The organism is Acidovorax sp. GW101-3H11, assembly GCF_001633105.1.
Taxonomy (GTDB): Bacteria; Pseudomonadota; Gammaproteobacteria; order Burkholderiales; family Burkholderiaceae_C; genus Acidovorax.
In genome coordinates, this window is sequence record NZ_LUKZ01000003.1 from 169,424 (window position 1) to 270,337 (window position 100,914).

Below are 100,914 nucleotides of genomic sequence, written 5' to 3' on the forward strand. Positions count from 1 at the left end.
ATCGGGCGCGGGCCTGGTGAAGGTGGTGATGACCTGCAAGCACGACGTCAAGCGCATCACCATCGACCCCAGCCTGCTGGCGGAAGACAAGGACATGCTGGAAGACCTGGTGGCGGCTGCGTTCAATGCGGCGGTGCGCAAGGCCGAGGAGACTTCTTCGGAGAAGATGGGCAAGCTGACGCAAGGCATGCCAGGCCTCCCCGGCGGCATGAAATTCCCTTTCTGAGGGGGTTGGCTACCGAGCGGGCCATCTGCGTCGTTGGGCGGTGCTCGCCATCCTCACGTACTTCAAGTACGTTCCGGTGGCTGTGCTCCGTCCGCCTAGCAGCTGATCCCGCTCGCTACGCCCTTGAGGGCGGGGTGTAGAGGCAGGGGCACTCCGGCGTTCTTCTCCACATCCGTTCGGGCTGAGCTTGTCTAAGCCTGGATCCGCCGCTTCCTGTAACTCACCCGCATCGCCTCCAGCTTTTCCATGTCCACCACCAACTCCCTCGACGTTCTGATCCAGGCGCTGCGCCGGTTGCCGGGGGTGGGGGTGAAGTCTGCGCAGCGCATGGCGTTTCATCTGTTGCAGCATGACCGCGAGGGGGCGCTGGCCCTGTCGCGGGCGCTTTCGGAGGCGGTGGGCACGGTGCACCACTGTGCGCGCTGCCACACGTTCACCGAGGCCGAGGTGTGCAGCACCTGTCTGGACCCGGAGCGCGATGCCACGCGGCTGTGTGTGGTCGAGACCCCGGCGGACCAGTCGGCGATGGAGCGCACCGGGGCCTTCAAGGGGTTGTACTTTGTGCTCATGGGGCGGCTCAGCCCGCTCGATGGCGTGGGGCCCAAGGAAATCGGGCTGCAGAAGCTCATGGAACGAGCCACCACTGGCGAGGTGCAGGAGGTGATCCTCGCCACCAATTTCAACGCCGAGGGCGAGGCCACGGCCCATGTGATCAGCGAGGCCCTCAAGAGCCGGGGCGTGCATGTGACGCGGCTTGCGCGTGGGGTGCCCGTGGGCAGCGAGCTGGAGTACGTGGACCTGGGCACCATCGCACATGCGCTGGTGGACCGCCGGTGACAGTGCCGCGCCTGGGTGCCCACTAGAATACTCACAATTTAATAGCTGCTCGCGCTTATCCAACAGGCGGTGGCGGCCAAAAAGAGTCTCAAAAATGAATACCACCATGCATGTTGCCCGGTTCACCGCTGCCTATTGGTGCGTGCTGATTGCCGCACTGCTGCCCATGGGCTGCGCCTGGCTGGCCAAGAGCGGCAGCCTGGGCAAGTCGCGCAAGGACGGCGGGTTTGACAACCACGACCCGCGCGCCTGGATGGGCCGGCAGACCGACTGGCGCGCGCGGGCCAACGCGGCCCAGGCCAACAGTTTTGAAGCCCTGCCATTTTTTATCGGCGCGGTCATCATTGCCCACCTGCTGGGCGCCGGGCAGACGCTGCTCGACATGCTGGCGCTGCTGTTTGTGTTGCTGCGCATCTTCTACGTGATGATGTATGTGGCAGACATGCCCACGGCCCGCAGTGCCGTGTGGGCGGCGGGGTTTCTGGTCAACGTGGCGATTCTTTTCATCGGTTACCGCTGACCCTGGCGTGGGCCCAGGCGGGCGGATGCCCCAAGGGGTGCATTGCCTGCACGGGCCTTTCCACATCATTGTTTGCTTACGTAGAAACCCGCAGGGAATCTCCCTGATGCGGCCTGCCCCCCTCTGGGGCACGATTGTTGCAATGCAGCATTGTCTTTTTTGCCTGATCTCATGCCCCAGTCTTTGATCACCCGCCGTGCCTTTGGCACCGTGTCCGCCCTGATGGCGGCTGCGGTGTGCGCGCCTGCGCTGGTGCGGGCGCAGACCGATGGGGCCATGCTGGGGCGCGTCACCGTGGCGGTGGGGGGGCAGGGGGTGCTTTACCACCTGCCGCTGGCGCTGGCGGATTCGCTGGGCTACTTCCGGGTAGAAGGCCTGGAGGTGGTTGTGCGCGATTTTGCGGCGGGTGCGCTGGCGCAGCAGGCCGTGCAGGAGGGGGCGGCCGATGTCTGCTCGGGCGCGTTTGAACATGTGCTGCGCGCGCAGGTGCGGGGCCAGGCCTACCGCTCGCTGGTGCTGCAGGGGCGGGCACCCCAGCTGGCCCTGGGGGTGTCTCTGCGCTCGCTGCCCGCCTACAAGGACCTGGGCGATCTGGCGGGGCGGCGCATTGGCGTGTCGTCCGTTGGCTCGTCCACCCACCTGGCGGCCAGCCTCATGCTGGTGCGCGCGGGGGTGTCGCCCCGCGATGTGTCGTTTGTGGGCGTGGGTTCGGGCACCAACGCGATGAATGCGCTGCGCTCGGGCCAGGTGCACGCGCTGTGCCATGCCGACCCGATCATGACGCTGCTGGAGCAGAAGGCCGACACGCGCATCGTGGGCGACCTGCGTTCGCTCAAAGCCGCACAGGAGCTGGTAGGCAGTGGCACCCTGCCTGCTGGCAGCCTGTACGCGCCCCAGGCCTTTTTGCAAAAGCAGCCTGCGCAGGCCCAGGCGCTGGTTAATGGGATCGTGCATGCGCTCAAGTGGCTGCAGACCGCCGCGCCGGCCGACCTCGTCAAGGCGGTGCCCGCCGCATATTTGATGGGCGACCGGGGGCTGTACCTGGCGGCTTTTGGTCGCGTGCGCGAAACCTTTTCGCCCAACGGCCTGATGCCGGAAGACGGCCCGGCCACGGCGCTGCGCGTGCTGGCGCGTGTGCAACCCGAGCTGGCCGAGGCCAAGGTGGAACTGGCGCGCACCTACACCAACGACCTGGTGCGCAAGGCGCGCCAGAAGTACAGCGTTTGACCCCAGAGCCCTGCGCTTCGGACCGCCAAGATGCGGTTTGCGGAATGGGGCTTTTACCGGGAGGGGCCACCCGAAACAGGGGCTGGTTTGGACTACAGTGCGGGGGCGATTGCCGCGAGGTGCAATCACAGGCACAACCCAAGGCAATTGCGGGCAATTGCGGCCAGTTCGCCTGGCCTTTTGGCCCTTCACCCCTTCATTGACTTTTCCAAGGACTGACCCATGTCGCTGAGCCTCAGCATCGGCCCGCTTGTTTCCCTGATTGCAGGCATCCTCATCCTGGTGATGCCGCGCCTGCTCAGCACCATCGTGGCGCTGTACCTCATCATCATGGGCATCCTAGGGCTGCTGGGGATGCACACGCTCCGGTTCTGATCTTCTTCCGCCAGGGGCGGCCCGCGCCGTTCGGGGCCGCCCGGGGCATCAGCGACGCTTGACCTTGGAGGGTGTGCCCCCCTTGCGTGCCGGGGGGGCGGCCGAGCGCTTGTTGTTGCTGCTGCCTGCCCGGGCATTGGCCTGGGCCTGCCGCACCGGCAGGTACACCACCACCTGCTGTCCCACCTTGAAGGCGGCGTTGGCGCGCACATCGTTCCAGTCGGCCACATTGGCGGCGGTGAGCTTGTAGCGCCGCGCAATGCTGGCCACGGTTTCGCCCTTGCCAGCGCGCACCGTGGTGCGGCGGGTGACGATCTCGGGTGTCAGCGCCACCTGCCCGTTGTCGGCCAGGTGGGAAGACACATCCTGCCTTGTGGTGTTGGCGCGCGGCACCATCAGGGCCGAGCCCGCCTTGATCAGCATGCGCGGCGGGATGTTGTTCATGCTGCGCAGGTCGGCCTCGCTCATGCCGGCACGCTGTGCGGCCTCGGCCACGCTCATGGTGGTGGGCACGGACCACACGGTCCAGCTGGCGTATTGGCCCTCGCGGCGGGCTTCTAGGTTGCGCTGGAAGACCTTGGCGTTGTCCCAGGGCAGCAGGATCTGGGGCGTGCCCGCCGCCAGGATCACGGGGCGCTTGTAGGAGGGGTTCAGCGCGCGGAAGTCCTCCTCGCGGATGCCTGCAAGCTGGGCCACCAGGGCCACGTCGATGTCGTGTGTGATGTCCACCGTCTGGAAGTACGGGTGGTTCTCGATGAGCGGCAGCTCGGTGCGGAAGGCATCGGGGTTGGCCACGATGTTCTTTACGGCCTGCAGCTTGGGCACATACATGCGGGTTTCGGTCGGCATGTTGAGGTCGGTGTAGCTGGTGCCCAGGCCCTGCTTCTGGTTGCGGGCGATGGCCCGGCCCACGCTGCCTTCGCCCCAGTTGTAGGCGGCCAGGGCCAGGTGCCAGTCGCCGAACATGCCGTGGAGCTTTTGCAGGTAGTCGAGCGCGGCGCGCGTGGACGCGAGTACATCGCGGCGGTCGTCACGGAAAGCGTTCTGCTTGAGGTCGAAATAGTTGCCCGTGGCGGGCATGAACTGCCACATGCCAGCGGCCTTGGCGCTGGACACGGCCTGGGGGTTGAATGCGCTCTCAATGTAGGGCAGCAGCGCCAGCTCCGTGGGCATGCCGCGCCGCTCCAGCTCTTCAACAATGTGGAACAGGTACTTGCTGGAGCGCTCGGTCATGCGCTGCATGTAGTCGGGGCGGGTGGCATACCACTGCTCGCGGTCCTGCACCAGCTCGTGCTGCAGGTCGGGCATGGCAAAGCCGCGCCGGATGCGGTCCCACAGGTCGGCTGGGGCCGACAGCGAGGCCACTTCGCCGCTGCTGGCCTGGGCGGCCGTGATGGGCTTGAGCGGCCCGTTGGGGATCTGAGGGGTATGTGTGGAAGAGCGTGCAGTGCTGGGGATGGCTTTGGGGTCCGTGCCCGCCTGGTCCGGCGAGGGGGCCCCGGTGGTGGCGCAGCCCGTGAGCCAGAGCAGGCCCGCCAGGCAGGCGATGTGCAGAATTTTCATCGGAATTCGTTCTTCCATTGGCGCAGGGCGGCCAGCACCGCCACGGCGTCGTTTTCAGGCACCTGCGCATCGTGGCCCCGGGCGGCCTGGGCCACCGTGGGTTGCCTGACGCGCAGGAAAGGGTTGATGTCCCGCTCCAGGTCCATGCGGGACGGCAGCGTGGGCTGCTGCTGTGCCCGCAGGGCCTCGCATTGGCTGCTGTAGTGGAGCAGGGCGGCGTTGCCAGGTTCCACGGCCCGCGCAAATTTCAGGTTGGAGAGCGTGTACTCGTGGGTGCAGCACACGCGGGTGTTGCCGGGCAGGGCGGCCAGCTGGTCCAGCGAGTCCAGCATCTGCGCGGGCGTGCCCTCGAACAGGCGGCCACAGCCGCCGGAGAACAGGGTGTCGCCGCAGAATAGCAGGGGCGCGCCGTCCATCGCTTCGCAGTAATAGGCGATGTGGCCCGCCGTGTGGCCGGGCACATCGATCACCGTGAAACGCAGGCCCAGCACATCGGCCCCTTCGACCACATCGCCCTGCGCCAGGCGGACCAGGGGCTCGGGAATGCGCTCGCGCGCCGGGCCGTAGACCCGTGCGCCAGTGGCTTCGCGCAAGGTATCCACGCCGCCGACATGATCGGCATGGTGGTGCGTGACTAGAATGGCCTGCAAGCCCAGGCCCAGTGTGTCCAGGGCCTGCACCACGGGTGCGGCGTCGCCCGGGTCCACAACGATCGCCTGGCGGCCGTCGTGCAGCATCCAGATGTAGTTGTCGGTAAAGGCGGGCAGCGGCAGCAAGTTCATGAGCGATCAAATTATAGGTTTGCACCACTGGTTCGATTCCCCGCCGGGCCGGTACCTGCTGGCGTGGGAGCAGGCGCGCTTTGACGAGGCCGTGGTGGACATTTTTGGCTACCACAGCCTGCAGCTGGGCATGCCCCTGCTGGACGGCCTGCGCGCCAACCGCATGCCCTACCAGTGGCTGGCACTGGGGCAGGAGGGGGTGGGGGTGCCTGAGCCCATTGCTTCTGCGCCAGCGGGTGACGGGGGCGCAGCCCCTGTGCGGCAGCACACCGTGGACCTGCTTACCGAGTCCGTGGCCCTGCCGTTTGCCGATGCGAGCCTGGACCTCATCGTGTTGCCCCACACCCTGGAGCTGAGCATCGACCCCCACGCTACGCTGCGTGAGGTGGAGCGGGTGCTGATGCCCGAGGGGCGCGTGGTCATCAGCGGGCTCAACCCCACCAGCCTGTGGGGCTTGCGCCAGCGGCGTGCGCGGCTGTACCAGCGCATGGGGCGGGGCACTTTGTACCTGCCCGATGTGGGCGAGTTCATTGGCTACCGGCGCCTGCGGGACTGGCTCAGGCTTTTGAGCTTCGAGGTCGAATCGGCCCGTTTTGGCTGTTATCGTCCTGCGGTGCGCAGCGCCCAGTGGCTGGAGCGCTTTGGCTGGATGGACCCCCTGGGAGAGCGCTGGTGGCCCATTCTGGGCGCGGCCTATTTCCTGGTGGCGGTCAAGCGGGTGCATGGCATGCGCCTGCTGGAGCCCGCATGGCGCAACCAGCGCCAGCGGTCTGCCGCCACGGTGCCTGTGGCCAACCGTGCGGGCGGCCGGGTGCCCGCCGCCCATGCGTCCCCGGTCCGGCGCGACCCAACATAGATAGACAATCCCCCACCGGCCGCCACGGGGCCCCTTGGCCGGGCCCTGGTGGCCATGAATGAATCACGAGAGCAGGAACACAGTTTGAACCAGGTAGAGATATACACAGATGGCGCCTGCAAGGGCAACCCGGGCCCCGGCGGATGGGGCGTGTTGTTGCGCGCCGGGCAGGTCGAGAAGGAGCTGTTTGGCGGCGAGCTGGGCACCACCAACAACCGCATGGAGCTGCTGGCCGTGATCGAGGCGCTGTCGGCCCTCAAGCGCCCCTGTGCGGTGACGCTGTTCCTGGACAGCGAATATGTGCGCAAGGGCATCACCGAGTGGATCCATGGCTGGAAGGCCAAGGGCTGGCGCACCGCGTCCAAGCAGCCGGTCAAGAACGTCGAGCTGTGGCAGCGGCTGGATGCCCTGGTCAGCACCGGGGGCCACCGCATCGAGTGGCGCTGGGTCAAGGGGCATTCGGGCGATCCGGGCAACGAGCGCGCCGATGCGCTGGCCAACCGGGGCGTGGACAAGGCCCTGGGGCGCGGATGACCCGCAGATGACCTCGGCGCGGGCGCCGTGCCTCGAAAGAGTGCATCGGCGCAGCCACCAGCCCCTTCGGGGGCTTTTTTGTTTTTGGGCGTGTAAAGCCTGCGTAAAACCGCCGCAATTGACCTTGGGGTCTTGCCAGAGTTTGCTGCAGCACAAGACACGCACTGATACATTGTTTGATTGCATTCCCCACACCACCTGGTTTCACTGACCCATGGCATCCAAGAACAAGTACATCGTTTTCGCTGTCATCGGCATTGCCGCCGCCTCGGGTGCCGCCTGGTGGCTCCAGAAACCCGCGCCGTCCACGCGCACTGATGTGTCAGCGGCCGCAGGCGGTGGAGGTGCGACAGCGGGTGGTGCCGCGCGGGGTGCCAGCGCTGCAGGTGGGGCCGGTGGTGGTGCAGGCCGTCCCGTGGCGGTAGAGGCTGTGGCCGTGCGGCAGATGGCCCTGCGCGACGATGCCGAGGCCGTGGGCAGCCTGCGGTCGCGCCAGAGCGTGATGCTGCGGCCCGAGGTGGGTGGGCGCATCACGCAGCTCAACTTCCGCGACGGCCAGCGCGTGCGGCGCGGGCAGGTGCTGGTGCAGTTTGACGACCAGCTGCCCCGCGCGCAGATCCAGCAAAGCCAGGCCGAGCTGTCCATCGCCCAGGCCAACCACAAGCGCAACCAGGAGCTGGTGGCCCAGGGCTTCATCAGCCAGCGCTCGGTGGATGAAAGCGCCGCCAACCTGGAGGTGGCGCAGGCCAAGCTGGCCCTGGCGCAGGCCACGGCCCAGCGGCTCAAGATCGTGGCGCCCTTCGATGGCATTGCAGGCATCCGGGGCGTGAACGTGGGCGACTACCTCAAGGACGGCGCCGACATCGTCAACATCGAAGACCTGGACGCCGTGTACGTGGACTTCCGCCTGCCCGAGCGCCTGCAAAGCAAGGCACGCACCGGCCAGACCGCCCAGGTGGCGTTTGATGCGCTGCCCGGCGTGCGCTACGCCGCTGTGGTGCAGGCCATCAGCCCGCAGATCGACGCCGACGGCCGGGCCATTGCGGTGCGCGGCTGCATCGACAACCGCCGCCTGCAGCTGCGCCCGGGCATGTTCGCCCGCGTGACGGCTGTGTTTGCAGAGCGCAGCGATGCGCGTGTGGTGCCTGAAGAAGCCATCGTGCCCGACGGCAACAGCCCCTACGTGCTGAAGATTGTGGAGGGCAAGGAGCCCGGCACCCGCGTGACGCGCCGCACACCCGTGCAACTGGGCGCACGCGCGCCGGGTTTGGTGGAGGTGGTCGAGGGGCTGAACGCGGGCGACCTGGTGGTCACGGCCGGTCAGCAGCGCATCCGCAAGGACGGCACCGAGGTGCGGGTGGTGGAACTGGGCAAGCAGGGCGCCGGAGCCGCGCCATCTGCCGCGCGCCCGGCCTCAGGCCCCCGGGGGGGCAATGCGGCGGGCGTGGCCGATGCGCCTGCGGCTGGCGCATCGGGCGCGGCGGCTGCGGTGACGATGGCCACTGCGCCGGTGGCCCCGGCTGCCCCCGCAGCGCCCACGGCAGCCCCCGCCAGCGCGCTTGTGGCCCCGCTGCCAGGTCCCAATCCTTGCCAGGTGGCGGCCAACCCCGGCCAGCCAAACCCTGCCAGCAAGCGATCTCCCGCCTGATGGGCGGGTTTTGCTGCCTGGTCACCGCCCTTTTCTGATGCCCCTGGACTGCCATGCAACTCGCTGAAATCTCCATTCGCCGGCCGGTGTTTGCCACCGTGCTGTCGCTGCTGGTGCTGCTGATTGGTGCGGTGAGCTTCACGCGCCTGTCGGTGCGCGAATACCCCAAGATCGATGAACCCGTGGTCACCGTCAGCGTGCGCTACGCGGGCGCCTCGGCCGAGGTGATCGAATCCCAGGTCACCAAGCCGCTCGAAGACTCGATTGCCGGGATTGACGCGGTGGATGTGATCACCTCCATCAGCCGCGCCGAGCAAAGCCAGATCAGCGTGCGTTTTCGCCTGGAGAAGGACGCCGACAACGCCGCTGCCGAGGTGCGTGACCGCACGGCGCGCGTGCGCAACCGCCTGCCCACGGCTGTGGACGAGCCGGTGATCGCCAAGGTCGAGGCCGACGCCTCGCCCGTGATGTGGCTGGCCTTCAGCAGCGACACGCGCAGCCCGCTGGAGATCAACGACCTCATCAACCGCATCGTCAAGCCCCGCCTGCAGACCGTGACCGGTGTGGCCGACGTGCCCATCTACGGCGAACGCAAATACGCCATGCGCGTGTGGCTGGACCCGGAGCGCATGGCCGGCTACCGCCTGACCACGCAGGACGTGGAAGACGCGATCCGCCGCAACAACCTGGAGCTGCCCGCAGGCCGGATCGAATCCCAGCAGCGCGAGTTCAGCGTCACCTCCCAGACCGACCTGAAAACGCCTGCGCAGTTCTCCAACATCGTGATCCGCACGGTCAACGGATTTCCCGTGCGCATCCAGGACGTGGCACGGGTGGAAGAGGGCGCGGCCAGCGACCGCAGCCGCGTGCGCCTGAACGGCCGAGACGCGATCTCGGTGGGCGTGATCCGCCAGGCCACGGCCAACCCGCTGGAGCTGTCGCAAGGCGTGCGTGCCATGCTGCCGCTGCTCAAGGCCGACCTGCCGCCAGACATCGGCATCGACGTCGCCAACGACAACTCCCTGTTCATCGACCGCTCCATCAAAAGCGTCTACACCACCATTGCCGAGGCCGTGGTGCTGGTGGCCCTGGTGATCTTTGTGTTCCTGCGCACCTTCCGCGCGTCCATCATCCCCATCGTCACCATCCCGGTGAGCCTGGTGGGCAGCTTTGCGCTGATGTCGCTGGCGGGGTTTTCGATCAACACGCTCACGCTGCTGGCGCTCGTGCTGGCCATCGGCCTGGTGGTGGACGATGCCATCGTGATGCTGGAGAACATCTACCGCCACATCGAAGAGGGGCTCGACCCGTTTTCCGCCGCCATCAAGGGCGCGCGCGAGATCGGTTTTGCCATCGTGGCCATGACACTCACGCTGGTGGCGGTGTACGCACCGCTGGCCTTCACGCCGGGCCGCACGGGGCGGCTTTTTGTGGAGTTTGCGCTGGCGCTGGCTGGGGCGGTGGTGGTGTCGGGCTTCGTGGCGCTCACGCTCTCGCCCATGATGTGTTCGCTGCTGCTCAAGCACAACCCCAAACCCAACTGGTTCGACCGCTCGATGGAGCGCTGGCTCACGGCGCTGTCGGACGTCTATGGCCGCCTGCTGCGCTGGATCGTCACGGCGCGCTGGGGCGGCGGCAAGGGCTCTGCGGCGGGTGGTGGCGTGCGGGGGGCCATCTTCCAGGCCCGCTGGATCGTGGTGGGCGTCATGGCCTTGAGCGGGCTGGCGCTGGCGCTGGTGTTCCCCACCATGCGGCAGGAGCTGTCGCCGCTGGAAGACCGGGGCACCATCCTGGCCAGCGTCACCGCGCCCGACGGCGCCACGCTGGACTACACCAACCGCTACGCGCTGGAGCTGGAAAAGATCGGCACCACCTACCCCGAGTTCGACCGCGTGTTTGCCAACATTGGTAACCCCACGGTGGCGCAGGGCAGCGTCATCTACCGCACGGTGGACTGGGAAAGCCGCAACCGCACCACGCTCGACCTGGCCAAGGAACTGCAACCCAAGGTGGCGGGCCTGCCAGGCGTGAACGCCTTCCTGATCACGCCGCCGTCGCTGGGCCAGGGCTTTCGCTCACGCCCGCTCACCTACGTGATCCAGACCTCGGACAGCTACGAGAACCTGAGCAAGGTGGTGGCCGCCTTCATGGCCGAGATTGCGCAGAACCCCGGCATCGTGGGCCCCGACGTGGACCTGCGCCTGAACAAGCCCGAACTGCGCATCGAGGTCAACCGTGAGCGCGCGGCCGACCTGGGCGTGAGCGTGGAAGTGGTGGCCAAGGCCATCGAGACCATGCTGGGCGGCCGCACCGTGACGCGCTACAAGCGCGACGCCGAGCAATACGACGTGATCGTGCAGACCGAGGCGCGGGGCCGCACCACGCCCGAGAACATCGACACCATCTACGTGCGTGGCCGCAACGAAGCCATGATCCCGCTGTCCAGCCTGGTCAACGTGCGCGAGAGCGTGAGCCCGCGCGAGCTGAACCACTTTGGCCAGCGCCGCTCGGCCACCATCACGGCCAATCTGTCGTCCGACTACTCGCTGGGCCAGGCCCTCACCTTCATGAACGAGACGGCCGCCAAGGTGCTCAAGCCCGGCTACACCACCGACCTGAACGACACCTCGCGCGAGTTCAAGAACTCGCAGGGCGCGCTGGGCGTGGTGTTTGTGCTGGCGCTGGTGTTCATCTTCCTGGTGCTGGCCGCGCAGTTCGAGAGCTTCATCGACCCGCTGGTGATCATGGTCTCGGTGCCGCTGTCCATGATCGGCGCGCTGCTGGCGCTCAAGTGGAGCGGCGGCTCGCTCAACGTGTATTCGCAGATCGGGCTGATCACCCTGGTGGGGCTGATCACCAAACACGGCATCCTGATCGTGGAGTTCACCAACCAGCTGCGCGAAGAGGGCATGGAGATGGTGGACGCGCTGGTCAAGGCGTCGGCCCAGCGCCTGCGTCCTATCCTCATGACCACCGGCGCCATGGTGCTGGGCGCCATCCCCCTGGCCCTGGCCAAGGGCGCTGGCGCCGAGACGCGCATGCAGATCGGCTGGGTGATTGTGGGCGGTATGTCGCTGGGCACCTTGCTCACGATTTTTGTGGTGCCCACCATGTACACCCTGTTTGCTCGCAAGGCGGTGCCAGGCGCCAACACGGCGGTGGCAGCCGAGGAGCCGGAGCATCCACTGCACCCGCACGACTATGTGGCCAAGTAGCCCTGTGCACGGCGGGTAAAAAGAAGCCCCATCGGGGCTTCTTATTATTGGTGCTTCAGGGCTGCGCCACAGTGGACTGCACGGCGTCGGAGATGTCCTGCAGCGCCTGCGGCCGTACGAGCCGCGCCACTTCCTTGCCGTCCTTGAGGAACACCAGCGTGGGCCAGAGCTTCACGCCAAACGTGCGCCCCAGGCGCTGGCCCGGGCCGTCTTCCACCTTGATGTGCGCGACCTCTGCGTGGTCTTTCAGTGCCTGCTCGATCAGCGGCTGGGCGCGCTGGCAATGGCCACACCATGGGGTGCCAAATTCGACCATGGTGGCGCCGGTCAGGCGGTCCACGTCGTCGCGGGAAGGGGGTTGTGCAAGGTGCTGAGCGGCGTAGGGCATAAGGTCAAATTGTCAGAGCAGGGAACGGCGCGAAACGCTGCAGGGGGATCAAATCACCCCGTCAAACACCATCACATCCACCATGTCACCCACCGCCACATTGCCCTGACTGTGGTGCAGGACGATGAGGCCATTGGCCTGCACCATGGAGCTGAGCACGCCCGAGCCCTGGTTGCCGGTGGTGCACACCTGGAGCGTGCCATCTGCGGCGGTGGTGACCAGGCCGCGCTGGTACTCCGTGCGCCCGGGTTTCTTGCGCATCGCTTCGGTGCTGACAGCGCGCAGCAGCGGCGGAGTGGTGCGGGTGCTGCCCATCATGCGCAGCAGGGCGGGGCGTACAAAGGCCAGAAAGGTCACCATCACCGCCACCGGGTTGCCGGGCAGGCCAAAAAGCACGGCGCCAGCACTGGAATGTGGATTGCTATTGGTTTTATAGCTATCAGGGCTTGATGGTTGCGCGGTGGAAGCTGTTTTTTCTCCAAATCCAGCGGCGGCGATGCGCCCCACGGCCATGGGACGGCCCGGGCGCATGGCGATGCGCCAGAAGGCCACGTCGCCCAGCTTCTTCATCATGGTGCGGGTGTGGTCGGCCTCGCCCACGCTCACGCCGCCGCTGGTGATGATGGCGTCGGCCTGCTGGGCTGCCTGGCGGAACGCGGCTTCGAGCAGCGCAGGCTCGTCGCGCACCACGCCCAGGTCGATCACCTCCACGCCCAGGCGTGTGAGCAGGCCGAACACGGTGTAGCGGTTGCTGTCGTACACGGCGCCTTCGCGGGGCGCCTCGCCCAGGCTCAGGATCTCGTCGCCGGTCGAAAAATACGCTACGCGCAGGCGGCGCACCACCGTCACGGTGGGCAGGCCCAGGCTGGCCACCAGGCCCAGCGCGGCGGGCGTGAGCAGCTCGCCACGCGCCAGCGCCACGCCGCCTTCCATCAGGTCTTCGCCCTTGAAGCGGCGGTTGTCGCCCAGTTGCAGCACATCGGCGGCGATGGTGATGTGTTCAGCGCCGTCGGTGGTGGTCGAGGTGGTGAACTCCTGCGGCACCACGGTGTCGAGGCCCGCAGGCATGATGGCGCCGGTCATGATCTTCACGCACTCGCCCGCTGCCACGGTGCCTGCCCAGGCCTTGCCCGCGAGCGCCGTGCCCACCACGCGCAGCGTGAGGGGCTGGCCCTTGGCCAGCTGGGCGCCCGCAAAGGCATAGCCGTCCATGGCCGAGTTGTCGTGTGGCGGCACGCTGATGGGCGACACCACATCGCGGGCCAGCACGCGGCCCAGGGCGTTGAAGAGGGGCAGTTCCTCGGTGGCGGTCACGGGCTCGACCAGGCGGTCCAGGAACGCGTTGACGTCGGCGGCTTTCAGGGCCTGGGGGTCGTAGCCTTGCAGCTCGGCGGCGATCTGGGCAATGGTCTTCATGGGGGTCAACAACAACAGTCAGGTGTGCCGCGCAGCGAGTGGCTCGTCAATGGCTCGTCACCGGCTTCTTACTTGGAGCGGCAGGCGGGAAAAGGGTCGGGGGTCAGCACGAGCAGCATGTGCAGCTTGTCATAGGCCACGTTGTCCACCACCACGGCGCGCGGCAGCAGGCCCCAGGCAGTGAAGCCCGCCTGCTCGTACAGCCGCACCACATGGGTGTTGGATGCCGTGACCGTGAGCACCAGCTGCGTGAGGCCCGGTACATTGCGCGCGGCCTGCACGCAGGCGGCCACCAGTTGCTGGCCAATGCCCCGGCGCTGCGCGGTGGGCGCCACCATCATGCCCACCACGGTGGCGCAGTGGCGCTGCTTGGCGCGCTGCTCGCGCTCGCAGCCCAGGCAGCCCAGCAACTGGCCTGCAGCATCGAAGGCGCCCAGAAAGAACACGCCCGACTCCACCGGGCCAAAACGCACCGCATATTCCTTGGCCGGGCGGCCTACCGACGCGGCGTAGTCTGAGGTGAACGCATCCGGCGCGGTGCGCAGTGCCTCGTCGCGCAGGGCCTTGTAGGCCACGGCATCGGCGGTGACCAGGGGCCGGATATGGACGGCGTTGGCGGCGGCCGCAGCGGCAGCAAAGGCGGTGGCGGGCGGCAGGGGCTCGGTCATGGTGGGGTGGTCGTCTCGGGTCAGGGGCGCTCAGGTCGATGATGGGCTGGCGCTTTCCAGCGCATGCAGCTCGGCCAGGGTGTTGGCGTTGAAGAACGCCTGCGGATCATCGCCCGGCTGGTCAAATGCCACGATGGCGCAGCGGTGCCGGGCCGTCCAGGCGTCAATCTTGCGGCCACCGGCCTGGGTGAAGGCGACCAGGCTTTCGAGCAGCTCCACGCGCAGCAGGCAGAACACGGGCTGGGGGCGTACCTGGATGTGGCCCTGGCCATCGTCCTCGGGCGCGGCGGCCATGGCGATCTCGGCGTCTTGTGCATCCGCCGCTGCGGCCAGGCGCTGGGCCAGGTCCAGCGGGAAAAGCGGGGTGTCGCAGGGCACCGTCAGCAGCCACTGCGTTTCGCAGCGCTCCAGCCCGGTCAGAAAACCCGCCAGCGGGCCTGCATAGTCGGCCAGCACATCGGGCCACACAGGTGCGCCAAAGGCTTCGTAGGCCGCCAGGTTGCGGTTGGCATTGACCATCACATTGCCGGTCTGCATCTGCAGCCGCATCAGCGTGTGCAGCGCCAGCGGCAGGCCGCGAAAGTTCTGCAGGCCTTTATCGACCCCGCCCATGCGGGAGCCCCGGCCACCGGCGAGGACCAGGCCGGTGATGTCTTGGGTTTCAATCATTCGTTCAATCGTTATCCACCGATGTAGCTCATTTCCACCCGCCTTGCGCCGTGCCCCGTGTCCGCTGGCAGGCTGCTGCGCAACTCCGAATACCGGTCGGTGCGCTGCTGCCAGATGGGGGCGATGGCCGAGGCAATGGCTTCGTCGCTGGCGCCGCCGCGCAGCAGGGTGCGCAGGTCGTAGCCCTGGGTGGCAAACAGGCACAGGTAGAGCTTGCCTTCGGTGGACAGCCGCGCACGGTTGCAGTCGTGGCAGAACGCCTGGGTCACGCTGCTGATCACGCCGACCTCGCCCAGGCTGGGGTCGTGCTGGCCCGCTGCGTTGGCATAGCCCCAGCGCTCGGCGGTCTCGCCGGGGCTGCTGGGGTCCAGTTGCACCAGGGGCAACTCGGCGCGCAGGCGTTCAATCAGTTCGGCCGAGGGCAGCACTTCGTCCATGCGCCAGCCGTTGGTGGCTCCCACGTCCATGTATTCGATGAAGCGCAGCGTGGTGCCCGTGCCGCGAAAATGCCGCGCCATGGGCAGGATCTCGTGCTCGTTGGTGCCGCGCTTGACCACCATGTTGACCTTGATCTGCGACAGCCCGGCCGCGTGCGCCGCCTCGATGCCCGCCAGCACGTCGGCCACCGGAAAGTCCACATCGTTCATGCGGCGGAAGACCGCGTCGTCCAGGCCGTCCAGGCTCACCGTCACGCGGTTCAGGCCCGCGTCCTTCAGGGCTTGGGCCTTGCGGGCCAGCAACGATCCGTTGGTGGTCAGGGTCAGGTCGGGGGGCAAGCCATCCACCGTGCGCAACTGGGCCAGCTGGGCCACCAGTTCTTCGAGGTTCTTGCGCAGCAGCGGCTCACCGCCCGTGAGGCGGATCTTGCGCACGCCATGGGCCAGAAAGAGCCGTGCCAGCCGTGTGATTTCCTCAAAGCTCAGCAGTGCGCCATGGGGCAGGTAGGGGTAGTCCTTGTCGAACACTTCCTTGGGCATGCAGTAGTTGCAGCGGAAGTTGCACCGGTCCGTGACGCTGATGCGCAGGTCGCGCAGGGGGCGGCCCAGGGTGTCGGTGAGCTGGCCGGTGGGGGCCACAGGGTGCGTGGGCACCCGCGCCGCCAAAGCGGCGATGCGTTGGTCCACCAGAGGAATCACACGTTCGGCCATGGCGTGATTTTGCCGCATGGGCCCCGGCAAAGGGGCCAAGCCCCTCAGCGCGGAGTTGATCGCGGTCAAGTTTTGCCCCGGGCGGTGTTGTGGCGCGCCTTTGACATGGCGCAGGGCGCTCTGAATGCTGCGTTGCAACAATCTGCCCATCCGATTTCAAGGGGACTTCCATGTTGTGGACGCGCGAATGTGTAGCCGATGCCATGCCGTGCCAGCGCCGGGCTGCGGTGCAGTGGGTGGCAGCGGGGGTGCTGTTGCCCACCTGGGCCACGTGGGCGACCGGGGCCCAGGCGCAGATGGGGCTGTCGGGCGCTATCAACTACGCGGGCTGGTTCCGCGCGCTGTCGCAGCGCATGGCCAAGGCCTATTGCCAGCAATACCTGCAGGTGCTGCCCGCTGCAGCGGTGGACGTGCTGGGGCTGGCGCGCAAGATGGTGCAATCGGGCAGCAGCGAGCTGGCCCGGGGCATGCAGACCGGGCGCTGGCCCGCCGACGTGGGGCGCCAGCTCGAAGAGGTGCAAAAGCAGTTTGCGCTGCTGAACCAGCTCACCGCCACGCAGCCCACCCAGACCGCGCTGGTGGTGGCCGCCTCCGACCAGGCCGACCGCACGCTGCTGATTGCCCAGACGGTGACCGAATCCATCGAAAAGCTGGCACAGGCGCCCAGTGCGCGCCTGGTGAACCTGGCGGGCCGCCAGCGCATGCTGTCGCAGCGCCTGGCCAAGAACTACTTCTTGAACGCGGCCAAAGTGGAGTCCAAGGTGGTGCAGGCGCAGCTCGTGTCAGACGCCGCAGACTTCCGCCTGGCGTTGCAGGCGCTCAAGGCCGCGCCCGTGTCCACGCCCGCCATTCGCAACGAGCTGGAGCTGGCCGACTCGCAGTGGCTGTTTTTTGAATCGGCCCTGCGCCGCGCGGCCGACGATGCGGGGCTCCACACGGTGGCCACCACCAGCGAGCGCCTGCTGGGCGTGATGGACAAGCTCACCAACCTGTACGAAGTTACCTTGCGGGAGGTGCTGGGCTGAGGGTCGGAAAAGGGAAGTCGGCTTGCGATCAGCTGCCAGCGGCGGTGTGCTAGGCGAAATCTGCCAAGCGGCAGCCCCGCCCCACCAGCACCAGCCGGGTGTCCAAGGCCGCATAAAAGCCCGGTGGCGGTGGCAGGGGCAGCTGCTCCACGCGTTTGTGTTCCCCAATGCGTACGGCGGCCAGCTCGTAGTCGCGCGCCAGGGCCATCCACAGGCCATGGGCGCCTGCCGATTGCCGTGCACCCGTCATGAGGCTGCGGCCAGAGTCCAGCCACCAGCGGTAGATGGCGGAGGCAATGCCCATGCGGCGGTAGCCGTGCGCCACCTTGGTGTGCGGCGCGCGCAGGTGGCGGTCGGTGCGCCGGTCCACCTCCACCAGCCGGTTGAACACGGTGTGGGCCACGATGCGGTTGCGTTGCGGGTCGATGGCATACACAAACACCTCACCGTCGGCCTCGCGCATGCGAAGCACCAGCCCGTGCAGGTGCAAAGGCAGCGGCTGCATCGCATCGCGCGTGCGGTGGTTGGTGCGGATGCGGTCGTGCAGGGCGTCAAACTCGCGCTGGATGTCGCGGCCCGACAGGTCCACGTCGATGCGCAGTTCGGTCCACAAGCGGCCCCAGGCCCCCAGCCGACCTTGCCAGCCCTGGTCTGCGGGCGCGTGCTGGGCAAAGAGCGGAGGGAAGCACCCAGCGAGCGAAGCGGTGGTCATGGCGCATCCCCTCGGCTGTCGATCCAGCAGCCGCTGAGCAGCCGCGCGGGCCGCTCCATCGCGCACACCCGGGCACTGGTCGGCCAGTCGGGCAGTGGCACCACCAGGCCCGCATACACGCCGTAGGCCTCGCCTGCGGCAATCGTTTCTCCCGCCCACAGGCTTTCGCCCGCACGGATGGCACCACCGGCGTGGATGTGTCCACCCGCCCGCACGCCCCAGCCCACCTGCAGGTGGCCCTTGCAGTCCACACCGCCCATCACCCACACGCCCCGGGCCGCCTGCACGGCGGCGCCAGCGTGCAGGTGGCCGCCCAACTTGATGCCGCCTTCGCAGCCCAGGTCGCCCACCACCCGCAGATCCTGGGCCACCCGGCAGTGACCGCCGATCTGGACGGAGGCCCCGCCCTCCAGCTCGCCACCCACCCGCAGGCTGCCCGTGCATTGCAGCCGTTGCGCCACCGCCAGTGACCAGCCCACGCGTGCATCGCCGTGTATCCGCGCGCTGCCGTTGCAGCGCACGGCGCCCGCCACGCGCAGGTCTTCGCCCACGCGCAGCGCCCCGCCCACCCGCAGGCCACCCTGCACATGCAGGCTGCGGCCGGTGCGCAGCACGCCGTTCACGTCCGCGCTGCCCCGGCAGTGCACGCTGCCCGCAAACACCAGTGCGTCTGCCTCCAGGTGGTCCACTTCCAGCACATCGTTGGTCGGGCCGAACTGGTCCAGCATCCAGCAAGCGTCCTCCAGGCGGCCTTCGCGCACCAGGTCGTCCAGCAGGGCCTGGTAGTTGCTCGCACCTTCCTGGCGGCGCAGGTACCAGCGGTAGCCGTCGGCGCAAGGCCGCTTGGCGCGGATGAAGTGGCGGGTGATGTCGGTGGCGGCAGCCGCGTTGGCCATGGCCTCATCGGCGGTCGGGCAGCGCGTGGGAGCGCATCGGGCGCAGGGGGCGAGCGAAATCTCGCCGGAAGGAAACGGGGGCATGAGCACTCCTGGAGTCCGCGCCCCGGCAGTTACCAAGGCGCAAGCTGGCGCTGGGCAAGGGGCCCGGCGACAGGAGGTGCGCGAAAAAAAGCGGAGGGGGAGGGGGTGTCGCCGGGCTCAGGAATCTGCAGCAAGGGTGCAGAGAGCGCGGTCACCGGCCTGGAGCGTGGCCTGCGAGCGCGCGGCACGGCGCAGCGGCACGGTGGCGCTGGCAGCTGTGGCGGGGGAGGGGCTCGCAAACATCGGCGGCACTATAGGCAGCGGCTTCCAGGGCGTCAAATCAATCCGCACTGCCTTGGTGCGGATTGGGGCGCGCGCCACGGCAAGTGATGGTGGCTTGCGAGCGCGCTTGGACGCTGGGTTACACGCAGCGTCCGCCATCCACCTCGATGCACACGCCGCTGATGAACGACGCCTCTTCGCTGGCCAGGTACAGCGCGGCATTGGCCACGTCCAGCGCGGTGGAGAAGCGGCCCAGCGGGATGGTGGCCAGGAACTTGGCACGGCGCGCATCGTCCACCGGGCCGCCCGCAAACTCGGCGGCCAGGCCCGTGTCGGGGTTGAACACGGGGTTGATGCAGTTCACGCGGATGTTGTCGGGGCCCAACTCGGCGGCCATCGACTTGCTGGTGATGATGACCGCGCCCTTGGAGCCGTTGTACCAGGTGAGGCCCGGGCGCGGGCGCAGACCGGCGGTAGAGGCGATGTTGATGATGCTGCCGCCCCCCGCCTGGCGCAGTGCGGGCACGGCGTGGATGGCGCTCAGGTAAATGCTCTTCATGTTGATGGCATAGACCTTGTCGAACTCTTCCTCGCTCACTTCGAGCATGGGGCGGTTGCGGTGCGTCCAGCCGGCGTTGTTGACCACCACGTCCAGACGGCCGTACAGGCGCACGGCCTCATCGACCATCGCCTTGACCTGGGCGGAGTTCGTCACGTCGGCCTTGAAGAAGGCGGCGGTGCCGCCCGCAGCGGTGATCTCGGCCACCACGCGCTGGCCGCCCGCTTCGTTGATGTCGTTGACGATGACCTTGCCGCCCTCGGCCGCCAGGCGCTTGGCGATGCCTTCGCCAATGCCGTTGCCGGCGCCGGTGACGATGATGGACTTGTTCGAAACGCGCATGGAATGGCTCCTTGAATTATTCAAAATTGATAGCTGCTAGCGCTTGACCATCAAGCGCTAGAGGCTGATTTGGTTGATATTTCTGTGCTGGCGGGCGGTTCCACGGCCTTGGCGGCCTGGGGCGCACGGCCGTAGAACTGGGGGAAAAACTCTTTCACGCCGTTGCCGTTGAAGTCCCAGCCTGTGCACTGGCCCAGGTGGCGCGGCGGTTCATCCGGGTTGGCGGACGAAAAAACGGCGGGCACCGACTGGAAGGCGGCGGTAGCCAGGTTGAACAGCAGTTCGCGCACGTGCGTGCAGCTTTCCACGCCGCCCAGGTGCTTTTGGATGGCCTGGCGCCAGCCGCGCGCCATGCTGCAGCCCACCATGCGCTGCATCGCGGCCTGGGCCTCGGTGCAACCTTTGAGCGGGTGCGAGTCCATGGCCACGTCAATGGCCTGCACCACCAGCTGGCGGTTCACGGTCACGCGCAGCCACATGTGGTGGATGGCTTCACCCGCCATGCGCTGCTTGGTGGGGTCGCGGAACGAGGTGGCGTCATAGGCCTTGCTGTCGTGCAGCTCGCCCTCGATGTCCCACAGGCCATCGTCGCGTTCAAAGCCCTGGTAGTTCACCCGGCGGACATGCTTCAGGGTGCGGGGGGCGGGGGGGCTCAGGGGCATGGCAAAGAAAAGGCGTCGTACGGAAGGGGCAGAGGTTAGCGGGGCTCACCCGCGCCGTCGTGCGCAGGTGCGACACCTTGTTGCGCAATCAACCGTACTTGATGGCCACCGTCTTCAAGGTGGTGAAGCCGTACAGCGCCTCAAAGCCCTTCTCGCGCCCGTAGCCGCTGGACTTGACGCCGCCAAACGGTAGCTCCACGCCACCTGCGGCGCCGTAGTTGTTGATGAACACCTGCCCGCTGTGCACACGCTTGGCCATGCGGAACTGGCGCGCGCCGTCGCGCGTCCAGATGCCCGCGACCAGGCCGAACTGCGTGGCGTTGGCCAGCTCCACGGCATGGTCCTCGTCCTGGAAGGCCATGGCCGACAGCACGGGGCCAAAGACTTCTTCCTGCGCCAGCCGGTGCTGCACGGGCACATCGCGCAGCAGGGTGGGGGCCTGGTAGTAGCCGGTTTCGGGCGCATCGTCCACCACCACGCCCTGCGCCACCATGGGGATGCCAGCCACCTGCGCGTCGGAGAGGAAGTCCCACACGCGCTGCTGCTGCGTCTGGCGGATCAGCGGGCCCACGTCCAGGTCCATGGCGGCGGGGCCCACGCGAAGCTGCTCGAAAGCCTTGCCCAGGCGCTCCAGCAGGGGTTCGTAAATCAGCGAGTCGATGAGCACGCGCGAACCGGCCGAGCAGGTCTGCCCCGCGTTCTGCACGATGGCGTTGATGACCACGGGGATGGCCGCGTCCAGGTCCGCATCGGCAAAGATGATCTGCGGGCTTTTGCCGCCCAGCTCCAGCGTCACGGGGCAGTGGCGCTCGGCCGCCACCTGCTGGATCAGCGTGCCGATCTTGGGGCTGCCGGTGAAGCTGATGTGGTCGATGCCGGGGTGGCGCGCCAGCGCATCGCCCACCTCGTGGCCGTAGCCGGTGACGATGTTCAAGGCGCCGGACGGAAATCCCACCTCGGCTGCCAGCTGCGCCACGCGGATCAGCGAGAGGCAGGCGTCCTCCGCCGGCTTGACCACGCACACATTGCCCGCCGCCAGCGCGCCGCCCACGCTGCGGCCGAAGATCTGCATGGGGTAGTTCCAGGGGATCACATGGCCCGTGACGCCGTGCGGCTCGCGCCAGGTGAGCACGCTGTAGCCGTCGGGGTAGGGGATGGTCTCGCCGTGGAACTTGTCGCAGGCACCGGCGTAGAACTCGAAGTAGCGCGCCAGCGCAATCGCATCGGCCCGCGCCTGCTTGGTGGGCTTGCCGCAGTCGCGCTGCTCCAGCGCTGTCAGCTCGTCCGCATGCTCCAGGATCTTGGCCGAGAGCTTTTGCAGCAGGCGGCCGCGCTCCACCGGGGCGAGCTTTTGCCACACGGCGTTGTAGCACTGGCGGGCTGCATGCACTGCCGCATCGATGTCGTCGGCGTTGCTGCGCTGGATCTCGTCGAAGGGCTGGCCGTCCGACGGGTCGATCACAGGGATCGTGCGGCCCGAAGCGGACGGAACTGAGGCGTTGGCGATGTAGTTCAGTTGCATGGCCGTGATTGTGCCCGGAAATGGAATGTGTGCTTAGTATTTGAATGAAAAGGGCCGCTACCGCGCGACCATCAAGCGAATGCAGCTATTGTTTTAATAGTGATGTCAGTAACATGCCGCGCGCAGGGCCGCCAGGTCCAGGATTTCCACCTCGCCGCGCTGCACCCGCACCAGGTGGCGAGCCTCCAGGTCTTTGAGGATCTGGTTGGTGGTCTGGCGCGAGATGGCCAGCATCAGCGACAGCTGCTCTTGCGAGATGCCGATCACCCGGCGCGACTGGCCCTCGGCGTTCCACTGGCCGTAGCCCTCGGCCATCATCACCAGGCGGCGCGCCAGGCGCTGCGGTGCGGGCAGCAGGGCCAGTTCTTCGATGGCCACAAAGGCCGTGCGCAGCTTGTCGGTGAGCAGCAGCGCCAGCGCGTGCCAGTGCCCGGGGTGGGCCTGCAGCCAGGCCTGCAGCCGCTCGTGCGGCACCTGCACCAGCGTGCTGGCCTCGGCAGCGTGCGCATCGTGCGTGCGGGCCGAGCCGTCAAACACCGAGATCTCGCCAAACCAGTGGGGCGGCTCCAGCCGCGTGAGCAGCGCCGAGCGCGCCTCGTGCGCCCGCCCGCCCGTGCCCGAGATACTGATCGCGCCGCGCACCACCGCATACAGCCCACAGGGCGCGTCGCCGCGCAAAAAAAGCACCTCGCCCGCCTGCAGCTGGCGCACATGCGCCATGGCGATCAGCGGCTGGGCAAAGTCGGGCGGCAGGTGGGCAAACCAGCGGCCGGACTGGAGGACGGGCAGATAAGTGGCGGGGTCGGTCATGCAGTGCAGATTGGGCGCGAGGCAGGGTGGGGCGGTGCCGTGGGAGTGTGCCTTTTTGTCGTCTGCACGACAGACGCTGGCGAGGCCCCGGGGCGAGTATTGATGCTGCTCAAAACAACAGCCGGAGACACCCATGAAAACCCTGATCGACCACCTGGCGCAGTACGCCGACTACCACCGCGACCCGCGCAACATCCACACCCATTTTGTGGGCGTGCCGATGATCATGTTTGCGGTGGTCATCCTGCTGTCGCGCCCGACCTGGATGGCAGGCGCTTTGCCGCTGAGCCCGGCGCTGCTGGCTGCGTTGGCCGCCAGCGTCTTCTACTTCCGGCTGGACACGCGTTTTGGCCTGGCCATGGCGGCCCTGCTGGCGGCCATGCTGGTGGGCGGCCAATGGGTGGCGTTGCAGAGTTTGGCGGTGTGGCTGGCCACGGGCATTGGCCTGTTTGCGGTGGGCTGGGTGATCCAGTTTGTGGGCCACTACTACGAAGGCCGCAAGCCCGCGTTTGTGGACGACCTGGTGGGCCTGATCGTCGGCCCGCTGTTTGTGGTGGCCGAGTGGGCGTTTGCGCTGGGCCTGCGCAAGGAAGTGCAGGCCGCGATTGAAGCGCGCAGCGGCCCGGTGCGCCTGCGCACTGGCCAGGCGGCTGCCTGAGCGCTCAGGGTCTGACACCCTTCTTCCTTCCCTTGCCGCTGGGGCGGCTCTGCGCCGCCTCGTCCCTCGCTGCGCGGCAGCCCTTGGTTCCGCCGTCCTTACCCCTCATTGAATGGAGCGCGGCCGCCGTGGCCGCGTGTGTGTTTCCATGAATTTTGTTTCCATCCTGCCCACGCTGCTGTTCATCGCGCTGGGCCTGGTCATGTTCGGCCTGGGCCTGTCGCTCACGGTGGGCGACTTCATGCGCCTACTGCAGCACCCGCGCGCCGTGGTGCTGGCCCTGGTGCTGCAGGTGCTGGTGCTGCCCGCCGCGTGTTATGCGCTCATCGTGCTGCTGGGCGTGGCACCGATCTATGCCGTGGGGCTGATGCTGCTGGCGGCCTCGCCTGGCGGGGTGTCGGCCAATCTGTTCAGCCATTTGTTTGGCGGCAACGTGGCGATGAACATCTCGCTCACGGCCATCAACACCGTGCTGTCGATCATCAGCCTGCCGCTCATCACCAACTGGGCCATCAACACCTTAGCGCACACCGGCCAGGTGGTGCCGCTGCAGTTTGGCAAGGTGGTGGAGGTGATCGTCATCGTGCTTGTGCCGGTGGTGCTGGGCATGGCGGTACACCGCCGCGTGCCATCGTTCAGCGCACGCATGGAAAAGCCCATGAAGATCTTCAGCGCCGTGGTGCTGGCGGCTTTTGCACTGATCGCGATTGCCAAGGAATGGTCGGCGCTGGTCGAATCTTTCGCGGGCATCGGCCCGGCGGTGCTGCTGTTCAACGCCATCAGCCTGGCATCGGGCTACTACCTTGCGCGCGCGGCGGGGCTGGACAAATCCATGGCTACCGCCATCAGCTTTGAGATCGGCATTCACAACTCCACGCTTGCCATCTTCATCGCGCTGTCGGTGCTGGACAACTTCCAGCTCGCACTGCCCGCAGCCATCTACTCGGTCAGCATGTACCTCATGGCCACGCTGTTTGGCACGCTGGTGCTGCGCCGCAAGGGCGTGGCCGAGGCCCGGGCTGCGTGATGCGGCGCGCCGTGGTGGTGAAGAGGGCCTTGTGGGCGCTGGCGCTGCTGGTGCTTTGTGCGCTGGGCGCGCTGGTCTGGGCCCTGCAGCAGCACCCGTCGTTGCAGCCTTATGCCGATCCGCGGTGGAAGGCCCCCAGCGGCGGTGAGGCGCCACCGGGCCTCAAGGTGACGTTTCTCGGCGTGTCCACCGTGCTGCTGGACGATGGCGAGACAGCGCTGATGACGGACGGATTCTTCTCACGCCCCGGCAAGCTGCAGACCTTTCTGGGCCAGGTGGAGCCGGACATGCAGGCCATCATCCAGGGGCTGCAGCGCGCGGGTTTTCCGGGCGGGGTGGGCAAGCTGGCAGCGGTGATCCCGGTGCATTCGCACTACGACCATGCGATGGACGCCCCCGAGGTCGCCCGCCGCACAGGGGCGCTGCTGCTGGGCTCCGAGTCCACCGCCAACGTAGGGCGCGGCGCAGGCTTGGCCGCGTCGCAGATCCGCGTGGCACGGCTCGGCGAGCCGCAGCAGTTTGGCCGCTTCACGCTCACGCTGTACCCCAGCCGCCATGCGCCCACGGGCTTTACGGGCGGCGAGATCACCGCACCGCTGCGCCCACCCGTGCGCGCCAGCGAGTACAAGGAAGGCCAGAGCTACGCCCTGCACGTGGCGCATGGCGGCCGCACGCTGCTCATCGTGGGCAGCGCAGGCTTCGAGCCCGGCGCCCTGCGCGGCGTGCAGGCCGAGGTGGTGTTGCAGGGCATCGGCGCCCTCGGCCCCCGACCCGAAAGCTACCGCGATGCGCTGTGGACCGAAGTGATCGCCGCCGTGGGCGCCCGGCGTGTCATCCCCATCCACTGGGACGACTTCTGGCAGCTCCCGGGCCAGCCCATGGTGCCCATGCCGCCGCCGCTCGACGACTTCGATGCCTCGATGACCTACCTGCGCAACCGTGGCGCACGCGAAGGTGTGGATGTGCGCCTGCCGCTGGAGTGGCAGGCGATGGATGTGTGGGGCGGGCTGCCTGCGCGCCGGTGATGGGTGCCAGGTGGCACGGGGCGGTCAGGACACCTGGGCCAGAGCGAGGGGACGCGCCTTGTACAACACCGCCGCCGAGCACACAGCCCCCAGAACCACCAGCCCACACAGATAAGGCAGCGCAGCCTGCAGCGGCGCCCCCAGCTGATTGAGCCGCAGCGAGGCCTGCACGCCCGAGGTGCTGGGCAGCAGCCAGCGCAGCCACTGCAGCGGCTCGGGCAGGGCCTCCACAGGCCACGAGAAACCGGCGACGAAGGCGATGGGCAGGGTGGTGAACAGCAGCACCTGCAGCGCGCGTTCGCGGTTGCCGAACCACAGGCCCAGCAGCGAGCCCAGCGCCGCGATAGCGGGCACGTAGCAGGCCAGCAGGGCCAGTGCGCCCAGCGGGTTGCCGCCGCGCGGGTAGTCGTGCAGCACAAAGATCCAGCCGAAGTAGAACAACCCGCTGGCCCAGCCCAGCGTGCTCAGCGCCAGCAGGCGGCCCAGCCAGGTGGTAGCGCTGGCGCGGTGCTGCCCGGCCTCGACCCAGGTGCCCGCCAGCAGCGCTGCGCCCATGAGCAGGGTCTGCTGCAGGATGAGCAGCGCGACGGCGGGCACCACAAAGCTGCCATAGCCTTCGATGGGGTTGAACAGCGCCACCGTTTGCAGCTGCACCGGGGCGCGGCTGGCGCGGGCCTGCAGGGCGCTCTGGCCGCTGGCTTGCAGCTTCCTGATCTCGACCCCGGCGGACACGGTGCCCACGGCCTCGGCAAAACCGAACTGCACCGCCTTGTTGAGCAGCGCATAGGCGCCGTTGGCCTCGATGCTGACCACGGCGTTTTCGCCGCGCACCACGTTGCGTTTGAGGTGGGGCGGGATCACGGCATAGCCTTCGATCTCGCCGCGCCACAGGGCCTGCTGCGCCTCGTGCTCGCTGCCGGTGACCAGACGCACTTCGATGCGCGGGTCGGCGTCGGCAAAGCGCGTGATCTGGCGCGAGAGGCTGGTGCGGTCCATGTCCACCACGGCCACGGGCACGCGGGTGAGCACCTCGTCGGCATAGAACCAGGGGTAGAAAAAGCCGTAGAGCACAGGGGCGCCGATGAGCAGCAACAGCACGCCCTTGTCGCGCACCACGGTTGCCAGCGCGGCAAGCCAGGCGTGCAGCAGGTTGTGCGGCGTGGCGGGTTGTGAAAGCAGTGCTGTCATGTCGGCGTTCCATGGCTGCGCGCCATCCGCAGAGTCAGCGGTGCGCGGGTGTTGCCCCCTCTCTCCTCGCAGGAGAGGGCTGGGGAGAGGGGGCGGTGAGCGATGAGCGCTGCGCTTTTTGCCAGCACCCCCTCTCCCCAACCCCTCCCCCGCGCGGGGGGAGGGGCTTTGTGGGCATGGCGATGGACGTGGTTCATCTCAGCGGCCTCCCCAGGTTGCGGGCTGGTGCACAGCAAGGCGCAGGCCCACGGTGCCGATCAGCCACAGCACCAACGCAGCGATGAGCAGCCCCACCACGGTCGGCACGCTGGTGGCCAGCGGCGCGCCCATCTGCAGCTGCTCGATCTGCAGGCGGATGTAGTGGGTGAAGGGCATGGCCTCGGCCCAGGCGCGGGCGCTGGCGGGCATGCCCGACAGCGGAAACGCCACGCCGCTGAACGCAAACGCCGGGGCCGCAAAAAAGCCCGCGCCCGACAGCGCCGTGCGCAATGAGCGCGTGAGGGCTGCCAGCGCGGCACCGGCCGCCAGCGATACCGCCATCAGCAGCGCCAGCGCGCCCGCCACCCAGGCGAGGTTGCCCGGCGGGTGCCAGCCCCGGCCCCAGGTGATGCCCACCAGCGCCAGCAGGCCCACCAGGGTGAGCGTGGCCCAGGGCAGCGCGAGCTTGCCGGTGAGTGAACCCGCCGTGTGGAGCAGGCCACCCGTGCCTAGCCACTCGCCCAGGCTGCGGTCGCGCAGCTCGCGGCCCACTGTCCAGGCGCCTGCCGTCATGGCCAGGATGTGCAGCAGCGCGGGGATGAGCGCTGCACCCAGAAACTGCTCGTAATTGCTGGACACATTGAACAGCGCCACCATCTGCGTGTGGATGGGCTCCATGCTCACGCGCACGGCCCGCGCCGCCTCGCCGCGCTTGTTGCGTGCGGCCATCTCGATGCCCGCTGACAGCGTGCCCACGGCGGCGCGCACGTCGCGCTGCAGCAGGCCCGAGTGGGTGCCCATCTGCGCGTTGTGCAGCAGGGTGACCTGGGCGGTACGGCCTTCCTTCACGGTGCGCGCAAAGTCGCGCGGGATGGTGACGACGGCATAGACCTCGATGTTGCGCAGCGCGCGTTCGGCCTCGCCCGTGTGGGCAAACTGCTGCGTGATCTGCACGCCCGGGGTGGCGTCGAGCATGCGCACCAGCTGGCGCGACAGGCTGGAGTGGTCTTCATCGACCACGCCCACGGCCAGGTGGCGCGGCAGCCCGGCCGAGAAGATCCACCACAAAAGCGCCACGCCCAGCAGCGGCACCCAGGTGACCATGGCCAGGTCCCACGGGTCGGCCGCCAGGCGGCGGGCTTCGCGGCGGAAGCTGTTTACTATTGAATTCATAGCTACTTGCGCTTGATGGTCGCGCGCAGAGGGCATTTTTTATTCAAAATTTCAACGCACCAGCACGGTCATGCCGGGGCGGGCGCCTTCGATGGGGGCCGTCGGGCGGGCACGCACTTCAAACGTGCGGGCGTCAAAGCCCTGGCCCGCGCGCGTGGCGCGCCAGGTGGCGAAGTCGGGCAGGGCACCGGTGTGGTAGACCTTGAACTTGACGGCCTGGTTGCCCAGCGCTGGCAGGGTGGCTTCGAACTCGCTGCCGATGGCAAAACGCTGCAGGCGGTCTTCGCGCACGTTCAGCACCACCCACTGGTCCTTCAGGTCCACCACCGTGACCACGGCCACGCCCTGGGGCGAGAGTTCGCCGGTGCGTGCCAGCACCTTGGCCACTTCGCCCGCCACGGGGCTCTTGAGTTCGGTTTCGGCCTGCGCAGCCTGCACCTCGGCCACCACACCGGCCACCTGGCGCGCCTGGGCGCTGGCGGCCGATCGGTCTTCGCTGCGGGCACCGGCGCGGGCCAGCTCGTACTGCGCCTTGGCGGCCAGCGCCTGGTCGCGCGAGGCCTTGAAGTTGGCCTCGGCCTCGTCGCGTTTCTGTGCGGCCACCAGGCCCTCGCGCGCCAGGCCGTCCACGCGCTTGAAGGAACTTTCTGCCAGGTCGGCGGCGGCCACGGCGCGCTGCCAGTTCAGGCGGGCCATCTCCACCTCTTGCGGGCGGGCGCCATGCTCGGCCTTGGCGGCCACGGCCTGCGCGGCCTCCTGGGCGGCGGTGGCCTGGGCCAGCTTGGCCTGGACCTCGGGGCTGTCCATGCGGATCAGCGGCGCGCCGACGGCGATCTGGTCGCCTTCCTTCACCAGGATCTGCGCGATGCGCGCCGTGACCTTGGGGGCGATGTCGGCTTCTTGCGCCTCCATCTGGCCCTGGAAGACCTCGGGTGCGGGTTGCGATGCCTTCCACAGGCCAAAGCCCACAAAGCTGGCCACGGCCACAAAGGCTGCTGCGCTGGCAACTGCTGTTTTCTTGCTCATGTTCTTCACTCCACTTTCAGGGCGTCTGCGCGCGCCATGTACTTGCCAAAGTCTTCCGACAGGCCGCAGCTCTCCAGCAGCTCGGCCAGTGCCTTCACGTAGTCGTGTGCCGCCTGGGCGCGCTCGGTCTGTGTCTTGGCCTGGTTCACCTGCGCGTCGATCAGGTCGAGCGTGGTGCTGGTGCCCGCCTTCAGGCCTGCGGTGCGCAGGCGCAGCACCTCATCGGCCAGCTCCAGGCCGGGCTGCAGCGCCAGGTAGGCGCGGCGCGCCTGCTCCAGCGCCAGCCAGCGTTTTTCCACCAGCAGGGCGATGTCGTTCTGCGCCTGGGCGCCAGTGCGCTCGGCCTGCGCGATCTGGCGCTGGGACGACTCGGCGAGGGTGTTGCGGTCGATGGAGTCCCACAGCGTCCAGCGCACGCCCACACCGGCCACCCAGTCGGCCTCCTTGCCGGTCTTGAGCTGGCGCTGGCCGAAGGCGAACACCTGGGGCTTGCGCAGCGCCTCTTGTGCGGCGTGCAGCTGGGTGGCCTGTTCCTTTTTGGCGGCCACCTTGTCCAGCCCGGGGTGGCGGGCCAGCGCGGTGTCAATGAAGTGGGGCAGGGGCTCCACCGGCCCGCTCAGCACAAACAGCGGGCTGGTGGGCGTGACCAGCTCGGTGGCCTTGAGCGTGCGGGTGAGCGCCGTGGTGGCCAGCTCGGCATCGTCACGCGCCTTGCGGGCGTTGCGGCGGGCTTCTTCCAGCGCCGAGCGGGCCTGCAGGCGCTCCACGCGGGCGATCACGCCAGCGTCCAGCATCTTCTGCGCGGCGGTATCGTGCTGCTCAATGGTGGCCAGGGCGGCCTCGCGCAGCACGGCGGCGCGCTGGGCCAGCTGGGCGCCAAAGTAGCGCTGCACCAGCAGGGTGGTAGCTTCGTGGCCGGTCTTGGCGGCGTCGGCCTGGGCCTCTTGGGTCTGTGCGTCCAGCAGGCCCCGCGCGGCGTTGCTGGCGCCGCCCATGTAGATGGGCCAGACGGCCGAGACCGAGGCCGTGGTGTCGCTTTTGCTGCGGTTGAGCGTGTAGCTCGATGGCAGGTGTGGTAACTGCGCAAGGGGCGCTGCCAGCTGCGGCGGCAACTGCGACAGCACGCCGGGCAGGGCGCGGTTCAGCGGGTTCAGGTCCACGTCCAGGTTGGCGTTGTAGGCATAGGCCGCACCGCTCAGGTGGACCACCGGGCCGCCCAGGCGCTGCAGGGCGTCGCGGCGCAGCTGGGCGCTTTCCACCGCGTGGCGCGATGCGGCCAGGTGGTCTGAGCGCTGCAGCAGTTGCTGCTGCGCGGCGTCAAAGGCCAGGGGTTCTGCGTGGGCGGGCAGGGCGATGAAGGCGGTAAGGGCCAGGGGGGCGGATGCGATCAGGCACAGCAAAGCTCCGCCTGCCCGGCCGGTGCGCCGGGGCGTGGGGTTCGTCGTCATGGTTTCAGGTCGTGGTTGTCAGCGGGCGCCCACGGGGGTGTAGGCGTTGCTGTGTTCGGCCAGCCAGCGCTCCGAGAGGTCGCTGCCATGCTGGCCGGGGTGAAAGTCGCGCTTCAGGTACTGCCGCCAGGGCTTCCAGCTTTCGCGCACCAGGCCGCCTTGGCCAAACAGCGTGCGCGCGGCGCTGGCCCAGGTGCTCCACTTCCACAAGGTGCCGCTCTGGCGCAGGTTGCTGAGCGTCTGGCGCAGCACATCGCCCACAAAAACCAGGGTGATGCGGCGGAACCAGGTGATGCGCCATTCGTGGTTGCCGCCCAGCGCCTGGTACAGGTCGAACGCGGTGTTCTTGTGCTCGGCCTCTTCGGCGCAGTGCCACTGCCACATCGTGGCCAGGCGGGGCTCGGCGCCCTGCAGCACCTCGGGGTGGGCCAGCAGCCATTCGGCCAGCAGGGCGGTGAAGTGCTCGTTGGCGGCCGTCACGGCCAGCGGGTGGCGCGGGTCGGCCCCGGCAAACAGCTTCATGCGCTCTGCGGCGCGCGGGGCCCAGTCGTTGACCAGGCCCTGTTTTTCGAGGTGACCGTTGAACAGCGCGTGGATGCGGCGGTGTGTGGCCTCTTGCCCGATGAAGCCGCGCACCTCGTCGGCGAACTGTGCCTGCAGGTCGGGCGGCAGGCGTTTGTGGCCATCGCGCACGGCGTCGATGAAGAACTGCTCGCCCACGGGGAAGCTCATCGACAGCGCGTTGAACAGCGCCGTGCGAAATGCATCGCCGCCGCACCATTGGCGCGCAAACGGCGTTTCCAGGTCAATCAGCAGACGGCGGACAACAAGTTCGGTCATGGGCGATCTCCGTCAGGGGCAGGAGGGGGAAAGGGTTGGTACGTTGCAGTACCGAGTGGTTTGTATGATGCAGGTCAACTGTGGTACTGTCAAGTACCTAGCCCGATTTCGAGGGATTTTTTGCCATGACTGCCGCTGCCGACACCCCCACCCCAGGCAATGAACACCGCGCCCGCCTGCTCGAAGGCATGGCCCGCGCCGTGGCCGCCAAGGGCTATGCCGACACCACGATTGCCGACATCGTGCGCGAGGCCAGTGTCTCGCGCCGCACCTTCTATGAAAACTTTGCCGACAAGGCCGAATGCCTGATTGCGCTGTACGAGGTGGCCAGCGGCAACGCCATTGCCGTGCTGCGCGGCGCGATCGACCCGCACAGCGACTGGCAGGCCCAGGTGGAGCAGGCCATGGCGGCCTACTTTGGCGTGCTGGCGCGCAACCCGGTGCTGCTGCGCACCTTGTTCATCGACATCCTGGGCCTGGGCGCACCGGGCCTGGCGGCGCGGCGCCGCGCCAACCAGCAACTGGCCGACCTGATGCTGGACGTGGTCAACAACCGCCCCGGCGAGCGCCTGCGCAAGACGCCGCTGCAGCCCATGATGGCGATGGCGGTGGTGGGGGGCATCAACGAAATGGTGCTGCAGGCCATTGAGCAGGAGCGCGCGGGCGACCTGCAGGAGCTGGTGGAGCCAGCCGCGATGCTGCTGCGTGCAGCGATCTCCGCCGAGTTCTGAGCGCAACCGCAAATTTGCTCGCGCTTGCTCACAGCGGTGCACGCCACCCACGACGCATGAAACTGGCGCGGCCCGAGCCAGTGCCCCCGCGCAAGGGCCGCCCCGCCGCGCTGGGGGCGTCCCCCTCCCGGCTCGCGCAGCGAGACGAGAGAGGGGGAAGGCGCGAAGCGACTCAGGGGGTGTTTCATATCTCGTTGGCAATCTCGATCAGGTTGTCGTCCGGGTTGTAGATATAGACCGAGCGCAGCCGGTGGCGTGCGCCCGTTGCGCCCACCGGGCCCTGCACGACGGCCACGCCTTCAGCCTGCAGGTGGGCGATGACCTCTTCGAGCGGCGTCCGGGTGAGAAAACACAGGTCGCCCGAACCCGCCTTGGCATGGCGCACGTTGGGGTCCACCACGGTGCCCACCTCGTGCAAGTTGATTTTCTGCGTGCCGAAGTGCAGCGCGTAGCGTTGGGGTTTGAACTCGCGTGCGGCCATGCCCAGCACGCGCTCGTAGAAGGCGATGGTGTTCTTGATGCTGGCGACGGTGAGAACCAGGTGGTCAAGTGAGTCCAGGACGAGGGGCATGGAGGGGAATGTGGGTGTGACGGTGGTGAAAATGGCTTCTGGCGCCTGGTGGTAAATCGCTGATAGCTATCTATTTGATAGCGTAACTCAGTGCCTGCTGTCCACGCTGTTGCGCATGGCCGCTGCGGCCACGGCGTCCAGGGCACCGTCCACCACGGGCTGCTGGGCAATGATGTGCATGGCGCCTTGCTGGATGAGGCGGTCCACCAGGCGCAGCGTCATCGACTGCGTGTGGCCCGATGCGCTGGTGAAGAGGAAGAAGTTGCCGTGCGAGCCGATCCAGGACAGCTGGGTGCGCTCCCACCGGCCGGCCACCAGCAGGTTGACCCAGCTGCCAATGGCCAGCGGTGGCAAGGCTGGTGCGCTGCCGCTGGCGGGTGTGGGCGCAAGCTCGGGGCTCTCGGATTCGGGGGCCTGGGAGGACTCCATGAACCCGGATTCCTTGGCCTCGGAGGGGGCGACCCAGGGGTCGTCGTCGCCCAGCGGCGCGGGTTGGGGCAGGGCGGGGGGCTCGGCGCGCGGCGCGGGGGCGCGGGTGGCTGCGCGTGGGCCGGGTTTGAAGGCCTGCTGGTGCAACTGCATCAGCAACTCGAAGACAGCCTCGGTCCGCTCGGCGGGGTAGTCGATGGAAGCCAGGCCCTCGCGCAGCTTGGCCAGCAGCTTGGGCAGCAGGCGCGCGAGCTGGCCGGTGTTCTTGCGGGTCAGCTCGGGCTGGGTGCTCCAGATCAGGGCCTCCACCAGCTCGTGGTAGCGGCCGGGGTCGGTGCTGTGGGTGGTGTCGGCCAGGCGGGCCTCGGCCATCACCTGGGCCCAGGGGCCCAGCAAAAAGCGCGAGATGGCGTCGGGCACCTTGCCGATGTCGGGCAGCAGCCAGATCTCGCGCGAGATCTGGGCGGCCAGCAGGTGGCGCCGCTCGGCATGTTCCAGCGCCTCGATGGCGCGCAGGCGCTCCTGCTTGCGGGCCTGCTCTTTTTGCGCCCACTTGGCGTGCAGCTGCTGCAGTACCTGCTCGAAGTCCTCCGGCCCCTCGACGGTGGCGGTGGACAGCGGCTCCGCGATGTTCATGAGCGAGCGCATGAAGCTCTGGAAGCCCGGTGCCTCGGTGCTGTCAAACGCCAGGCTGCGGTCGGTAATGTCCTGCAGCAGGCGGCGCGCCGCGTGTTCCTTGTGGCTGAAGAAGCGCGTGTCGGTCAGCGCCAGCTGCATCAGGGCGGGCTCCAGGGCGCGCACGAACTGCTGCACGGGCCACAGCAGTCGGGTGTCGCGTGCGATGTTGTCCACCATCAGTGCCACCACTTCGGTGCTCAGGGCCTGGGCCAGCCCGCCGGTGTGCTGGCGCGGCGGGTTGGCGGGGGCGCTTTCGGGGCTGGTGGCGGCACCGCCTGCAGCCTGTGTGCGCTGGCTGCCCAGGCGCTCCATCATCTGGCCGACCTGGTTCATCTCCTGCAGCGCCTCGAAGGCGGCGGGCACGGTCATGGCGAAGTCGGTGGCGGGCGGGTCGATGTGGGGGAGCGGGGCCGGGTGTTCGAACTCGCGGGAGAAACGTTCGGCAAAGGTCTCGGGGGCCGCCGGGGCCTGCTCGGGGGCTGCGGGCTCGTCCAGCTCGCCCAGCAGCAGGCGGCGCAAGCGGCCCAGCGTGAGCAGCGGGTCGGCGGTGGCGGGCTCGGGGTGGTCTGTGCGGTCGATACGGTCGATGGGGCCCACATCGTGGGCGGGGCCTGCCTCGAAGCCAAAGCCGGGCGATGCGCCGCCCTCGGCGGGAGCCACATACACATACTGGCCGTTGGCCTGGCGCATGGCGTAGCCCACGGGCTGCACGCCGCTTTGCTTGAGCCGCTCGGTCTGCGCGACATACAGCGCGCGCAGCTCCTTGCCCAGCGCCTGCGCCATCTGCCCCATCCAGTCGTGCCGCACCTGCTCGGTGACCTGCATCTGCGACACCACGGTCTGCAGCGCCTGCAAAAAGGCGTCGGGGCGCAGCGGGTTGTGCTCGGGCCGCACCTGCGGCTGCCCCAGGGCCGCGCACACCAGGGCGTCGAGGTCGGCCAGCGGCCCCTCGACGGCCGAGGCCAGCACCTGGCGGGCGCGGGCGCGTTCCACGCTGTCGCTGATCTGGGTTTCGTCCATCAGCTCCAGCTCGTCGAAGTGCACGCTGAACAGCGAGCGCGTGGCCTTTTCTTCCTTGTGCCCGGATTGTTGCTCCAGGGCCTTGCGCAGCGCCTCGGGGTAGCGCTCGCTCATCACCCCGTTCAGCCGCATGAGCTGCTGGCGGGCTTCAAGCATGGCGTGGTGCTCCCCCGGGGTGCGGGCCTGGTCCAGGCGCTGCTGCAGGGACATGCGCGTGGCCTCGGCAATGCGCTCCATCAGCGGGCGGGCCCCGGCGAGCACATCCTCGACGATGCGTTGGTACAGCGGGGCGTGGAGGCCGGAGGGTGCGGAGGCGGCAGACGGTGAGGTGTGATTCAAGGCCATCTTCTCTGGAGAAAAACCGTTGTCCCGGATGGTAAGCCGCAAAAAAGGGGCCGAAGCCCCTTTTTGATGGTGGTCAGAACGTAAACACGTTCCAAGGTCCAAGGGTTTACCCGCCGTGAAATTTGACCACCAGCGGCACGATGAGCAGCGCCACGATGTTGATGATCTTGATCAGCGGGTTGATGGCCGGGCCCGCCGTGTCCTTGTAGGGGTCGCCCACGGTGTCGCCCGTCACGGCGGCCTTGTGTGCGTCGCTGCCCTTGCCGCCGTGGTGGCCGTCCTCGATGTACTTCTTGGCGTTGTCCCACGCGCCGCCGCCGGTGCACATGCTGATGGCCACAAAGAGGCCGGTGACGATGGTGCCCATGAGCAGGCCGCCCAGCGCCTTGGGCCCCAGCAGCAGGCCCACCACCAGCGGTGCAATCACGGGCAGCAGGCTGGGGACCACCATCTCCTTGATGGCTGCGGTGGTGAGCATGTCCACGGCCTTGCCGTACTCTGGCTTACCCGTGCCGTCCATGATGCCCTTGATGGTGCTGAACTGGCGGCGCACCTCCACCACCACGGCCCCGGCAGCGCGGCCCACGGCTTCCATGGCCATGGCGCCAAACAGGTAGGGGATCAGCCCGCCGATGAACAGGCCCACGATGACCAGCGGGTCGGACAGATCAAAGCTGATGGACTTGCCGTAGGTTTCGAGCTTGTGCGTGTAGTCGGCAAACAGCACCAGCGACGCGAGCCCGGCTGAGCCGATGGCGTAGCCCTTGGTCACGGCCTTGGTGGTGTTGCCCACGGCGTCCAGCGGGTCGGTGATGTCGCGCACGCTGCTGGGCAGCTCGGCCATTTCGGCAATGCCGCCCGCGTTGTCGGTGATGGGGCCATAGGCATCCAGCGCCACCACAATGCCCGCCATGCTCAGCATGGCCGTGGCCGCCACCGCAATGCCATACAGCCCTGCCAGTCCATACGCCACGATGATGGCCGTGCACACAAACACCACCGGCCAGGCCGTGGAGCGCATCGACACCCCCAGGCCCGCAATGATGTTGGTGCCGTGGCCCGTGGTGGAGGCCTGTGCGATGTGTTGCACGGGCGCGTACTGCGTGCCGGTATAGAACTCGGTGATCCACACCAGCACGGCCGTCAGAACCAGCCCCGTGGCGCAGGCGCCAAACAGGCGGATCTGCGTACCAGTAGCGGTGATGGCGTTGTCCGGGATGATCCACAGCGTGACAAAGTAGAACGCCACCAGCGACAGCACACCCGCAATCGCCAGGCCCTTGTAGAGCGCGGGCATCACGTTCTTCATGCCGGGCGTTGCCTTCACGAAGAAGCACCCGATGATGGACGCGATGATGGACACGGCCCCCAGCGCCAGCGGGTAGACCACGGCGTTGACCGGCGCGGTGGCCACCAGCAGCGCGCCCAGCACCATGGTGGCGATCAGCGTCACCGCATAGGTTTCGAACAGGTCGGCGGCCATGCCCGCGCAGTCGCCCACGTTGTCGCCCACGTTGTCGGCGATCACGGCGGGGTTGCGTGGGTCGTCCTCAGGGATGCCCGCCTCGACCTTGCCCACCAGGTCGGCGCCCACGTCGGCGCCTTTGGTGAAGATGCCGCCGCCCAGGCGCGCAAAGATGGAGATCAGCGACGAGCCGAACGCAAACCCGATCAGCGGGTTGAGCAGCGTGGCCAGCTTGGCGTTGGGCGTGAGGTTGCCGTTGCCCGCCAGGAACCAGTAGAACGCCGTGACGCCCAGCAGCCCCAGCCCCACCACCAGCATGCCGGTGATGGCCCCGCCGCGAAACGCCACATCCAGCGCCGGGCCGATGCCCTGCGTGGCGGCCTGCGCCGTGCGCACATTGGCCCGCACCGACACGTTCATGCCGATGAAGCCGCAGGCGCCCGAGAGCACCGCGCCCACCACAAAGCCCACCGCCGTGGTGCCGTCGAGAAAAATACCGATGAGGACCGCCAGCACCACGCCCACGAGGGCGATGGTCTTGTATTGGCGGGCGAGGTAGGCAGCGGCACCGGCCTGGATGGCGGCGGCGATTTCCTGCATGCGGGCATTGCCCGGGTCTTTGGCGAGGATCCATCCCCGCGCCCAGATCCCGTAGGCCACCGCAATCAATCCGCAAACCAGAGCCAGTATCAGGGGGGCAGTCAGCGCTGTAGTTCCAGCCATTCGTCACTCCTTTCAATCTTCGCAGTTGCACGGAAGGAAACATCACAACGCAGGTCGGTGGTGCTTCCGCTGCGTTGCTTCCTCGTGCTCCTGCGCCGCTTGAAAAGGGCTGGGAGTCGATTGGCCAACGGACCCAATTTACAGCCAAACCATGGTTTGCAAGCGGGTAGAAAGGGACCTGCGCCTAAAATCAGGGTTAATCCCGACGCTTCATGGCGCTTGTTTGCGTTGCGTCAGCGCTCTGTGCATCGCGGGTTGCCGTTACCCAAACCACTATTCAAAGACATGTCCCTCAACAACGTCACCCCTGGCAAGAACATCCCCGAAGCCTTCAACGTGGTCATCGAAATCCCGATGAACGCGGACCCGATCAAGTACGAAGTGGACAAGGAGTCGGGCGCGATCTTCGTGGACCGTTTCATGACCACGGCCATGCACTACCCCACCAACTACGGCTATGTGCCGCAGACCCTGTCGGGCGACGGCGACCCGGTGGACGTGCTGGTGATCACCCCCTATCCGCTGCACCCCGGCGTGGTGGTGCCCTGCCGCCCCCTGGGCATCCTGATGATGGAAGACGAAGCGGGCGTGGACGGCAAGGTCATCGCCGTGCCCACCTCCAAGATCCTGCCCATGTACGACCACTGGAAGGACATCGACGACGTGAACGCCATGCGCCGCAACGCTATCGCCCATTTCTTCGAGCACTACAAGGACCTGGAAAAGGGCAAGTGGGTCAAGGTGCTGGGCTGGGAAGGCATCGAGTCGGCCAAGAAGGAAGTCGTGGACGGCATCGAGAGCTACAAGAAGTCGCAGGCCTGAGGCACACCTGCCCAGGTGTTTTGCCCGGGTGTGGCGCCCGGGTTGGATGCCAAAAAAGCCTTCTGCGCGCGTCCATCAAGCGCAGATAGCTATCAAAATAGAAGCATGCAAGCCCCGGCGGCCTGCATGCTTTTTTTCTGGCTGAGGCCCTGCAGCGCAGGGTGCACATCCGGGTCCCGCCTAGGGCGCAGAGGCCTGCTGCGCTGCTAGACTGGTGATTCAAATTGTTACAAATCGCCCGGTGCCGGCAGGCCGGTCCGGGCCGTGCGTCAGGGGGCTGCGGCACTGTGGCCCCGGGTTTTTGGAAGGGTGATACATGAAAGTTTCTGATCTGCGCATTGGCGTCAAGCTGGGGGCGGGGTTCTTGGCGGTGGTGCTGCTGACCACGGTGCTGGGCCTGATTGCGCTGGTGCAGATGTCGCGCATCCACGCCAACGCCGAAGAGATCGCCACCAACCTGCTGCCCAGCGTGGCGCAGACCGGGGACCTGCGCGTGCTCTACAACCGCATGCGCCGCTCCGAGGCGGGCATGGTCACGGCGCGCAGCCTGGTGGAGGTGAAGGCGTTTTCCGAGCAGGTGGCCCTGCGGGCCAAGGACATCGAGCGGGTCGAGAAAACCTACGAGCCCCTGATCGACAGCCCCAAAGAGCGCGAGATTTTTGACGCCTACAAAAAACGCAAGGCCGAATACGCCGTGCTGCAGGCCAAGCTGGTCGAGATTGCCAACGGCGTGGACTTCACCACCGCCGAGACGCTGGAGCTGACCAGCGACGCCCTGTCCATGGTCTATGCCGGCGAGTCCGAAGGCGCATTCGTGGCCGTGGCCGAAACGCTGGGCCAGCTGCAAAAGCTCAACGCCGACAACGCCATCCAGGCCAGTGAAGAGGCCCGGCAGGTGTTCAGCGTGGCGCGCATCTCGCTGCTGGTGACGCTGGCCGTGTGTGTGGTGCTGGCCGCGCTGCTGGGTGTGGGCATCACCCGCGCCGTCACCGGCCCGGCGCGCCATGCGGTGCGCGCGGCGAGTGCGATTGCCGAGGGCGACCTCACCACCGAAGTGCCCGCTGGCGGCAAGGACGAAATGGGCCAGCTGCTCACCGCCCTGGCCGACATGCGCGACAACCTGGCCCGCGTGGTCACGGGCGTGCGCAGCAATGCCGAAGGCGTTGCATCGGCCAGCTCGCAGATCGCGTCAGGCAACAACGACCTGAGCGCGCGCACCGAACAGCAGGCCAGCGCGCTGGAAGAAACCGCCGCCTCAATGGAAGAACTGGGCTCCACCGTGCGCCAGAACGCAGACAACGCACGCCAGGCCAACCAACTGGCCGTGAGCGCCAGCACCGTGGCCGTACAAGGCGGCGACGTGGTGGCCGAAGTGGTCGAGACCATGAAAGGCATCAACGCCAGCAGCAACAAGATAGCCGACATCATCAGCGTCATCGACGGCATCGCCTTCCAGACCAACATCCTGGCGCTGAACGCCGCTGTCGAGGCCGCCCGTGCCGGAGAACAAGGCCGGGGCTTTGCCGTGGTGGCCGGAGAAGTGCGCAGCCTGGCAGGGCGCAGCGCAGAAGCCGCCAAGGAAATCAAAAGCCTCATCACCGCCAGCGTGGAACGCGTGGAACAAGGCACCGCCCTGGTCGATAAGGCAGGAGCCACCATGACCGAAGTGGTTGCCTCCATCCGGCGCGTGACCGACATCATGGGAGAGATCAGCGCCGCCAGCAGCGAACAAAGCGCAGGCGTAGGCCAGGTGGGCGAAGCCGTCACACAGATGGACCAGGCCACCCAGCAAAACGCAGCCCTGGTGGAAGAAATGGCAGCGGCGGCCAGCGCGCTGAACGCCCAGGCAGGCGAACTCGTCAACGCCGTGGCCGTGTTCAAGCTGGACGCCAATGTCACCAGCGCCGCCCAACGCAGCAGCAGCTACAGCACAGCGACAACCGCCCGGGCCCCCATCCCGGCGCCCAGCTACAGCGCCGCGCGCAGCACCCCGGGCAAGCCCGCCAGCCTGGGCGCGCGCAAACCTGCAGCCAAGCCCGCAGCCAGCCTGGCAGCGCCCAAGGCGGCAGCCTCCAGCACCGCGCCGCAGCACCCCGGGCAAGCCCGCCAGCCTGGGCGCGCGCAAACCTGCAGCCAAGCCCGCAGCCAGCCTGGCAGCGCCCAAGGCGGCAGCCTCCAGCACCGCGCCAGCAGCCAAGGCCCACAGCCCGGCCCCGGCCCCCGCCAAGAATGCAGGGGGCAGCGACGACGACTGGGAGAGCTTCTGAGCGCAGGGGGCCGTGGAGGAGAGGGGAATCTCAGCCAAAATGGCCGTTACCGCGCGACTGTATTGCCTAAGTAGCTATTAAAAGTAGAGCGTCACACAGTCCGGGCAGGGCCACGCAGCGCGACGCAGCACTGCACAACCAAAAAGCACGCAGAGGGGACATCCCTCTGCGTGCTTTTTTGTTTGTGGGGTACGTCCCCCCGGTATCAGCGGTGCGGATTGGGGTACAGCAGCTGCAGCCCCGGCAGCTGGGGCCGCTGGAAGGGTTGCCACACTACGCCGGGCCCCTGGGGCTGGCCCAGCCGGTCGGCCACGGCCCACCAGGCGCTGGGGTTCAGGCCGATGCCGAAGTGGCTAGCCACCACCTCGATGTTCTCGGTGTGCGGGTTGTGGTCGGCGGGCGCCTGGATGCTGCCGCGCCAGGCCACCACGCCGTCGGTGCGCGAGAAGATGCTAGTGGTGGGCACGGGCGGTGCCTCGGGCAGGTTGTAGCTCTCGGTTTCGCGCTCGATGCTGCGGCCGCTCGCAAACTGGTAGATGCGCCAGGCGTTGGTGGAGCGGTGGTGCCCGGCAAAGGGCGTACCCAGCGTGATCACGCAGCGCACCAGGTCGGGCATCTCCTTGGCCAGCTCGCGGGCGTAGATGCCGCCCAGGCTCCAGCCCACCAGGCTGACTTTGTGGCCGCTGGCATCGGCCGCTTCCTGCAACTGGCGCTTGGCGGTTTCCAGCACGCCATCGCGCGGGCCCAGATTCAGGCCCTGGCCCCAGCCCAGGGTGTCGTAGTTGCGCGATTCGAGATACCGGCGCAGCGGCACGGTGGTGGCATCGCCCGCCGTGAGCCCGGGAAACACGATCACGGTGTGCCCGTCGCCCAGCGGCGCGCGCTGCAGCACGGGCCAGGCGGGCAGCACGGCACCAAACTCCCAGGGGGCGCGCAGCTCCAGCGCCAGCAGGGGCAGGCCGGGGGGCGGCAGGTCGGTGGGGTCGGATTCTTTCTTGTTGAACAGGGCCATCAATTCATCGTTTCAAAGCGGGGCGGCACACCGGGCGTGTGGCTTGCGGCGACGGTAGCATTTTTTCGGCAGACGGCCGGGGGTGGAAATGGAGCTAGCTCTCCAATTCCTGCCCGGGTCAGGGCGGTGAAAACGGGGTGGCAAGGCCCGCAAAGCCCACCTGAAGGCGGGCTGACGATGGGTGCGTTTTGACCGATTTTGTTATTAATTGCAACTGTTCGCTGCTATGCTTTCTTCACGCCTGCGCGGGCAAAGAACAGGTTCTGTGGTTCCGGTAGACCGCGTGCCTTGCCGAACAACCCCCCCATCCAGAAAGACCGCGTCCATGACCGTCGTATCCGCCCCTGCGCCCTCCCATGCATCCGCCCTCCAACGCTCTGCGGCCCTGGTTGCCGCTGCGGCGGTGGGCCGCGAATACCTGACCTTCCGCCTGGGGGCTGAGGAATACGGCATCGACATCCTGCGCGTGCAGGAAATCCGCTCGTACGAGCCGCCCACGCGCCTGGCGCATTCGCCCGATTTCATCCGGGGCGTGATCAACCTGCGCGGCCGCATCGTGCCCATCCTGGACTTGCGCGTGAAGCTGCAATGCCCCGAGGCGAGCTACACCGACTTCACGGTGGTCATCATCCTGGACATCGGCGCCACGGTGATCGGCGCCGTGGTCGATGCCGTGGCCGACGTGGTCACCCTTACCCCCGACGCCATCAAACCCACCCCCCAGTTCGAGCGCCAGGGCCATGTGGACCCGGCCTTTGTCACCGGCATCGCCAGCCTGGGCGAGCGCATGCTGATCGTGATGGACATCGAGGCCCTGCTCAGCAGTGACGAAATAGGTCTGGTGACAAAAGCCACGCCGGAGTAAGGTGTTTGCACAACAAGTCCTCGACACTGGCTTGCGGCCCGGTCGTCGCCCAACGAATTCATCAGCAACCCCGAGGAGAAACACAATGATCCAATGGAAGATTTCCACCCGGCTCACCATCGCGTTTACCGCCATGGTGGTGCTGCTGGTGGTGCTGGGCTCGGTCGCCCTGGTCCGCTCTGCCAGCCAGCGTGCAGCGCTCAATGACATCGTCGAGGCGCGCATCCCCATCACCAAGTCGATGGGCGTGCTGGCCGATGGCGTGAATGTCCAGGCCATCCAGTTCCGCAACCTCGCGATCTTCACCTCAGAAAACATCACCAAGCCGTCGCTGGAGCGTGTGGCTGCGGCGCGCAGCGCCATCGCCGAGCAGATGAAAACGCTCACCACGCTCGTCCAGTCCGAGAAGGGCAAGGAGATCCTGGCGCGTGTGCAGGCCAACCGCGCCGCCTTCCTCAAAGTGGGCGACGAATACCTGGCGCTGATCCAGCAGGGGCAAAGGGACGAGGCCCTGAAGCTGCTCGAAGAAAAGGTGCGCCCCACCCAGCTGGAATACCAGAAGACCATCAAGGAGCAGGTGGACTACCAGGCCCAGGTGACCACCGATGCGGGCCAGCGTGCCGAGGCCGCCGCCAGCGCCCTGCAGCGCGATGTGCTGATTGCGGGCGCCCTGGCGATTGCCGTGGCCATCTTCATGGCGATCAGCATCATCCGCTCCATCACCCGCCCGCTGGCCCAGGCCGTGGAGGCCGCCGACCGCGTGGCCGCTGGCGACCTGAGCGGCCAGATCAGCGTCCAGTCCAAGGATGAAACCGGCCAGCTGCTGGCCGCCCTGCAGCGCATGCAGCAAAGCCTGGTCAACACGGTGGCATCGGTGCGCAGCAACGCCGAAGGCGTTGCATCGGCCAGCTCGCAGATCGCCTCGGGCAACAACGACCTGAGCGCGCGCACCGAACAGCAGGCCAGCGCGCTGGAAGAAACCGCCGCCTCAATGGAAGAACTGGGCTCCACCGTGCGCCAGAACGCAGACAACGCACGCCAGGCCAACCAACTGGCCGTGAGCGCCAGCACCGTGGCCGTACAAGGCGGCGACGTGGTGGCCGAAGTGGTCGAGACCATGAAAGGCATCAACGCCAGCAGCAACAAGATAGCCGACATCATCAGCGTCATCGACGGCATCGCGTTCCAGACCAACATCCTGGCGCTCAATGCAGCCGTGGAAGCCGCCCGGGCCGGAGAACAAGGCCGGGGCTTTGCCGTGGTGGCCGGAGAAGTGCGCAGCCTGGCAGGGCGCAGCGCAGAAGCCGCCAAGGAAATCAAAAGCCTCATCACCGCCAGCGTCGAACGCGTGGAGCAAGGCACCGCCCTGGTGGACAAGGCCGGAGCCACCATGACCGAAGTGGTCGCATCCATCCGGCGCGTGACCGACATCATGGGCGAGATCAGCGCCGCCAGCAGCGAACAAAGCGCAGGCGTAGGCCAGGTGGGCGAAGCCGTCACCCAGATGGACCAGGCCACCCAGCAAAACGCAGCCCTGGTGGAAGAAATGGCAGCGGCGGCCAGCGCGCTGAACGCCCAGGCAGGCGAACTCGTCAACGCCGTAGCCGTGTTCAAGCTGGACGCCAACGCCACCAGCGCCGCCCAGCGCAGCAGCAGCCACAGCACAACGACAACCGCCCGGGCCCCCATCCCGGCGCCCAGCTACAGCGCCGCGCGCAGCACCCCGGGCAAGCCCGCCAGCCTGGGCGCGCGCAAACCTGCAGCCAAGCCCGCAGCCAGCCTGGCAGCGCCCAAGGCGGCAGCCTCCAGCACCGCGNCGCAGCACCCCGGGCAAGCCCGCCAGCCTGGGCGCGCGCAAACCTGCAGCCAAGCCCGCAGCCAGCCTGGCAGCGCCCAAGGCGGCAGCCTCCAGCACCGCGCCAGCAGCCAAGGCCCACAGCCCGGCCCCGGCCCCCGCCAAGAATGCGGGGGGCAGCGACGACGACTGGGAGAGCTTCTGAGCGGCGGGGGTCGTGGAGGAGAGAGAAATCTCAGCCAAAATGGCCGTTACCGCGCGACTGTATTGCCTGAGTAGCTATCAAAAGTAGAGCGACCGCAAGGCCGGGCAGGGCAACGCAGCACAACGTGACGCGGGGCAGCACTGCACAACAAAAAAGCACGCAGTGGGGACATCCCTCTGCGTGCTTTTTTGCGTGGTTTTCGAGCGATGGCCCGCCCTGCTGATTTCCCCGGGGGGTTGTATTCAAACGTAACAGAAAGGGCTATGCTGGGCCCGTTGCCCGGTCGATGGGTTGGCTGGGCGAACGGCATCCCTACCAGGAGAATTGCCATGAGCCAGTTCAAGATCTCCACCCGCCTTGCCGGATTGCTCACCGCCCTGTGCCTGCTGGTGCTGCTGGTGGGAGGGGGCGGGCTGTTTGGCATGGGGCAGTCCAACGCCGGGCTCAAGTCGGTGTATGACGACCGGGTGGTGCCGCTCAAGCAGATCAAGGTCGTGGCCGACATGTACGCCGTCAACGTGGTGGACACGGCCCACAAGGTGCGCGACGGCGCCATGACCCCCGCGCAGGGCGTGCAGTCGGTGGCCGATGCGCGCAAGGCCATCGACACCAACTGGAGCGCCTACCTGGCCACCCGCCTGGCGCCGGAGGAAACCCAGCTCGTCGCCCGCTTCAAGCCCCTGCAGGCCAAGGCAGACGCAGCCACCGACACCCTGCTCGGGCTCTTCAAGTCAGGTGATATGGCTGCGCTGACCACCTATGCGGCCAAGGAGATGTACCCCGCCATCGACCCGCTGCAGGAGGTGCTGGGCCAGCTCATGCAGGTGCAGCTGGACTACGCCAAGGCCGAATACGACAGTGCCGCCGCGAGTTTTCAGACCATCCGGGCGCTCGCGCTCACGGCCGTGGTGCTGGGCGTTTTGCTGGCCGTGCTGATGGGCGGGGCGATGATCCGGCAGATATCGCGCTCGCTGGACAACGCCGTGCAGATCACCGACTCGGTCGCGCAGGGCGACCTCACGGTGCCCATCCACGCGCGGGGCAAGGACGAGATCGCCCAGCTGCTGGGCGGCCTGACCACCATGCGCGACAACCTGGCGCATGTGGTGTCGGGCGTGCGCGGCAATGCGCAGGGCGTGGCCTCGGCCAGTGCCGAGATCGCCTCGGGCAACAACGACCTGTCGATCCGCACCGAACAGCAGGCCAGCGCACTGCAGGAGACGGCCGCGTCGATGGAAGAGCTGAGCTCCACCGTCAAGCAGAACGCCGACAACGCCCGCCAGGCCAACCAGCTGGCGATGAGTGCGTCCACCGTGGCAGGGCAGGGCGGCGACGTGGTGGCCGAGGTGGTGACCACGATGAAAGGCATCAACGACAGCAGCAAGAAGATCGCCGACATCATCAGCGTGATCGACGGCATTGCCTTCCAGACCAACATCCTCGCGCTGAATGCCGCCGTGGAGGCGGCCCGCGCGGGCGAACAAGGGCGTGGCTTTGCCGTGGTGGCGGGCGAGGTGCGCAACCTGGCCCAGCGCAGCGCCGAGGCCGCCAAGGAAATCAAGTCGCTCATCACCGCCAGCGTGGAGCGCGTGGAGCAGGGCACCCTGCTGGTGGACAAGGCGGGTACCACCATGACCGAAGTGGTGGGCGCCATCCGCCGCGTGACCGACATCATGGGCGAGATCAGCGCCGCCAGCAGCGAGCAGAGCACGGGCGTGTCGCAGGTGGGCGAGGCCGTGACGCAGATGGACCAGGTCACGCAGCAGAACGCGGCTTTGGTGGAAGAAATGGCGGCTGCCGCCAGCAGCCTGAGTCATCAGGCCCAGGCCCTGGTGGGGGCCGTGGCGGTGTTCAAGCTCTCGACGGACCAGGCGCGGGCCTCGCAGGGCAGCGCCCCGGCAGCACATCCAGCGCCCGTAGCCGCGCCCGCCAGTGCGTCCCGTGGTGGTGGTGCGGGTGGCATGGCTCCAAAGAAAACACTGGCATTGCGGGCCGCGCCCACCAGCCCTGCCCACAAGGCACCCACAGCCCCGGCCCCTGCTGCACCTGCGTCCCAGGCCCGCAAGCCGGTGGCGGCAGGGGCGGAAGACGACTGGGAGAGTTTTTAGGTGTTGTCGCGGCTCTTCGTGGGCTGCTCCCCCTGTGCCCGCCTCCCCTCGGGCGGTTTTGGGGCTTGGCCTCTGGCCGTCCGATTCTTGAAGCCCGTCTTCTTGCAAAGGGGAAGAGGGCGGCTTGATCTACGGCAATTTGCAGATGCCGTGTGTAAGCCAGACGCCCCCTTTTCGCGCCTAGACTCTCTGCGAACCTGCTGACGCCCGACCGTGCGTCCAGGGGCGCAATCCGCAAACCGCAGCCCACCCGGGCAAGCACCGCGACACCAGCAAGAACACGTGGAGTGAACCACGTGTTTTTTTGTGCTCCCCTCAACCGCTCGGACGGGTGCTCTTCCGCAGGTTCATACCTATAAAGAACCCCACAAAAGAACCATGAACAACCTCAAAATCGGAGCCCGCCTGAGTCTGGCTTTTGGCCTGGTCCTGCTGATCACGGCCGCCATTGCTGCCACGGGCGTGTGGCGGTTGGCCGCGCTCAAGGATGCGAGCATGCGCATCGCCAATGTCGAGATGCAGCGCAACGCGCTGGCGCAAGAGTGGAAGGCCGCCATCGACCTCAATTGGGTGCGTGCGTCGGCGTCGCTCAAGGCCACGGATGCGGGCTACATTGAATCGCTTTCGGCCGATATGGCCGCCACATCCCAGCGCGCGAGCGAGGCCCAGAAAAAGCTGGAGGCGCTGGTGGACGATGCCACCGACAAGGTGCTGATGGAGCGCGTGGCCACGGCGCGTGCGGCCTATGTGGGAGCGCGTGCCAAATTGCTGGAGCGCAAGAAGGCGGGCGAAGACGTGTTTGCGCTGGTGGATAGCGAACTCAAGCCGCTGGCGGGGGCCTATCTTCAGTCGCTGGCCGATGTGGCCAGCAACACGCACAAGCAGCTCGACGAATTTGAGCGCAGCATCATCCAGGCGGCGGGCGCCAGCCAATGGGCGCTGGCGCTGGGTGCGGTGGTGTCGGTGGTGCTGGGCGCGTTGTTTGCGCTGTGGACGACACGCTCCATCGTGGGGCCCGTGCACCGCGCGGTGCAGGCGGCCGATGAGATCAGCCATGGAAACCTGGCGGTGCCCATCCATGAAGACGGCAAGGACGAGATGGCCCACCTGCTGCGTTCGCTGGGCGAGATGCAGCAGAACCTGGCGCGCATCGTGGGGCATGTGCGCTCGGGTTCCGAGAACGTGGCCACGGCGTCGTCGGAGATCTCGCAGGGCAACAACGACCTGAGCGCGCGCACCGAGCAGCAGGCCAGCGCGCTTCAGCAGACGGCGGCGTCGATGGAGCAGCTCAACTCCACGGTGCGTCAGAACGCCGACAACGCCCGCCAGGCCAACCAGTTGGCCCAGAGCGCATCCACCGTGGCGGTGCAGGGCGGGCAGGTGGTGGGCCAGGTGGTGGACACCATGAAGGGCATCCACGACAGCAGTAGCAAGATCGCTGACATCATCGGCGTGATTGACGGCATTGCGTTCCAGACCAACATCCTGGCGCTCAATGCCGCCGTCGAGGCCGCCCGTGCCGGGGAGCAGGGCCGGGGGTTTGCGGTGGTGGCCTCGGAGGTGCGCAGCCTGGCAGGCCGTTCGGCCGAGGCCGCCAAGCAGATCAAGGCGCTCATCCAGGACAGCGTGGAGCGTGTGGGCTTGGGCTCGGCGCTGGTCGATCAGGCCGGTGCGACCATGACGGAAGTGGTGGGTGCGATCCGGCGCGTGACGGACCTGATGGGCGAGATCAGCGCTGCCAGTTCCGAGCAGAGCCAGGGCGTGGCCCAGGTGGGCGAGGCCGTGACGCAGATGGACCAGGTCACGCAGCAAAACGCTGCACTGGTCGAGGAGATGGCCGCTGCTGCGAGCAGCCTTAACCACCAAGCGCAGGACCTGGTGAGCACGGTGGCGTTTTTCAAATTGTCGGCAGGCCAGGCCATGGCGGCGGCCACTGCCACCGCTGCCGCCCCCCTGAGGGTGGCCGCGTCTGGTGCTGGCCGGGTGCCTGCTGCGCCCACGGGCACTGCCCGCTTGGCACCGCAGGCCAAGCCGCGTACAGATTCCCCCAAAGCGCTGGGCAGCAAACCCCTGAGGTCGCCCGCAAGGGGCAGCGCACCCCGCGCGGCCGAAGGCAATGAGACGGACTGGGAGAGTTTCTGAGGCGCTACAACTGGCGGGCCGTTGTGCTGGTGGCCCGCCTTGGGCGGCGGTCACGGCTGCTGTCACGCTTTCTCATGCCACCGTCTTGAACGGGCTGCGCGCCTGCAGCTCCTGCAGATAGCCTTCAACGCCTGCACCTTCGCGCTCCAGGAAACGCTCCACCGCATCGGCAAAAGCCGGGTGGGCCAGCCAGTGGGCGCTGGTGGCCTGCACGGGCAGCAGGGCGCGGGCCATCTTGTGTTCGCCCTGGGCACCGCCTTCAAACCGCTGCACGCCGTGGTCTATGCACCATTGCAGCGGCTGGTAGTAGCAGGCCTCGAAATGCAGGCAATCCACCCGCTCCAGCGCGCCCCAGTAGCGGCCATAGGCCACCAGGTTTTGGTCTTTTAGGCCATTACCGCCTGATGGGCTTGCCCCGATAGCTATCAAACTGGTAGCAATTGGGCGCCCATCACGCTCGGCCACAAACAGCAGCCAGGCCTCGGGCAGGTGCGCCGCCATGCGGGCAAAGAAGTCGCGCGTGAGGTAGGGCGGGTTGCCGTGTTCGAGGTAGGTGCGCTCGTAGCAGCGGTAGAAAAAATCCCAGTCGGCCGCGCTGATGTCGGCACCCCGCGACCAGCGGAAGCGGACCCCGGCCTCCGCCACGCGGCGGCGCTCCTGGCGGATCTTCTTGCGCTTGTCCTGAGAGAGGCTGGCGAGGAAGTGGTCGAAGTCGGTGAAGTGGTTCGAGCCGCCGCCGGGCCGCCCCAAGGCGGCGAGCGCCCCACGACCCGGCGAAGCCGGGGGCCCTTCCCCAGCCTGGGGCAGCGAGAACACGCCAGTGCCGAGCGTGGGGGCTGCGTTTTTCCAGTGGAATTGCACGGTGTGCCGCAGCATCCAGTCCTGCTCGGCGCCGGACTGCACATCGTCGCCACTCGCAAACAGCATGTGCACCGACGACACGCCTTCCTGCTCGCACCACTGGCGCACCGCCTGCAGCAGCAGCGCCCGTGTGCCCCCATCGCGCGCCAGCAGCCGTGCGCCGGGTACGGGCGTGAAGGGCACGGCGACCACGGCCTTGGGGTAGTAGGGCACGCCGTGCTGCTCGTAGGCGCTGGCCCAGGCCCAGTCGAAGACGTATTCGCCGTACGAATGGTTCTTGAGGTACAGCGGGCAGGCGGCCACCAGGGTGTTGCCCTCCCACAGGGTCATGAAGCGGGGCGTCCAGCCCGTGCGGGGCGTGGCGCTGCCGCTCTCGTGCAGGGCGGCCAGGTATTCGTGTCGCAGGAAGGGCGTGGGGTGGCTTTGTTGCGCCAGCAGGGCGTTCCAGGCCGCTGCGTCTACATCCAGCGGGGACGCGAGCACGCGGGCGATAATGGCAGCTTCCTCAGCCATGCGCTCTCCCGTGTTGCCCACCGCAGCCCGGGGCTGCATGGGCGGTATCCAACCCGGCCAAAAGTGCCGACTCCAGTTCCATGACGCTCTCCATTTGCACTGCGCAGCTCAACTTTGTCGTGGGCGACATGCCCGGGAATGCGCAGAAGATCATTGCCGCCGCGCGCGAGGCCTATGCCCAGGGCGCGCGGCTGTTGCTGACGCCCGAGCTGGCCATTTGCGGCTATGCGGCCGAAGACCTGTTTCTGCGGCCCGCTTTCATCGCGGCCTGTGATGATGCCGTGAAAACCGTCGCCCGCGAGACTGCGGGGTTGAAGGGTCTGGCCATCGTGCTGGGCCACCCGCAGGCCCTGGCGCCCGATGCGCCAGCCTTCAGCGCCTGCCACAACGCGGCCAGCGTGCTGCGCGACGGCCGCATCGAACAGACCTACGCCAAGCGAGAGCTGCCCAATTACCAGGTCTTTGACGAACGCCGCTATTTCGTGGCGGGCACCGCGCCTTGCGTGTTTGAGGTGGAGGGCGTGCGCGTGGGCCTGCTCGTCTGCGAGGACGCCTGGTTTGCCGAGCCCGCGCGCAGCACAGCGGCCGCAGGCGCACAGCTGCTGGCGGTCATCAACGCATCGCCCTTCCATCTGGGCAAAAGCGCCGAGCGCGAGGCCACCATGCGCGAACGCGTGGCCGAGACGGGCCTGCCGCTGGTCTACGCCCACCTGGTGGGCGGGCAGGACGAGGTGGTGTTCGAGGGCCGCTCGTTTGCGCTGAACGCCGACGGCTCGGTGGCCGGGCGGGCGCCAGGCTTTGAAGAAAAACTGGTGTTTGCGCGCGTCCATCATGCGCAAGCAGCTATCAAAATTGAAGCAGACATTGCGCCCGAGAAAAGCCTGGAGGCCGACCTGTGGGATGCACTGGTGCTGGGTGTGCGCGACTACGTGGGCAAAAACGGCTTCCCCGGCGCGCTGCTGGGCCTGTCCGGAGGCATCGACTCGGCCTTGGTGCTGGCGGTTGCTGTAGATGCGCTGGGCGCCGACAAGGTGCGCACGGTGATGATGCCGTCGCCCTACACGGCCGACATCAGCTGGATCGACGCGCGCGACATGGCCGAGCGCTTGGGCGTGCGTTATGACGAGATCTCCATCAAGCCCCAGTTCGAGGCCTTCAAGGCCGCGCTGGCCAGCGACTTTGCGGGGCTGGCCGAGGACACGACCGAGGAGAACCTGCAGGCGCGCATCCGGGGCACGCTGCTGATGGCGCTGTCCAACAAGTTCGGTGCCATCGTGCTGACCACGGGCAACAAGAGCGAGATGTCCACCGGCTACTGCACGCTGTATGGCGACATGGCGGGTGGCTTTGCGGTGATCAAGGATGTGGCCAAGACGCGGGTGTTTGACCTGGCGCGCTGGCGCAATGCCAACGACCCGTATGGCACGGGCGCCAACCCGATCCCTGAGCGCATCATCACCCGCCCGCCCAGTGCCGAGCTGCGGCCCGACCAGAAGGACCAGGACAGCCTGCCGCCTTACGAGGTGCTGGACGCCATCGTGGCGCGCTACATGGAGAACGATGAGCCCATAGAGTCCATCATTGCCAGCGGTTATGCGCGGGCCGATGTGGAGCGGGTCACGCGGCTCATCAAGCTCAACGAATACAAGCGCCGCCAGGCGCCCGTAGGGATTAGAGTGACACGCCGCAGCTTCGGCAAAGACTGGCGTTACCCTATCACCAATAAATTCCGCGCCTGACGGCGGGTTTCTGACCGTTCCACCGTCGCGCCAGCAGTTTTCCCCTATCTTTCACATCCTTCAGGAGACCCGCCATGAAAATGATCACCGCCGTCATCAAGCCCTTCAAGCTCGAAGAAGTCCGCGAAGCCCTGGCCGAATGTGGCGTGACCGGCCTCACCGTGACCGAAGTGAAGGGTTTTGGCCGCCAGAAGGGCCACACCGAGCTGTACCGCGGTGCCGAGTACGTGGTGGACTTCCTGCCAAAGGTGAAGGTCGAGGTGGTGGTGAAGTCCGAGGACGTGGACCGCTGCGTGGACGCCATCGTGAACGTGGCGCGCACCGGCAAGATCGGCGACGGCAAGATTTTTGTGACGACCGTGGAGCGCGTGGTGCGCATCCGCACCGGGGACCTGGACGACGCAGCGGTCTGAGGCTGAGCGGTTCTGGCTTGGGCCTGACAAGGCCATGGCCCTGGGCCCATTGAGAAAACAAAAAAGGCGGATTCCTCATCCGCCCTTTTTCATGGGTGACCGCCTTGCCGGGGTCAGATCACATCGCGCAGCGGCACGGGGGCATGGTCGGGCCCGGCCGACTGCACCAGGGTGCGCAGCAGCGCCTCGGCATCGGCAGATGCGTGCAGCAGGCCCATCTGCCATTCGCCCATGAAGCCACTGGCCACGCTGTGGTTCAGAAAGCCCGTGAGCCCGTCGTAGTAGCCCGCCACATTGAGCAGGCCCAGAGGCTTGTCGTGGTAGCCCAGCTGGCGCCAGGTCCACACTTCAAACAGTTCTTCAAAGGTGCCGATACCGCCGGGCAGGGCGATGAAAGCGTCGCTGCGTTCGGCCATCATGGCCTTGCGCTCGTGCATGGTCTGCACAATGTGCAGTTCGTCGCATGCCCGGTTGGCGAGTTCTTTGTCCACCAGCGCCTGGGGGATCACGCCCACCACGCGGCCACCGGCCTGGCGCGTGGCCTCGGCCACGGTGCCCATGAGCCCGCTGCGGCCTCCGCCATAGACCAGTTGGCCGCCATGGCGGCCAATCCAGGTGCCGACGGCTGTGGCAGCCTCGGCAAAGGCGGGGTTCTCGCCGGGGCGCGAGCCGCAGTACACACAGACGGAAAAAGCCGGTTCAGCCATGGAAAAACCTCTGGAAAAGAGCCGCAGCCCAGATGCCCATGCACAGCAGCAGCGCCAGCAGCACGGCCGCGCTGCCCATGTCCTTTGCGCGCTTCGAGAGGTCGTGCCATTCGGGGCCGATGCGGTCGATGGCGGTCTCGATGCCGGTGTTGAGCAGCTCCACGATCATCACGATCACGACCGAACCGGCGAGCAAGGCCACCTCGACCCAGCTGCGCCCCAGCCACAGGGAGAGTGGCAGCAACACCATGGCGGCGATGGCTTCCTGGCGGAAGGCCTTTTCGTTCCAGCCGGCGCGCAGGCCTTCGATGGAATAACCCGCAGCGTGCCAGATGCGGTTCAGGCCGGTGCGGGCCTTCTGCGGGTTGGCAGGGGCTGCCGAGGGGGAGGGGGATGCAGGCATGGGCTTATTTTTTGGGGAGTTCATAGTGCACCAGCCGGGTGCCTGCCAGTGCATCGTGCCAGAACTGCCGGGTGGGGTGAAAGCGGCTCAGGATGGCCCAAATGGCAACCCAGCCACCCAGCAGCACCAGCACTTCCAGTGCAGGCACGCCAAACATGTAGGCGGCAAGGGGGGGCAGGAACCACAGCCAGCTCAGCACGTAGCGCAGCAGTGCACGCGCCTGGGTGATGGGTTGCCCGTCCTGGCCCACCACGCGGATATGCCAGGTCTTCTGGGCCAGGGTCTGGCCCTTGGCCCAGAACCAGGTGAAGTAGATGCCGAACACCACAAACAGGAATGCCTGCAGCGCATGGCGGTTGTCCATGGCGTTGCGGGTCTGGCTGAGCGTGCCAAACAGGTAGCCTGCAATGAACACCACGCCGAACATCAGCATGCCCTCATAGAGCCAGCAGGCCATGCGCCGCCACAGGTTGGGCGCTGTGGCTTCGGCCAAGGGGGCGGGGGTGGTGCGGGCGTCAGCCTGCGGGGAGTGGGGGGAGGGCGATGCGGGCATTCCAGATGTCAGGCCCGTCGGGCCGGGCAGGTTGCAAACCTACTGAGGATACAGGCCAGAGGTGTCGGGCGTGACGGGTTGCGACGCCGTGGTGGCGGGGGGATCGACCGGGCCCGTGCCCAGGGGGGGCAGCGCGGCTGGCACGGCCACCGGCACTGCCACGGGCGCGGTTTCCACCCCAGTGGAGGTGGATGCCGCGCTGGTGGGCGATGGTGAAGGGGCTGCTGCCGGGGAGGGCACGGGTGTCACGGGGGCCGCCACCCGGGGGCCGTGTTCGGTCACGGGCGGAATCTTGGGTGCGTTCGGGCGGCTGGGGTTGGCCTCGGTGGCGGCAGGCACCTGGGCCAGCTTCTTGGGCGAGACGGGGCGCAGGGCCGTGGCTGCGCCTGCGGGCTTGGGCACGGCCCTGGCGGCCAGAGCGCTGCGTTCTTCTTCGGACAGGGCCTGGTAGGCCTCCCACTGCGCGCGCTTGTCATCCCGTGCCAGCCGGTTGGTGACGGCGTAATTGAGCCGGGCCTGGTTGCGCTGCTGGGCGCTCAGGTTGGCCCAGTCGGTGATGCGGTCATGAAACTTCTTTCGCTCGTCTTCCGACAGGCTGGAGTAGTTGGATGCCAGGGTCAGCCAGCGGCGCTTTTGTGCCTCGCTGATGAGGGCCCAGCGTTCGGCCAGCGGATACAAGGCCAGCTTCTGCGGCGTGTTCAGGGTCTCCCAGCCCGGGCCGGATTCGGTCTGGGGTTGCAGGGCCATGCCCGAAGTGACCGGCGTGCGCGCGTTGTTGGGGCTGGCGACAGCTGCTTCTGCGCCGGCAGGCAGCAGCGTGCCGGGGGCCATGCGCATCTGCACCCACACCTGGCCACCGATGGCAACGAACGCGCCCAGAAGCGCCAAAGCCAGCACAAAGGCTGGCAAAGGGGTGGGAGCGTCTGGGGGGCGTGGGGGCATGCAGTCCTGGTTCAGGCAGTTCAGTTGGGCTGCGCAGAGGTTTTGAGGAATTGTACGAAGCCTGGATCGGCGTATGCCGCTGGTGGCAGGTCGTCGGTCAGCAGGGCTGCATCCACTTCGGCCACATCGTTGGCGCTGCGTTCGTCCTGGGCGGCATTGATGACCACCAAGCCCACCACCAGGGCCAGCAGCGGAACAGCCGACACCAGGGCATTCCACCAGCTGCCGCCCTCACTGCCACGGCCCAGGGTGGCCACAGGGCCAGCACCCACCACCACGGTGGCTGGTGCCGTGCGCCGCACGGGGGCGGTCACCTTGCGCTTGGCCAGCGCTTGCATGCGCGAGGCGCGCAGGCGTTCGGAGATGTCGTAGGGCAGTTCAGCCGTGCCGCTGGAGAGGCGGGCCGTCACGCGCAGCGCAAAACGCTCTGCTGCTGCTTCGGCGGAGGTCGTTAGGGGCGGTGCGGTGTTCTTCATGGCTCGATTCCTTTGGCCTTCAGTGCCTTGCTGAGGGTTTGTATGGCGCGAAAGCAGTGTGTTTTGACGCTGCCTTCCGAGCAGCCCATGGCGGCTGCCGTCTCTGCTACATCCATTTCTTCCCAGTAACGCATGAGGAAGGCTTCCCGTTGACGTGGTGGCAGTTCGGCGATTTCGGCTTCGATGCCGCGAAAGATCTGGGCCCTGCGGGTGAGGTCTTCCGCACTTTCGGCCTTGTCGCCGTCGTCCGGGCCGGAGTAGGCTTCCAGCAGATCAAAATCCATGCCATCTTCGCCCGGGCCTTCGAAGTCGCTCATGCTCGAAAACAGTGCATTGCGTGTCTTCTGGCGCCGGAACCAGTCCAGCGTGCAGTTGGACAGGATGCGCTGGTACAGCATGGGCAGTTCTGCCGCAGGTTTGTCCCCGTAGTGTTCGGCCAGCTTGAGCATGCTGTCCTGCACGATGTCCAGCGCCGCTTCCTCATTGCGAACATGGTAGAGCGAGCGCTTGAAGGCGCGCTTTTCTACACTTTTGAGGAAGTCGGAGAGTTCTTGTTCGGTGGCCAAGACGGGGTGGTCCGGGGTGGGCGGTGCACAAAACGCTGTGAATTGTGGCTGTCTGGCACCGTAAAGCCTGTGATTATCGCATCCGCAGGGGTTTTTTTCGGCCAGGGTGGGTTTTGAGTGTGTTGCAGTGCGATAATTGATGTTGCAATTCAAAAGGCAAACGGGTCACGGTCCGGCGGGCAATCATCCCGCTCATGTCCTTGGCCTCAAGTTCCAAGCTGGCTTCACAAGAGCGCGTGCGAGGAGCACCCAAGGTTTTTCGTCAGAGAAATTCACAAAGGTTGATCGATCATGGAAATCTCCAAGGCTGAAATCTCTTCAGCGGCCGCTGCTTCGCAGGGCAACACCTCCCCCGCTTCCGGCTCGCAGGACCTCATGGGTTCTGAGATCCTCATCAAGTCCCTCCAGGCCGAGAACGTTCAGTACATCTGGGGCTACCCCGGTGGTGCGGTCCTCTATATCTACGACGCGCTGTACAAGCAAGACACCATCCAGCACGTGCTGGTGCGCCACGAGCAGGCGGCCGTGCATGCCGCCGATGGCTATGCCCGCGCCACGGGCGAAGTGGGTGTGGCGCTGGTCACGTCCGGCCCAGGCCTCACCAACGCGGTGACCGGTATCGCCACGGCGTACATGGACAGCATTCCGATGGTGATCATCTCCGGCCAGGTGCCTACGCCCGCCATCGGGCTGGATGCCTTCCAGGAATGCGACACGGTCGGCATCACCCGCCCCATCGTCAAGCACAACTTCCTTGTCAAGGATCCGCGCGATCTGGCCGCGACGATGAAGAAGGCCTTCCACATTGCCCGCACCGGCCGCCCCGGCCCTGTGGTGGTGGATGTGCCCAAGGATGTGTCCTTCAAGAAGGTCCCCTATACCGGCTACCCCCAGAGCGTGGAAATGCGCTCGTACAACCCCGTGCGCAAGGGCCACGGCGGCCAGATTCGTAAGGCGCTGCAGCTGCTGCTGGCCGCCAAGCGCCCCTACATCTACACCGGCGGCGGTGTGCTGCTGGGCAACGCCACCAACGAGCTGCGCACCCTGGTGGACATGCTGGGTTACCCGGTCACCAACACGCTGATGGGCCTGGGTGCCTACCCTGCGTCGGACCGCAAGTTCCTGGGCATGCTGGGCATGCACGGCACCATCGAAGCCAACAATGCCATGCAGAACTGCGATGTGCTGCTGGCCGTGGGCGCGCGCTTTGATGACCGCGTGATCGGCAATCCCAAGCACTTTGCACAGAACGACCGCAAGATCATCCACGTGGACATCGACCCCTCGAGCATCTCCAAGCGCGTGAAGGTCGATATCCCGATCGTCGGCGACGTGAAGGACGTGCTCACCGAGCTGATCTCCATGATCCGCGAGAGCAGCACCCGCCCCGATGCGGGCGCCCTGGCCGCGTGGTGGGACACCATCGAAGGCTGGCGCAAGCGCGACTGCCTCAAGTACGACATGGGTGGCCCCGACGTAATCAAGCCCCAGTACGTGGTCGAGACGCTGTGGAACATGACCAAGGATGCCGATACCTACATCACGTCCGACGTGGGCCAGCACCAGATGTGGGCGGCGCAGTACTACCGCTTCGACGAGCCGCGCCGCTGGATCAATTCTGGTGGCCTGGGCACCATGGGTGTGGGCATCCCCTACGCCATGGGCATCAAGCTGGCCAAGCCGCAATCCGAAGTGTTCTGTATCACCGGCGAAGGCTCGGTGCAGATGAACATCCAGGAGTTGTCCACCTGCCTGCAGTACAACACGCCGATCAAGATCTGCTCGTTGAACAACCGCTACCTGGGCATGGTGCGCCAGTGGCAGGAGATTGAATACTCCGGACGCTACAGCCACAGCTACATGGATGCGCTGCCCAACTTCGTGAAGCTGGCCGAGGCCTATGGCCACGTGGGCCTGCTGATCGAGCACCCCAAGGATGTCGAGCCCGCACTGCGCGAAGCCCGCAAGCTCAAGGACCGCACCGTGTTCCTGGACTTCCGGACCGACCCCACCGAGAACGTGTTCCCGATGGTGCAGGCCGGCAAGGGCATTACCGAGATGCTGCTGGGGTCGGAAGACCTTTAAGAAGCACAACCGGCCTTCTGCGCCTGTCTATCAAGCGCTGGTAGCTATTAATTTGATAGCTATTGCTTTTTGACGAATCTATTGCCTGCCAAGCCTGCGCATTACCGTGCGCGGGGGAGGGTAGCGAAAAGAGGAATCTCATCTTATGAAACACATCATTGCTGTCCTGCTGGAAAACGAGCCAGGTGCTCTTTCCCGCGTCGTGGGCCTGTTCTCGGCCCGTGGTTACAACATCGAATCGCTCACCGTGGCGCCCACCGAGGATGCATCGCTCTCGCGCATGACCATCCAGACCACGGGCTCCGACGACGTGATCGAGCAGATCACCAAGCACCTGAACCGCCTCATTGAAGTCGTGAAGGTGGTGGACCTCACGGAAGGCGCCTACACCGAGCGCGAGCTCATGATGGTGAAGGTGCGCGCCGTGGGCAAGGAGCGCGAGGAGATGAAGCGCATGGCCGACATCTTCCGTGGCCGCATCATCGACGTGACCGAGAAGAGCTACACCATCGAACTGACCGGCGACCAGTCCAAGAACGACGCGTTCCTGCAAGCCATCGACCGCACGGCCATCCTGGAAACCGTGCGCACGGGCGCCAGCGGCATTGGCCGGGGCGAGCGCATTTTGCGTGTGTAAGACAATTCACCCCGTTTTTCCCATTTCAACCCCCAACAACGCATTTCAACCGGAGCGACCCATGAAAGTTTTCTACGACAAAGACACCGACCTGAGCCTGATCAAGGGCAAGACCGTGGCCATCATTGGCTACGGCTCGCAGGGCCATGCCCACGCACAAAACCTGAATGACAGCGGCGTGAAGGTGGTGGTCGGCCTGCGCAAGGGCGGTGCCTCGTGGGACAAGGTCGGCAAGGCTGGCCTGAACGTGCTGGAAGTCAACGACGCCGTGAAGGCTGCTGACGTGGTCATGATCCTGCTGCCCGACGAAGACATCGCAGCCGTGTACAAGAACAACGTTGAGCCCAACATCAAGCAAGGCGCATCGCTGGCCTTTGCCCACGGTTTCAACGTGCACTACAACCAGGTCGTGCCCCGCGCTGACCTGGACGTGTGGATGGTGGCCCCCAAGGCCCCCGGCCACACCGTGCGCAACACCTACACCCAGGGCGGCGGCGTGCCCCACCTGGTGGCCGTGCACCAAGACAAGTCCGGCAAGGCCCGTGACCTGGCCCTGAGCTACGCAGCTGCCAACGGCGGCGGCAAGGCCGGCATCATCGAGACCAACTTCAAGGAAGAAACCGAGACCGACCTGTTCGGCGAACAAGCCGTGCTGTGCGGTGGTGCCGTCGAGCTGATCAAGATGGGTTACGAAACCCTGGTCGAAGCCGGCTATGCGCCTGAAATGGCTTACTTCGAGTGCCTGCACGAGCTCAAGCTCATCGTGGACCTGATCTACGAAGGCGGCATTGCCAACATGAACTACTCGATCTCGAACAACGCCGAGTACGGCGAGTACGTGACCGGCCCCGAAGTGATCAACGAGCAGTCGCGCGCCGCCATGCGCAACGCCCTGAAGCGCATCCAGAACGGCGACTACGCCAAGATGTTCATCCAGGAAGGCCGTCTGAACTACCCATCGATGACGGCCCGCCGTCGCAACACGGCCGATCACAGCATCGAGAAGGTGGGAAGCCAGCTGCGCGCCATGATGCCTTGGATCGCCAAGAACAAGCTGGTCGATCAGACCCGCAACTGATTCTCCATCGCTGGAGCATCACAAGGCCACTTCGGTGGCCTTTTTCGTTGGCGGTCGGTCCTGTGGGCAGGCGCTACACTGCGGCCTTCGCTTTTTTGAGTGTGTAGTGGCCTTCGGGCGCTGCGGGCCCGTGCGAAAAACTATAAATTAAATAGCTGCTTGCGCTTGATGGGCGGGCGCTGGAGGTCTTTTTGATGCATGACGGCAATGAATCCACCGACAACCCTGGTGTGATGGTGCGTAAACGGCGCAAGGGCATTTACATCCTGCCCAACCTGTTCACGCTGGCCGCCTTGTTCGGGGGGTTCTATTCCATCGTCATGGCCATGAATGGCCGCTTCGACATGGCCGCCGTGGGGGTGTTCTGCGCCATGGTGCTCGACAGCCTGGACGGGCGTGTGGCCCGCATGACCAATACGCAAAGCGCGTTCGGCGAGCAGATGGATTCGCTTTCCGACATGGTGTCCTTTGGCGCGGCGCCCGCGCTGATTGCCTACGAATGGTCGCTGCAAGGCCTGGGGCGCTGGGGCTGGATTGCGGCCTTTGTGTACTGCGCCTGTGCGGCCCTGCGGCTGGCGCGCTTCAATGTGAATACGGGGGTGGTGGACAAGCGCTACTTTCAAGGGCTGCCTTCGCCGGCTGCTGCCGCCTTGGTGGCTGGCTTTATCTGGCTCATGACCGAGTTGGGCGTGCATCCAGGCGAGGATTCCTGGCTCACCTGGTCGCAGATCACCTGGTTGATGTTTGCCTTCACGCTGTACTCGGGGCTCACCATGGTGACCAACGTGCCGTTCTACAGCTTCAAGGACATCCAAATGAAAAAGAGCGTGCCTTTCGCCGCCATCGTGCTGATTGCGCTGGTCATCGCCATCATCAACATCCACCCGCCCATCGTGCTGTTCGGTGTGTTCGTTTTTTATGGCCTTTCTGGCTACGCCGTGTATGCCTGGCGCAAGGCCAAGGGGCAGCACAGCAGCGTGATCAGCACCTCGACAGACGAACCGGACGAACGCGGGTTGCACAAGTGACGACCGCTACGGCAGCGCAGTTGTGCTACATTGCGCTTTATGAACATGTTTGCTCTGGCTCTACTGCTACCTCCCCACGGGCGGAGACAGTAGGCGCACGCGCACACTTTTTCCACAAAGGCCCGTATGCACCCGCAACGGGCCTTTTGTTTTGGGCGCCAGAATTTTGACGTTGCGGGTCCCCACCCACCGATACCAGGAGAACAACATGGCTGACAAACTGATCATTTTCGACACCACCTTGCGCGATGGCGAGCAGTCGCCCGGCGCTTCGATGACCAAGGACGAAAAGCTGCGCATCGCGCGCCAGCTGGAACGCCTGAAGGTGGATGTGATCGAGGCCGGTTTTGCCGCCAGCTCCAACGGTGATTTCGAGGCGGTGCAGGCCATTGCCAACGCGATCAAGGACTCGACCATCTGCTCGCTCTCGCGTGCCAACGACCGCGATATTTCGCGGGCGGCTGAAGCCCTCCGGGGTGCCAACAGTGCGCGCATCCACACGTTCATCGCCACCAGCGCGCTGCACATGGAAAAGAAGCTGCGCATGACTCCCGAGCAGGTGCTGGAGCAGGCCAAGCAATCCGTGCGTTTTGCGCGCAACCTTGTGGCTGACATCGAGTTCAGCCCTGAAGACGGCTACCGCAGCGACCCGGATTTCCTCTGCCGCGTGCTCGAAGCCGTGATCACCGAAGGCGCCACCACCATCAATGTGCCCGACACCGTGGGCTATGCCGTGCCAGAGTTGTATGGCAACTTCATCAAGACCCTGCGCGAGCGCATCCCCAACAGCGACAAGGCCATCTGGTCCGTGCATTGCCATAACGACTTGGGTATGGCTGTGGCGAACTCGCTGGCCGGTGTGAAGATCGGTGGCGCGCGCCAGGTGGAGTGCACGATCAACGGCCTGGGCGAGCGTGCGGGCAACTGCTCGCTTGAAGAGATCGTCATGGCTGTGAAGACCCGCAAGGACTACTTTGGGCTGGATCTGGCCATCGACACTCAGCACATCGTGGCGGCCAGCCGCATGGTGAGCCAGACCACCGGTTTTGTGGTGCAGCCCAACAAGGCCGTGGTGGGCGCGAACGCTTTTGCCCACGCGAGTGGCATCCACCAGGACGGCGTGCTCAAGGCCCGCGACACCTACGAGATCATGCGCGCCGAAGACGTGGGCTGGTCGGCCAACAAGATCGTGCTGGGCAAGCTCAGCGGTCGCAACGCCTTCAAGCAGCGCCTGCAGGAGCTGGGCGTGCAGCTCGACAGCGAAACCGAGATCAATGTGGCCTTTGCCAAGTTCAAGGAGCTGGCAGACCGCAAGAGCGAGATATTTGACGAGGACATCCTGGCCTTGGTCAGCGACGAGAGCGTGACGGCCGAAAAGGAGCAGTACGGTTTTGTCTCGTTGTTCCAGCAAAGCGAAACCGGCGAGCAGCCCCGTGCGCGCATTGTGTTCACTGTCGATGGGCAGGAGGTGCGTGGCGAGTCTGATGGCAACGGTCCGGTGGATGCTTCGCTCAAGGCCATCGAGTCACATGTCAAAAGCGGCGCCGAGATGGTGCTCTACTCGGTCAATGCGATCAGCGGTTCGACCGAGAGCCAGGGGGAGGTCACCGTGCGCCTGCAGAACAGCGGCCGGGTGGTGAATGGTGTGGGGGCAGACCCTGATATCGTGGTTGCGTCCGCCAAGGCTTATCTGAGCGCTTTGAACAAGTTACAAAGTAAAGCCGATCGGGTGGCTGCGCAGGGTTGAGTGGCCGACTTATAATTTCACTCACTTTCTGGGAAAGTCGCGCAAGATATTGATCTTGCGCGACTTTTTTTGATTCTGTACACTGCTCAACACTTCTTACCGTTTGGAGCACTTTGATGCACCATCGCCACCGCTCTGCAGTGACTCGTTTTCTCCAGGTTCTGGGCTTTGCCGTTGTGAGTGCGGCCCTTGTCAGCCCCCTCGTGCATGCGGGCGAACAAAAAAAAGCCGTTTCCAAAAAGCAGCAGGTAAGCTCGGCAAATGCCAAGCGCGCCGTGGCACCGCGCAAGGCGGCAGCCAACACCAATGCCAAGGCCGTGCGGGTGACTGCCAAGACGGCGAAGGCGCCTACCCGGGTGGCTTTTGTACCGGCCAAGCAGTCGTTTGGTCAGATTGCGGGCCTGCATGAAGTCAACGATCCTTTGGATCTCAAGTCCAGCGTAGCGCTGGTGATGGACCAGGATACGCACGAGGTCCTGCTCAGCAAGAACGACCATGCGGTGCTGCCGATTGCGTCCCTGACCAAGCTCATGACGGGCATGCTGATCTCCCAGGCCAAATTGCCCATGGATGAGCCCCTGACGATCACCCAGGACGATGTGGATACCGAAAAAGGCAGCCGCTCGCGCCTGACGGTCGGGACCACGCTGACGCGGGGCGAAATGTTGCATCTGGCGCTCATGTCCAGCGAGAACCGGGCTGCCCATGCATTGGGCCGCACCTACCCGGGCGGGCTGGAAGTTTTTGTTGCCCAGATGAATGCCAAAGCCCGCTTGCTGGGTATGACCGATACGCGGTATGTGGAGCCCACCGGGCTGTCCAGCCGCAACCAGTCCAGTGCCCGCGATCTGGCCACCCTGGTGAATGTGGCGCATGGCGACCCGTTGTTGCGCGAACTTTCCACGTCACCGGGCTATGAGGTGGCTGTGGGGCGCAAAACCCTGCAATACAACAATACCAATGGGCTTGTGAAGAACCCGACCTGGGATATTGGTCTGCAGAAGACCGGCTACATCTCGGAAGCTGGGCGTTGTCTGGTCATGCAGGCCCAGGTGGCCGGGCGCAAACTGATCATGGTGTTCCTGGACTCGGCGGGCAAGTTCAGCCGCCTGGGCGATGCCGAGCGGGTGCGCCAGTGGGTGGAATCCACGCCGACGCTGGCTGCGCCTTTGCACACTGCCCGAGGTAGCAACGGCTGACAGGCTTCATCGCTCTAGAGCTAAAAAACACCCGACTGGCAAATCGCCGTCGGGTGTTTTGCTTTGAGGGTGTGATCGCCCGCACGCAGCACTGCCGCTTGGTGGTGTTTTGTGCTTTGGGTGTTTGTTGATTTCTGCGATAGAGATCAGCGAAAGGCGCAGAAGTTAGCGAAAGTCGCCATGGCTGCTTGCCGGTATGTCGTGGTTGGGGTCGGTGGTGGACACGTGGCCCAGGGCCAGGGATATTTCGTTGGCGGTGGCTTGCAGCTTGGGCATCCAGCCCTCGTCCAGTCGATCGGCAGGGGCTGAAATAGACAGGCCAGCCACGAGCTTCCCTTGGTCGTCATAGACCCCCGCAGCCATGCAGCGCACGCCCAGTTCCAGCTCTTCGTTGTCGCGCGCAATGCCATATTGGCGGGCCTTGGCCAGCTCACGTTCCAGCACCGGCAATTGGGTAATGCTGTTGCGTGTGTGGCCTGCCAAGCCCGTGCGCGTGGCGTAGGCGCGCACGCGCTGGGGGTCGTCCAGTGCCAGGAACAGTTTGCCGGTGGATGTGAGGTGCAGGGGCGCCCGGCCCCCGATGGCGCGCACCACCTGCATGCCAGAACGTTCGCTGTAAGCGCGCTCCACGTACACGATCTCGTCTCCTTGCCGCATGCTCAGGTTGACTGGCTGCTGGATGAGCTTGTGCAGGTTGCGCATGGGGGTCAGGGCGGCGTCGCGCACGCTCAGGCGGGCTTTGACCAGGTTGCCCAGCTCCAGCAGCCGCATGCCCAGCCGGTAGCTGCCGGATTCCGGGCGGTCCACAAACCGGCCAATGGTCAGGTCGTTCAGGATGCGGTGGGTGGTAGACGGGTGCAGCCCTGTCTTTTCGCTGATTTCCTTCAGGGAGATTGCGTCTTCACGGGAGGCCAGCACGTCGATCAGCGTAAACATGCGCTCCAGCACCTGAACGCTGGGTTTGACGGGAATGCTGGGATCGATTTTTTTCATGGGCGGCAGTGAAGCAAAAGCCGCTGCATCTTACCTTGTGAAATGTTGCCAGGTGTTCAGGCGCCGTGAGGCGGGGCTGCATGCATGCGATGCCAATTGCCGTCCGTGCGGATCTCGTGGGGGTGAAAGCGGGCCTTGTAGTTCATCTTGGGGCTGGCTTCGATCCAGTAACCCAGGTACACATGGGGCAGCCCCAGCGAGCGTGCCTGCTCGATCTGCCAAAGGACGTTGTAGGTGCCGTAGCTGCAGTGGGGCTCGGGCTCGTAGAAGGTGTAGACCGCCGACAGGCCGTCATCAAGCACATCGAGGATGGAGACCATCTTCAGGGCGCCGGGCTCTCCTGATGCGTCGGTTTCTCGAAACTCCACCAGCCGCGAGTTGACGCGGCTTTGCAGCAAGAACTGGGTGTATTGGTCAATGCTGTCCTGATCCATGCCGCCGCCCGCATGGCGACCGTTTTGGTAGCGCAGGTAGAGCTGGTAGTGCTCGGGTACAAAACACAGGCGCAGCACCCGCGCCTGCAGCCCTGCATGGCGGGCCGCAGCACGCCTTTGGCTACGATCTGGTTTGAACTCGTTGGCCAGTACCCGGAGCGGAGTGCACGCCTGGCAGCCATCGCAATATGGCCGGTAGGTGAACATGCCGCTGCGGCGAAATCCCTTGGCGACCAGGTCGGAGTACAGGTCGCTCTGGATCAGGTGGCTGGGCGTGGCGACCTGCGATCGTGCCTGCCTGTCCGGCAGATAGCTGCAGGGGTAGGGGGCGGTCGCATAGAACTGCAGGGTCTGCAGCGGGAGGTCGTTGAGTTGCGTCATGCCTTGGGGGTCGTGGTGGGCAGCAGCTCGTTCCAGTATACGGGGTCAAACGCCCAGGGGATGGCGGGTTGATTGCGGGCCTTTTCGACCTGCAGAAGGAATTCGGAGCGGGGGATTTCTCGCCCGCCGAGAAAGGCCAGATGCCCGGTGTTCTGCTGGCAATCGATCAGGCCGATGCCGTGGTGGCGGCACATTGCGACCAGGGCCGAGAGCGCGATCTTGGAGGCATCGGTGGCATGGGCAAACATGGATTCGCCAAACACCGCCCGACCGAGTGCCACGCAGTACAACCCGCCGACCAATTCGCCATGGACCCAGGTCTCGACGCTGTGGGCATGGCCTGCTGCATGGAGCCGGGTATAGGCCTCGACCATCTCCGGCACGATCCAGGTTCCCGCCTGGCCCTCACGCTCTTTGGTGGCGCACGCGGTGATGACCTGTCTGAACGCGTGGTCCACGCGGATTTCGCAGTGCGCCTGGGTGCGGAAGGCCTGCAGCGTCTTGCGCAGGGAGCGGTGCAGTCGAAACTCGGCGACCGGCAGCGTCATGCGCGGGTCTGGCGCCCACCACAGGATGGGTTGCCCGGGGCCATACCAGGGGAAGGTGCCTTGCGCGTATGCGGCGCACAAGTGCGCTACGTCCAGTGCTCCTCCGGCAGCCAGCAGGCCGGGTGCGGGATCTTCAGGCCCCCAGGCCAGAGCGGGAGCGGGGAATGGGTCTTCGATTTCCAGCCAGGGCAGTTGCGGGGGCATGGTGGCAGAACGCAAAGACACCATTGTCTGGCATGTGGCCCCGTGTGTCGGTTGGTGCCGCAGCGGGCAAAAAAATAGCCCCGCATCGGATGACGATGCAGGGCTATCAGAGTGGCTCCTCGACCTGGGCTCGAACCAGGGACCTACGGATTAACAGTCCGGCGCTCTACCGACTGAGCTATCGAGGAATAATCGGTATCTATCTATGTAAAAGGCCCCGCTTTACTCATGCAGGGCCTGCAAAATCTTGGCTCCTCGACCTGGGCTCGAACCAGGGACCTACGGATTAACAGTCCGGCGCTCTACCGACTGAGCTATCGAGGAACAAGACTTAGATTATATACACAAAAATCAGCCCAAAAAGCATTTGCAGTGGGTTTGTGCCACCGCGCTGATTTGGCTGATGCCATTCGGGCGCTGCAGCCGGATTTTCACGACGGCTCGGGTCGGCGCCACAACCAGGCCAAGACGCAGGCCATGCTCCCGATCGCCACCGCCACGATCCATGGGCGTGACACTGTCAGTAGCAGCACCACGGCACTCAGGGACATCACGAGGGCAGCGCTCCACTTGGCGCGGCGGCTGACCTTGCCGCCCTGCGCCCAGTTGCGCAGCAGGGGGCCAAACAGCCGGTGGTGCCAGAGCCAGCGGTACAGCCGTGGCGAGCTGCGCGCCGCAGCCCAGGCCGCCATCAGGATGAATACAGTCGTGGGCAGGCCGGGAACGACCACACCAATGGCGCCCATCACCAGGCACAACACGGCAAAGGCCTGCAGCAGCCAGCGCACAGGCCAAGGCAGAGGCCTTAACAAAGGTTCGGGGGGCTCGGGGATGGAGTCGTCTGGGGGCGTCGTGGCCATGGGGGTATTGTGAGGGGGGCTGAACGGGACGGGTGCTGCGCAGTGGCTGTCCGCACGTTATGCTGAGTGCGCCCCATCAACCAGTGCATATCTTCGCGTTGGCCTCGGCTCAAATTCCTGCTCATTCAATGACCATTCACACCATCCTGAAGATGGGCGACCCGCGCCTGCTGCGCGTGGCCCAGCCCGTGACCGAGTTTGACACCGATGCCCTGCATCTTCTCGTGCGGGACATGTTCGACACCATGCGGTCCGTCAACGGCGCAGGCCTGGCGGCGCCCCAGATCGGGGTGGACCTGCAACTGGTGATCTTTGGCTCCAACGACCGCAATCCGCGCTACCCGGACCGCCCCCTGGTGCCTCCGACCGTGCTGCTGAACCCGGTCATCACCCCTTTGGGCGACGACGAAGAGGAAGACTGGGAAGGGTGTCTGTCGGTGCCCGGTCTGCGCGGCAAGGTACCGCGCTGGTCGCGCATCCACTACACCGGATTTGATCCGTACGGCGATCCCATCGATCGCACCGTGGAGGGTTTCCATGCCCGCGTGGTGCAGCACGAGTGCGACCACCTCATCGGCAAGCTCTACCCGATGCGGGTGCGGGACTTCACACAGTTCGGGTTTACCGAGGTGCTGTTCCCGGAAATCAGCGCCACGGAAGACGACTGACATGGTGCAGGCGCAGGGCCGGTGTCAGGACGACAGCTCGCGCAGCAGCTCGGTCTCGATCTGGATTTGGCGTGCGTTGTTCTGCAGCTCGGGGCCCTGGATGAGGAAGGTGTCCTCCACCCGCTCGCCCAGGGTGCTGACCTTGGCCAGCTGCACGCTCAGGTGGTGCTGCGCCAGGATGCGTGCCACCAAATAGAGCAGGCCCGCACGGTCGCTGGCCGAGATCGCCAGCAGCCAGCGCTGCGCCTTTTCGTCGGGCCGCAGGGTGACGCGGGGCGCAACCGGAAAGCTCTTGACCCGGCGCGAGACCCGCTTGCGCGCGGGCTCTGGCAGCGGGCCGCCTTCTTCGATCACGCGCATCAGGTCGCTCTCGACCATGTGGGTTAGCTCGCGGTAGTGCCCGGGCTGTTCAGATGCCGAAGAGGCCACGACCTGGAAGGTATCGAGCGCATAGCCGTTGTTGGCGGTGTGCACGCGCGCATCCAGGATGCTGAAGCCCACGCGGTCGAAGTAGCCGCAGATGCGCGCAAACAGGTCAGCCTGGTCGGCGGCGTAGACCATCACCTGCAAGCCATCGCCCGCCAGTGACTGGCGGGCGCGCACCACCGGTTTGGCTGTGCCCACGTGGCGCGACAGGTGGCGTGTGTGCCAGGCAATGTCGGCAGCGTCGTGGCGCATGAAATAGCTCACGTCCAGCGTGGCCCACAGCGCCTTGTGCGCTTCAAAGGGCAGGGCGTTGAGCGCCAGCAGCACCAGGGCCTCGCGCTTGCGGGCCTCGATCTCGGCGGCCGCATCGGGCGCGCGGCCGCCCAGGGTGCGCAGGGTGGCGCGGTACAGGTCTTCCAGCAGCTTGCCCTTCCAGGCATTCCAGACCTTGGGGCTGGTGCCGCGGATGTCGGCCACTGTGAGCAGGTACATCGCCGTGAGGTTGCGCTCGTTGCCCACGCGGCGCGCAAAAGCGCCGATCACATCGGGGTCGCTCAGATCCTGCTTTTGCGCCACGGTGCTCATGGTCAGGTGCTCGCGCACCAGGAATTCGATGAGCCGCGCATCCTCGCGGCCCACGCCATGCTGGCGGCAAAAGCGCCGCACTTCTTCGGCGCCAATCTGCGAATGGTCGCCCCCTCGGCCTTTGCCAATGTCATGGAACAGCGCTGCCACATACAGGATCCAGGGCTTGTCCCACCCCGCAGCCAGCTGCGAGCAGAACGGGTACTCGTGCGCATGCTCGGCCATGAAGAAGCGGCGCACATTGCGCAGCACCATCAGGATGTGCTGGTCCACCGTGTAGACGTGGAACAGGTCGTGCTGCATCTGCCCCACGATGCGGCGAAACGGCCAGAGGTAGCGCCCCAGCACCGAGGTCTGGTTCATCAGCCGCATGGCGTGGGTGATGCCCGAGGGCTGCTGCAGGATGCGCATGAAGGCATCGCGGTTGACCGGGTCGCGCCGGAAGGCGCTGTCCATCACGCCGCGCGCGTTGTACAGCGCGCGCAGGGTGCGGGCCGACAGGTCCTTGAGCCCCACGGTGGTCTGGTAGAGCAGAAAGGTCTCCAGAATCGTGTGCGGGTCGCGGGTGTACAGGTCGTCACTGGCCACTTCGATGAGGCCCGCCTTTTCGAAGAACCGCTCGTTGATGGGGCGCGGTTCGTGGGTCGAGGGGCTCAGGCGTTCCTCGATGTTGAGCAGCAGGATCTGGCTGAGCTGCGACACCGCCTTGGCCGCCCAGTAGTAGCGGCGCATCAGGCTCTCGCTGGCCCGCATGGGCAGGCGCGAGCCGTCGGGTGCCTGCGAGCGGTAGCCAAACGACTCGGCCACAGCGGTCTGCAGGTCGAACACCAGCCGGTCTTCGTGCCGCCCGGCCGCTGCATGCAGGCGGGCACGGATGAGGCACAGCAGCGCCTCGTTGCGCTCGATCTGGCGCACTTCGAAGGCGGTGGCCATGCCGCTGGCGGCCAGCTCCTTCCAGTTGCGGCCCAGGCCCGCCGCCTGCGCCACCCACAGGATCATCTGCAGGTCGCGCAGCCCGCCGGGGGATTCCTTGCAGTTGGGCTCCAGCGAGTAGGGCGTGTTCTCGTATTTGGTATGGCGCTGGCGCATCTCCAGGGTCTTGGCGACCAGGAAGGCCTCGGGGTTCATCTGCGCACGGTACTGGCGCTGGAACTCGGCAAACAGTGCCGCGTTGCCACACACCAGCCGCGATTCGAGCAGCGAGGTCTGCACGGTGACATCGCCCGCGCTTTCGGCCAGGCATTCGGCCACGGTGCGCACGCTCGATCCGATCTCCAGCCCCGTGTCCCAGCAGCTGCCGATGAAGCCTTCGAGCTGCGCGCGCAGCGCACTGCCCGCCTCGGGCGCGGCGCCGTCGGGCAAAAGCAGCAAAACATCGACATCGGAGTAGGGGAACAGCTGGTCGCGCCCGAAGCCGCCCACGGCCACCAGGGCCAGGTCATCGGGGAGCTGGGCGCGTTGCCACAGGGTCTGCAGCAGGCTGCCCGCCAGCGACGACAGCTTGCGCAGCACCACGCGGATGCCGCGTGTCGATGCGCCGGTGGCTTTCATGGCCGCGAGCAGGGCGGCCTTGTCGCTGCGGTAGGCGTCGCGCAGGGCATGGAGTTCAGTCATGGTCGGTAAGTATCGTGGGAGGCCATGAAAAAGCCATGCAAGAGTTGTGCAAGCGGCTGCCTGGTGCGCGGGTGGCCCCGCCGTCGCCTCAGGTCTTGGTGGCTGTCACAAAGGGTGGCAGCGGGGGCGATCCGGCCGACAGGGTCATGACCTCGTACCCCGTTTCCGTGACCAGCACCGTGTGCTCCCACTGGGCCGACAGGCTGTGGTCCTTGGTCACGATGGTCCAGCCGTCGTTGCCGTGTTCCTTCACCTCGCGGCGGCCCGCATTGATCATGGGCTCGATGGTGAAGACCATGCCGGGCACCAGCTCTTCGAGCGTGCCAGGGCGGCCGTAGTGCAGCACCTGGGGCTCTTCGTGGAACTTCTGGCCAATGCCGTGGCCGCAGAACTCGCGCACGATGGAGAAGCCCTGCGCTTCTGCGAACTTCTGGATCGCGTGGCCGATATCACCCAGGTGGGCGCCGGGCTTGACCTGCACGATGCCGTGCCACATGGCATCGAACGTGATGGCGGTGAGCCGCTTGGCGGCAATCGAGCACTCGCCGATCATGTACATGCGGCTGTTGTCGCCGTACCAGCCGTCCTTGGTGATGACGGTCACGTCCACATTGACGATATCACCCTTCTTCAGCGGTTTGTCGTTGGGGATGCCGTGGCACACCACATGGTTGACCGAGGTGCACAGCGAAGCCGGGTAGGGCGGGTAGCCCGGCGGCTGGTAGCCCACCGTGGCCGAGATGGTGCCTTGCTGCGCCATGCATTCGGCGCCCAGGCGGTCGATCTCTTTGGTGGTGATGCCGGGCTTGATGTGGGGGGCGATGTAGTCCAGCACTTCGGAGGCCAGGCGGCAGGCCAGGCGCATGCCCTCGATGTCCTCAGCGCTTTTGATGGTGATGCTCATCCCCGGATTATCCCATTGGCCCCCGCGCCACGCAGGCGGTGCGGCCATGCCCGGTAAAATGCCGGGCTCCGGTCCTGGCTGCACGCTGGCGCCCGGAGCCACCCTCTACCCCTGACATCCCCCAACAGGCCGCTACCGTGACCTTGCACATGACCACGCTGGCGGGCGGCAACGCCCTCAGCTCCTTCCTCGCCCAGCAACTTCAACCCGCCCTGGAGGCGATCCACCCCAAGATCAGTGGCATTGCAGCGCGTTTCGTGCACTTGGTCGCCACCGACGCGGCCCCCACACCCACCGAGCAAGAGCGCCTGGCAGCGCTGCTGACCTACGGCGATCCGTACGCAGGCCCCGAAGACGGTGCCGTGCTCATCGTCACGCCCCGCCTGGGCACGCTGTCGCCCTGGGCCTCCAAAGCCACCGACATTGCCCGCAATTGCGGCATTGCCATCCGCCGCGTGGAGCGCATCACCGAATACCGCGTCAGCCTCAAAGCGGGCCTGCTGGGCAAGGCGCCCGAACTGACCGCTGAGCAACTGGCCCAGGTCGCCGCCCTGTTGCACGACCGCATGACCGAATCGGTGGTGGCCGACCGCAGCGCCGCAGCCGCGCTGTTCACCGAGTTGCAGCCCGCGCCCATGGAGCACGTGGATGTGCTGGCCGGTGGCCGCGCTGCGCTCGAAGCCGCCAACACCCGCTTCGGCTTGGCTTTGGCCGACGACGAAATCGACTACCTCGTGACCGCGTTCACGGGCCTCGCGCGCAACCCCACCGACGTGGAGCTGATGATGTTCGCGCAGGCCAACAGCGAACACTGCCGCCACAAGATCTTCAACGCCCAGTTCACCATCGACGGCGTGGCCCAGGACAAGAGCCTGTTCGGCATGATCCGCAACACCCACCAGCTGGCGCCGCAGCACACGGTGATCGCGTATTCGGACAACGCCTCGGTCATGGAAGGCCACCAGGTCGAACGATTTGTGGCAAAAATGGCCGCTACCGCGCATCCATCAAACGCTAATAGCTATCAAAAGAGTAGCGTTACCCAGCATGTGCTGATGAAGGTGGAAACCCACAACCACCCCACGGCCATCTCGCCTTTCCCGGGCGCATCCACCGGCGCGGGTGGCGAGATCCGCGATGAAGGCGCCACCGGCCGGGGTTCCAAGCCCAAGGCGGGCCTCACGGGCTTCACGGTGTCCAAGCTGTGGGGCAGCACGGTCGGCAAGCCGGAGCACATTGCCAGCTCGCTGCAGATCATGGTCGAAGGCCCCCTGGGCGGCGCGGCGTTCAACAACGAATTCGGCCGCCCCAACCTCAACGGCTACTTCCGCGAATACGAGCAGAACGTGGGCGGCGTGCAGCGCGGCTACCACAAGCCCATCATGATCGCGGGCGGCGTGGGTGTGATCGACGCCGAGCTGACGAAGAAAATCGAATTCCCCGCCGGCTCGCTGCTGATCCAGCTGGGTGGCCCTGGCATGCGCATCGGCATGGGCGGCAGCGCGGCCAGCTCCATGGCCACCGGCACCAATGCGGCCGAGCTGGACTTTGACTCGGTGCAGCGCGGCAACCCCGAGATCGAGCGCCGTGCGCAAGAGGTCATCAACCACTGCTGGGTGCAAGGCGCGGCAAACCCCATCCTGGCCATTCACGACGTGGGCGCGGGTGGTTTGTCCAATGCCTTCCCTGAGCTGACCAATGACGCGGGCCGTGGCGCACGCTTTGACCTGCGTGCCGTGCAGCTCGAAGAATCGGGCATGGCGCCCAAGGAAATCTGGAGCAACGAGTCGCAAGAACGCTACGTGCTGGCGATTGCGCCCGAGTCGCTGGAACAGTTCAAAGCCTTCTGCGAACGCGAGCGCTGCCCGTTCGCCGTGATTGGCACCGCCACCGAAGAGCGCCAACTGGTGCTGCACGACCCCGCTGCCACGGCCGAAGACCAGAAGCTGCCCGTGGACATGCCCATGAACGTGCTGCTGGGCAAGCCGCCCAAGATGCACCGGGACGTGAAGACCGTGGAGCGTGAATTCGCACCCATGGACTTGACCGGCGTGCCGTTGCAAAAGGCCGTGATCGACGTGCTGGCCCACCCTACGGTGGCCTCCAAGCGCTTCCTCATCACCATCGGCGACCGCACGGTGGGTGGCCTGAGCCACCGCGACCAGATGGTCGGCCCCTGGCAAGTGCCTGTGGCCGATTGCGCCGTGACACTGGCCGATTACAAAGGCTTTGCGGGCGAGGCCATGAGCATGGGCGAGCGCACGCCGCTGGCCGCCATCAACGCCCCCGCATCGGGCCGCATGGCCGTGGCGGAAGCCATCACCAACCTGCTGGCCGCGCCCATCGAGTTGCCGCGCGTGAAGCTCAGCGCCAACTGGATGGCCGCATGTGGCGAGCCCGGCGAAGACGCTGCGCTGTACGAAACCGTGAAGGCCGTGGGCATGGAGCTGTGCCCCGCTTTGGGCGTGTCGATCCCCGTGGGCAAGGATTCGCTGTCCATGCGCACGCAGTGGAGCGAAGGTTCGGACAAGAAGAAAGTCACCTCGCCCGTCAGCCTGATCGTGAGCGCCTTCGCTTCACTGTCCGACGTGCGCGGCACGCTCACGCCCCAGCTCAACGCCACCGAGGCCGACACCACCCTGGTGCTGATCGACCTGGGCAAGGGCCAGAACCGCATGGGCGGCAGCATCCTGGGCCAGACGCTGGACCAAAGCGGCGATGTGGTGCCCGATGTGGACGACCCCAAAGACCTGGTCAACCTGGTCAACGCGGTGAACGCACTGCGCGCCAAGGGCCAGATCCTGGCCTACCACGACCGAAGCGATGGTGGCCTGCTGGCCGCAGCCGCCGAAATGGCCTTTGCAGGCCATGTGGGCGTGGCACTGAATGTGGACATGCTCGTGACCGAAGGCGACGGCATCAGTGATAGCCGCATGGAAACCGGCGACGCCAAGAACTGGGCACAACAGGTCAGCGCCCGCCGCGAAGAACTCACACTCAAGGCCCTGTTCAACGAAGAGCTGGGTGTGCTGCTGCAGGTCAAGACCAGCGAGCGCAACGACGTGATGCAAGTGCTGCGCGAACATGGCCTGTCCAAGTTCAGCCACTTTGTGGGCAAGACGCGCCCAACATCGTCCGAAATCGACGCGGGCAAGGGCGAGCTGCAAGTCTGGCGCGATGCCAAGGCCGTGTTCAGTGCCCCGTTGGCCGATCTGCACCAGGTGTGGGATGCGGTGAGCTGGAAGATCTGCCAGCAGCGCGACAACCCTGCCAACGCCGACGCCGAGCACGCGGCAGCGGGCGAGCCCACCGACCCGGGTTTGCACGTGCACCTCACGTTCGATGCGGCCGACAACGTGGCGGCGCCGTACCTGAATCTGGCCAAACCCAAGGTCGCCATCCTGCGCGAGCAGGGCGTGAACTCGCACATCGAAATGGCCTACGCCTTTACCGAGGCGGGTTTCGAGGCCTACGACGTGCACATGACGGACCTGCAGACCGGCCGCGTCAAGCTCGAAGACTTCAAGGGCGTGGTCGCCTGCGGCGGCTTCAGCTACGGCGACACGCTGGGCGCTGGCATTGGCTGGGCGCGTTCCATCACCTTTAACCCGGTGCTGGCCGCGCAGTTCCAGGGCTTCTTTGGTCGTACCGACACGTTCGGCCTGGGCGTGTGCAACGGCTGCCAGATGTTTGCCGAGCTGGCTGACATCATCCCCGGCGCACAAGACTGGCCGCGCTTCACCACCAACCAGAGCGAACGCTTCGAGGCCCGCCTGTCGCTGGTGGAGGTGCTCGAATCGCCCAGCCTGTTCCTGCAAGGCATGGCGGGCAGCCGCCTGCCGATTGCGGTGGCACACGGCGAGGGCTATGCCAATTTCAAGTACCGGGGCAACGCCGACAAGGCCATTGCCGCCATGCGCTATGTGGACAACCAGGGCCGCGCGACCGAGCAGTATCCGTTCAACCCCAACGGCAGTGCCGGTGGCCTGACGGCGGTGACCACGGCCGACGGCCGCTTCACCGCCATGATGCCGCACCCCGAGCGCGTGTTCCGCAACGTGCAGATGAGCTGGACCAGCGAAGACCAGGCGCAGTACAGCGGCTGGATGCGCATCTGGCGCAATGCGCGCAAGTGGGTCGGCTGACCCTGCCTGCCGTTTAGGCAGCACGCGTGACTGGGAACGGGGCTGCGGCCCCGTTTTTCATGGGGCGGCAGTATGAGCAGGATTGACGCGGGTCATTGCTATAGTCTGCGCTTTTCATCCATTCCAAGGACCTCCCATGGCCTCTGGCAGCCTGCTTGCCCTGCTCGACGATATCGCCACCATTCTGGACGACGTGGCCGTGATGACCAAAGTGGCTGCCAAGAAGAGTGCGGCCATGGCCGACGATGTGTCTGTGATGACCAAGGTGGCAGCCCAGAAGACGGCGGGGGTGCTGGGGGACGACCTGGCGCTCAACGCCCAGCAGGTCACCGGCGTGCGCGCCGAGCGCGAGATCCCTGTGGTGTGGGCCGTGGCCAAGGGCTCGATGATCAACAAGGTCATCCTGGTGCCCGCTGCGCTGCTCATCAGCGCGTTTGCGCCCTGGGCGGTGACCCCGCTGCTCATGATTGGCGGGGCGTTCTTGTGTTTCGAGGGCTTTGAGAAGGTGGCTCACAAGCTGCTGCATGCACCGCACGAAGACGCTGCCGGACACGAAAGCCATGCCAAGGCCAACGCCAACCCGGCCGTGGATCTGGTGGCGTTTGAAAAAGACAAGATCAAAGGCGCGGTGCGCACCGACTTCATCCTGTCGGCCGAAATCATTGCCATCACCCTGGGCACCGTGGCCACCGCGCCCTTCGCGCAGCAAGTGGCCGTGCTGTCGGGCATCGCCATCATCATGACCATCGGCGTGTATGGCCTGGTGGCGGGCATCGTCAAGCTCGATGACCTGGGCCTGTGGCTCAGCAACAAGGCCAGCAGCACGGCGCGGGCACTGGGGGCGGGCATTGTGCGGGCGGCGCCCTGGCTGATGAAGGGCCTGTCCGTGGCGGGCACGGCGGCGATGTTCCTGGTGGGCGGCGGCATTCTGGTGCACGGAGTGCCTGCCCTGCACCATGCCGTCGAGGCCGCAGCCAACGCAGCAGGCCAGTGGCCCGCAGGCGGGGTGTGGAAGGTGGTGGCCGAGAACCTGCTCAACGCCGTGGTGGGCATTGTGGCCGGGGGGCTGGTGCTGGCCGGTGTCACGCTGGTGCAGCGCCTGCGCGGCAAGTCCACAGCGTAAGAACGTGTTTACGATCTTTTCGGGGCCGCGTTGGGGCGCAATCGGGATGAGTGGATGCTTCGGATGCGCCGCATGGGCTCGTGCCCATGCAAGCAGTCGAGGCGTCCAATCGCCCGATTTCGCCCCAACCCTTCGGGCAAGTGCCTTGCCGGGCTGTCTGCAGCGTTGCGGCGCTTGTGGATAGCCAAGCTATCCACTGCACCCCGCGCCTTGCATCCCATCCCGGCAAGGTACTTGCGCGGCCCTGCAAAGATCGTAAACACGTTCTAAGAATGGGTATGCCTTGATGTAAGTCTAAGGGTTAGTACCAAGGCCTTGAGTTAGGGCAAGGCCGGTGGGCAGGCGCAGCGGTTCAATACATGCACGGGGGTCGTCCCCGTCCAACCGATGCGAAATCACCATGAAAAAGAACCTGCTGGCTGTAGCTGCCCTGTGTGTCCTGTCTTCCGGCGCTGCCCTGGCGCAACAGGCTGAAGGCCCCTGGATGGTCCGTGCACGTGCGGTGCACCTGGACAGCGCCAACAAGGACAGCACGCCCCTGGGCCTCACGGTCAACAACAAGGCGATTCCTGAAGTCGATATCACGTACTTCTTCAACAAGAACATCGCGGCCGAGCTGATCCTCACGGTGCCGCAAAAGCACACGCTCAGCGCCGGTGGCGCAGCCATCGGCACGCTCAAGCACCTGCCACCGACACTGCTGGCGCAGTACCACTTTGATGCCCCCGGCTTCAAGCCCTATGTGGGCGCGGGCCTGAACTACACGCGTTTCTCCAGTGTGAACCTGCCCGCCGGTGTGAACATCGACCGCAACAGCTTTGGCCCCGCGCTGCAGGTGGGTGTGGACATCCCGCTGGCCAAGAACCTGTACCTCAACTTTGACGTGAAGAAGGTCTTCATCAAGACCGATGTGACTGCGGGTGGTGCCAAGCTGGGCACCTTCAAGGTAGACCCTGTTCTGGTGGGCGTGGGTCTGGGTTGGCGCTTCTGAGGTGCCGTCCGCCATCACCCTGGTGATGGCGGGCAGCGCCCGGCAAGCGCCTTTGCGGCGGCGCTGGTCAGCCCACATTGCGGCGGTACAACGCCAGTGAGGCGGCCAGCGCCAGCAATGCGCCCCCGCAGCAGCGGTCCAGCCACCGCACTGCGCGGCGGTGCAGCAGCCGGATGGCACGTGCACCGACCAGCGCATAGGCCAGCATCACCACCGCATCGAGGCTGGCAAACACCACCGCAATGGCCGCGTACTGTGGCCACTGTGGTGCGTTGGCGTTGATGAACTGCGGCAACAGCGCCGAGCAGAAGAGATAGCCCTTGGGATTTGTGAGCGCCACCAGAAACGAGCGCAGGAAGATGCTGCGTGGCGTGGCTGCCGTCCCCACAGCGCCCGGGTCACCTCCTGCGGATGCAACATCCAGCCCCCCTTGTGAGCGCAGCAGCCGCCACCCCAGCCAGGCCAGGTAGGCCGCGCCCAGCCACTTCACCACCGAGAACCAGAACTCCGACGCGGCCAGCAGTGCGCCCAGGCCCAGCGCCACGGCGCCCACAAGCACGAAGTCGGACGTGACCGCACCCAGCATGCCCGGCAGGGCCCGGCGCACGCCGTAGCGCGCGCCATTGGTCAGCGCCAGCAGCACCGTGGGGCCCGGCGTGGCAATGGCCACCAGCGCCACCAGCGCGAAGACCAGCAGGGTGGCGAGCGTCATGTGACCACCCCGCAGCCCGGGCCGGGTTTGACGTTGCCGAGGGTGGCGCTGGTGCCGCTGGTGCCGCTGGGCCACCGATTCTTGTGGCTGCCAGTGCGGTGGCGGGGCATGGAGGGCATGGCGTGGTGTGGTCGGGAAGGATGGGCCCAGCGTAGGCCGCAGGCCGCCCCGTCACAAGGCACAGATGCCGCAATTTGGGGCAGTACACCTGCGCTTCCGAGCGCTGGGGCCCCTACGGCTGCCCGCGCGCGGCCTGCGGTGGGGCCAGCACCACATCGGCTCCGCCCATGCGCGCCCACAGCCAGGGCAGGGCGGTGGTCAGGTCGGGCCGCTGCCACTGCTGGGTGGTGGGGCGCTGACCCAGGGCCATCTCTGCCGGGCTGCCCAGGTTGAAGTGAAAGGTGTAGGTGGGCTCGTTGCCCATGCGCAGGTCGGTGATGAAGACCTCGCCCCCGGCCTCGCTCATCTTGAAGAAACCGTGGCTGAAGCGGGCCACGCGGTCCACCAGCGCGTTGCCCTGGTAGCGCGCGTACAGGGCCTCCCCGCGTTCGTGGGCGGTCCAGCGCACGGGGCGGTCGCCGTCCAGCAGCCCGTAGTAGCCCTCGTAGTAGTGCGTGGGCGTCACAGCCACGGCGCGCCACAGCAGGGTGTTGAAGGGTGCGGGTGTGACCAGTAGTTTGCCGGGCGCCAGCTGCGGCACCGGGGCGTGCGCCAGAAACCGCTGGGTGGCCATTTGCTGCGCGGCCACGCTCCAGCCCAGGTAGGCCGTGCTCAGCACCAGCCCGGCGCGCACCCAGCCAATGCCCCGCCCGTGGCGCATCAGCAGCGCCAGCAGCACGCCCATCAGCAGCGGCAGGGTGTAAAGCGGGTCGATGATGAACACGCTGCCCACGGCATACGGCGTGTGGGTGAACGGCAGCAGCAGTTGCGTGCCGTACACCGTCATCCAGTCGAGCAAGGGGTGGGTGATCAGCGCCAGCCACAGGGCCAGCCACCAGCGGGTGAACAGGCCCGGCTCCCGGTGCAGGCGCGACACCAGCCAGGCCAGCGGCGCCGACAGCAGGGTGAGGTAGAGCAGGGCATGGCTCTCCGAGCGGTGCAGCACCATGTTGAGGATGGCGTCGCCATGGTCGATGAGCGCGTCCAGGTCGGGCAGCGTGCCGGCAATGCCGCCCCAGAGCGCGGCCTTCCACACGGCGGTGCGGCGGCCTAAGGTGGCGATGCTGACGGCGGAGCCCAGAACGAGTTGGGTGACGGAATCCATGCGGTGGAGCAGGTGAGCGGAGCAGAAGGGGTGGTGGATTGTGGCGGGTGGTGGCGATTGGCGGCCACTCAGGCCTGCACCACCAGCGCAAACTCGGCCCGCACGCCATCGGCCGATGGCGCAAACGGCACCGTGAGGGCTGCTCGCTCCGCCGCGCTCAGGCGGCTCCAGAGGAAGTCGCTCGTGTTGCCCGGGTTGCCCGCCACATACATTTGCGTGGTCAGCAACTCGCGATCGGGCAGGCGCACCTTGAAGTGGATGTGGGGCGTGCGCCCCGTGTAAGGCGCGGGCCGGATGGTGCGAAAGCGGTAGCGCCCGTCGCGGCCCAGCACCACGCGGCCAAAGCCCTGGAAGGCCGGGGCAGCCTTGTTACCGTCGCCGGGGTGGTGGTAGTGGCCGTCTGCATCGCACTGCCAGATCTCGACCGTGCCACCCGCCAGGGGCACGCCCTGCATGTCGGTGACCCGGCCCTCCACCCACACGGGCTGGCCGTCCACATAGCGCATCAGGCCGTTGCGCAGCAGGTCGCCATCGCTGTCCGACGGAAACCGGACCGGGTAGTACGGCCCCTCGGTCTGGCGCGGCGTGGGGGTCAAGGCCCCTTGCGCCAAGGCGGCGGGCACCAGGGCTGGGGCCACCACCAGGGCGCTGCCCCACAGCCCCTGCCGCAGCAGGCGCCGCCGGGTGGGCACTGCGGCTGGGGCGGGGCGGGGGCTGGATGGCGTTGAACCGGTGTGGACGGGCATGGGGCACTCCTGCAAAAAGGTGGGCAGAGCGGCGTTGGAGCGGTGCCCCGGCCGAAAGTGCCCACAAAAATGGCAGTGGAGCACCGTGCCAGGCGTGGGCTGCGGCAGAAATGGCATGCACACAATGTCATCCAGGCGGCGCACAATGGCCCGCTGGCGGTAGGGGTGATTGTTTGGCGCCTCCGCCCGGGTGCGGGATGGTCTGCGGGAGCCCACAGGGCCCCGGGGCCGTTCTGCTGGATGAACCAGCGGCGCATGTGCGCCGCGTGAGACGCCTCGACACTACCCATGCCTTTGCCCAGCCCCACCGACGACATCACACGTGGCCTGAACCAGCGGCCCGCGAGCATTTCGCCCAAATACTTCTACGACCAGCACGGCTCCCGCCTGTTCGAGGAAATCACCCGCCTGCCCGAGTACTACCCCACCCGCACCGAAACCGCGCTCATGCACCAGCATGCGGCCGACATCGCGCGCGCCGTGGGCGTGGGGCGCACGCTGGTCGAGCTGGGCGCGGGCAACTGCCAGAAGGCCCGCACCCTGTGCCGGCTGGTGCGGCCTGCGTGTTTTGTGGGGGTGGATATTTCTGCCGACTTTTTGCAGGCGGCGGTGCAGGGCCTGCGCGACGACTTCCCCGGCCTCGATGCGCGGGCCGTGGGCGGCGACATGACGCAGGGCGTGGCCCTGCCCGACGACATTCCGCGCACCGGGCGGCTGGTGTTCTATCCCGGCTCGTCCATCGGCAACTTTGACCCGCCCCACGCGCTCGACCTGCTGGCCCACATGCGCGAGCTGATCGACGACGACGGTGGCCTGCTGATTGGCATCGACCTGCCCAAGGACGTGGACGTGCTCGAAGCCGCCTACGACGACGCGGCGGGCGTGACGGCTGCCTTCAACCGCAATGTGCTGCGGCATGTGAACCGGCTCATCGGCAGCAACTTTGACGTGGAGCAGTGGCAGCACCGCGCATTTTTCAACCAGGGCGCGTCGCGCATCGAAATGCACCTGGAGGCCATGGCGGACTTCGACGTGCAATGGCCCGGTGGCGGCCGCCGCTTTGACCAGGGCGAGCGCATCCACACCGAGAACAGCTACAAGTACCCCCTGCGCGTGTTCACCGACATGCTGGAGCGCGCCGGGTTCTCGCAGGCCCAGGCATGGACCGACGACCGGGGCTGGTTTGCCGTGGTGCACGCCAGGCCCTGAAGGGTTTTGTATGACCAACATGGACTTTGGCTCGTCGATCACCGGGCTGCTGCCCCGCTACATGGCTGTGCGCAATCACACCCAGGCCCTGGTCGCTCCCCTGTCGGCCGAGGACTGCGGCGCGCAGTCCATGCCCGATGCCAGCCCCGCCAAGTGGCACCTGGCGCACACCACCTGGTTCTTCGAGACCTTTGTGCTGGAGCCGAACGAGCCGGGGTTTGCGCCGTTCAACCCCGCGTTCCGAGTGCTGTTCAACTCCTACTACAACGGTGTGGGGGCGAAGCACCCGCGCCCGCAGCGGGGCCTGCTCACGCGGCCGCCGCTGGCCGAGGTGCTGGCCTACCGCGCCAATGTGGACCAGCGCATGGCGCGGCTCATGCCCACCGTGCTGCAAATCGACGCGCTGCGCGCTCTGGTCGAGCTGGGCCTGCAGCACGAGCAGCAGCACCAGGAGCTGCTGCTCACCGACATCAAGCACCTGCTGTCGTGCAACCCCACCTTCCCGGCCTATGGTGATGTCGCCACCTGCGTGGGCGACCCCATCATTGCCCCCGCCGTCGCGCCCTCAGCTTGGGTGCCGCTGGAAGGGGGGCTGGTGGACATTGGCCACGGTGGCGCCGGTTTTGCCTTCGACAACGAAAGCCCGCGCCACCGCTGCTACCTCGCGCCATATGCACTGGCCTCGCGGCTGGTGACCTGTGGGGAGTGGCTGGCGTTTGTGCAGACCGGGGGTTACCAGCAGCCCGCCCACTGGCTGGCCGAAGGCTGGGACTGGCGTGTGGCCCAGGGGCTGGAGCACCCGCTGTACTGGCACCGCCCGGGTGGCGACGGCCCCTGGCAGGTGTTCACGCTGGCGGGCCTGCAGCCAGTGCAGGCGGCGCTGCCGGTGTTGCACCTGTCGTACTACGAGGCCGATGCCTATGCCCGCTGGGCGGGCGCACGCCTGCCCACCGAGGCCGAATGGGAACACGCCGCGCAGCTGGCACCCAGTGGCGGCCCTGGGCTGGAGCAGCTGTTTGGCACCGCCTGGCAATGGACGCAGTCGAGCTACGCCGCCTACCCCGGTTTTCGCCCGGCCGAAGGCGCGGTGGGCGAATACAACGGCAAGTTCATGGTCAACCAGTACGTGCTGCGCGGCAGTTCGTGCGCTACGCCGCCGGGGCATGCGCGCAGCAGCTACCGCAACTTTTTTCCTGCCACTGCACGCTGGCAATACAGCGGGCTGCGGCTGGCGCGTGACGCATGAGTGGCGTTACCGCGCTATCTGACGCGCTCAGGTTCCATGCGGAAGGTGTGCTGCAGGACCAGGCGGGCGGGTTCCCCGTTGCGTAGCAGCGGCGCAAATTTCCAGCGGCGCACCGCATCGATTGCCGGCTTGTGCAGGGCATCGTCCCCTGTGCCGGACAGCACGCGAACGGTGCCGACCAGCCCGCTGGGCATGATCTCGAACGACACCGTCACATCGCCGCGTGCTTTGGATGAGGTGTCATTCAGCAGGAAGGACGGGTAGCGCGGCAGCGGTGCTTCCAGCAGCGACAAAGGCGCATCCAGCGGAGGTGACACCTGCTTTTGCAGCAGTTGCTCGTCCTCCTTCTGGCGGAAACTGGCGACGTGGGAATCGGTCACATCCGCTCCGCGCGGCGGGATGGAGGGTGTGGAGCTGCAGCCGACGAGAATCAGCAGGCCGAGCGTGACCGGAGCAAGAGGGGATAGGCGGGACATGGCGATCTTGAATCAGGGCACCCCGCGATCTGCGGGGCAGGCCCTCCAGTATCCCGCAACCTGCGCCGGCTGTTGCCGAAGGCTCAGACGGCGTCGAGTGCCTGCACCAGGTCGGCCCGCAGGTCGTCGATGTGCTCGATGCCCACCGACAGGCGCACCATGCTCTCGCTCACACCCGCCTTGGCCAGCTCTTCGGGGTTGAGCTGGCGGTGGGTGGTGGATGCCGGGTGTGTGGCCAGCGACTTCGCATCGCCGATGTTGACGAGGCGCGTGAAGAGCTGCAGCGCGTCGAGGAAACGCGCCCCGGCCGCACGCGGGTCGGCGTCGGTGCTCTTGAGGCCAAAGCTCAAAATGCCCGAAGCCTTGCCGCCCGACTGGCGCTGCACCAGCGCGTGGTCGGGGTGGTCCGGCAGGCCCGCGTAGCGCACCCATTCCACCTTGGGGTGGCTTTGCAGGTATTTGGCCAGGGCCAGTGTGTTGTCGCAGATGCGGTCCATGCGCAGGGCCAGGGTCTCGATGCCTTGCAGGATCAGGAAGGCGCTTTGCGGCGACAGTGCCGCGCCGGTATTGCGCAGCGGCACCACGCGCGCGCGGCCAATGAAGGCGGCGGGGCCCAGGGCCTCGGTGTAGACCACACCGTGGTAGCTCACATCGGGCTCGTTCAGGCGCGGGAAGCGCGCCTTGTGCTCGGCCCACGGGAACTTGCCGCTGTCCACAATCGCGCCGCCCACGCTGTTGCCGTGGCCGCCCAGGTACTTGGTGAGCGAATGCACCACGATGTCGGCGCCGTGCTCGATGGGCCGCAGCAGGTAGGGGCTGGGCACGGTGTTGTCCACGATCAGCGGCACGCCGTGGTCATGCGCCACCTTGGCGATGGCCGCGATGTCGGTCACGTTGCCCAGCGGGTTGCCGATGGACTCGATGAAGATCGCCTTGGTGCGCGCATCAATGTGCTGCGCAAAGCTGGCCGGATCGCGCGGGTCGGCAAAGCGGGTGGTGATGCCCTGCTGGGGCAGCGTGTGGGCAAACAGGTTGTAGGTGCCGCCATACAGCGTGCTGGCGGACACGATGTTGTCGCCCGCCTCGGCAATGGTCTGGATGGCGTAGGTGATGGCGGCCATGCCCGAGGCCACGGCCAGCGCGGCAATGCCGCCTTCGAGCGCCGCGACGCGCTTTTCGAGCACGTCGGTGGTGGGGTTCATGATGCGGGTGTAGATGTTGCCCGGCACCTTCAGGTCAAACAAATCCGCGCCATGCTGGGCGCTGTCAAACGCGTAGGCCACCGTCTGGTAGATGGGCACTGCAACGGCCTTGGTGGTGGGGTCGGGGCTGTAGCCTGCGTGTACGGCCAGGGTCTCGATTTTCATGAAGCTTGTCTCTTTCGTTGAAGGGAAGGGAGTGGGGCAATCGGCCTCCACCCATGGTTGGGCGTTGCGCGATGTGCCGATGGCGCGGGCCATTCTGGCACCGGAGGCCCCCGGCGTCATCGAATCGTTGGCTATGTACTTATGAGGTTCTTGTGCGCCATGGGCCCATCTATGCAGTGGGCTCGTCTATGGCACTGGCGGCGGGCTCAGGGGCTGTGCGGCCTGCCTGCTGGCTGCGCCGCCAGGCCTTTTCCACTTCGACCACCACCAGTACCACCAGCGCGGCACCAATACACAGCGCCAGCTCGCCCAGGCTCAGCGGCTCGGTGCGGAAGATGGGGTTGAGCCAGGGCACATAGATGGTCGCCATCTGCAGCGCAAAGGTGAGCAGCACGGCGTAGAGCAGCGGGCGGTTGCTCAGCAGCCCCAGGCGCCAGATGGGTTCGGATTCGGAGCGGATAGCAATCACATGCGCCATCTGCGCCAGCGTGAGCACGGTGAACACCATGGTCTGCCAGTGCGCATGGCCGGTGTGCAGCGCCCAGGCCTGCACGGCCAGGCACAGCCCGCCAATGAGCAGACCCACGCCCAGAATGTGCTGCCACATGCCGTGCGCAAACAGGCTCTCGCGCGGTGCGCGGGGTGGGCGCTGCATGATGCCGCGCTCGGCCGGCTCGGCCGCCAGCGCCAGGCCCGGCAGGCCGTCAGTGACCAGGTTGACCCACAGGATGTGGATGGGCAGCAGCGGAATGGGCAACAGCAGCAGCGGCGCCAGGAAGATGGTCCAGATCTCGCCCGAGTTGCCCGTCATCGCGTAGCGCACAAACTTGCGGATGTTGTCGTAGATGCGGCGGCCTTCGCGCACGGCTGCAACGATGGTGGCGAAGTTGTCGTCCAGCAGCACCAGGCTGGATGCCTCGCGCGCCACGTCGGTGCCGCCCTGGCCCATGGCCACGCCGATGTCGGCGCGCTTGAGTGCCGGGGCGTCGTTCACGCCGTCGCCTGTCATGGCCACAAAGTGGCCCTGGGCCTGCAGCGCTTCGACGATGCGAATCTTCTGCGCCGGGTCCACGCGGGCGTAGACCTGCACCTGCTCCACGCGGGCGCGCAGCGCGGCATCGTCCAGCGTGGCCAGGTCGGCGCCGGTGAGCACGGGGGCTTCGCTGCTCTTCACAATGCCCAGGCGGTGCGCAATGGCGCGTGCGGTGGCGGGGTGGTCGCCGGTAATCATCACCGGGGTGATGCCCGCGCTGATGCAGTCGCGCACTGCGGCCTGGGCCTCAGAACGCGGTGGGTCGATGAGGGCGATCAGGCCCAGCAGCTCCAGCTGGTTTTCTACTGCGTCGATGTCGTTGGTGTCGGGCAGGCGGGCGTGGCTGCGGCGGGCCAGTGCCAGCACGCGCAGGCCCTGGGCGGCGAGCTGCTGGGCGGTGGCGAGGACCTGGGCGGTATCGAGTGCGGCAGCGCCTTCGGGCGTCCAGTGGGCGGTGCAGCGGGGCAGCACGGATTCGGGCGCGCCCTTGGTGTAGGCCACAAACCCGTGCCCATCACGGTGGAAGGTGGTCATGCGCTTGCGGTCGGAGTCAAAGGGCTGCTCCTGCACGCGGGGGCTGGCAGCGTCGAGCTGGGCCTTGTCCAGCCCGCCCGCGTGGGCGGCCAGCACCAGCGCGGTTTCGGTGGGGTCGCCCAGCCACTGGGTGCCTGGGGCGTCGCTCTCGGTGTTCGCCTGTCGCGTGGCATCGTTGCACAGCGCGGCGGCGCGCAGGGCCTCGGCGTGGGCCGCACCGGGCAAGGGGTCGCCGGGCACCCAGCGCAGGCCCTGGGCCAGCAGAAGCTCGGCATGCATGCGGTTTTGCGTGAGGGTACCGGTCTTGTCCGAGCAGATGGTGGTGACGGAGCCCAGCGTCTCCACCGACGGCAACCGCCGTACCAGCGCATGCACGGCCACCATGCGGCGTGCGCCCAGAGCCAGCAGCACGGTCACCACGGCGGGCAGCGCCTCGGGGATGGCGGCTACGGCCAGGCTGATGGCGGTGAGGGCCATGAGCAGCGGTGCCTCGCCGCGCAGCACGCCCACCACAAAGATCACCGCGCAGATGCCCAGCACCGCAATCGCCAGGCGCTTGCCAAAAGCCGCCAGGCGCAGTTGCAGCGGCGTGCTGCGGTCGCCCGCGTCGAGCAGCGTGGCGACCTTGCCCAGCTCGGTGTGCATGCCGGTGGCCACCACCAGGCCGCGCGCGCGGCCATGGGTGGCGGTGGTGCCCTTGAAGGCCATGTTGGTGCGATCGCCCAGCGCGCCCACGTCTTCGGCCGCCAGGGCCTCGGTCTGCTTGGCCACGGTGACGGATTCGCCCGTCAGGGCAGATTCATCCACCTGCAGCTGCGCAATCTCGATGAGCCGCAGATCGGCCGGAATCTGGTTACCCGCCTCCAGCAACACGATGTCGCCGGGCACCAGCACCGTGGCGGGCACCACCTGCACGGCGCCGCCGCGCAGTACGGTGGCATGGGCGGCTGCCAGCTGGCGCAGCGCGGCCATGGCCTGGTCGGCGCGCCAGGCCTGCACAAAACCGATGACGGCGTTGAGCACCACGATAACGAGGATCACCAGCGTGTCGGTGACCTCGCCCACCAGGCCAGAGATGACCGCCGCGCCCAGCAGCACCAGCACCATGAAGTCCTTGAACTGGTCGGCCAGCAGGCGCCACCAGGGGCGGTCTTGCGATGCGGCCAGTTCGTTGGCGCCATGGGTGGCGCTGCGGCGTTGGGCCTCGTGGGCATGCAGGCCTGCGTCAGGGTTGACGCCATGGGCCTGGGCGACGGCCTCGGCGGGGTGCAGGTGGGGGGCGTTGGCAGGTGGCATGCGGCGTTCTGGAGTGCGGCCGCATGCCGGGGGATCAGTGCGCGTTCTGCGGCCGGGCTTTGTAGAAGGTCAGGGGGATCTCTGTGGCCTGGTTCAGCACCTGGCGCTTGATCTTGCCCACCACGTGCATTTCACAGGGCTTGCAGTCAAAGCGCAAGGTCAGCTTCTCCTTGCCATTGATCAGCATCAAGGGTTCGGCCTTGATGGTGCCCTGCACACCCGTCACGCCCTTGGCCTGCTTGGGGCACAGGCTCATGGAAAAGCGCACGCAGTGCTTGGTGATCATGAGGCTGACTTCGCCTTCCTCTTCGTGCGCCTCGTAGGCTGCATCGATCACCTTCACGCCGTGGCGCACATAGAAGTCATGCGCCTTGTGATTGAACACATTGCCCAGGAAGGAAAGCGTGTCCTCGGGGTAGGGCGCGGGGGGCTCCACCGGCGTGGCGCGCTGCAGGCGCATGAAGTTGCGGGCGCGGCTGGCTTCCAGGTCGGCAAGCGCATCGCGGCGCAGGGCATTGAGCACCGAGGCGGGCACAAACCAGGGCTGCGAGAGCTGCAGCGCAATGTCGTGCAGCGCAAAAATGGTGGCGCCAAACCGGCCCAGTTGCTCGCGCAGGCTGGCTTCGGCCTTGGCGGCGTCCGTGGCGCTCTGGTGCGGCTGCTGCACCTCGGCACAGCCCACATTGCCGTCCTCGTCGGTCAGCATCAGGCTGAAGCCCGAAGGCGTTTCGCTCAGGTGCGCCCACAGGCCGATGCGGCGCTCGCTGGACTTTTTCTCCAGCGTGCGCACCCAGTCCATGTCGCGGTTGCGGTTGATCTCGGTGCCCTTGCGCAGGTCCTTGAAGCCGTCCATCGGGTCTTTCGGATACACGCGCCACTGGCCCACGCTGCGTGCCGACACGGGCTCGGCCACGTTGATGGCCATGCCCACCAGCTCCTTGTGCAGGTCGTAATAGCAAAGCCCGTCGCCGTTGTGCAGCACGGTGGCGGGGTCGCTCACTTCCAGCTCCACAAAGTCGGGGCCCACCTTGGTCACCCAGCCGATGGCCTGGCCCGGGTTCTTGGGGGTGTCGAACGCGCCAATGTCTTCCTTACGGCCGGTCACGAAGTAGTCAGTGAACTCGCGGTTGAAGTTCTGCAGCGGGTCGGGCGTGAAGGTGAAGGTGGTGCTGCCGCTGGACGAGCGCGACAGCGGGCGCCCCGCGCTCTCGCGCTCTTCCAGAATCTCGTCGATGAGCGTGCGGTAGTGGGCCGTGATGTTCTTCACATAGCCCATGTCCTTGTAGCGCCCTTCGATCTTGAAGCTGCGCACACCGGCGTCGATGAGGGCGCGCAGGTTGTCGCTCTGGTTGTTGTCCTTCATGCTCAGCACATGCTTGTCGTGCGCAATGAAGCGGCCCTGCGCATCGGTCACCTGGTAGGGCAGGCGGCAGGCCTGGCTGCAGTCGCCCCGGTTGGCGCTGCGGCCGGTCTGCGCGTGGCTGATGTTGCACTGGCCGCTGTAGGCCACGCACAGCGCGCCGTGGATGAAAAATTCGATGTTGGCGCGGCCGGGAGCATCGACCGGCCCCAGCGCCTTGTGCACGGCGGCGATCTGCTGCACCGTCAGCTCGCGTGCCAGCACGATCTGCGAGAGGCCTGCGTCCTGCAGAAAGCGGGCCTTCTCGGGCGTGCGGATGTCGGTCTGGGTGCTGGCGTGCAGCTGGATGGGCGGCATGTCGGAAAGCGCCAGCAGGCCCATGTCCTGGATGATGAGCGCGTCGGCCCCCGCCTCGTACACCTGCCAGGCCATCTGGCGCGCGGCCTCCAGCTCGTCGTCGCGCAGGATGGTGTTGAGCGTGATAAAGATGCGGCTGTTGAAGCGGTGCGCGTGTTTCACCAGGCGCTCGATGTCGCGGATGTCGTTGCCCGCGCTGGCGCGTGCGCCAAACGCGGGCCCGCCGATGTAGACGGCATCGGCGCCGTGGTTGATGGCTTCGATGCCAATGTCGGCGTCGCGCGCGGGGGAGAGCAGTTCGAGCTGGTGGGGCAGGAGAGACATGGGGCGTGATTATCCCAGCGTGCCTTGCCGGGCGGTGGGCGCCGGACTCATTAGCGTGGTTAATGCCGGAGCAAATTGCTAAGTTTGCATAGCAAGTGCGGCAAATGGCCGCTGGCATGGCTAGGATGCGGGCTTGTTGTGTACAAGCTCGGTGCACAACATGCCTGCATTGACTGATTCTGGAGACTCCGTACCGTGTTTTGCCCCGCTTTTGCTTCCTCGCCCCTGTTCCGCATTTCTGCCCTGACCGCTGTTGCGCTGGCCGCCAGCGTGGCCTCTGCGCAAGACGTGCAGACCGTCAAGATCGCCCACGCGGGCCCCGTGTCGGGTGGCATTGCCCACATTGGCAAGGACACGGAAAACGGCGTGCGCCTGGCCATTGACGACCTGAATGCCCAGAACCTCGTCATCGGCGGCAAGAAGATCAAGTTTGAAATTGCGGCCGAAGACGACGCAGGCGACCCGCGCCAAGCCACCGCCGTGGCCCAAAAGCTGTGCGACCAGAAGGTGGCGGGCGTGGTGGGCCACCTGCAGTCGGGCACGTCCATCCCCGCATCGGCCATCTACGCCAAGTGCGACCTGCCACACATCACGGCATCGGCCTCCAACCCCGACCTGACCAAGCCCGGCCACAAGACCACCTTCCGCCTGATCGCCAACGACAACGCGCTGGGCGCAGCGCTGGCGCTGTTTGGTGCCGACCACCAGAAGCTCAAGAGCGTGGCCATCATCGACGACCGCACGGCCTATGGCCAGGGCGTGGCCTCGGTCTTCAAGGCCACCGCGCAACAGAAGGGCCTGAAAGTAGTGGCAGAAGAGTTCACCAACGACAAGGCCACCGACTTCATGGCCATCCTCACCGCCATCAAGAACAAGAAGCCCGACGCGATCTTCTACGGCGGCCTGGACGCGCAAGCTGGCCCCATGCTGCGCCAGATGGAGCAGCTGGGCCTGGGCAACGTGAAGTATTTTGGCGGTGACGCGCTGTGCACCGAGAAGCTGCCCGAGCTGTCGGGCAAGACCCCGGCCCTGAAGAACGTGACCTGCGCGACGGGCGGCGCATCGGTGGACAAGATGCAGGGCGGCGCCGACTGGAAGAAGCGCTACGACGCCAAGTTCCCCGGCCAGTTCCAGATCTACAGCCCCTATGCGTATGACGCCGCCATGGTGCTGGCCGACGCGATGAAGCGCGCCAACTCGGTGGACCCGAAGGTGTTCGCCCCCTTCCTGGCCAAGACGGAATACAAGGGCGTGACCGCCAACATCGCCTTCACGGCCAAGGGCGAGCTGACGACGCCCGCCGTGACCTTGTACACCTTCAAGGACGGCAGCCGCGTGGCGCTGAACTGAGAGGGGGAGAACTTTCTACTGCGCGGCCGCCATGCGTCGTTGGGCGGTGCTCGGAATCCTCACGTACAGGCAGTACGTTCCGGTTCCTGCGCTCCGTCCGCCTAGCCTGGCAGCCGCTCGCTACAAAAGTTCACCCCCTCTGTGGCCTTTGCGCTGCACCCGACGGCCACCACGTGCGGCCGTTTTTGCGTGTGGGGTTTGCCTTTACAGTCGGTCGCGTGCAAGGGCTGTTGTTGCCCTTCAAGGAGCAGGCTTATGCGCGCAGTGTTTGGATTGGTCGGGCTGGTCGTGGTGCTGGCCATCGTGGGCCTGTTGGCCAAGAAGCAGTTGTCGGCCACGCGCGCCCCGGTGCCCGCGCTGCAGACGGCGCCCGGAGCCGCCCCCGCCTCGGCGCCTCCGGCCACCGTGCGCGAGCAAAGCCAGCAGATGCAGCAGCAGGTCAAGCAGCAAATGGAAGGTTTGATGCAGCAAGCACGCCCCATGCCCGAGGATGCTGCCAAATAATGAATAAAAATGGCCGTCTGCGCGCGACTGTATTCGTTTTGTTGCTATTAATATTGAAATGGTAGGCGCACCCCTCGACACCCACTGGATGCGCCTGGCCCTGGCCGAGGCGCAGGCGGCCGCGCAGGCGGGCGAGGTGCCCGTGGGCGCCATCGTGGTGAAGGACGGCCAGGTGATTGCCACGGGCCGCAATGCCCCGGTGCAGGGCCACGACCCCACGGCCCACGCCGAAATCGTGGCGCTGCGTGCCGCAGCCCAGCAGCTGGGCAACTACCGGCTCGACGGCTGCAGCCTGTATGTGACGCTGGAGCCCTGCGCCATGTGCAGCGGCGCCATGCTGCATGCGCGCCTGGCCCGCGTCGTCTACGGCGCGGTGGAGCCCAAGACGGGCGCGGCAGGCTCGGTGCTCAACCTGTTCGGCCATGCCGAGATCAACCACCAGACCGAGGTGCTGGGCGGCGTGCTGGCCGACGAATGTGGCAGTCTGCTGAGCAGCTTTTTTGCGCAGCGCCGCCGCCAGCAGCGCGCCGAGGCGCTGGCCCGCCACCCGCTGCGCGACGATGCGCTGCGCACGCCCGATGCAGCGTTTGCCGATTTGCCTGGTTACCCGTGGGCGCCGCAGTACATCAGCGACCTGCCCAGCCTGGCGGGCCTGCGTTTGCACTATCTGGACGAGGGCCCCTCAGACCCGGCGATGGCGCCCCGCACCTGGCTGTGCCTGCATGGCAACCCGGCCTGGAGCTACCTGTACCGCCGCATGCTGCCCGCCTTTCTGGCCGCAGGCGACCGCGTGGTGGCGCCCGACCTGATTGGCTTTGGCAAAAGCGACAAGCCCAAGAAGGAGGGCGCCCACCAGTTCGAATGGCACCGCCAGGTGCTGCTGGAGCTGGTTGAAAGGCTCGATTTGCGCAACGTGGTGCTGGTGGTGCAGGACTGGGGCGGCATTTTGGGCTTGACGCTGCCCATGGCGATGCCCGAGCGGTTCAACGGTGTGCTGGTGATGAACACCTTGCTGGCCACGGGCGACGCGCCCCTGCCAAAGGGGTTTGTGGACTGGCGTGCGATGTGCCGCGACAAGCCGCTGTATGGGGTAGGGCGCCTGCTGGCGCGCGGCAACCCGCATCTGGGCCCGGCCGAATGTGCGGCCTACGACGCGCCGTTCCCGGACAAAGGCTACCGTGCCGCGCTGCGCGCGTTCCCCGAACGCGTGCCCGCCGCCACCGAAGACCCGGGCGCGGCCCTGTCGCGCGCGGCCCGCGATTTCTGGCAGCAGCAGTGGCAAGGCCAGACCCTGATGGTGGTGGGTGCCCAAGACCCGGTGCTGGGCCTGCCCACCATGCGCGCGCTGCAGCAAACCATCCAGGGCTGCCCCGAGCCCGTGGTACTGCCGGATGCGGGCCACTTTGTGCAGGAGCACGGCGAGGCGATCGCTGCGCGGGCTGTGGAATACTTCTCGTTTCCTGGTGTCGGCAGCTCTAGCGGCTGACACGGCGCCAGACCTCTCTTTTTGACGGAGCAGGCCCCCGGTGGGCCTGAGCGCTTTGCACGACCACGATCACGACCATTCGCAGTGCCACCACGACCACGGTTCCAAGCACATCTACATCTACTCGCCCTCCAGCGCCGTGCGCGACAAGGCGGCCTTCAAGCGCGGCATTGCACGGCTCAAGGCCCTGGGCCATGAGGTCGAGGTGGATGCCGATGCGCTGGCCACCCACACGCGTTTTGCGGGCGACGACGAGACGCGGCTGGCCGCCATCCACCGCGCCGCCGCCAGCGGTGCCGACGTGGCGCTGATCTCGCGTGGGGGCTACGGCCTCACGCGCATCCTGCCGGGCATCCGCTACAAGGCCGTGGCCAAGGCGATCGACAAGGGCATGCACTTTGTGGGCGTGAGCGACTTCACCGCCTTCCAGCTCGCGCTGCTGGCCAAGACCGGCGCCACCACCTGGGCGGGCCCCTCACTGGGCGCCGACTTTGGCGTGGCGGGCGAGCCCGACGACATCATGGAAGCCTGCTTTGACGACCTGCTCACCGGCCATGGCGAAGGCACGGGCTGGCGCATGCACAACGAGAAGCCCCACTCCACCACGGGCAAGCCCGCCGTGCCCAATGTGTATGTGAAAAGCGGCACTTTGTGGGGTGGCAACCTGTCGGTGCTGGCCTCGCTGGTGGGCACGCCGTATCTGCCGCAGATCAAGGGCGGGGTGCTGTTCATCGAAGACGTGCACGAGCACCCCTACCGCATCGAGCGCATGCTCACCCAGCTGCTGCACGCCGGTGTGCTGGCCCAGCAGAAGGCCGTGGTGCTGGGGCAGTTCACCAACTTCACGCTGGCGCCGCACGACAAGGGCTACAAGCTGCAGTCGGTGGTGGACTGGCTGCGCAGCCAGATCAAGGCACCGGTGCTCACAAACCTGCCGTTCGGGCATGTCGAAACCAAGGTGCTGCTGCCGGTGGGGGCGACGGTGTCGCTGTCGGTGGAGGCGCGCGATGCGCTCATCTACTGGGGGCACCAGCACTGAAGCAAGGGGGCTGAGGCTGGGTCTGGGCGCGTGGCCCAGGGGCTACCTGGCTTAGAAATTCCGGAACCGGGGTTCTTGCGGTACCTGGGGGGCGCGCAGAGACAAAGGCAACTGCCCCTGGAACAAGGGGGTGACGTGGTCCAGCACCTTCTGGGCAACGGCCTCGCCCCGCAAGGGCACCAGGGTGTCAAACAGGTCGGTGCGCAGATACCACAGCGCCTCGATGTCGCCCGCATAACGCAGCCGCATGTTCATGCGCGCCACTTCGCAGCCCGACACGCCCATCAGGCCTTGCAACATGGCCTGTCGCACTTCCTCCAGCCCCTGGTCGCGCACCCAGGCCGTCGAAGACGGCTTGTCACGGCCGAGCAGGTCGTGCAGGTTGTTGCGGAGATTGGGTTTGTTCCAGCGCATGGGTGGGGCGCACAACGGTTTTTGTAACAGAGTCGGTCAAAGTAAGCGGGAGCGAGGATTGACGCAAGGGTGGTGCTCCTGTTTTTGTATAAAGACAACACGCCGCCCCCGTTTGTTGCGAACTTTTACGTATTTGGCGTGATTGCTTGCAAGGCCCTGACGCCGACTGGGTAGTGCGGTGGTTTAGGTGGTGTGGATGGGGCGCAAAGGGCGCATGCGTTGCTCTCCAGCCCCCATCAGGTGCCCGGCGGTGGGCAGCCTGGAGCGCGCTGGTGGAGGCGCCACACCCGGCTCAGGATTGTTGACGCTTGAGTGGGTGCGTCTTCGTTGAGCTTGCACTAAACTGATTCACATGATGTTACTAATAGGTCATCGTTCATGAGCGTGCTGTCAACGGTGGTCTTCGCGGACATTTCGGGCAGTACCTCGTTGTACGAAACGCTGGGCAACGAGCGCGCCACGGAGGCCGTGACCCAGGTCACCCAGTGGATTGCCGACACCATCGAAGCGCATGGTGGTCGGGTCGTCAAAAAGCTGGGGGACGGCGTGTTGTGCATTTTTGGCGATGCGGCAGGCGCCGTGTCGGCCACCGCCACCATGCTGCGCCAGCACCACGAGCGGCTGGGCCGCTGGCCACAGCCGCTGCGCATGGACATCCGCGTGGGCGTGGCCAGTGGTGAGGTGGTGGACGTGGACGGCGATTGTTATGGCGATGCGGTCAACGTGGCCTCCCGCCTGTGCGAGCGGGCCGGGCCCGCCGAAATCTGGGCCACCGAGACCACCGTGCTGCTGGCAGGCACCGCCCCCGATGCCTGGTACCGCAAGCTGGGCCTCATGGAAATCCGGGGCAAGGCCGAGGCGCTCATGCTCTACCACGTCGAGTGGCGCGAGGACGAGGCGCCGGACTCCCTCACCATGCAGGCCGCGCTGATCAGCAGTTTTGCCCCGGTGGACCCGATCCTGGGGCAGATCCAGTTTTCATGGCATGGCGTGAACATGTCGTTCACCTCGTCGGATGCCCCCGTGCACGTGGGGCGTGCCAACCATGCGCAGCTGTGCATCAACGACCCCCGGGTGTCGCGCCTGCATGCACGCATCGACTGGCGCAACAGCGGTTTTGTGCTCACCGACATGAGCAGCTTTGGAACCTGGGTGCGTTTTGAAGGCAGCGACTCGCCCGTGCGGCTGCGCCGCGATGCCTGCATCCTGCACGGCACCGGGCAGATAGCGCTGGGCGTGCCTTTTACCGAACCCAGCGCGCCGGTCATGAACTTTCAGGTGGTCGGCACCAGCGTGCACCTGGGCTGATCGTTTTGCCCGCTGCAGGCCTGGGCCGTGGGTTGCAGGCCCGCAGGCGCCCCAACTGGTGTGCGGCTTAGCACCCAGGCGACACAACACAACAACAGGAGACACAAGACATGGCGTGGATGAAGCGGACGGCCGTCGGGCTGGTGGTGGCGGCACTGCTGGTGGGCACGGGGGCGGCGGTGTATGTGCAGCGCAGCTTTGCGGTGGTGGATGGCACGCTGCAGGTGCCGGGGCTGCGCGACGCCGTGCGTGTGCAGCGCGACCCGTCAGACGTGACCCATGTGCGCGCACAGACCCCGCAGGACGCCTGGTTTGCCATGGGCTACGTGCATGCACAGGAACGCACCTGGCAGCTTGAATTCAACCGCCGGGTCATGCACGGCGAGTTGTCCGAGGTGTTTGGCTCCGCCACGGTCGAGACCGACAAGCTCATGCGTGCGCTCGACATCATGGGCGTGGCCAAGCGCCAGTACGCAGGTCTGCCCCAATACGCCAAGGATGCGCTGCAGGCCTACAGCCAGGGCATCCACGCCTTCCATAAAAACCGCCCGCAGGCGCTGCCGCCCGAGTTCCATGTGCTGGGCGTGCAGCCCGGTGGCGCGCAGGGCGCGGTGTGGGAGCCTGAAGATAGCGTGGGCTGGGCGCTGATGATGGCGCTGGACCTGGGCGGCAACTGGGGCACCGAATTTGCGCGCCTGTCGGTGGCGCGCACGCTCGACACCGACCGCCTGTGGCAGCTGATGCCGCCTTATCCTGGCGAAAAGCCCGCCGCTTCGGCCGATCTGGCAGCGCTGTACCGCCAGCTGGGCGTGTACCGCGCGGCCGATGCGGGCTCCACTGCGGCAGCGCAGGGCAGCACAGCGGATGTGGTGAGCCGCAAGCCAGAGGGCCCGCTGGCCCGCCAGATCAGCACCGGCATGCTGGCATGGGCCGACGAGCTGACCCGCAATGCGGGCACCAACGAGGGCAAGGGCAGCAACAACTGGGTGCTGGCGGGCTCGCGCACCGTGAGCGGCAAACCCCTGCTCGCCAACGACCCACACCTGGGCCTCTCGGCCCCGGCCATCTGGTACTTCGCCGGGCTGCAAGCGCCCGCAGGGCAAGCGTCGGACGGCACGCCCATTGCCGCCATTGACGCCGTGGGCGCCACTTTGCCGGGCCTGCCCTTTGTGGTGCTGGGCCGCACCGACAAGGTGGCCTGGGGCTTCACCAACACCGGCCCGGATGTGCAAGACCTGTACCTGGAGCAGATCAACCCGGCCGATGCCACGCAATACCGCACACCCGAGGGCTGGGCGCCGTTCACCGTGCGCAAGGAGACCATCCGCGTCAAGGGCGAGGCCGATGTGGTGATGCAACTCCGCAGCACCCGGCACGGACCGGTGCTCAGCGACGTGCAGAAGTCGCACGCCGAGGTGCTGGACCTGGGCAAATACGTGCTGGCGCTGCGCTGGAGCGCGCTGGATGACGACAACCAGACCGTGCTGGCAGGCTTCAAGACCAACCAGTCCAAGAGCGTGGACGAACTCTTTGCGGGCCTGGCCCACTACCACTCGCCCATGCAGAGCGTGGTGGCGGCCGACGACCAGGGCAACATCCGCTTCAAGGCCGCTGGCCGGGTGCCGGTGCGCGATGCGGCCAACGACATCCGGGGCGTGGCGCCATCACCCGGCTGGGATGCGCGCTACGACTGGAAGGGCTGGCTGCCCTACGAACAGACCCCAGAAGATCGCGGCGACCGAGGCTGGGTCGCCACCGCCAACCAGCGCGTGACGGCCCCCGGCTACCCCCACTTCCTCACGCAGGACTGGGCCTTGCCCTACCGCTACGAGCGCATCGCACAGCTCATCGAGGCCACCCCCAAGCACGACGCGGCCAGCATGCAGGCCATCCACCGCGATGTGGCATCGCTCGCCACGCGGCGCCTGCTGCCGCACCTGCAGCAGGCGCAGCCTGCGCACCCGCTGGCCGCCGCTGCGCAGAAGGAGCTGCAGGGCTTTGACGGCGTGATGGACGCGGGCCGCGCCGCGCCGCTGATCTTTGTGGCCTGGACGGACGAGCTGGCGCGGGGCCTCATCATTCCGCGCATTGGCGAAGGCCGCTTCAAGGCCACCTACGGCAAGCGCGACTACCGCGCGGCCATCGAAGGCATCCTGGAGCGCAACGACAGCTGGTGGTGCCAGCCCGCGACCTGCGCAGAGCAATCCGCCGCCGCCCTGGGCCGTGCGCTCGACCGCCTGCAGGCCGCCTACGGCGCAGACCCTGCCCAGTGGCGTTGGGGCGCCGCGCACCCCGCGCTCAGCGTGCACCGGCCTTTTGGCAACGTGCCTGCGCTCGCACGCTTCTTTGACGTGAGCGTGCCATCGCACGGAGACTCGTACACCGTGAACGTGGGCCAGTACAACGCGGGCGAGGCCAAGGGCCCGTATGTGAACCGCCATGCCGCCTCGCTGCGCGCGGTATACGACCTGGGCGACCTGGAACAGTCGCGCTTCATCTACCAGACGGGCCAGAGCGGCCTGGTGTTTTCGCCGCGCTACCGCGACATGAGCACCACCTGGGCCGACACCGGCTACCGCGCCCTGCAGCGCCAGCCCGCGCGCTGGGCGCACAGCCTGACGCTGGCCCCCGCAACCCCTCCCACCACCGCGCGCTAAGGCCGCAGCCAGGAATCATCGCCATGGGTTTTGTACCGTTGATCGAAGTCAGCCGGGGCGGCCTGCCCGAGTGCCAGCACTGGGGCGCGGTGGCCGTTGCCAACCGCCAGGGGCAGGTGCTGGCGCAGGTAGGTGATCCTTATGTCGTCACCTTCACGCGCTCCACCATCAAGGCGTTCCAGGCGCTGCCCTTCATGCAGGCGGGCGGGGCCCGGGCGCAGGGCTGGGGACAGGGCGAACTGGCGCTGCTGTGCGCCAGCCACAACGGCGAGCCCATGCATGTGGAGCAGGCCAGCCGCATGCTGGCCAGCGTGGGGCAGGACTACCACGCGCTGCGCTGCGGCTGCCACCGCCCCTTGTTCGCCGAGCTGGGGCTGGGCACATTGCCCCCGGGTTTTGTGCCCGACGAACGCCACAACAACTGCAGCGGCAAACACGCGGGTTTTGTGGCGCATTGCGTGCGGGAGGGGCTGCCGCTGGAGGATCACCTGGACCCCACCCATCCGCTGCAGGTGGCCATCCGCAACCACGTGGCGCAGGCCGTGGGGCTCGCCCCCGATCAGCTCGCCATGGGCATCGACGGCTGCTCTGCGCCCAACTACGCCATGCCGCTGGCCCACCTGGCGCGGGGCTATGCCCGGCTGGCCGGTGGCGCGCCCGACACCGACCTGCACGAAAGCCTGACCACGCTGGCCGACGCCATGGTGGCGCGGCCCGAGCTGGGTTCAGGCACCGGGCGGCACGACCTGGATTTCATGCAGGTGGGGCAGGGCGACTGGGTGTCCAAGACGGGTGCTGACGGCGTGCAGGTGGTGGGCAGCCGCAGCCGGGGCGAGGCCTTTGCGCTCAAGATCATGGACGGCAATATGGTCGCCCAGGTGGCCGCTGCCGTGGAAGTGATGGACCAACTCGGCTGGCTGGACGCTGGCCAGCGCGAGGCCCTGGCGCGGCGGCGCTCTGCGCACATCGTCAACGCCAAGGGGCTCACGGTGGGCGGGCGCCGCGCGGTGTTCAGGTTGCAGAAGGCGGGTTGAAACCCCATGCCGCCCGGGATGGGGCAAAAATTTGAATAAAAAGTGCCGTCTCCGCGCTATGGATAAGCGCTTGCAGCTATAAAAAATGTAGCAAACGGCTCTGTGTCTGGCAGCACATAGACCACGCCGGGCCCCTGTCCGAACAGCGGGGCGATGTGCTGGTTGTAGAACGCCTCGGGCGCATTCACGCAGCCATAACTGATGCGCTTGTCGCGTGCGCTGCCGCTGGCCAGGCGCTGGTGGCGGCGCTCCGCAGCGCTCACGCTGCGCACCCGGTGCAGCGACACGGCCGAGTCGTAGTCGATCCACACAATGTCTTCCCCGCGCAGGTTGCGGCCCGGCTCGGTCACAAAACGGCCTGCGGGCGTGGTGCGCTCCTCCGGCCGGATTTGCGCCAGCGGGCGCGTGCCCAGGTCGGGCGCCGACCGGTCGCCCCGCGCTGCGCCCAGCAGCACCGGCGCACTGCCCAGCCACTGCCCCTGGGCCGAAAACACATGGATGCGGGCCCAGGGCTTGTCGATCACCGCAAAAGGCAGGCCCTGGTGGTCGGCCGTGCCCGTGGCCCAGCGCACCAGTTGCCGGGCCGTGGCCGAGGCATCGGCGGGCAGCGCCCGGGCGGCCAGAGGCGCCAAGGCCAGCGTGCAACCCAGGGCGGAAAAGACAAGACGGCGGTTCATGGTGAAAACATGCAAGTGAGCCAAACGCTGTGCCTACCCACGGCCGACGAAACCGGCACGGCGCAGGGCCAGCGCACCCGTAAAGCTGGTTTCGCTAGGGCGTGTCATCAATCAAAGCCCCTACATGGTTGAAAGAGCCTGCTGCAGCCCCATGTGGTGGCCGTGAGTAAAAGATACGCCCTACTTGATGCTCAATGGGAACGCATCAAGAACCTTCTGCCCGGTCAGGTCGGCCAGCCTGGACCATGTGGTGGCCGTGAGTAAAAGATACGCCCTACTTGATGCTCAATGGGAACGCATCAAGAACCTTCTGCCCGGTCAGGTCGGCCAGCCTGGCGCTACAGCCAAGGACAACCGACTGTTCGTTGACGCCGTGCTGTACCGCTACCGCGCGGGCATCCCCTGGCGTGATTTGCCAGCGCGCTTTGGCGATTTTCGCGTCGTGCATACCCGGCACTCGCGTTGGAGCCGAACGGGTGTATGGCAACGCCTGTTTGAAGCCTTGGCGCAAGATGCGGACAACGAGTACGCGATGATCGATGCCACCATCGTGCGTGCCCACCAGCACAGCGCTGGGGCAAAAGGGGGGATCCAGACAAGCAAGCCCTCGGACGCAGCAAAGGTGGGGTGAGCACCAAGATCCACGCCACGGTTGACGCGCTGGGCAATCCGACAGGCTTTGTCCTGACGCCCGGACAAGCCCATGACCTCAGGGGCGCAGATGTAATGCTCAAGGACACGCCCGCGCAGGCGGTTATTGCTGACAAAGCCTATGACGCTCATGCCCGGCTGATCGGGCCGCTACTGGCCAAGGGCAAGACCGTTGTGATTCCCTCGCGGGCCACGAACAAGCAGCAGCGCGAATATGACCGCGATCTGTACAAGGCGCGGCATCTGATAGAGAACTTCTTCGCGCGCCTGAAGCAATACCGGGGCATTGCCACGCGTTACGACAAGACCGCCTGCAACTTCCTGGGGGCGATTCACTTGGCTGCCTCCATGGTGTGGCTGGCGTGAGAGGCTGTAACCCC

Annotated in this window: 86 protein-coding genes, 2 tRNA genes and 1 pseudogene (1 of these 89 running past the window's edge); 42 read left to right on the forward strand and 47 right to left on the reverse strand. The window is 66.5% G+C overall.

Translation table 11 applies throughout. The features are described 5' to 3' along the window. The 5 genes from A1D30_RS04315 to A1D30_RS24625 form a co-directional block, all read left to right on the forward strand. Positions 1-226: the 3' portion of a YbaB/EbfC family nucleoid-associated protein gene (locus A1D30_RS04315; protein ID WP_055398201.1), read on the forward strand. The gene continues 107 nt to the left of window position 1, outside the view; 226 of the gene's 333 nt are visible here — the last part of the coding sequence; its start codon lies beyond the left edge, outside the window; the stop codon is at positions 224-226. A gap of 246 nt (positions 227-472) precedes the next feature. After that, positions 473-1,063, forward strand: coding sequence for a recombination mediator RecR (recR, locus tag A1D30_RS04320; protein ID WP_063459549.1), 591 nt, complete (start codon positions 473-475; stop codon positions 1,061-1,063). Positions 1,064-1,157: 94 nt separating this feature from the next. After that, on the forward strand, positions 1,158-1,583 hold the full coding sequence (locus A1D30_RS04325; RefSeq protein ID WP_063459550.1) for an MAPEG family protein: 426 nt from the start codon (positions 1,158-1,160) through the stop codon (positions 1,581-1,583). A gap of 171 nt (positions 1,584-1,754) precedes the next feature. After that, entirely contained in the window at positions 1,755-2,810 is a 1,056-nt protein-coding gene (locus A1D30_RS04330) for an ABC transporter substrate-binding protein (RefSeq protein WP_063459551.1), read from the forward strand. 222 nt (positions 2,811-3,032) lie between these two features. Further along, complete coding sequence (locus tag A1D30_RS24625; protein ID WP_015013605.1) at positions 3,033-3,185, forward strand: DUF3096 domain-containing protein; 153 nt, start codon at positions 3,033-3,035, stop codon at positions 3,183-3,185. Positions 3,186-3,233: 48 nt separating this feature from the next. On the opposite strand, the gene A1D30_RS04335 is transcribed toward A1D30_RS24625, so the two are convergent. Together A1D30_RS04335 and gloB are read right to left on the reverse strand one after the other, a co-directional pair. Further along, positions 3,234-4,748: a transglycosylase SLT domain-containing protein gene (locus A1D30_RS04335; RefSeq protein WP_063459552.1), complete on the reverse strand. Its 1,515-nt coding sequence runs from the start codon at positions 4,746-4,748 to the stop codon at positions 3,234-3,236. After that, positions 4,745-5,530 carry a hydroxyacylglutathione hydrolase gene (gene gloB, locus A1D30_RS04340; protein ID WP_063459553.1) on the reverse strand — a complete coding sequence of 262 codons (786 nt, stop codon included), beginning with the start codon at positions 5,528-5,530 and terminating at the stop codon, positions 4,745-4,747. Before gloB ends, A1D30_RS04335 begins: the two co-directional genes overlap by 4 nt. Between gloB and A1D30_RS04345 the strand changes: the two genes are divergently transcribed. From A1D30_RS04345 to A1D30_RS04360, 4 genes are all read left to right on the forward strand, one after another. Further along, positions 5,529-6,386: a methyltransferase domain-containing protein gene (locus A1D30_RS04345; protein ID WP_063459554.1), complete on the forward strand. Its 858-nt coding sequence runs from the start codon at positions 5,529-5,531 to the stop codon at positions 6,384-6,386. The two genes, gloB and A1D30_RS04345, sit on opposite strands and share 2 nt — an antisense overlap. An 84-nt stretch (positions 6,387-6,470) precedes the next feature. Then, the gene (gene rnhA, locus A1D30_RS04350) at positions 6,471-6,920 is read left to right on the forward strand and encodes a ribonuclease HI (RefSeq protein WP_063459555.1); all 450 of its coding nucleotides are present in this window, start codon (positions 6,471-6,473) and stop codon (positions 6,918-6,920) included. Positions 6,921-7,134: 214 nt separating this feature from the next. Further along, positions 7,135-8,568, forward strand: coding sequence for an efflux RND transporter periplasmic adaptor subunit (locus A1D30_RS04355; RefSeq protein WP_063459556.1), 1,434 nt, complete (start codon positions 7,135-7,137; stop codon positions 8,566-8,568). 53 nt (positions 8,569-8,621) lie between these two features. Then, the gene (locus A1D30_RS04360) at positions 8,622-11,783 is read left to right on the forward strand and encodes an efflux RND transporter permease subunit (protein WP_063459557.1); all 3,162 of its coding nucleotides are present in this window, start codon (positions 8,622-8,624) and stop codon (positions 11,781-11,783) included. A 55-nt stretch (positions 11,784-11,838) separates the two neighbouring features. On the opposite strand, the gene A1D30_RS04365 is transcribed toward A1D30_RS04360, so the two are convergent. The 5 genes from A1D30_RS04365 to moaA all read right to left on the reverse strand — a co-directional run bounded on the left by A1D30_RS04365 (position 11,839) and on the right by moaA (position 16,072). Then, positions 11,839-12,171, reverse strand: a complete 333-nt coding sequence (locus tag A1D30_RS04365; protein WP_063459558.1) for a thioredoxin family protein — start codon at positions 12,169-12,171, stop codon at positions 11,839-11,841. 48 nt (positions 12,172-12,219) lie between these two features. After that, positions 12,220-13,587, reverse strand: a complete 1,368-nt coding sequence (gene glp, locus A1D30_RS04370) for a gephyrin-like molybdotransferase Glp (protein WP_063459559.1) — start codon at positions 13,585-13,587, stop codon at positions 12,220-12,222. A 68-nt stretch (positions 13,588-13,655) separates the two neighbouring features. Further along, positions 13,656-14,255, reverse strand: a complete 600-nt coding sequence (locus A1D30_RS04375) for a GNAT family N-acetyltransferase (protein WP_082836312.1) — start codon at positions 14,253-14,255, stop codon at positions 13,656-13,658. A gap of 30 nt (positions 14,256-14,285) precedes the next feature. Continuing rightward, entirely contained in the window at positions 14,286-14,924 is a 639-nt protein-coding gene (mobA, locus tag A1D30_RS04380) for a molybdenum cofactor guanylyltransferase MobA (protein WP_063459560.1), read from the reverse strand. Positions 14,925-14,935: 11 nt separating this feature from the next. Then, entirely contained in the window at positions 14,936-16,072 is a 1,137-nt protein-coding gene (moaA, locus tag A1D30_RS04385) for a GTP 3',8-cyclase MoaA (RefSeq protein WP_063459561.1), read from the reverse strand. A 170-nt stretch (positions 16,073-16,242) separates the two neighbouring features. On the opposite strand from moaA, the gene A1D30_RS04390 reads away from it, so the two are divergent. After that, the gene (locus A1D30_RS04390) at positions 16,243-17,097 is read left to right on the forward strand and encodes a type IV pili methyl-accepting chemotaxis transducer N-terminal domain-containing protein (RefSeq protein ID WP_063459562.1); all 855 of its coding nucleotides are present in this window, start codon (positions 16,243-16,245) and stop codon (positions 17,095-17,097) included. A 49-nt stretch (positions 17,098-17,146) separates the two neighbouring features. Here A1D30_RS04390 and A1D30_RS04395 read toward each other — a convergent pair whose 3' ends face one another. From A1D30_RS04395 to A1D30_RS04420, 6 genes are all read right to left on the reverse strand, one after another. Beyond that, positions 17,147-17,809, reverse strand: a complete 663-nt coding sequence (locus A1D30_RS04395) for a hypothetical protein (RefSeq protein ID WP_082836313.1) — start codon at positions 17,807-17,809, stop codon at positions 17,147-17,149. Continuing rightward, entirely contained in the window at positions 17,806-18,789 is a 984-nt protein-coding gene (locus tag A1D30_RS04400) for a hypothetical protein (RefSeq protein WP_082836314.1), read from the reverse strand. The genes A1D30_RS04395 and A1D30_RS04400 overlap by 4 nt, the downstream gene beginning before the upstream one ends. Positions 18,790-19,150: 361 nt before the next feature. Beyond that, positions 19,151-19,912: an SDR family oxidoreductase gene (locus tag A1D30_RS04405; RefSeq protein ID WP_063459564.1), complete on the reverse strand. Its 762-nt coding sequence runs from the start codon at positions 19,910-19,912 to the stop codon at positions 19,151-19,153. A gap of 50 nt (positions 19,913-19,962) precedes the next feature. Beyond that, complete coding sequence (locus A1D30_RS04410; RefSeq protein WP_063459565.1) at positions 19,963-20,574, reverse strand: DUF2889 domain-containing protein; 612 nt, start codon at positions 20,572-20,574, stop codon at positions 19,963-19,965. An 88-nt stretch (positions 20,575-20,662) separates the two neighbouring features. Continuing rightward, positions 20,663-22,096, reverse strand: coding sequence for an aldehyde dehydrogenase family protein (locus A1D30_RS04415; protein ID WP_063459566.1), 1,434 nt, complete (start codon positions 22,094-22,096; stop codon positions 20,663-20,665). Between the two features lie 105 nt (positions 22,097-22,201). Beyond that, positions 22,202-22,906, reverse strand: coding sequence for a Crp/Fnr family transcriptional regulator (locus tag A1D30_RS04420; RefSeq protein WP_063459567.1), 705 nt, complete (start codon positions 22,904-22,906; stop codon positions 22,202-22,204). 133 nt (positions 22,907-23,039) lie between these two features. Here A1D30_RS04420 and A1D30_RS04425 point away from each other — a divergent pair, with 133 nt between their 5' ends. The 3 genes from A1D30_RS04425 to A1D30_RS04435 all read left to right on the forward strand — a co-directional run bounded on the left by A1D30_RS04425 (position 23,040) and on the right by A1D30_RS04435 (position 25,616). Next, positions 23,040-23,564: an Mpo1-like protein gene (locus A1D30_RS04425; protein ID WP_063459568.1), complete on the forward strand. Its 525-nt coding sequence runs from the start codon at positions 23,040-23,042 to the stop codon at positions 23,562-23,564. A 148-nt stretch (positions 23,565-23,712) separates the two neighbouring features. After that, complete coding sequence (locus tag A1D30_RS04430) at positions 23,713-24,591, forward strand: bile acid:sodium symporter family protein (RefSeq protein WP_063459569.1); 879 nt, start codon at positions 23,713-23,715, stop codon at positions 24,589-24,591. Next, positions 24,591-25,616, forward strand: coding sequence for an MBL fold metallo-hydrolase (locus A1D30_RS04435; RefSeq protein WP_082836315.1), 1,026 nt, complete (start codon positions 24,591-24,593; stop codon positions 25,614-25,616). The genes A1D30_RS04430 and A1D30_RS04435 overlap by 1 nt, the downstream gene beginning before the upstream one ends. A 24-nt stretch (positions 25,617-25,640) precedes the next feature. On the opposite strand, the gene A1D30_RS04440 is transcribed toward A1D30_RS04435, so the two are convergent. The 5 genes from A1D30_RS04440 to A1D30_RS04460 all read right to left on the reverse strand — a co-directional run bounded on the left by A1D30_RS04440 (position 25,641) and on the right by A1D30_RS04460 (position 31,489). Continuing rightward, positions 25,641-26,804: an ABC transporter permease gene (locus tag A1D30_RS04440; protein ID WP_063459570.1), complete on the reverse strand. Its 1,164-nt coding sequence runs from the start codon at positions 26,802-26,804 to the stop codon at positions 25,641-25,643. A gap of 198 nt (positions 26,805-27,002) precedes the next feature. Then, positions 27,003-28,175, reverse strand: coding sequence for an ABC transporter permease (locus A1D30_RS04445; RefSeq protein ID WP_063459571.1), 1,173 nt, complete (start codon positions 28,173-28,175; stop codon positions 27,003-27,005). A 51-nt stretch (positions 28,176-28,226) separates the two neighbouring features. Then, complete coding sequence (locus tag A1D30_RS04450) at positions 28,227-29,201, reverse strand: efflux RND transporter periplasmic adaptor subunit (RefSeq protein WP_109790893.1); 975 nt, start codon at positions 29,199-29,201, stop codon at positions 28,227-28,229. Between the two features lie 5 nt (positions 29,202-29,206). Continuing rightward, positions 29,207-30,649, reverse strand: a complete 1,443-nt coding sequence (locus A1D30_RS04455) for a TolC family protein (RefSeq protein WP_063459573.1) — start codon at positions 30,647-30,649, stop codon at positions 29,207-29,209. Between the two features lie 18 nt (positions 30,650-30,667). Then, complete coding sequence (locus A1D30_RS04460) at positions 30,668-31,489, reverse strand: metal-dependent hydrolase (protein ID WP_063459574.1); 822 nt, start codon at positions 31,487-31,489, stop codon at positions 30,668-30,670. A gap of 125 nt (positions 31,490-31,614) precedes the next feature. Here A1D30_RS04460 and A1D30_RS04465 point away from each other — a divergent pair, with 125 nt between their 5' ends. Then, positions 31,615-32,220, forward strand: coding sequence for a TetR/AcrR family transcriptional regulator (locus tag A1D30_RS04465; RefSeq protein ID WP_063459575.1), 606 nt, complete (start codon positions 31,615-31,617; stop codon positions 32,218-32,220). A 184-nt stretch (positions 32,221-32,404) separates the two neighbouring features. On the opposite strand, the gene A1D30_RS04470 is transcribed toward A1D30_RS04465, so the two are convergent. From A1D30_RS04470 to A1D30_RS04480, 3 genes are all read right to left on the reverse strand, one after another. Continuing rightward, positions 32,405-32,791, reverse strand: a complete 387-nt coding sequence (locus tag A1D30_RS04470) for a VOC family protein (RefSeq protein ID WP_063459576.1) — start codon at positions 32,789-32,791, stop codon at positions 32,405-32,407. An 87-nt stretch (positions 32,792-32,878) separates the two neighbouring features. Continuing rightward, positions 32,879-35,263 carry a DUF1631 family protein gene (locus A1D30_RS04475; RefSeq protein ID WP_063459577.1) on the reverse strand — a complete coding sequence of 795 codons (2,385 nt, stop codon included), beginning with the start codon at positions 35,261-35,263 and terminating at the stop codon, positions 32,879-32,881. A gap of 106 nt (positions 35,264-35,369) precedes the next feature. Next, a complete protein-coding gene (locus A1D30_RS04480; protein WP_063459578.1) occupies positions 35,370-37,451 on the reverse strand; it encodes a sodium-translocating pyrophosphatase in 2,082 nt (693 codons plus the stop codon). Positions 37,452-37,736: 285 nt separating this feature from the next. Here A1D30_RS04480 and ppa point away from each other — a divergent pair, with 285 nt between their 5' ends. After that, a complete protein-coding gene (ppa, locus tag A1D30_RS04485) occupies positions 37,737-38,273 on the forward strand; it encodes an inorganic diphosphatase (RefSeq protein WP_063459579.1) in 537 nt (178 codons plus the stop codon). 316 nt (positions 38,274-38,589) lie between these two features. Continuing rightward, positions 38,590-40,614 (forward strand): methyl-accepting chemotaxis protein, encoded by a 2,025-nt coding sequence (locus A1D30_RS04490; RefSeq protein ID WP_277922015.1) that lies wholly within the window; start codon positions 38,590-38,592, stop codon positions 40,612-40,614. Positions 40,615-40,745: 131 nt separating this feature from the next. Here A1D30_RS04490 and A1D30_RS04495 read toward each other — a convergent pair whose 3' ends face one another. After that, entirely contained in the window at positions 40,746-41,552 is an 807-nt protein-coding gene (locus A1D30_RS04495; protein ID WP_063459580.1) for an alpha/beta hydrolase, read from the reverse strand. Between the two features lie 325 nt (positions 41,553-41,877). On the opposite strand from A1D30_RS04495, the gene A1D30_RS04500 reads away from it, so the two are divergent. From A1D30_RS04500 to A1D30_RS04515, 4 genes are all read left to right on the forward strand, one after another. Then, positions 41,878-42,417, forward strand: coding sequence for a chemotaxis protein CheW (locus tag A1D30_RS04500; RefSeq protein WP_063459581.1), 540 nt, complete (start codon positions 41,878-41,880; stop codon positions 42,415-42,417). Between the two features lie 85 nt (positions 42,418-42,502). After that, the coding region (locus A1D30_RS04505) for a methyl-accepting chemotaxis protein (RefSeq protein WP_242421782.1) at positions 42,503-44,233 on the forward strand (1,731 nt) is incomplete at its 3' end. Positions 44,234-44,746: 513 nt separating this feature from the next. Beyond that, positions 44,747-46,525 (forward strand): methyl-accepting chemotaxis protein, encoded by a 1,779-nt coding sequence (locus A1D30_RS04510; RefSeq protein ID WP_063459582.1) that lies wholly within the window; start codon positions 44,747-44,749, stop codon positions 46,523-46,525. A gap of 378 nt (positions 46,526-46,903) precedes the next feature. Next, entirely contained in the window at positions 46,904-48,667 is a 1,764-nt protein-coding gene (locus tag A1D30_RS04515; RefSeq protein ID WP_063459583.1) for a methyl-accepting chemotaxis protein, read from the forward strand. A gap of 72 nt (positions 48,668-48,739) precedes the next feature. Here A1D30_RS04515 and A1D30_RS04520 read toward each other — a convergent pair whose 3' ends face one another. Next, complete coding sequence (locus A1D30_RS04520) at positions 48,740-50,041, reverse strand: GNAT family N-acetyltransferase (RefSeq protein ID WP_063459645.1); 1,302 nt, start codon at positions 50,039-50,041, stop codon at positions 48,740-48,742. A gap of 80 nt (positions 50,042-50,121) precedes the next feature. On the opposite strand from A1D30_RS04520, the gene A1D30_RS04525 reads away from it, so the two are divergent. Beyond that, positions 50,122-51,780 carry an NAD+ synthase gene (locus A1D30_RS04525; protein ID WP_063459584.1) on the forward strand — a complete coding sequence of 553 codons (1,659 nt, stop codon included), beginning with the start codon at positions 50,122-50,124 and terminating at the stop codon, positions 51,778-51,780. Between the two features lie 74 nt (positions 51,781-51,854). Further along, the gene (locus tag A1D30_RS04530) at positions 51,855-52,193 is read left to right on the forward strand and encodes a P-II family nitrogen regulator (protein WP_063459585.1); all 339 of its coding nucleotides are present in this window, start codon (positions 51,855-51,857) and stop codon (positions 52,191-52,193) included. A 113-nt stretch (positions 52,194-52,306) separates the two neighbouring features. Here the strand turns inward: A1D30_RS04530 and A1D30_RS04535 are convergent, their stop codons facing one another. The 6 genes from A1D30_RS04535 to A1D30_RS04560 are packed head-to-tail and all read right to left on the reverse strand — an operon-like array spanning position 52,307 to position 55,840. After that, positions 52,307-52,900 carry a TIGR00730 family Rossman fold protein gene (locus A1D30_RS04535; protein WP_063459586.1) on the reverse strand — a complete coding sequence of 198 codons (594 nt, stop codon included), beginning with the start codon at positions 52,898-52,900 and terminating at the stop codon, positions 52,307-52,309. After that, positions 52,893-53,303 (reverse strand): diacylglycerol kinase, encoded by a 411-nt coding sequence (locus A1D30_RS04540; protein WP_063459587.1) that lies wholly within the window; start codon positions 53,301-53,303, stop codon positions 52,893-52,895. The genes A1D30_RS04535 and A1D30_RS04540 overlap by 8 nt, the downstream gene beginning before the upstream one ends. 4 nt (positions 53,304-53,307) lie before the next feature. Beyond that, positions 53,308-53,856 (reverse strand): RDD family protein, encoded by a 549-nt coding sequence (locus A1D30_RS04545; protein WP_063459588.1) that lies wholly within the window; start codon positions 53,854-53,856, stop codon positions 53,308-53,310. A gap of 39 nt (positions 53,857-53,895) precedes the next feature. After that, positions 53,896-54,798: a DUF3106 domain-containing protein gene (locus A1D30_RS04550; RefSeq protein ID WP_063459589.1), complete on the reverse strand. Its 903-nt coding sequence runs from the start codon at positions 54,796-54,798 to the stop codon at positions 53,896-53,898. A 20-nt stretch (positions 54,799-54,818) separates the two neighbouring features. Then, the gene (locus A1D30_RS04555) at positions 54,819-55,274 is read right to left on the reverse strand and encodes a DUF3619 family protein (protein ID WP_063459590.1); all 456 of its coding nucleotides are present in this window, start codon (positions 55,272-55,274) and stop codon (positions 54,819-54,821) included. After that, positions 55,271-55,840 (reverse strand): RNA polymerase sigma factor, encoded by a 570-nt coding sequence (locus A1D30_RS04560; RefSeq protein WP_063459591.1) that lies wholly within the window; start codon positions 55,838-55,840, stop codon positions 55,271-55,273. The genes A1D30_RS04555 and A1D30_RS04560 overlap by 4 nt, the downstream gene beginning before the upstream one ends. A 291-nt stretch (positions 55,841-56,131) precedes the next feature. Here A1D30_RS04560 and A1D30_RS04565 point away from each other — a divergent pair, with 291 nt between their 5' ends. From A1D30_RS04565 to pbpG, 6 genes are all read left to right on the forward strand, one after another. Beyond that, positions 56,132-57,925 carry an acetolactate synthase 3 catalytic subunit gene (locus tag A1D30_RS04565; RefSeq protein WP_063459592.1) on the forward strand — a complete coding sequence of 598 codons (1,794 nt, stop codon included), beginning with the start codon at positions 56,132-56,134 and terminating at the stop codon, positions 57,923-57,925. 145 nt (positions 57,926-58,070) lie between these two features. Then, entirely contained in the window at positions 58,071-58,562 is a 492-nt protein-coding gene (ilvN, locus tag A1D30_RS04570; RefSeq protein ID WP_015013659.1) for an acetolactate synthase small subunit, read from the forward strand. 61 nt (positions 58,563-58,623) lie between these two features. Next, a complete protein-coding gene (ilvC, locus tag A1D30_RS04575; RefSeq protein ID WP_056638514.1) occupies positions 58,624-59,640 on the forward strand; it encodes a ketol-acid reductoisomerase in 1,017 nt (338 codons plus the stop codon). A gap of 194 nt (positions 59,641-59,834) precedes the next feature. Then, the gene (gene pssA / locus A1D30_RS04580) at positions 59,835-60,668 is read left to right on the forward strand and encodes a CDP-diacylglycerol--serine O-phosphatidyltransferase (protein ID WP_063459593.1); all 834 of its coding nucleotides are present in this window, start codon (positions 59,835-59,837) and stop codon (positions 60,666-60,668) included. Between the two features lie 208 nt (positions 60,669-60,876). Continuing rightward, the gene (locus tag A1D30_RS04585; protein WP_063459646.1) at positions 60,877-62,415 is read left to right on the forward strand and encodes a 2-isopropylmalate synthase; all 1,539 of its coding nucleotides are present in this window, start codon (positions 60,877-60,879) and stop codon (positions 62,413-62,415) included. A 116-nt stretch (positions 62,416-62,531) separates the two neighbouring features. Then, on the forward strand, positions 62,532-63,614 hold the full coding sequence (pbpG, locus tag A1D30_RS04590; protein ID WP_063459594.1) for a D-alanyl-D-alanine endopeptidase: 1,083 nt from the start codon (positions 62,532-62,534) through the stop codon (positions 63,612-63,614). 165 nt (positions 63,615-63,779) lie between these two features. Here pbpG and A1D30_RS04595 read toward each other — a convergent pair whose 3' ends face one another. The 6 genes from A1D30_RS04595 to A1D30_RS04620 form a co-directional block, all read right to left on the reverse strand. Beyond that, positions 63,780-64,607, reverse strand: a complete 828-nt coding sequence (locus A1D30_RS04595) for an IclR family transcriptional regulator (RefSeq protein WP_063459595.1) — start codon at positions 64,605-64,607, stop codon at positions 63,780-63,782. Positions 64,608-64,663: 56 nt separating this feature from the next. Beyond that, entirely contained in the window at positions 64,664-65,422 is a 759-nt protein-coding gene (locus A1D30_RS04600) for an arginyltransferase (protein ID WP_063459596.1), read from the reverse strand. After that, positions 65,419-66,174: a leucyl/phenylalanyl-tRNA--protein transferase gene (aat, locus tag A1D30_RS04605; RefSeq protein WP_063459647.1), complete on the reverse strand. Its 756-nt coding sequence runs from the start codon at positions 66,172-66,174 to the stop codon at positions 65,419-65,421. The genes A1D30_RS04600 and aat overlap by 4 nt, the downstream gene beginning before the upstream one ends. 112 nt (positions 66,175-66,286) lie before the next feature. Then, positions 66,287-66,362: transfer RNA gene (locus A1D30_RS04610), tRNA-Asn, on the reverse strand. 60 nt (positions 66,363-66,422) lie between these two features. Further along, positions 66,423-66,498, reverse strand: a tRNA-Asn gene (locus A1D30_RS04615). A 107-nt stretch (positions 66,499-66,605) separates the two neighbouring features. Continuing rightward, complete coding sequence (locus tag A1D30_RS04620; RefSeq protein WP_063459597.1) at positions 66,606-67,034, reverse strand: YbaN family protein; 429 nt, start codon at positions 67,032-67,034, stop codon at positions 66,606-66,608. 128 nt (positions 67,035-67,162) lie between these two features. Here A1D30_RS04620 and def point away from each other — a divergent pair, with 128 nt between their 5' ends. Beyond that, entirely contained in the window at positions 67,163-67,702 is a 540-nt protein-coding gene (def, locus tag A1D30_RS04625) for a peptide deformylase (RefSeq protein WP_063459598.1), read from the forward strand. 24 nt (positions 67,703-67,726) lie between these two features. Here the strand turns inward: def and A1D30_RS04630 are convergent, their stop codons facing one another. Continuing rightward, positions 67,727-70,327 carry a [protein-PII] uridylyltransferase gene (locus A1D30_RS04630; protein WP_063459599.1) on the reverse strand — a complete coding sequence of 867 codons (2,601 nt, stop codon included), beginning with the start codon at positions 70,325-70,327 and terminating at the stop codon, positions 67,727-67,729. An 88-nt stretch (positions 70,328-70,415) separates the two neighbouring features. Beyond that, positions 70,416-71,231, reverse strand: a complete 816-nt coding sequence (gene map, locus A1D30_RS04635; protein WP_063459600.1) for a type I methionyl aminopeptidase — start codon at positions 71,229-71,231, stop codon at positions 70,416-70,418. 137 nt (positions 71,232-71,368) lie between these two features. Between map and purL the strand changes: the two genes are divergently transcribed. The 3 genes from purL to A1D30_RS04650 all read left to right on the forward strand — a co-directional run bounded on the left by purL (position 71,369) and on the right by A1D30_RS04650 (position 77,490). Then, complete coding sequence (gene purL, locus A1D30_RS04640; protein WP_063459601.1) at positions 71,369-75,376, forward strand: phosphoribosylformylglycinamidine synthase; 4,008 nt, start codon at positions 71,369-71,371, stop codon at positions 75,374-75,376. Positions 75,377-75,512: 136 nt separating this feature from the next. Beyond that, positions 75,513-76,499: a DUF808 domain-containing protein gene (locus tag A1D30_RS04645; protein WP_063459602.1), complete on the forward strand. Its 987-nt coding sequence runs from the start codon at positions 75,513-75,515 to the stop codon at positions 76,497-76,499. Between the two features lie 400 nt (positions 76,500-76,899). Then, on the forward strand, positions 76,900-77,490 hold the full coding sequence (locus tag A1D30_RS04650) for an OmpW family outer membrane protein (protein WP_063459603.1): 591 nt from the start codon (positions 76,900-76,902) through the stop codon (positions 77,488-77,490). 67 nt (positions 77,491-77,557) lie between these two features. Here the strand turns inward: A1D30_RS04650 and A1D30_RS04655 are convergent, their stop codons facing one another. From A1D30_RS04655 to A1D30_RS04665, 4 genes are all read right to left on the reverse strand, one after another. Beyond that, on the reverse strand, positions 77,558-78,202 hold the full coding sequence (locus tag A1D30_RS04655) for a LysE family translocator (RefSeq protein ID WP_063459604.1): 645 nt from the start codon (positions 78,200-78,202) through the stop codon (positions 77,558-77,560). Beyond that, positions 78,199-78,321, reverse strand: coding sequence for a hypothetical protein (locus A1D30_RS26635; RefSeq protein ID WP_277922016.1), 123 nt, complete (start codon positions 78,319-78,321; stop codon positions 78,199-78,201). Before A1D30_RS26635 ends, A1D30_RS04655 begins: the two co-directional genes overlap by 4 nt. Before the next feature lie 113 nt (positions 78,322-78,434). Further along, entirely contained in the window at positions 78,435-79,466 is a 1,032-nt protein-coding gene (locus A1D30_RS04660; protein ID WP_063459605.1) for a metal-dependent hydrolase, read from the reverse strand. 68 nt (positions 79,467-79,534) lie between these two features. Then, positions 79,535-80,212, reverse strand: a complete 678-nt coding sequence (locus A1D30_RS04665; RefSeq protein ID WP_082836316.1) for a protocatechuate 3,4-dioxygenase — start codon at positions 80,210-80,212, stop codon at positions 79,535-79,537. Positions 80,213-80,500: 288 nt separating this feature from the next. On the opposite strand from A1D30_RS04665, the gene egtD reads away from it, so the two are divergent. Together egtD and egtB are read left to right on the forward strand one after the other, a co-directional pair. Then, positions 80,501-81,421, forward strand: coding sequence for an L-histidine N(alpha)-methyltransferase (egtD, locus tag A1D30_RS04670; RefSeq protein WP_063459606.1), 921 nt, complete (start codon positions 80,501-80,503; stop codon positions 81,419-81,421). Positions 81,422-81,431: 10 nt separating this feature from the next. Beyond that, entirely contained in the window at positions 81,432-82,667 is a 1,236-nt protein-coding gene (gene egtB / locus A1D30_RS04675) for an ergothioneine biosynthesis protein EgtB (RefSeq protein WP_063459607.1), read from the forward strand. A gap of 14 nt (positions 82,668-82,681) precedes the next feature. Here the strand turns inward: egtB and A1D30_RS04680 are convergent, their stop codons facing one another. The 4 genes from A1D30_RS04680 to A1D30_RS04695 form a co-directional block, all read right to left on the reverse strand. Continuing rightward, entirely contained in the window at positions 82,682-83,143 is a 462-nt protein-coding gene (locus A1D30_RS04680; protein WP_082836317.1) for an energy transducer TonB, read from the reverse strand. 83 nt (positions 83,144-83,226) lie between these two features. Further along, a complete protein-coding gene (locus tag A1D30_RS04685) occupies positions 83,227-84,510 on the reverse strand; it encodes an aminotransferase class I/II-fold pyridoxal phosphate-dependent enzyme (protein ID WP_063459609.1) in 1,284 nt (427 codons plus the stop codon). 169 nt (positions 84,511-84,679) lie between these two features. Further along, positions 84,680-87,373 (reverse strand): cation-translocating P-type ATPase, encoded by a 2,694-nt coding sequence (locus tag A1D30_RS04690; RefSeq protein WP_063459610.1) that lies wholly within the window; start codon positions 87,371-87,373, stop codon positions 84,680-84,682. 34 nt (positions 87,374-87,407) lie between these two features. After that, positions 87,408-89,414, reverse strand: a complete 2,007-nt coding sequence (locus tag A1D30_RS04695; RefSeq protein WP_063459611.1) for a U32 family peptidase — start codon at positions 89,412-89,414, stop codon at positions 87,408-87,410. A 225-nt stretch (positions 89,415-89,639) separates the two neighbouring features. On the opposite strand from A1D30_RS04695, the gene A1D30_RS04700 reads away from it, so the two are divergent. The 4 genes from A1D30_RS04700 (at position 89,640) to A1D30_RS04715 (ending at position 93,793) form a co-directional block, all read left to right on the forward strand. Next, positions 89,640-90,764: a branched-chain amino acid ABC transporter substrate-binding protein gene (locus A1D30_RS04700; RefSeq protein ID WP_242421787.1), complete on the forward strand. Its 1,125-nt coding sequence runs from the start codon at positions 89,640-89,642 to the stop codon at positions 90,762-90,764. A gap of 255 nt (positions 90,765-91,019) precedes the next feature. Next, the gene (locus A1D30_RS04705) at positions 91,020-91,268 is read left to right on the forward strand and encodes a hypothetical protein (RefSeq protein ID WP_063459613.1); all 249 of its coding nucleotides are present in this window, start codon (positions 91,020-91,022) and stop codon (positions 91,266-91,268) included. A 58-nt stretch (positions 91,269-91,326) separates the two neighbouring features. Further along, positions 91,327-92,754 carry a tRNA adenosine(34) deaminase TadA gene (gene tadA, locus A1D30_RS04710; RefSeq protein WP_063459614.1) on the forward strand — a complete coding sequence of 476 codons (1,428 nt, stop codon included), beginning with the start codon at positions 91,327-91,329 and terminating at the stop codon, positions 92,752-92,754. Positions 92,755-92,809: 55 nt separating this feature from the next. Continuing rightward, a complete protein-coding gene (locus A1D30_RS04715; protein ID WP_063459649.1) occupies positions 92,810-93,793 on the forward strand; it encodes an LD-carboxypeptidase in 984 nt (327 codons plus the stop codon). Positions 93,794-93,844: 51 nt separating this feature from the next. On the opposite strand, the gene A1D30_RS04720 is transcribed toward A1D30_RS04715, so the two are convergent. Beyond that, positions 93,845-94,207, reverse strand: a complete 363-nt coding sequence (locus tag A1D30_RS04720) for a hypothetical protein (RefSeq protein WP_063459615.1) — start codon at positions 94,205-94,207, stop codon at positions 93,845-93,847. A 378-nt stretch (positions 94,208-94,585) separates the two neighbouring features. Between A1D30_RS04720 and A1D30_RS04725 the strand changes: the two genes are divergently transcribed. The 3 genes from A1D30_RS04725 to A1D30_RS04735 all read left to right on the forward strand — a co-directional run bounded on the left by A1D30_RS04725 (position 94,586) and on the right by A1D30_RS04735 (position 99,206). Next, on the forward strand, positions 94,586-95,515 hold the full coding sequence (locus tag A1D30_RS04725) for an adenylate/guanylate cyclase domain-containing protein (RefSeq protein ID WP_063459616.1): 930 nt from the start codon (positions 94,586-94,588) through the stop codon (positions 95,513-95,515). A gap of 110 nt (positions 95,516-95,625) precedes the next feature. After that, the gene (locus A1D30_RS04730) at positions 95,626-98,172 is read left to right on the forward strand and encodes a penicillin acylase family protein (protein WP_063459617.1); all 2,547 of its coding nucleotides are present in this window, start codon (positions 95,626-95,628) and stop codon (positions 98,170-98,172) included. 23 nt (positions 98,173-98,195) lie between these two features. After that, positions 98,196-99,206, forward strand: a complete 1,011-nt coding sequence (locus A1D30_RS04735; RefSeq protein WP_063459618.1) for an asparaginase — start codon at positions 98,196-98,198, stop codon at positions 99,204-99,206. Between the two features lie 56 nt (positions 99,207-99,262). Here A1D30_RS04735 and A1D30_RS04740 read toward each other — a convergent pair whose 3' ends face one another. Then, positions 99,263-99,883, reverse strand: a complete 621-nt coding sequence (locus A1D30_RS04740; protein ID WP_063459619.1) for a hypothetical protein — start codon at positions 99,881-99,883, stop codon at positions 99,263-99,265. 187 nt (positions 99,884-100,070) lie between these two features. On the opposite strand from A1D30_RS04740, the pseudogene A1D30_RS24635 reads away from it, so the two are divergent. Continuing rightward, positions 100,071-100,900 (forward strand): annotated as a pseudogene (locus tag A1D30_RS24635) (IS5 family transposase). The last annotated feature ends 14 nt before the right edge of the window (positions 100,901-100,914 follow it).

Coding starts and splice junctions, on each gene's coding strand:
- pbpG (WP_063459594.1), top strand. CDS start 62,532: ATGCACCATCGCCACCGCTCTGCAGTGACTCGTTTTCTCCAGGTTCTG.
- A1D30_RS04720 (WP_063459615.1), bottom strand. CDS start 94,207: ATGCGCTGGAACAAACCCAATCTCCGCAACAACCTGCACGACCTGCTC.
- A1D30_RS04705 (WP_063459613.1), top strand. CDS start 91,020: ATGCGCGCAGTGTTTGGATTGGTCGGGCTGGTCGTGGTGCTGGCCATC.
- A1D30_RS04405 (WP_063459564.1), bottom strand. CDS start 19,912: ATGCGCGTTTCGAACAAGTCCATCATCGTCACCGGCGCCGGCAACGGC.
- ppa (WP_063459579.1), top strand. CDS start 37,737: ATGTCCCTCAACAACGTCACCCCTGGCAAGAACATCCCCGAAGCCTTC.
- A1D30_RS04500 (WP_063459581.1), top strand. CDS start 41,878: ATGACCGTCGTATCCGCCCCTGCGCCCTCCCATGCATCCGCCCTCCAA.
- A1D30_RS04740 (WP_063459619.1), bottom strand. CDS start 99,883: ATGAACCGCCGTCTTGTCTTTTCCGCCCTGGGTTGCACGCTGGCCTTG.
- A1D30_RS04345 (WP_063459554.1), top strand. CDS start 5,529: ATGAGCGATCAAATTATAGGTTTGCACCACTGGTTCGATTCCCCGCCG.
- A1D30_RS04620 (WP_063459597.1), bottom strand. CDS start 67,034: ATGGCCACGACGCCCCCAGACGACTCCATCCCCGAGCCCCCCGAACCT.
- aat (WP_063459647.1), bottom strand. CDS start 66,174: ATGCCCCCGCAACTGCCCTGGCTGGAAATCGAAGACCCATTCCCCGCT.
- A1D30_RS04520 (WP_063459645.1), bottom strand. CDS start 50,041: ATGGCTGAGGAAGCTGCCATTATCGCCCGCGTGCTCGCGTCCCCGCTG.
- A1D30_RS04545 (WP_063459588.1), bottom strand. CDS start 53,856: ATGCCCGCATCGCCCTCCCCCCACTCCCCGCAGGCTGACGCCCGCACC.
- A1D30_RS04410 (WP_063459565.1), bottom strand. CDS start 20,574: ATGCCCCTGAGCCCCCCCGCCCCCCGCACCCTGAAGCATGTCCGCCGG.
- A1D30_RS04445 (WP_063459571.1), bottom strand. CDS start 28,175: ATGAATTCAATAGTAAACAGCTTCCGCCGCGAAGCCCGCCGCCTGGCG.
- A1D30_RS04330 (WP_063459551.1), top strand. CDS start 1,755: ATGCCCCAGTCTTTGATCACCCGCCGTGCCTTTGGCACCGTGTCCGCC.
- A1D30_RS04655 (WP_063459604.1), bottom strand. CDS start 78,202: ATGACGCTCGCCACCCTGCTGGTCTTCGCGCTGGTGGCGCTGGTGGCC.
- A1D30_RS04425 (WP_063459568.1), top strand. CDS start 23,040: ATGAAAACCCTGATCGACCACCTGGCGCAGTACGCCGACTACCACCGC.
- A1D30_RS04695 (WP_063459611.1), bottom strand. CDS start 89,414: ATGTCTCTCCTGCCCCACCAGCTCGAACTGCTCTCCCCCGCGCGCGAC.
- A1D30_RS04435 (WP_082836315.1), top strand. CDS start 24,591: ATGCGGCGCGCCGTGGTGGTGAAGAGGGCCTTGTGGGCGCTGGCGCTG.
- A1D30_RS04665 (WP_082836316.1), bottom strand. CDS start 80,212: ATGCCCGTCCACACCGGTTCAACGCCATCCAGCCCCCGCCCCGCCCCA.
- glp (WP_063459559.1), bottom strand. CDS start 13,587: ATGAAGACCATTGCCCAGATCGCCGCCGAGCTGCAAGGCTACGACCCC.
- egtD (WP_063459606.1), top strand. CDS start 80,501: ATGCCTTTGCCCAGCCCCACCGACGACATCACACGTGGCCTGAACCAG.
- A1D30_RS04535 (WP_063459586.1), bottom strand. CDS start 52,900: ATGGCTGAACCGGCTTTTTCCGTCTGTGTGTACTGCGGCTCGCGCCCC.
- map (WP_063459600.1), bottom strand. CDS start 71,231: ATGAGCATCACCATCAAAAGCGCTGAGGACATCGAGGGCATGCGCCTG.
- A1D30_RS04685 (WP_063459609.1), bottom strand. CDS start 84,510: ATGAAAATCGAGACCCTGGCCGTACACGCAGGCTACAGCCCCGACCCC.
- A1D30_RS04690 (WP_063459610.1), bottom strand. CDS start 87,373: ATGCCACCTGCCAACGCCCCCCACCTGCACCCCGCCGAGGCCGTCGCC.
- A1D30_RS04565 (WP_063459592.1), top strand. CDS start 56,132: ATGGAAATCTCCAAGGCTGAAATCTCTTCAGCGGCCGCTGCTTCGCAG.
- A1D30_RS04400 (WP_082836314.1), bottom strand. CDS start 18,789: ATGCCCCCGTTTCCTTCCGGCGAGATTTCGCTCGCCCCCTGCGCCCGA.
- gloB (WP_063459553.1), bottom strand. CDS start 5,530: ATGAACTTGCTGCCGCTGCCCGCCTTTACCGACAACTACATCTGGATG.
- A1D30_RS04490 (WP_277922015.1), top strand. CDS start 38,590: ATGAAAGTTTCTGATCTGCGCATTGGCGTCAAGCTGGGGGCGGGGTTC.
- A1D30_RS04450 (WP_109790893.1), bottom strand. CDS start 29,201: ATGAGCAAGAAAACAGCAGTTGCCAGCGCAGCAGCCTTTGTGGCCGTG.
- A1D30_RS04325 (WP_063459550.1), top strand. CDS start 1,158: ATGAATACCACCATGCATGTTGCCCGGTTCACCGCTGCCTATTGGTGC.
- A1D30_RS04375 (WP_082836312.1), bottom strand. CDS start 14,255: ATGACCGAGCCCCTGCCGCCCGCCACCGCCTTTGCTGCCGCTGCGGCC.
- A1D30_RS04555 (WP_063459590.1), bottom strand. CDS start 55,274: ATGAAGAACACCGCACCGCCCCTAACGACCTCCGCCGAAGCAGCAGCA.
- A1D30_RS04355 (WP_063459556.1), top strand. CDS start 7,135: ATGGCATCCAAGAACAAGTACATCGTTTTCGCTGTCATCGGCATTGCC.
- moaA (WP_063459561.1), bottom strand. CDS start 16,072: ATGGCCGAACGTGTGATTCCTCTGGTGGACCAACGCATCGCCGCTTTG.
- A1D30_RS04725 (WP_063459616.1), top strand. CDS start 94,586: ATGAGCGTGCTGTCAACGGTGGTCTTCGCGGACATTTCGGGCAGTACC.
- tadA (WP_063459614.1), top strand. CDS start 91,327: ATGGTAGGCGCACCCCTCGACACCCACTGGATGCGCCTGGCCCTGGCC.
- A1D30_RS04365 (WP_063459558.1), bottom strand. CDS start 12,171: ATGCCCTACGCCGCTCAGCACCTTGCACAACCCCCTTCCCGCGACGAC.
- A1D30_RS04360 (WP_063459557.1), top strand. CDS start 8,622: ATGCAACTCGCTGAAATCTCCATTCGCCGGCCGGTGTTTGCCACCGTG.
- A1D30_RS04585 (WP_063459646.1), top strand. CDS start 60,877: ATGGCTGACAAACTGATCATTTTCGACACCACCTTGCGCGATGGCGAG.
- mobA (WP_063459560.1), bottom strand. CDS start 14,924: ATGATTGAAACCCAAGACATCACCGGCCTGGTCCTCGCCGGTGGCCGG.
- A1D30_RS04440 (WP_063459570.1), bottom strand. CDS start 26,804: ATGACAGCACTGCTTTCACAACCCGCCACGCCGCACAACCTGCTGCAC.
- A1D30_RS04600 (WP_063459596.1), bottom strand. CDS start 65,422: ATGACGCAACTCAACGACCTCCCGCTGCAGACCCTGCAGTTCTATGCG.
- A1D30_RS04660 (WP_063459605.1), bottom strand. CDS start 79,466: ATGGATTCCGTCACCCAACTCGTTCTGGGCTCCGCCGTCAGCATCGCC.
- A1D30_RS04390 (WP_063459562.1), top strand. CDS start 16,243: ATGTTGTGGACGCGCGAATGTGTAGCCGATGCCATGCCGTGCCAGCGC.
- A1D30_RS04680 (WP_082836317.1), bottom strand. CDS start 83,143: ATGTCCCGCCTATCCCCTCTTGCTCCGGTCACGCTCGGCCTGCTGATT.
- ilvN (WP_015013659.1), top strand. CDS start 58,071: ATGAAACACATCATTGCTGTCCTGCTGGAAAACGAGCCAGGTGCTCTT.
- A1D30_RS04510 (WP_063459582.1), top strand. CDS start 44,747: ATGAGCCAGTTCAAGATCTCCACCCGCCTTGCCGGATTGCTCACCGCC.
- recR (WP_063459549.1), top strand. CDS start 473: ATGTCCACCACCAACTCCCTCGACGTTCTGATCCAGGCGCTGCGCCGG.
- A1D30_RS04645 (WP_063459602.1), top strand. CDS start 75,513: ATGGCCTCTGGCAGCCTGCTTGCCCTGCTCGACGATATCGCCACCATT.
- pssA (WP_063459593.1), top strand. CDS start 59,835: ATGCATGACGGCAATGAATCCACCGACAACCCTGGTGTGATGGTGCGT.
- A1D30_RS04460 (WP_063459574.1), bottom strand. CDS start 31,489: ATGACCGAACTTGTTGTCCGCCGTCTGCTGATTGACCTGGAAACGCCG.
- A1D30_RS04595 (WP_063459595.1), bottom strand. CDS start 64,607: ATGAAAAAAATCGATCCCAGCATTCCCGTCAAACCCAGCGTTCAGGTG.
- A1D30_RS24625 (WP_015013605.1), top strand. CDS start 3,033: ATGTCGCTGAGCCTCAGCATCGGCCCGCTTGTTTCCCTGATTGCAGGC.
- A1D30_RS04465 (WP_063459575.1), top strand. CDS start 31,615: ATGACTGCCGCTGCCGACACCCCCACCCCAGGCAATGAACACCGCGCC.
- A1D30_RS04495 (WP_063459580.1), bottom strand. CDS start 41,552: ATGGCCCTGTTCAACAAGAAAGAATCCGACCCCACCGACCTGCCGCCC.
- A1D30_RS04420 (WP_063459567.1), bottom strand. CDS start 22,906: ATGACCGACCCCGCCACTTATCTGCCCGTCCTCCAGTCCGGCCGCTGG.
- A1D30_RS04415 (WP_063459566.1), bottom strand. CDS start 22,096: ATGCAACTGAACTACATCGCCAACGCCTCAGTTCCGTCCGCTTCGGGC.
- A1D30_RS04395 (WP_082836313.1), bottom strand. CDS start 17,809: ATGACCACCGCTTCGCTCGCTGGGTGCTTCCCTCCGCTCTTTGCCCAG.
- A1D30_RS04530 (WP_063459585.1), top strand. CDS start 51,855: ATGAAAATGATCACCGCCGTCATCAAGCCCTTCAAGCTCGAAGAAGTC.
- A1D30_RS04550 (WP_063459589.1), bottom strand. CDS start 54,798: ATGCCCCCACGCCCCCCAGACGCTCCCACCCCTTTGCCAGCCTTTGTG.
- A1D30_RS04455 (WP_063459573.1), bottom strand. CDS start 30,649: ATGACGACGAACCCCACGCCCCGGCGCACCGGCCGGGCAGGCGGAGCT.
- A1D30_RS04735 (WP_063459618.1), top strand. CDS start 98,196: ATGGGTTTTGTACCGTTGATCGAAGTCAGCCGGGGCGGCCTGCCCGAG.
- ilvC (WP_056638514.1), top strand. CDS start 58,624: ATGAAAGTTTTCTACGACAAAGACACCGACCTGAGCCTGATCAAGGGC.
- egtB (WP_063459607.1), top strand. CDS start 81,432: ATGACCAACATGGACTTTGGCTCGTCGATCACCGGGCTGCTGCCCCGC.
- A1D30_RS04730 (WP_063459617.1), top strand. CDS start 95,626: ATGGCGTGGATGAAGCGGACGGCCGTCGGGCTGGTGGTGGCGGCACTG.
- A1D30_RS04515 (WP_063459583.1), top strand. CDS start 46,904: ATGAACAACCTCAAAATCGGAGCCCGCCTGAGTCTGGCTTTTGGCCTG.
- A1D30_RS04335 (WP_063459552.1), bottom strand. CDS start 4,748: ATGAAAATTCTGCACATCGCCTGCCTGGCGGGCCTGCTCTGGCTCACG.
- A1D30_RS04430 (WP_063459569.1), top strand. CDS start 23,713: ATGAATTTTGTTTCCATCCTGCCCACGCTGCTGTTCATCGCGCTGGGC.
- A1D30_RS04540 (WP_063459587.1), bottom strand. CDS start 53,303: ATGCCTGCATCCCCCTCCCCCTCGGCAGCCCCTGCCAACCCGCAGAAG.
- A1D30_RS04470 (WP_063459576.1), bottom strand. CDS start 32,791: ATGCCCCTCGTCCTGGACTCACTTGACCACCTGGTTCTCACCGTCGCC.
- def (WP_063459598.1), top strand. CDS start 67,163: ATGACCATTCACACCATCCTGAAGATGGGCGACCCGCGCCTGCTGCGC.
- A1D30_RS26635 (WP_277922016.1), bottom strand. CDS start 78,321: ATGCCCTCCATGCCCCGCCACCGCACTGGCAGCCACAAGAATCGGTGG.
- A1D30_RS04480 (WP_063459578.1), bottom strand. CDS start 37,451: ATGGCTGGAACTACAGCGCTGACTGCCCCCCTGATACTGGCTCTGGTT.
- A1D30_RS04630 (WP_063459599.1), bottom strand. CDS start 70,327: ATGACTGAACTCCATGCCCTGCGCGACGCCTACCGCAGCGACAAGGCC.
- A1D30_RS04525 (WP_063459584.1), top strand. CDS start 50,122: ATGACGCTCTCCATTTGCACTGCGCAGCTCAACTTTGTCGTGGGCGAC.
- A1D30_RS04650 (WP_063459603.1), top strand. CDS start 76,900: ATGAAAAAGAACCTGCTGGCTGTAGCTGCCCTGTGTGTCCTGTCTTCC.
- A1D30_RS04475 (WP_063459577.1), bottom strand. CDS start 35,263: ATGGCCTTGAATCACACCTCACCGTCTGCCGCCTCCGCACCCTCCGGC.